Origin of the sequence: Burkholderia sp. BCC1988 (assembly GCF_905339895.1) — a bacterium.
Taxonomy (GTDB): domain Bacteria; phylum Pseudomonadota; class Gammaproteobacteria; order Burkholderiales; family Burkholderiaceae; genus Burkholderia.
In genome coordinates this window covers 1-112,404 of the sequence record NZ_CAJPHA010000008.1, presented here as the reverse complement: position 1 = coordinate 112,404, position 112,404 = coordinate 1, and the positions used below count along the sequence as shown (strand labels likewise).

Genomic DNA, 112,404 nt, shown 5'->3' with positions numbered 1-112,404 from the left:
ACGACCGGCACGAGGCCCATGCCGACGCTCACGGCGACGATGAACAGGTTGTGCGAGTTGTTCACGAAGTCGACCTTCGACAGCACCTTGATGCCGTTCGCGGCCACCATCCCGAACATCACGATGCCCGCGCCGCCGAGCACGAACGGCGGCACCGATGCGACGACCTGCGCCATCTTCGGGAACAGGCCGAGCAGCACCAGGATCACGCCGCCCGTCGCGCAGACGAACCGGCTCTTCACGCCCGTCACGCCGATCAGGCCGACGTTCTGCGAGAACGACGTATGCGGGAACGAGTTGAAGATGCCGCCGATCAGCGTGCCGAGGCCGTCGACGCGCAGGCCGCGCACGAGGCGGTCCTGGTTGACCGGACGATCGACCATGTCGCCGACCGCGAGGAACATGCCGGTCGATTCGATGAACGTGACGAACATCACCGTGACCATCGTCGCGATCGACAGCGGGTCGAAGTGCGGCAGGCCGAAGTGGAACGGCATCACGAAGCCGACCCACGGTGCGTGCGCGACGCCGTCGGTATTCACGCGGCCGATCGCGAACGCGATCACGAAGCCGGCGACGATGCCGAGCAGCACCGAGATGTTCGCGAGGAAGCCGCGGCCGTACTTGTTGATCAGCAGGATCAGCGTGAGCACGAGCAGCGACAGGCCGAGGTAGACGGGGCTGCCGTATTCGGGGTTGCCGACGCCGCCGGCTGCCCAGTTGATCCCGACTTCCATCAGCGACAGCCCGATTACCGCGATCACGGTGCCGACCACGACCGGCGGGAAGAACCGCAACAGCTTGCCGATCATCGGCGCGAGCACGATGCCGATGATGCCGGCCGCGATGGTCGAGCCGAAGATGTCGAGAATGCCGAGGCCGGGGTTGGTGCCGATCGCGATCATCGGGCCGACGGCCGCGAACGTGCAGCCCATGATGACGGGCAGGCGGATCCCGAAGATCCACAGGCCGAGCGTCTGGATCAGCGTGGCGATGCCGCACGAAAACAGATCGGCGCTGATCAGGAACGCGATCTGGTCTTTCGGCAGCTTCAGCGCGCCGCCGACGATAAGCGGCACGGCGACGGCGCCGGCGTACATGACGAGGACGTGCTGGAGACCAAGCGTTACAAGCTTGCCGGTCGGCAGCACCTCATCGCACGGATGGACCGTGTTCGATTGCATCTGTCTCACTCCATGATCTTGTTTTCGGGGTGGTACGAAGTTATGCGGAATGCCACATCGCAACAAGAGCGCTGGGTTCTATTCCGTTCTTTGCTGGTTCGATATGCCTGGTCGGCATGAAACAGGGTGTCGATCATCGGGAAACTGCCGCTGGAGTGAGGTTCCCCGGTTTTATAGCCCTACAAAATAGCGCGGACACCCGTGTCAAATATCGGCCGCTTTATGGTGTGTATCGCGAGTGCGGCATAGTGGCAAAAACGACCGGCGAAAAATCGCGCCGGGTTAACCCGCGAGCGGCTGTTTTGGCGGGCAACGTGCAGCCTGGCGAGGGCGGTCGTGCACGGCCGTGGTTTCGCGTCGCCGCGCGGCCGAAAGCGTCGCAAAAATCGGGGCGCATGGCGCGATCCCGCTATCATCGATATCCGTTCACTCGACTACGCCATCCCGTCATGCGCCTGCTCGGAATCGACCTCGGCACCGGCTCCGTCAAACTCGTCACGCTCGATGCCGATGGCGTCGAGCGCGCGGTCGCGAGCGAACCCTATGCGTTGTCGTCGCCGCAGCCCGGCTGGGCCGAAATCGCGCCCGATGTCTGGTGGCAGGCGCTCGTGCGGGCTGCCGCGCGGCTGCCGGCCGGCGAGCGCGCGCAGGTCGCCGCGATCGGCTTCTCCGGCCAGATGCACGGCGTCGTGCTGATCGACGCGGCCGGGCAGCCGGTGCGGCCCGCGCTGTTGTGGCCCGATACGCGCGCGGTGCGCGAAGCGGACGCGGCGGATTGGCCCGCCGCCGGTTTGCCCGTCGCACCGAATCCCGTCGCGCCCGGCATGGCGGGCCCGCTGTTGCGCTGGCTGGCCGCGCACGAACCGCAGGCGCTGCGGGCCGCACGCTGGGCCGTGCAGCCGAAGGACTGGCTGCGCGTGGCGCTGGGCGGCGAGGTCGTGGCCGATCCGAGCGACGCGTGCGCGACCGCGCTCGCGACGCCGGACGGCGCATGGGATACGGCGCTGATCGAGTCGCTGGGCTTGCCGGCCGACCGGTTCGCGCCGGTGCGGGCGTCAGGCGCGCGCTGCGGCGTGCTCGATGCGAAGGCCGCGGCGGTACTCGGGCTGCCGGCCGGCGTGCCGCTGGCGACGGGGGCGGCCGATACCGCGTGCGCGGCGCTCGGCAGCGGGCTCGTCGCGGCCGGCGACGCGCTGCTGACCACCGGCAGCGGCGGCCAGATCGTCGTGCTCGCGGATGCGCTGCCGCCCGCGCGGCGCGGGCTGCACCGCTATCGCGCGGCAGCCGGCGACGGTTATTACACGATGGCCGCGATGCAGAACGTCGGGCTCGCGCTCGAAGCCGTGCGCGGCTGGCTCGGCTATCCGGGCTGGGCGGATGCGTACGACGACGCGTTCGCGCAGCCGGCGTCCGAGCGGCTGTGCTTCCTGCCGTACCTGACGGGCGAGCGCTCGCCGTGGATGAATCCCGATGCGCGCGGCGGCTGGCTCGGGCTCGGGCTCGGCGACACGCGCGGCACGATGATGCGCGCCGCATTCGAAGGCGTCGCGTTCGCGCTGCGCGCGGGGCTCGATGCGATCCGCGCTGCGAACCAGGCCGATCCGGTGAAGACGCTGCGCCTCGCCGGCGGCGGCTCGGTCGATCCGCGCTGGCGCCAGTTGCTCGCGGATGCGCTCGGCGCGTCGCTGGACGCGGTCGATTGCCCGAACGCCGCGACGCGCGGTGCCGCGCTGCTCGCCGGCGTCGCGATCGGACACTGGCGCGACGACGCGCTGCGCACGCTGGCGCCGGCTGCGTCACCCGTCGCCGCGCCGCGCGACGATCGCGCGCTGGCCGCCCGCCATGCGCGTTTCATCGATCTGTATGCGCGAACGGATGCGTGGTTCACGAGCGGCGTTTAAACTCGGGCACTTGTCCTGGATTGTCCTGTTGCGACAGCGGTGACGCCTCGCGGCAAGCCGACGGCCGTTTCCCGCGCGCGACGGGCAGCGGGATCGGGGATCATGCCGGACACGATACGGCTTCGCCGTGTCGCGCGGCACGGCTCGACCTGATCACACATGCGCTGCCGCGCGAGATGCTCGACGACGGCGTCGACCCGATGAAGAAGGGCGAATCGATTCGCCCGATCGTGCTGTATTGAACGGAAGGGAACCCCATGCTCGAACTCGTTTCTTCGCATGCTTGCCACGGTGGCGAGCAACGCTTCTATCGCCACGATTCGAAGGCGATCGGCCTGCCGATGAAGTTCTCGGTGTACCTGCCGCCGCAGGCGGCGCACGGCCGCGTGCCGGCGCTGTTCTATCTCGCGGGGCTCACCTGCACCGAGGAGACGTTCGCGATCAAGGGCGGCGCGCAGCAGTACGCGGCACAGCACGGCCTCGCGCTCGTGATGCCCGACACGAGCCCGCGCGGCGCGGGTGTGCCGGGCGAGTCGGAGGCGTGGGATTTCGGCGTCGGCGCGGGTTTCTATGTCGACGCGACGCAAGCGCCGTGGTCGACGCATTACCGGATGGAGTCGTACGTGACGGGCGAGCTGCGCGAACTCGTCGCGGCCGAGCTGCCGATCGACGGCGCGCGGCTCGGGATCTTCGGCCACTCGATGGGCGGGCACGGCGCGCTGACGCTCGCGCTGCGTCACCCCGACCTGTACCGGTCGGTGTCGGCGTTCGCGCCGATCGCCGCGCCGACGCGCTGCCCATGGGGCGAGAAGGCGTTCTCGGGTTATCTGGGCGACGATCGCGAAGCGTGGAAACAGCACGACGCAAGCGAGCTCGTCGCGCGCGCGGATGCGCCGAAGTTCGCGGACGGCATTCTCGTCGACCAGGGCCTCGCCGACCAGTTCCTCGCGAACCAGCTGAACCCCGACGTGTTCGAAGCCGCGTGCGAGAAGGCCGGCCAGCCGCTGACGCTGCGCCGCCATGCGGGCTACGACCACGGTTATTACTTCATCTCGACGTTCATCGCCGATCACGTCGCGCATCATGCGCGGGTGCTGGCACGTTAGTGCGATAAACCGGCCGCGCCATCCGCCATCAGCGAGTGGTGCGGCGCTTCCACTTTCGCAGCGTGCGCAAGGCGAGCCAGGTCACCGGTATCACGACCGCAAGCGCTATCAGCAAATGCACGACGATGACGAGATCATCGCCCGACTCGCCGTCCCAGAACCCGGGAACATGCGTGACGAGCCAAGCCCACGCGCGCTCGGGTATCGGTAGTGCGAACGATTCGTGAGTGAGGCACAGCCGTGCAAGCGACACGGATGCCACGAGTACCCACGCGGTCACCGCGGCTCGGTACGCGACTCGCTTCATTTGACGGTAATCGTGCCGTACGCGCGCACGGAGGAGCCGGGGATCGGAACCGGCTTCTGCGCGATCAGCAAGTTTCTCAGTCGCGCGTAATCGATCGTCGATTCGATGGTCACGCATTCCCCGCTGATTCCATGCACGCCTTTGGAGTGCGTGCGACATGCGCGGCGCCCTGTCGAGCGCCCGCTGAACGTCATGTGCGTCGCCGCAACAGGCTCGCCCCATACACGAGCGCGGACAGCGCGGTGATCCAGAAACTCGTCGGCCAGTCGGTGTGATACGCAAGCGCGATCCCGGCCCACGCTTCGAACAGCGCGAACAGCGCGGCGAGCAGCACGCCGGTCGACAGCCGCGTCGACACGTTCTGCGCGGCTGCGGCCGGCCCGACCAGCAGCGTGAACACGAGCAGCACGCCGACGATCTGCGTCGCCGCGGCCACCGCGAGCGCGCACACCGCGAGGAACAGCATCGACACCGTGCGCAGCGACACGCCCTTGGCTTCGGCCAGCTCGGGCTGCAGCGACGCGAACAGCAGCGGCCGCGCGATCAGCGCGAGCGCGACGAGACTCACCGCGCCGATGCCGGCCAGCACCGCGAGCGTATCGTGGCTGACCGCGAGCACGTTGCCGAACAGCAGCGCGGTGACCTGCGTCGCGAACGACGTGTAGAAATGCAGGAACAGCAGCCCGAAGCCGAGCGCGCCCGACAGGATTACGCCGATCGCGACGTCGCGGCCCGCGAGCCGTTCGCCGAGCGCGCCCATCCCGATCCCGGCCGCGAGCGTGAAGCCGACCATCCCCCAGATCGGCGAGATGCCGAGCAGCACCGCGCCGGTCGCGCCGGTGAAGCCGACGTGCGACAGCGCGTGGCCGGCGAAGGTTTGTCCGCGCAGCACCAGGAAGTAGCCGACGATGCCCGCGAGCACCGCGACGATCCCCGACGCGGCGAACGCGTTGATCATGAAGTCGTATTCAAACATCGTGCGAATGCCCGGGATGAGCGTGTCCGTGGTGGTGGTGACCGTGATCGTGACCGCCGCCGCCGTGCGAGTGGCCGTCGTCGTCCTCGTGTTCGTGATCGTGCTTCTCGATTTCGACGTCGCCCGACATCACGAAGATCCTGCCGTTCACGCGCATCACGTCGATCGGCGAGCCGTACAGGCGCGACAGCACGGGTTTCGTGATCACCTCGTCGACGGTGCCGAGCGCCGCGACGCCGTTGCCGAGATACAGCACGCGGTCGAGCGCGTTCAGCAGCGGATTCAGTTCGTGCGCGGAAAACAGCACGGTGATGCCAAGCTCGCGCTGGACGTTGCGCACGAGTTCGACGACGCCGCGCTGGTGGTTCGGGTCGAGGCTGATCAGCGGCTCGTCGAGCAGCAGCAGCTTCGGGCTGCCGAGCAGGCACTGCGCGAGCAGCAGGCGCTGCCGCTCGCCGCCCGACAGTTCCGACAGCGGCCGGCGCGCAAGCGTCGGGCCGCCGACGAGGTCGAGCACGCGGTCGACGTCGCGCCGCGTCGCGGCGTTCGTGTGCGGCAGCCCCCAGCGGTGGCCGTCGGCGGCCATCGCGACGAAGTCGTAGCCGCGCATCCGGCGATTCGCGAGGCCGCTTCTGATCTGCGGCATGTAGCCGATCGACGCGTTGCCGCGCACGACCGGCACGCCGCCGACCGACAGCGTGCCGCCCGTGACGGGCACGAGGCCGAGCACCGCGCGCATCAGCGTCGTCTTGCCCGCGCCGTTCGGCCCGAGCACGCCGACGAATTCGCCGGGTTCGATCGAGAAGCTCACGTCGCGCAGGATCGTGCGTCCGCCCAGTTCGAGCGTGACGCGATCGAGTGCGAGTGCGTGGGGAGTGGCGGTCATGTCGTAGCGTGAATCATTTCTTGCTGGCGGAAAGCGCGGCCGCGAGCGCGTCGAGCTGGCCGGCCATCCATTGCTGGAAGGTCTTGCCAGCCGGCTGCGTCTCGGTGACGCTGACGCTCGGCACGCCGCCGTCGCGCGCGACCTTCAGCAGGCGCTTGGTCATCGGCGCTTCGGCCTGGCTGTTGTAGATCAGCACGCGCACCTGCTTCTTGCGCAGGTCGTTCTCGAACGCGGCGACGTCCTGCGCGCTGGCTTCGGTGTCGTTCATCGTCGCGAGCTGGAAGCGCTGGTTGCGCATGTCGAGGCCGATCGCATCGGACATGTAGCCGAACACCGGCTCGGTGGCCGTCACCGGCACGCCCTTGTACTGCGCGCGCAGCGCGGCGACCTTGTCGTCGATCGGCTTCAGCGACGCGACAAACTTCTGCAGGTTCGCGTCGTAGTCGGCCTTGTTCGCCGGGTCGGCCCGGCCGAGCTCGGCCGCGATCGCGCGCGCCGCGGCCGGCATGGTTGCCGGGTCGTACCACAGGTGCGGGTTGTCGCCGGCCTTCTTGCCGACGAGATCCGCGACGACGATCGTCGCGCGCTTCGCCTGCTTCGATGCGGACAGCAGCTTGGCCATCCACGGATCGTAGTTCGCCCCGTTGTAGATCACGACCTGCGCGTGCTGCAGCGCGCGCGCGGTCTTCGGGCTCGCTTCGAACAGGTGCGGATCCTGGTCGGGACTGCTGAGGATGCTGGTTACCGCGACATGGCGGCCGCCGATCTGCGACGCGACGTCGCCATAGAAATTCTCGGCGGCGACCACGTTGACGGTCGCGGCCTGCGCGAACGCGGGCGCCGCGATCGACAGCGCGGCAGCAGCGGCGGCCAGCAGGCGGGCAAGCGGCAGGGCGCGCCGCGGCGCGCGCTTCAGGGCAATGGACATGAAACTCCTCGTTGGAAGGGGCGGCGGGTGCGCCGCGCGGTGCGGTGTCAGCGTTGCGCGGGCTTGCCCTTGCAGTGCCCGCACAGGCCGTTCAGCTCGACGACCTGATGGTGGACTTCGAACCCGTGCGCGGGCTCGCTCGCGGACAACTGTTTCGCGAGGTCGCTGCCCGGGATCTCGACGGTCTCGCCGCACGAGTCGCAGATCAGGAACTGGCCTTCGTGCGGCACGCCGATCTCGCAGCACGCGAAGAATGCGTTCTTCGATTCGATCCGGTGGATGAAGCCGTGCTCGACGAGGAAATCCAGCGCGCGATAGACGGTCGTGGGCGGCACGCGGCCGCGTTGCGGCTCGAGCTCGGCGAGCAGGTCGTACGCGCCGATCGGGCGCTGCGCGGCCAGCACGCGTTCGTAGACCTGGCGGCGCAGCGGCGTCCACGCGAGCCCGTGCTCGGCGGCGAATGCGTCGGCCCGGGACAGCCGGGCGTCGATGGGCGATGAGGTGGCCATGGCGTGAAGCAGGCAATGAAACGAAGTATCGCGATGATATAACGTATCTCCATGCCGTGCAGCCCGAATTCCTGCCGATGCACGCGCTCCGTCCCCTTCAGCGCCGTTTCAGCCGCGCCGCACCCAGCCCGCTGCGCCTTGCCGGGCGCGGGTCGCCGGCCGGCGCACGGCGCGGCCGTGCCGCAGCGCATCATCGAAAGCCGCCGTGTCGCCTTGACAGCATGAATCGCGTATCCGATCATTCGATCAACAACAGAGCAATTGATCGGCCGGCGAGCGTTCGCTCACCTCGCGGCCTTCGTGCAGCAGAACGAACCGGAGACAACCAGTGAGACTGGCAGACAAGGTCGCGATCCTGACGGGCGCGGCAAGCGGCATCGGCGAAGCGGTCGCGCAACGCTATCTGGACGAGGGCGCGCGCTGCGTGCTGGTCGACGTGAAGCCGCCGAGCGGCTCGCTTGCGCGGCTGATCGAGCAAAATCCCGGCCGGGCGGTGGCCGTTACCGCGGACGTCACGCGCCGCGACGACATTGCGCGCATCGTCGCGACCGCGGTCGAGCGCTTCGGCGGCGTCGACATCCTGTTCAACAACGCGGCGCTGTTCGACATGCGCCCACTCCTCGACGAATCCTGGGACGTGTTCGACCGGCTGTTCGCGGTCAACGTGAAAGGGCTGTTCTTCCTGATGCAGGCGGTCGCGCAGCGGATGGTCGAGCAGGGCCGCGGCGGCAAGATCGTCAACATGTCGTCGCAGGCGGGGCGTCGCGGCGAGGCACTCGTTTCGCACTACTGCGCGACCAAGGCCGCGGTGATCAGCTATACGCAGTCGGCCGCGCTCGCGCTCGCACCGCACCGGATCAACGTGAACGGCATCGCGCCGGGCGTGGTCGACACGCCGATGTGGGAGCAGGTCGATGCGCTATTCGCGCGCTACGAGAACCGGCCGCTCGGCGAAAAGAAGCGGGTCGTAGGCGAAGCCGTGCCGCTCGGCCGGATGGGCGTGCCGGGCGACCTCACGGGCGCTGCGCTGTTCCTCGCGTCGGCCGACGCCGACTACATCACCGCCCAGACGCTGAACGTCGACGGCGGCAACTGGATGAGCTGAAGTGGCGCCGCTCGCACGCTTACCCCTGGCGTTCGTGCCGCGCGCGGCCGCCGCCGCACGAGGACACGCATGATGGCGGAGATCGTGGTTGCCGGCGAACTGCTGGCCGAATTCGTCGCCGCCGAGCGCGGCCAGGGCTTCGACGTGCCGGGCCTGTTCGCGGGCCCGTTCCCGAGCGGCGCGCCGGCGATCTTCGCCGACCAGGCCGCGCGGCTCGGCGTGCGCGTCGCGTATGCGGGCTGCGTCGGCCGCGACGCGTTCGGCGACGCGATCGTCGCGCGGCTCGAGCGGGACGGCGTCGACGTCGCGCGCATCCGTCGCGTCGCACGTCCGACCGGCACCGCGTTCGTCGCGTATCGCGACGACGGTTCGCGCAGCTTCGTGTTCAGCCTGTCGACCAGCGCGGCCGCGTGCGTCGACGCATCGGACGTCGATACATCGATGTTCGACGGCTGCCGCTACTTCCACGTGATGGGCTCGTCGCTGACGAGCGAATCGGCGATCGCGGCGGTCCAGCGCGGCGTGATCGAGGCGGCGCGCGCCGGCGCGAAGGTGTCGTTCGACCCGAACGTGCGGCCCGAGATGCTGAGCTTCCGCCCGATGCGCGCGGCGCTCGACACGCTGCTCGCCGCGTGTCACCTGTTCCTGCCGAGCGAGGCCGACCTGCCGTTCTTCTGCGGGCCGCAGCCGGCCGAGCGCGCGATCGCCGGGCTGCTCGCGACGCATCCGCTGCTCGAACGCGTCGTGCTCAAGCGCGGCGCGGCCGGCAGCGTCGCGTTCGACCGTGCGAGCCGCGTCGACGCGCCGGCTTATCCCGTCGACGAACGCGATCCGACCGGCGCCGGCGACTGCTTCGGCGGCACGCTGGTCGCGAGTCTCGTCGCCGGCCTGCCGATCGACGTCGCACTGCGCCGCGCGAACGCGGCCGGCGCGATCGCGGTCACGCGGCGCGGCCCGATGGAGGGCAACAGCAGCGCGGCCGAGATCGACCGCTTCCTGACCGAACGAGGTGTCGCATGCCCGGCCTGACTTCCACTGTCGAACGCCCGCGCAGCGCGCACGCCGGCGCCGTGCTGCGGATGATCTTCGACGCGAACCGCGCGCAGGCGCAGCGCGGCATCTATTCGGTCTGCAGCGCGCACCGGCTCGTGCTGGAGGCCGCGTGCGAGGCCGCGCGCGCGGACGGCTCGCCGCTCCTGATCGAGGCGACCTGCAACCAGGTGAACCATCTCGGCGGCTACACGGGCATGACGCCCGCCGATTTCCGGCGCGACGTCGATGCGATCGCGCAGCGCTGCGGGCTCGCGCCGTCGGCGCTGGTGCTCGGCGGCGACCATCTGGGACCGAACCCGTGGCGGCACCGCCGCGCGGCCGACGCGATGCGCGAAGCGGCGGCGATGGTCGCCGCGTATGTCGAAGCCGGGTTCGAGAAGATCCACCTCGATGCGAGCATGGCGTGCGCGGACGATCCGGCGCGGCTCGACGACCGGACGATCGCCGCGCGCGCGGCCGGGCTGTGCCGCGCGGCCGAAGACGCGGCGGCGCGCGCCGGCGTCGCGCCCGTCTACGTGATCGGCACCGAGGTGCCGACGCCGGGCGGCGAAGTGGCCGGCGACGCAGCCGGCGATGCGATCGCGCGGATCGCGGTCACGCGCAGCGACAGCATCGCCGCGACGCTCGACGCGCATCGCAGCGCATTCGCGGCGGCCGGGCTCGACGACGCATGGACGCGCGTGGTCGCGATCGTCGCGCAACCGGGCGTCGATTTCGACGATCGCCACGTGCTCGACTACGACAGCGCGAAGGCCGCATCGCTCGGTGCAAGCATCCTGCGCACGCCGCGCCTCGTGTTCGAAGCGCATTCGACCGACTATCAGACCGAAGGCGCGCTCGCCGCGCTCGTGCGCGACCACTTCGCGGTGCTGAAGGTCGGCCCCGCGCTGACCTTCGCGCTGCGCGAGGCGCTGTTCGCGCTCACCTTCATCGAGGACGCGCTGATCGGCGACGGCGCGCAGCGCTCGCAGCTGCGCGACGTGGTCGACGCCGCGATGCGCGCGCAGCCCGAGCACTGGGCGCCGTACTACCGCGGCGACGAGACCGAGCAGCGGCTCGCGCGCCAGTTCAGCTACAGCGACCGGATCCGCTACTACTGGCTGCAGCCGGCCGTCGCGGCGGCGGTCGAGCAGTTGTTCGACAACCTCGCGCGGCAGCCGGTGCCCGAAACGCTCGTCGCGCAGTGGCTGCCGGACGTGTACGCGGCGTGCCGCGCGGGCGGCCTCGCGAAGGAGCCGCGCGCCTGGGTGCGCCACCGGATACGCGACGTGATCGCGCACTATGCGCGCGCGTGCGGGATGCAGCGGCCGGCGTGACGGGCCGCGAAGGAAGTGCAGCAACGCGACACACGCAATACGCAATACGCAACACCGACGACAGTTCGAACAATCACAGGAGACATGCCATGCAACGAAAGATGCTCGATGCCGCCGTACGCTGCTTCGCCGGGGCCGCGCTCGCGACGGCCGCGTGCGCGGCGTCCGCCGGCACGCTGACGATCGCGACGCTGAACAACCCGGACATGATCGAGTTGAAGAAGCTGTCGCCGGCGTTCGAGAAGGCGAACCCTGACATCAAGCTGAACTGGGTGATCCTCGAGGAGAACGTGCTGCGCCAGCGCGCGACCACCGACATCACGACCGGCAGCGGCCAGTTCGACGTGATGGCGATCGGCACCTACGAGACGCCGCAGTGGGGCAAGCGCGGCTGGCTCGCGCCGATCACGGGGCTGCCCGCCGACTACGACCTGAACGACATCGTGAAGACCGCACGCGACAGCCTGTCGTACAACGGCCAGCTGTATGCGCTGCCGTTCTATGTCGAGAGCTCGATGACGTTCTACCGCAAGGACCTGTTCGCGGCGAAGGGGCTCAAGATGCCCGACCAGCCGACCTACGACCAGATCGCCGAGTTCGCGGACAAGCTCACCGACAAGGCGAAGGGCACCTACGGGATCTGCCTGCGCGGCAAGGCGGGCTGGGGCGAGAACATGGCGTACGTGTCGACGGTCGTGAACACGTTCGGCGGGCGCTGGTTCGACGAGAACTGGAACGCGCAGCTCACGTCGCCGGAATGGAAGAAGGCGATCGGCTTCTACGTGAACCTGCTGAAGAAAGACGGCCCGCCGGGGGCGAGCTCGAACGGCTTCAACGAGAACCTGACCCTGACCGCGTCGGGCAAGTGCGCGATGTGGATCGACGCGACGGTCGCGGCCGGGATGCTCTATAACAAACAGCAGTCGCAGGTCGCCGACCGGATCGGCTTCGCCGCCGCGCCGGTCGCCGCCACGCCGAAGGGCTCGCACTGGCTGTGGGCGTGGGCGCTGGCCGTGCCGAAGACGTCGAAGCAGCAGGACGCCGCGCGCAAGTTCATCGCATGGGCGACGTCGAAGCAGTACATCGAGATGGTCGGCAAGGACGAAGGCTGGGCGTCGGTGCCGCCGGGCACCCGCACGTCGACCTACCAGCGCGCCGAGTACAAGGCCGCCGCGCCGTTCTCGGACTTCGTGCTGAAGGCGATCGAGACGGCCGACCCGAACGATCCGTCGCTGAAGAAGGTGCCGTACACGGGCGTGCAGTACGTCGGGATTCCTGAATTCCAGTCGTTCGGCACGGTGGTCGGGCAGGCGATCGCGGGTGCGGTGGCCGGCCAGATGACGGTCGACCAGGCGCTCGCCGCCGGGCAGGCGGCGGCCGACCGTGCGGTCCGGCAGGCCGGCTACAAGAAGTAACGCGGCTGGCACCGTGCGCGCTGCCGCGCACGGTGCGCGTCGCCGATGCAGAAAGGCGGGCCGGCCGTTCGTGCCCGCGTCTCAACCGGAGGGACTCCGATCATGCGTCATTTGCGTCTTCCCCTGAGCCATGCGTCGCCGGTCGGCGACGCATCGTCGCCGCCGGGCGCGCCGCGCCGCGCGCGCGGCGGCGCCAGCTGGCTCGTGTCGCCGTCCGTCGCGGTGCTGCTGCTGTGGATGTCGATCCCGCTCGCGATGACGATCTGGTATTCGTTCTCGCGCTACAACCTGCTGAACCCGGACGTGAAGGGCTTCGCCGGGATCGACAACTACCGCTTCCTCGCGACCGATCCGTCGTTCCTGCCCGCGATCTGGCACACGCTCGTGCTGATCGGCGCGGTGCTCGCGATCACCGTGGTCGGCGGCGTGCTGATGGCCGTGCTGTTCGACCGCAAGTTCTACGGGCAAGGCGTGGCCCGCCTGCTCGCGATCGCGCCGTTCTTCGTGATGCCGACGGTCGCCGCGCTGATCTGGAAGAACATGATCCTGCATCCGGTGTACGGGCTCGTCGCGAACGCGGTGCGCGCGCTCGGGATGACGCCGGTCGACTGGTTCGCCGATTACCCGCTCACCGCCGTGATCATCATCGTCGCGTGGCAGTGGCTGCCGTTCGCGTTCCTGATCCTGTTCACCGCGATCCAGTCGCTCGACCAGGAGCAGAAGGAAGCCGCGCGCATCGACGGCGCGGGCCCGATCGCGATGTTCTTCTACATCACGCTGCCGCACCTGAAGCGCGCGATCGCCGTGGTCGTGATGATGGAGACGATCTTCCTGCTGTCGATCTTCGCGGAGATCTACACGACGACGGGCGGCGGCCCCGGCGATGCGACGACCAACCTGTCGTACCTGATCTATGCGCTCGGCCTGCAGCAGTTCGACGTCGGCCTCGCATCCGCGGGCGGGATCATCGCCGTCGTGGTCGCGAACGTCGTGTCGTTCTTCCTGGTGCGGATGCTCGCGCGCAACCTGAAGGGAGAGTACGAGAAATGAGCGACCTGACTTTGGAAGGCCGGCGCGCGCCGGCTGCATTCGACCTCGTGCGGCGCGCGCTGCCCGGCGCGCTCGCATGGCTGCTCGCGCTGCTGCTGTTCTTCCCGATCTTCTGGATGGCGATCACCGCGTTCAAGACCGAGCAGCAGGCGTACGCGTCGACGCTGTTCTTCATGCCGACGCTCGACAGCTTCCGCGAGGTGTTCGCGCGCAGCAACTACTTCGCGTTCGCGTGGAACTCGGTGCTGATCTCGGCGGGCGTCACGGTGATCTCGCTGCTGCTCGCGGTGCCGGCGGCCTACGCGATGGCGTTCTTCCCGAACCACCGCACGCAGAAGGTGCTGCTGTGGATGCTGTCGACCAAGATGATGCCGTCGGTCGGCGTGCTCGTGCCGATCTACCTGCTGTGGAAGAACGCGGGGCTGCTCGATACCGTGTCGGGCCTCGTGATCGTGTACACGCTGATCAACCTGCCGATCGCGGTGTGGATGACCTTCACGTACTTCAACGAGATCCCGAAGGACATCCTCGAAGCGGGGCGCATCGACGGCGCGTCGACGTGGCAGGAGATCGTCTACCTGCTGATGCCGATGGCGCTGCCGGGGCTCGCGTCCACCGCGCTGCTGCTCGTGATCCTGTCGTGGAACGAGGCGTTCTGGAGCATCAACCTGTCGAGCTCGAACGCCGCGCCGCTCACCGTGTTCATCGCGTCGTACTCGAGCCCCGAGGGGCTGTTCTGGGCGAAGCTGTCCGCGGCTTCCCTGCTCGCGGTCGCGCCGATCCTGATCGTCGGCTGGCTGTCGCAGAAGCAGCTCGTGCGCGGGCTCACGTTCGGGGCGGTCAAATGAGCGCTACCGGCGAAGCTGCTACCGGCGAACGCGCGTTCGGTCACGGGATGAACGTGCTGATCTGCGACTGCGACGGCGTGCTGATCGACAGCGAGGCCGTCGCCGCCGACGTGATCGTGCGCGAGCTCGATGCGCGCTGGCCGGGTGTCGACGCGCGGCCGGCGGTGATGCCGCTGCTCGGGCTGCGCATCGAGCGCGTGCTGGCCGGCGCGGGCGAGGCCGTCGGCCGCACGCTGTCGGCCGGCGACGTCGACGCGATCCGCCGCGCGGTCGAGGCGGCGGCCGTCAACGCGCCGATGGTCGACGGCATCGACAAGGCCCTCGCGGCGCTCAACCTGACGACCGCGTGCGCGAGCAACAGCTACCGCGCGTACGTCGAGGCGGCGCTCGCGCGCACCGGCCTCGCGCGCTTCTTCGGCGACCGGCTGTTCTGCGCGGACGCCGTGGCGAGGCCGAAGCCGGCGCCCGACGTGTATCTCGCGGCCGCGCGTGCGCTCGGCGCGGTGCCCGCGCAATGCCTCGTCGTCGAGGACAGCGTGACCGGCATCACCGCGGCCGCCGCGGCCGGCATGACCGTGCTCGGCTTCGTCGGCGGCGGGCACGCGTCGGCCGCGCAGATCGACGCGTTGCGAGGGATCGGCGCGCGTCACGTATTCGACGACATGCACGAGCTGCCCGGCTACGTCGCGCGCTGGCAGGCGACCGGCGCGGTGCTGCCGGGCTAGCAACCAGGAACGAATGCGCGCCGCCTTCAACGCGGCGCATCACGAACGAACGGAGACAGACCATGGCAAGCGTGCTCCTGCGCAACATCGCGAAGCGCTACGACGACACCGAAGTGCTGCGCAACGTGAACCTCGACATCGCCGACGGCGAATTCGTCGTGTTCGTCGGGCCGAGCGGCTGCGGCAAATCCACGCTGATGCGGATGATCGCCGGGCTCGAGGACATCTCGAGCGGCGAACTGCTGATCGACGGCGCGAAGGTCAACGACGTGCCGAGCGCGAAGCGCGGCATCGCGATGGTGTTCCAGTCGTATGCGCTGTACCCGCACATGACGCTGTACGACAACATGGCGTTCGGCCTGAAGCTCGCCGGCGCGAAGAAGCCCGAGATCGACCAGGCGGTGAAGCAGGCCGCGAAGATCCTGCACATCGACCACCTGCTCGACCGCAAGCCGAAGCAGCTGTCGGGCGGCCAGCGGCAGCGTGTCGCGATCGGCCGCGCGATCACGCGCAAGCCGAAGGTGTTCCTGTTCGACGAGCCGTTGTCGAACCTCGACGCGGCGCTGCGCGTGAAGATGCGGCTGGAGTTCGCGCGGCTGCACGACGAGCTGAAGACCACGATGATCTACGTGACGCACGACCAGGTCGAGGCGATGACGCTCGCCGACAAGATCGTCGTGCTGTCGGGCGGCGCGGTGCAGCAGGTCGGCACGCCGAACGCGCTGTACCACGCGCCGGCCAACCAGTTCGTCGCGGGTTTCATCGGCTCGCCGAAGATGAACTTCCTGAAAGGCACCGTCGAGTCGGTCGACGCGGCCGGCGTGCTGGTGCGCTTCGGCAGCGGCGAGACGCAGCGCGTCGCGGTCGAGGCGGCCGGGCTGCTGCGCGGCGCGGCGGTGACCGTCGGCGTGCGGCCCGAGCATCTGATGGTGGGGCAGGCGGAGACCGGCGTGGCCGCGCGGACGATGGCCGTCGAATCGCTCGGCGATGCCGCGTACCTGTATGCGGAGTCGGCCGTCGCGCCGGACGGGCTGATCGCGCGGATTCCGCCGCTCGATACGTACCGCACCGGCGAGGCGCTGCACGTGCATGCGCAGGCCGAGCACTGCCACCTGTTCGACGAGCACGGCCAGGCGTTCCGGCGCTTGAGCGCGCACGCGAAGGCGGCGTGAGGGTGCGCGCCGGTCAGAGCCGCAGATGCTCGGCCATGTAATCGACGAAGGCGCGCAGTTTCGGCGTCGGATGGCGGCCTGACGGCCACAGGACGTAGATCGGCGTGCAGCTCGCGACGTGTTCGTCGAGCACCGCGCACAGCGTGCCGTCGTCGAGCGCGTCGCGCACGAAGAACTCGGGCAGGCACGCGATGCCGAGCCCGCGCAGCGTGAAGCAGAGGCGCGCTTCCGCGCTGTTGCTGACCATCGCGACCGGCACCTCGGGCGGCGTACTCGCGTGCGGCACGCGCAGCGGCCAGGTCTCGAGCTTGCCGCTGCTCGGAAAGCGGTAGTGCAGGCAGCGGTGCTGCGCGAGATCGGCCGGCGTGCGCGGCGTGCCGCGCCGCGCGAGATAGCCGGGCGACGCGACGAGGTGCTGGCGGAAATGGCGGAGCAGCCGCGACGACAGCCGCGAATCCGTCGGCTGGCCGGTGCGCAGCACCGCGTCGAAGCCTTCCTCGACGACGTCGACGAGGCGGTCGCTGAAATCGATATCGAGTTCGATCTCCGGATACGCGGCCATGAAATCGGCGAGCAGCGGCAGCAGCAGCGTGCCGATCGTCGGCAGGCTCACGCGCAGGCGCCCGCGCGGCGCTTCGGCGCTGTGCGTCAGTTCCTGCTCGGCCGCGTCGATCTCGGCGATCACGCGCCGGCACCGCTCCAGGAAGCGCGTGCCTTCCGCGGTGAGCGTGATGCTGCGCGTGCTGCGGTGAAAGAGGCGCACGTTCAGCCGCGCCTCGAGCCGCGCGATGCGCTTGCCGATCGCCGACGCCGACAGCCCGAGCGCGCGGCCGGCCGCGACGAAACTGCGCGTTTCCGCGACCTGGACGAACACGACGAAGCCGCCAAGATTTTCCATGCTGGTCCCCGATTGCGGACACCGATGTCCGGAGTGTCCGGAACTCTAACCCGGTTTTTCTTCTCGCGCCGGCTCCCTACGATGGGCGTTCCTTCACTGTTCGAGGTCACGCCATGTCATCCCTGCCTGTCACCGCCCACCGCGCCGAACCGGACGCCGACGCCGCGCTGGCCGAGCGCCTCGACGCCGCGCTCGATCGCGCGCTGGCCGATGCGCGCGTGGTCGGCGCGGTCGTGCTGGTCGCCCGCGACGGCCAACTTCGCTATGCGCGCGCGGCCGGTCTCGCCGATCGCGAGGCCGGCACGCCGATGCGGGAGGACACGCTGTTCCGGCTCGCATCGGTGTCGAAGCCGATCGTGACGGCCGCCGCGATGCGGCTGGTCGCGGCGGCGCGCATCGGGCTCGACGAGCCGGTCGCGCGCTGGCTGCCCGCGTTCCGGCCGACGCTGCCCGACGGCACGCCGGCCGACATCACGTTGCGTCATCTGCTGTCGCATACGGCCGGGCTCGGTTACCGCTTCCTCGAAGCCGACGCCGACGGCCCGTATGCGCGTGCCGGCGTGTCCGACGGGATGGACCGCGCGGACCTGTCGCTCGCGGAGAACGTGCGGCGCATCGCCGGCGTGCTGCTGCGGTTCGCGCCCGGCACGTCGTGGGACTACTCGCTCGCGACCGACGTGGTCGGCGCGCTGATCGAGGCGGTCGACGGCCGGCCGCTCGCCGAAGCCGTGGCCGCGCTCGTCACGACGCCGCTCGGGATGACCGACACCGCGTTCTACTCGAATGACGCCGCGCGCTTCGCGACACCGTACGTCAGCACGCCGGGCGCGCCGCGCCGGATGGCCGACGACGATCTCGCGCCGGTGTACGACGGCACGGTCGGCATCCGCTTCGCGCCGGCGCGCGCGTTCGACGCGGCCGCGTGGCCGTCGGGCGGCGCGGGAATGGTGGGCACCGCGCGCGACTGCATGACGTTGCTCGATGCGTTGCGCACCGGCCGCGACGGCTGGCTCGCGCGCCGCTGGATCGACGAGATGTCGCGCGTGCAGCCGGGCGCGCACGACCTGCCGGACGCGCCGGGATTCGGTTTCGGGCTCGGCTTTTCGGTGCTGCGCGATCCGGCGGCCGCGCAGTCGCCGGAGTCGGTCGGCACGTGGCGCTGGGGCGGTGCGTACGGGCATGCGTGGTTCGTCGACCGCGCGGCCGGGCTGACGGTCGTCGCGCTGACCAATACGTTGTACGAAGGGATGCACGGGCGTGTCGTCACCGACGTGCGCGATGCGGTGTACGGCGTCGACGACCGGAGCGCGGCATGAGCGAGTGCGTATCCGTTCCCGACCGCGCTTCCGACCGCGTCTCCGACCCTGCGTCCGGTCTGTCCGCACCGGTGCGCGAACGCCTGCCGGTCGCGAACCTGCTGGCGCTCGCCACCGCCGGGTTCATCACGATCCTCACCGAAGCGTTGCCGGCCGGCTTGCTCCCGCTAATGAGCGTCGACCTGCGCGTGACCGAGGCGCTGATCGGCCAGCTCGTGACCGTCTACGCGCTCGGCTCGATCGTCGCGGCGATCCCGCTCGTCGCCGCGACGCGCGCGATGCGCAGGCGCCGGCTGCTGCTCGCGGCGCTTGCCGGGTTCGTCGTGTCGAATGCGTTGACGGCCGCGTCGCCGTATTACGCGCTCACGCTCGCCGCGCGCTTCGTCGCGGGCATGTCGGCCGGGCTGTTGTGGGCGCTCTTGGCCGGCTATGCGAGCCGGATGGTCGACGCATCGCTGCGCGGCCGGGCGATCGCGGTCGCGATGCTCGGCGCGCCGGTCGCGATGTCGATCGGCATCCCGGCCGGCACCGCGCTCGGCGCGATGTTCGGCTGGCGCATCGCGTTCGCGGGCATCACGGTCGCGGCGCTCGCGCTGATCGGCCGGATCCGGCTGCGCGTGCCCGACTATCCGGGGCAGCCCGCCGGCGCCCGCGAGCCGGTGCTCGGCGTGATCGCACTGCCCGGCGTGCGGCCGGTGCTGGTCGTGATGTTCGCCTATGTGCTCGCGCACAACATGCTGTACACGTACGTTGCGCCGTTCCTTGCCGGCGTGCGGATGGGCGCGCAGGTCGATGCGGTGCTGTTCGTGTTCGGTATCGCGTCGCTGGTCGGCATCGCGCTGACGGGCGCATGGATCGGCGCCGCGCAGCGGCGGCTGACGCTCGCGAGCATCGCGCTGTTCGCGCTTGCGGCGGCGATGCTCGGTGCCGGGTCCGGGATGACGATCGTTTATGCGGGTGTCGCGCTGTGGGGGCTCGCGTTCGGCGGCGCGCCGACGCTGTTCCAGACGGCCACCGCGAACGCGGCGGGCGATGCGGCCGACGTCGCGCAGTCGATGCTCGTGACGGTGTGGAACCTCGCGATCGCGGGCGGCGGCATCGCGGGCGGGATGCTGCTCGGCGCGACGGGCGCGGGCGCGATTCCGTGGGTGCTGGTCGCGCTGCTGGCGGCTGCGTGGCTCGGCGCATGGCGCGCGCGCCGGCATGCGTTTCCGGCGCCGCGCGCGGCCGCGTGAGCGTGCGGCGGCGTCAGGCCGCCTTCGCGTCGAGCGCCGCGCGTGCGCAGGTTTCGTCGGTGACGAGCCCCGACAGCCAGCCGCCGCGCAGCGCGGCGATCACCGCGTCGCGCTTCTTCGGGCCGCCCGCGAACGCGATCGTCGGGCGCTTCGGCGGCGCGTCGAGCGCGACGCTCGTCACGCGCGCGCTCGTCGACACGTCGACGAGCCGGCCCTGCGCATCGATCGGCACGCCGAGCAGTTCGGCCACCGCGCCGAGCGCGGTCATCTCGTCGCGTTCCTGTTCGGTGATGAAGCCGTCTTCATAGAGCGGGCAGTGCGGGCCGATGTTGCCGATCCCGACGAACGCGACGTCGGCCTGCGCCGACAGCGCGTCGACGATCCGGTACAGCCGGTGATTGCACCATTGCGCGCGCTCGGCGTCGCTGTCGGCGAACAGCGGCGCGGGCAGCAGGAAGTGCTTGCCGCCGGTCTTCTCGGAGATGTACTGCGCGACGTCGTAGCGGTTCGACGAGCCGTCGGCCGCGATCGCGCCGACCATCGACACGAGCCGGTGCTGCGGCCGCTCGATCTGCGCGATCTGCGCGACCGCCGCCTTCAGCGTCCGGCCGCTGCTGACGGCGATCACCATCGGGCGCGTCTCGTTCAGGTAGCGCTCCATCACCTGCGCGCCGGCGACCGCGAGCTTGCGGTCGATCGCTTCGGCCGCATCGGCATCGACGGGCACGACTTCGCACATCGTGAGCCCGTAGCGTTTCGACAGCTGCGCGCCGAGCTCGAGGCAGTCGGCGAGCTGGTGATCGACGCGCACGCGGATCAGGTTCTTCTCGACCGCGAACGCGACGAGGCGCTGCGCGACCGGGCGCGACACCTGCAGCTTCTCGGCGATTTCGTTCTGCGTGTCGCCCGCGACGTAGTAGAGCCACGCGGCACGCGTGGCGAGATCGAGTTTTTCTGAGGACTTGGACACGATAGCGGTTCGGTTCGGATCTGGGGGGCCGCCCGCGGACCGGCCGTCGGGCGGCGCAACGGCATCCACTGTAACGCATGCGCGGCGGGCGGCCGACGGCCCCCTGCGTCGCCGCCTACGCGAGCCGCGCGCGCGACGGTTCGTAAAGCGGGCGCACGTGGCGATACAGCGCGCGGAACGCGTCGAGGCGCTCGCGCAGCAGCGCATGACGCGCGGCGTCGGGCACGTATTCGGCGCGCACCGGCGGCTTGGTCAGCACGACTTGCGGATCGCCGCCGACGGCGAGCCAGCCCAGCCGCGCGGCGCCCAGTGCCGCACCTGTTTCGCCGCCGCCGTGCTGGCAGGTGCGCACGTCCAGCGCGTCGGCGATCAGCTGCGCCCAGAACGCGCTGCGCGCGCCGCCGCCGATCAGCGACAGCCGGTCGGTTTCGACGCCGGCCGCGTGCAGCGCGTCGAGGCCGTCCGCGAGGCCGAGCGTCACGCCTTCGAGCACCGCGTAGCCGAGATGCGCGCGCTCGGTCGCATGCGTCATCCCGAAGAACACGCCCTGCGCATACGGATCGTTGTGCGGCGTGCGTTCGCCGGACAGGTAGGGCAGGAACAGCGGCGCCGTCGCGAGTGCGTCCGCGTCGAGCGCCGCGATTTCGGCGAGCAGCGCCGGCTCGTCGGTGCCCGTCAGCTTGCAGACCCAGCGCAGGCAGCTCGCGGCCGACAGCACGACGCTCATCAGTTGCCAGCGATCGGGAATCGCGTGGCAGAACGCATGCACGGCCGATGCCGGATTCGGCATGAAGCGGTCGCCGACCACGCTCAGCACGCCCGACGTGCCGAGCGACACGAAGCCGTCGCCCGCGTGGATCGCGCCGATGCCGAGCGCGCTCGTCGCGTTGTCGCCGCCGCCGCCCGCCACCACGACGGCCTCCGACAGCCCGAGTTCGCGCGCGACGTCGGCGCGCAGCGTGCCGGACGGCGCATTGCCTTCGACGATGCGCGGCATCTGGGCGCGCGTCATGTCGCACGCGGCGAGCAGCGCGTCGGACCAGTCGCGGCGCGCGACGTCGAGCCACAACGTGCCGGCCGCGTCGGACGGATCGGACACCTTCGCGCCGGTGAGCCGGAAGCGCAGGTAGTCCTTCGGCATCAGCACGCAGGCCGTTGCCGCGAACACGTCGGGCTCGTGCTTCGCGACCCACAGCAGTTTCGGCGCGGTGAAGCCGGGCATCGCGAGGTTGCCGGCCAGCGCGTGGAGATCGGGCGCGCGTTCGGTGAGCAGCGCGCATTCGTCGGCGCTGCGCATGTCGTTCCACAGGATCGCGGGGCGCAGCACGCGGTCGTCGCGGCCGAGCAGCACCGCGCCGTGCATCTGGCCCGACAGGCCGATCCCGCGCACCTGCGCGAAGGCCTGCGGATGCCGTTCGCGCAGCGCCGCGAGCGCGGCGAGCGTGCCTTGCCACCAGTCGTCCGGATGCTGTTCGGCCCAGCGCGGGTGCGGCCGCGACACGCTGAACGGCGTGCCGGCGGTGCCGACCACGGTGCCGTCCGGAGCAAGCAGCAGCACCTTCACTTCCGAGGTGCCGAGGTCGATGCCGAGATACATGAGCGATCCGTTCCGTCAGTGAGGAGCCGTTACTTTAGCCGCACGCGCGCGCGCCTGCCAACGCAGGTTCGCCCGGATGCGCGGCCGCTCGCGGGCGGCCGGCTGCGAGGCCGCGGGCCGCCGTGCGTCAGCGCTGCGCGAGCCATGCGTCGACGCGTGCGAGCCCGGCGCGCAGCGCGTCGAACAACGCCGCGTTGCCGGCGAGCGAGCCCCACAGCGCGCGGCTCGCGCACAGCGCGACGACCGGGTCGTCGGCCTCGACGATCGCCCGCGCGGCGCCGTCGTCCATCACGCCGTCCTGGTACGCATACGGCAGCAAGCCGCGCGCCCAGCGTTCGAGAAAGCGCAGGAACAGCGCCGGCAGCACCGCGGTGGCGACCGGCGCCGCGCCGCGTGCGAGCGATTCGGCGAGCGTCGGCGCGATGAAGCCGGGAATCTTCGAGAAGCCGTCGGCCGCGACGCGCTGGTTCGTGTCCAGCACGTACGGATTGCCGAACCGTTCGAGCACGACGTCGCGGTAGCGCCAGAGATCGAGCGGGCTCGGGCTGAGACACGGGATCACGTCCTGCGTCACGTAGTCGTGCGCGAAGCGGCGGATCGCCGCGTCGTGCGTGCCTTCGTGGATGTACGTGTGGCCCGCGAGCGTGCCGGCCCACGCGATGCAGCTGTGCGTCGCGTTGAGGATGCGGATCTTCGCTTCCTCGTACGGATGCACGTCGTCGACGAGTTCCGCGCCGGCCAGCTCCCAGCGCGGCCGGCCCGCCGCGAAGCGGTCCTCGATCACCCACTGGATGAAGGACTCGCCCATCACCGGGCACGCGTCGTCGACGCCGGTTGCCGCGCGCACCCGTTCGCGCACGTCGGCGGTCGGACGCGGCGTGATGCGGTCGACCATCGCGCTCGGCGTCGCGACGTGCGCATCGAACCATGCGAGCAGATCGGCCTCGCCGCGGCGTTCGAGGAATTCGCGCATGCCCGCGCGAAAGCGCGCGCCGTTGTTGCGCAGGTTGTCGCAGCTCTGCAGCGTGAGCGGGCCCGCGCCGCGTTTCGCGCGTTCGGCGAGCAGCGCCGCGAGCGCGCCGTACAGCGTCGTGCGCGCGCCTTGCAGGTCGGCCGCGAGATCGGCGTTCGCGAGGTCGAGCCGGTTGTGTTCGTCGAGGTAGTAGCCACCTTCGGTGACGGTGAACGACACGATCCGGCACGCGGGGTCGGCGCCGGCGTCGATCAGCGCGGCGAGATCGATCGACCACGGCAGCACGCGCGAGATCGCGCGGACCGTCTCGTACGCGCGCTCGCCCTGCGGCGTGACGGTTTCGAGCGTGTAGGCGCCGTGCTGCGCGGCGAGCGCGTCCATCGTCGCGCGCATGTCGTCGCGGATGTTGCCGACGGTCAGCGACCAGCGTTCGTCGGCCGGCACGGCCGCGTTCACGCGGTGCAGATACCACGCCTGGTGCGCGCGGTGGAACGAGCCTGCGCCGATGTGCAGCAGCACGGGCGCGTGGGCGGAGGGCGATTCGCTCATCCGGTGTCTCCTGTTCGTGCCAGTCTTTCCTGTCGAATACGATCATTTGCTCTTTGTGTGATCGAATGATCGTATTCGGGCGAACGAAAGTCAAGGCGCGGACGCGGCATTTCGATGGTGCGCTGCGGCGGCGCGTGGGAGTGGGCGGGGCGGAAGCGGAGGCGGAAGGCGGAAGGCGTCAGCGTCTGTCGCGCATCGATGCGACGAGTTCGTCGAGCAGCGAGCTTGCCGACCGGCCCCGACAGGATACCGAGGCGCTGTCGGAACGCGGTGAGCATGCGCAGCGGATGGTGCGGCGCCGCAACGATATGGCGATATGCCGGCGATCGGCACGGCGGCACGGCGGCACGGCGGTTCGTCGATACGTCGATACGTCGGTATGTCGGTACGTCGGTACGTCGGTACGTCGGCCCGTCGGCCCGTCGGCCCGTCGGAAACGCGGCGACCGCGTCGGCATCGGATCCCGCGCGCGGACGGCGCGAGACCGATCCCGTGCGTGCCCGGCCGCCCTTGTGCGAGCCGGCCGCGCAGGCCGCGCCGGCACATTCCGCGGCTCGCGCACGAACGCGCGTTGCCGCGCGAAGGGGAGGCGCCGGCCCGCACGTCGTCGTGACGCGCGGGCGCGAGGCGTGCGTTACAGCGTGGTGCGCACGTGCCAGAGCTCGGGGAACAGCACGACGTCGAGCATCTTGCGCAGATACGGCGCGCCGCTCGTGCCGCCGGTGCCCTGCTTGAAGCCGATGATGCGCTCGACGGTCGTCACGTGACGGAAGCGCCACTGGCGGAACGCATCCTCGAGATCGACGAGTTCCTCGGCCATCTCGTAGAGCTCCCAGTGCTGCTGCGGGTGACGATAGACCTCGAGCCACGCGGCCTCGACCGTTTCGTCGTGACGCATCGGCTGCGTCCAGTCGCGCTCGAGCCGTTCCGGCGCGATCGGGAAACCGCGCCGCGCGAGCAGGCGCACGACCTCGTCGTAGAACGACGGCGCCTCGAGCGTCGCGCGCACCTGTTCGAGGATGTCGGGCCGGTGCGCATGCGGCTGCAGCATCTGCACGTTCTTGTTGCCGAGCAGGAATTCGAGCTGCCGGTACTGGTACGACTGGAAGCCCGACGACTGGCCGAGATACGGCCGCATCGCCGAATACTCGGACGGCGTCATCGTCGACAGCACGTTCCACGCCTGCACGAGCTGCTCGAGGATCCGCGACACGCGCGCGAGCATCTTGAACGCGGGCGGCAGCGCGTCGCCGCGCACCGCGTCGAGCGCGCCGCGCAGCTCGAACAGCGCGAGCTTCATCCACAGCTCGCTCGTCTGATGCTGGATGATGAACAGCATCTCGTTGTGATCGGGCGACAGCGGATGCTGCGCGTCGAGGATCGCATTCAGCGACAGGTAGTCGCCGTAGCTCATCGACTTCGAGAAATCGAGCTGCGCATCGTGCCAGCCGGCTTGAGCGGTGGCTTCGCCGGGCACGTGTGGCGCTTCATGAGCCGGTTGGGCCGCGCGTGCGCCCGAGAACGGGCAGCCCGCCGGCGCATCGTCGCCGGGTGGCTGAATATGACCAGAATTCACGACTTTCTCCAGATTTGAATGACGGGGCGCGGCGCGCAATCCGCACGTCGCGGCGGCGCGCGCCGGGCTGGAAGCGGTCAGGTCACCGCGCCGCGCTCGGCGAACTCGGGCGCCTTCCACGCGTCGGTGGCGAGGATGTCGCGCAGCGTCTCGACGGCATCCCACACGTCGACGAAGCGCGTATAGAGCGGCGTGAAGCCGAAGCGCAGCACGTAAGGCTCGCGGTAGTCGCCGATCACGCCGCGCGCGATCAGCGCCTGCATCACCTCGTAGCCGTGCGGATGCTCGAAGCTCGCCTGCGAGCCGCGCTGGTGATGCGCGCGCGGCGTGACGAGCTTCAGCGACAGGCCCGCGCAGCGCGTTTCGACGAGCGCGATGAACGCGTCGGTCAGCGCGAGCGACTTGCGGCGGATCGCGTGCATGTCGGTCTGCAGGAACACGTCGAGCCCGCATTCGACCATCGACATCGACACGATCGGCTGCGTGCCGCACAGGAAGCGCGCGATGCCCGGATCGGGCGCGAAGGCCGGCTGCATCGCGAACGGCGCGCGGTGGCCCCACCAGCCCGACAGCGGCTGCGAGAAATGCGCGAGATGGCGCTGCGGCACCCACACGAAGGCCGGCGAACCGGGGCCGCCGTTCAGGTACTTGTACGTGCAGCCGACCGCGCCGTCCGCGTGCGCGCCGTTCAGGTCGACCGGCACCGCGCCGGCTGAATGCGCGAGATCCCACAGCATCAGCGCGCCCGAATCGTGCACGAGCTGCGTGACGGCCGGCATGTCGTGCATGTAGCCGGTGCGGTAGTTCACGTGCGTGATCATCGCGACGGCCGTGTCCGCGCCGAGCGCGTCGGGCAGGTCCGCCGGATCGTCGATCAGGCGCAGCTCGTAGCCGCCGCCGAGCTGTTCGATCAGCCCTTGCGCGATGTACAGGTCGGTCGGGAAGTTCGAGCGCTCCGACACGATCACGCGGCGCTCCGGCGCGCGTTCGGCCTGGTGGCGCAGCATCGCCGACAGCAGCTTGAACAGGTTGATCGAGATGGTGTCGGTCACGACGGTTTCGCCGGGCGCGCCGCCGATCAGCGTCGCGAGCTTGTCGCCGAGGCGGCGCGGCAGCGCGAACCAGCCGGCGGTGTTCCAGCTGCGGATCAGGCCTTCGCCCCATTCGGCGCCGATCACCTGTTGCGCGCGGGCGGCCGATGCGCGCGGCTGCGCGCCGAGCGAGTTGCCGTCGAGATAGATCACGCCGTCGGGCAGCGCGAACTGGTCGCGCAGCGCGGCGAGCGGGTCGTCGCGGTCGATGGCGAGCGCGTCTTCACGGGTCTTGATGATCATGATGTCGGGTCAGTAGTTCGCGGACGAGTGGTTCGCGGGTCGATGGTTGGATGAATCAGGAGGACCGGCCGGGCAGCGCGCGCAGCACCGCACGCACGGGGCTCGCGTCGAGCGTCGCGAACTTCAGCGGCAGCGCGATCAGTTCGTAGTCGCCGGGCGGCACGTCGTCGAGCACGATCCCTTCGAGGATCGCCATCCGGTGCGTGCGCACGCGGTGATGTGCATCCATGGTCTTCGATTCCTGCGGGTCGAGCGACGGCGTATCGATGCCGATCAGCTTGACGCCGTGCGCGGCGAGCAGGTCGACGGTCTCGGGCGCGACCGCGCAGAAGCTGCTGTCCCATTGCGCGACGCTGGCGCGCGCATAGGTGCGCAGCAGCACGCGCGGCGGCACGCCGGCGAGCGCGGCCTCGAGGTCGGCCGGGCGCACGACCGGCGACGCGCCGATGCAGTGGATCACGCGGCACGGGCCGAGATAGGTGTCGAGCGGCACCGCGCCGATCGGCGCGCCGTCGGCGTCGTAGTGGAGCGGCGCGTCGCAGTGCGCGCCGGTATGCGGCGACAGCGTCAGGCGCGCGACGTTGACCGGCGAGCCGGCCTCCATCCGCCATACGCGTTCGACGGAAACCGGCGTGTCGCCCGGCCACACGGGGGTGGCGGGGCTGACGGGCGGCGAGATGTCCCAGAGTGTGTCCATGGCATGACGAGTCGGTGAATCGATGCTTCGAATGATAGGTGGACGCTCGCAGAAAGTGCTTGCGAAATAAACATGGACAATCCGCCCGATTGGCAGATAATTCGACTCAGAGGGAAAACGGGGACCAAAAATGCACGCGATCACGCTCGATGCCACCGACTGCCGGATTCTGGCGGTCCTGCAGGAAGAGGGCAGAATCAGCAATCTCGATCTGGCGGAGCGCATCTCGCTTTCGCCATCCGCCTGTCTGCGCCGGATGCGCCTGCTCGAGGAGCAGGGCGTGATCGAGCACTATCGCGCGTGCCTGAGCCGCGAGAAGCTCGGCTTCGAGCTCGAGGCGTTCGTGCAGGTGTCGATGCGCAACGAAGAGAATCAATGGCACGAGCGCTTCGCGGAGGCGCTGCGCGAATGGCCGGAGGTGGTCGGCGCGTTCGTCGTGACGGGCGAGAGCCACTACCTGCTGCGCGTGCTCGCACACAACCTCAAGCACTATTCGGATTTCGTGCTGAACCGGCTCTACAAGGCGCCGGGCGTGATGGACATCCGTTCGAACATCGTGCTGCAGACGCTGAAGGACGAAGCGGGCGCGCCGGTCGGGCTGGCGCGCATGGGGGCGATCAAAGCGGTGTGAGGCCGTGGAAGCCGCCGCCGTGGAACACGAGCGGCGGAGCGGCATCCGACACGGCACGCACGCCGCAGCGTTCCACTTCGCCGACGAAGATCACATGGTCGCCTTCGTCGTAGCGGCTGCGGTTGTGGCATTCGAACCACGCGAGCGCACCGTCGAGCACCGGCATGCCCGAGTTGCCGGCCGCGTGCGCGATCCCTTCGAAGCGGTCGCCCTTGTAGGTCGAGAAGCGCTTGCACAGGTCGAGTTGCGACGCCGCGAGCACGTTCACCACGTAATGGCTGTTGCTGCGGAACACCGGCGTCGACGCCGATTTGTGCGCGAGGCTCCACAGCACGAGCGGCGGATCGAGCGACACCGAGTTGAACGAGCTCGCGGTGATGCCGATCAGCTGTCCGGACGGCGCACGCGTCGTGATGACCGTGACGCCGGTCGCGAACTGGCCGAGCGCCTGGCGAAAGGCGGCCGAGTCGAAATCGGGCGGGGTGGCATGCTTCATCGGGCGGCCATCCGGATCGAAACGGACAGGCGCGGCGCGCGGCGGGTGCGGGAGGCGCGGCGGACGAAAGGCGGCAAGGCCAGGGCGGTCGGTCGGGAAGTGGTGCGCATGGCGCGATTTTAGCGGAATCGCGACCGCCGGGCCCGTGCGGACGGTGCATTGCGGGGCCAGCGTGAGGTAGCGAACACAGTCGCGCGGCGCCGCGATCGGGCCGGCGGCGGCGTTTCAGGCGCGTTTTATCGCGTGCGGTCGGTGGCCCGCCCATGCGGCAGGCCCTCCGCCACGCCCTGCATCACGCGCGACCGCCGCGGCAGCCATCGCGCGTGCGCTACCGCGCCGCCGCCAGCCCGAGCGACAGCGCACCCGTCAGGATCAGGCTCGACGCCCACACCGCATCGAGGTTGAACCAGCTCCGCGCGACGAACTTCAGCCCGAGATAGCGGTACACGAGCCACGCGAGCACGCCGCCCGTGCCGATCATCGCGGCCGCGTGCACGGCCGCGACGACGAGCGCCATCCCGAGATGCGCGTCGACGAGCGTGGCCGCCGCGCGATGGCCGGTGTCCGAGTCGAGCCCGCAAAGCCCCAGATAGATCGGCACCAGCATCAGCCCGGCGCCGTGCGCGAGCGCGACCGCGAACGACCACAGCCCGAGCCGCGCGGGCGGAATCCGGGCGAGTGCACGCGGGTGGCGCCGCCGGATCAGCAGCACCGCGCCGAAGCCGATCACGAGCGCGCTCGCGCCGATCCGGATCGCCGTCTGCCACGCGAGCAGCGCGGCGAGCAGCCCGAACGGCAGCATCACCATGAATACCGCGAGCGCATGGCCGAGCGCGAGATAGCCGAGCGCCGCGACGAGCGCGCCGCCGCGGCGCGTCATCAACGCGTTCGACACCGCGAGCGGCCAGCCCATCGCCGGATTGAGCCCGTGATAGACGCCGCTCGCGAGCACGGCCGCCCACAGCGCGAGCGGCGCGGAGAGGCCGGCGCTCAACGCTTGACCGACGGGTAGCAGAACGAGTCGGTCGAGCAGTCGCCGCCTTCCAGCCGGATCTGGTGCGCGCGATAGCCGTCGGGGAACTCGACCCAGTAGTCGTCGGCGAGCGTCAGCCCGCCGTCCGGCCCCGCGTGCGCGAGCACCTGCGCGGCCGGCACGCCGTCCGGATAGAACTGGTCGTCCCACGTCGAGTAGAGCGAGTTGGTCCAGTACACGCGCCGGCCGTCGCGACTGATTTCCACCATCTGCGGGCCGCCGGCGAACGCGCGGCCGTTCGAGTGCGGCGCGCGGCGCACGATCCCGCCGATGCGCACCGACCCGGCGAGCACCGGGTGACGCGGATCCGACACGTCGTACTGACGCATCTCGCCCGTGCCCCAGCACGACACATACAGGAAGCGGTCGTCGAGCGACAGGTCGATGTCGGTCACGAGCGGCGGCACCGCGCCGAATCCCTGGAGCAGCGGCGGCAGTTCGTCGGCGGCGGCCGGCTCGGGCGGAATCGTCGCGGTCTTCTCCACATGGAACTGGCCGTCCTCGCGCCACCAGGTCCAGATCGACCCTTCGAGATTGGTCGTGTCGACCACGACGCCGACGAACCCGTATTCGCGCACGGGATCGTGCGCGGGCCGCACTTCGAGCGCCATCTGGTGCTGCGCGCCGAGATCGATCGTCTGCACGTTGCGCCGCGCGCGCAGGTCCCAGAAATGCAGCCGGTGGCCGTAGCGGTTCGCGAGCAGGTCTTCCGGCACGATGCCGTTCTCGAATTGCGGCGGCAGCGCCCATTCGCTCGACACCATGTAGTCGCGCGGCAGGTTCCACCAGAAGTCGTAATGCTTGTCCTGCGGGCCGCGGTCGATTTCCCAGCGGCCGAGCACGTCGAAGGTCTCGCAGTCCATGATGAAGATGCCGGGCGCGCCGTCGGTGCCGTCCGGACCCGCGCCGCCGAGCGTGCTCACGTAGATGCCCTCGGGGCCGCAATGAACCGTGTGCGGCCGCGAATAGCCGGTCTTCGCGAACACCTCGCCGGGCTCGATGATCTTGTGGATGCGCGCCTGCGTCGGGTGCGGCTTCGTGTCGATCACGTAGATCCGCGACGAGCGCAGGCCCGGGATGATCAGGAAGCGGCGCTCGAGAAACGCGTGACCGGTCAGCGGCGACAGCGACGACGAGCATGCATTCCAGCCGAAGTGGTGGAATTCGTCGCCGGTGTTCGGCATCGTCACCGTGTGCACGATCTTGCCGTAGGTCGCCGAGCCGGGTTTCACGTCGATCACGGCGAGCGCGTCGGGCCTGGAAAAATCGGGGCTCAGCAACAACGTATAGGCAAACTCTTCCGCCGGCGCCTGCATCGCAAGTTCCGGCGAAGCGTGAAAGGTCGGGTCAGGCCGCATGCTCATCGTGGTGCCTCTCTCGGTTGTATCGGATCACGGGCGCACGGCCGTTCACTGCGGGCGTGCGGGTCGAACAGGTTGAGTGACGGGAATGCACAGGCGGTTGCGCGCGATTGCAGGACGCGCGGTGCGGTGCATCAGGTCGGGAAAGCGGGGAAACGCGGCGCGCCGGATCGTCGCGCAGGCGGCGCAACGGGCGTACGGTGACGCGAGGGTGCGGTGAAGGCGACGGCGCGCGGGGCACCGGCGGCCGGGCCCGTCATGCGGGTGATTTCTGCTGAGGCGTGCATATCGATGTTCCGGCAGATGTTGTTGGCATCAGGGCGGGCATGCATCGGACGCTGCGTGCAGCCGGACGGTGTGCCGTCGCGGCGAAGCGTGCCTAAGTGTAGTCGAGAAACGCGCAGCCGGTGGCGCGCGGCGCGCATGCGGTTCTGCCGGATTCGCGCGCGAGTGAGATACTTGAACGCTGCCGCTGCGCGCCGGGCAACCGGGCAGCGACGATAAGGACCGGCGGCGCCGGCACGCGCCTGCGTGCCGGCCGCCGTCTTCAACGAGGTACTGATTTCATGGTGAACGAGATGCTTGAAACCGCGACTGTGGGCGGCGGGTGCTTCTGGTGCACGGAGGCCGTGTTTCTCGACGTCGACGGCGTGACGGCCGTCCAGTCGGGCTACGCGGGCGGCCATACGCGCAATCCCGGCTATCGCGACGTCTGCGACGGCGACACCGGTCACGCTGAGGTCGTGAACGTGACGTTCGATCCGGCGCGCATCGGTTATCGCGAGATCCTCGAGATCTTCTTCGCGACGCACGATCCGACCCAGCTGAACCGGCAGGGCAACGACGTCGGCACGCAATACCGGTCGGTCGTGTTTACGCATTCCGACGCGCAGCGCGACGTCGCGCTCGACGTGATCCGCGAACTGGAGCGCGAGCAGGTGTTCGGGCAGCCGATCGTCACGCAGGTCGTGCCGCTCGACGGCAACTACTGGCCGGCCGAGGACTATCATCAGAACTATTACGCACGCAATCCGGGGCAGGGCTACTGCTCGGTCGTGATCGGGCCGAAGCTCGCGAAATTCCGCCAGAAGTTCTCGCACCGGCTGAAGTCGCAGCGCGACGCGTAATCGGCGCGTCAGCCGCAAGCGGCGCGGGCACCCGCGCCGCGCCCCTACGCCGCCTCGCTGCGCCAGTGCGCGCACGCGGCGGCGATCTCGCGCGCGAGCGCGAGGCACGACAGCGGCGCGGAGCCTTCCGCCTTGTTGTTGATCGTGATGATTACCGGCTGTCCGGCCAGCGCGTAGCGCGCGGCCAGCTCGGCGAGCGCCGCGCGCGTGGCCGGGTCCTCGTCGACGAGCTTGTCGAACGGCTCGTACTTCGCTTTCGCCTGTTCGTACTTGAAGCCGCCGTGCAGGCTCCAGCGCACGATCAGCGGGCCCGGCGCATCGCCGTCGAGCAGCGCGAGCGCGGCCGCCTGGCGCAGCGGGTCGGGCATCCGCGCGTGCAGGCCGACGCAGTAGCGCACGCCGAGCGCCGCGAGCGCGCGGATGAAGCGCGGCGTGAGCAGGCTCGCGTCGCGGATCTCGATCGCGTAGCGCGTGCCGTCGGCGTCCGGCGGCAGCGGCGGCAATGCCGCGAAGAATGCCGACAGCCGGTCGATCAGCGCGGCCGGCTCGGCGAGCAGTTGATCGGGCATCGGCGAGAACTGGAACACCAGCACGCCGGCCTTCCTGCCGAGCCCTTCGAGGCATGGCTGCACGAATTCCCGGGTCGCGAGCTGCGCGTCGAGGAAGGTCGGGTTCGGGCCCGACGGCTCGCCGCGCCTGCCGCGCACGACCGCATCGGTGACGGACGCCGGCGCCTTCACGACGAAGCGGAAGTCGTCCGGCACCTGTTGCGCGTAGCGCAGGTAATCGGCCACCGACAGCGGCCCGTAGAACGAGCGGTCGAGGCTCACGCTCTTCAGCAGCGGATGCGCGCCGTACGCCTCGAGCCCTTCGCGCGACAGCTTCGTCTGCGCGAAATCGCCGTCGTAGACGATGCCGTCCCAGCCGGGGAAATACCACGACGACGTGCCGAGCCGCACATTGGGCGGCAGCGCGGCCGCGGCGGCGGCGACTTCCGCGGAAACCGGGGCGGGCGGCACGCCGCGCCGGCGCCGGCTTTTCTTCGGCGGCGCGGCCGGTGGAGACGGTTCGTCCCACAGCAGGCCGGAGGCAGCGGGCGGTTCCGCCGGTTCCTGGTCGGCGCAAGGGCGGGGCGATGCACGGCCGGGGCGCGCGGGCGGCTTTGCCGGCCGCGCAGCGTCGTGCTCGTCCGGCGTCGCGCGTTCGCCGGCGCCTGCAGCGTTGTCGGCGTCCGCGGGCGCGGCCGCGCCCGCGCGCGCGTCGTCGGCCGCCGCGCCGCCGAACAGGTCGAACTGCCCGTCGGCGTGCGATCCGTCCGGTTCGTCGCGCTGCTGTCGTTGCGGCGCCGTGTTGCGCCGCGTCCTGCCGTCACCCATGCATGCCCAGCGTGAAGTGCCGCCTAGCGTGGCAGCGTGTGTTCGTACATGTAGCGCCGCGACCACGGCAGCGTTTTCGCGCTGCGTCCGGCCTTGCGGCACACGATCTGGAAGATCGACACGTCGTCGTGTTCGAACGCATACGCGCAACCGGCGAGGTACACGCGCCAGATGCGGAATTTCTCGTCGTCGACGAGCGCGCGCGCCTGGTCCGCCTTCGCCTCGAAGTTCTCGGTCCAGATGTCGAGCGTGCGCGCATAGTGCCGCCGCAGGCTTTCGACGTCAATCGCCTCGAGTCCGCCGCGCTGCGCCGCTTCGAGCGCGAGGCTGATGTGCGGCAGCTCGCCGTCCGGGAACACGTAGCGGTCGATGAATTCGCCGCCGCCGAGCGCCGTTTCGCCGCTTTCCGCGTCGGTCGACGTGATCCCGTGGTTCATCGCGATGCCGTCGTCGGTCAGCAGGTCGTGCACGCGCGAGAAATAGAGCGGCAGGTTCTTGCGGCCGACGTGCTCGAACATCCCGACGCTCGTGATGCGGTCGAACTGCCCGTCGATCTCGCGGTAGTCCTGCAGGCGGATCTCGATCTTGTCCTCGAGCCCGGCGGCCTTCACGCGCGCGGTCGCGAGATCGAACTGGTTCTGCGACAGCGTCACGCCCAGGCACGTCGCGCCGAACTTCTGCGCGGCGCGCAGCACGAGCGCGCCCCAGCCGCAACCGATGTCGAGCAGGCGCTGGCCGGGCTCGAGCTGGATCTTGGTCAGGATGTGGTCGATCTTCTTGATCTGCGCGGTCGCGAGATCCTCGTCGCCGTTCTCGAAGTACGCGCACGAGTACACCATGTTCTCGTCGAGCCACAGCTGGTAGAACTCGTTCGAGACGTCGTAGTGATACTGGATCGCCTTCCGGTCGGTGTTCTTCGTGTGATTGAAGTAGCGCTTCACGCGCGCGAGCTTGCTCGCGCTGGTGACCGTGCTGCGCGCGAGCGAATAGCTGATGTTGATGATGTCCGACAGCCGGCCTTCGATGTCGATCTTGCCCTTCACGTACGCCTCGCCGAGATTGTCGAGGCTCGGTTCGAGCAGGAGCGGCAGCGCCGACGCGCTGTTGACCTTCAGCGTGACCTGCGGCGCGCTGAAGGTGCCGAAATCGAGTTGATCGCCGTTCCACAGCACGAGGCGCGCCGGTATGTTCGCTTTCGCCCGTACTTCGTCCGCCCACTGTGCCAGCTTCTTTTCCCAGAACATTTGGATTCTCCGTTTGTTCGTTGAATCGAATACAGCCAAGTATCTTGACCGGCGCCCGCCTCCTGCGAGGCGGGCGCCCGGATGCAACACGAGACACGACCGGCGAGCGGCACCGCGGCCGCGGTTCGGCTTACGGCGACAGGCGCGAGATCGTCCAGCCCGACGCCGCAGCGGCGTCGCGCGTATAGAGCAGGCGGTCGTGCAGCCGCGACGGGCGGCCCTGCCAGAACTCGATCGCGTCGGGCACGACGCGATAGCCGCCCCAGTGCGGCGGGCGCGGCGGGTTTTCGCCGTAGCGTTCGGCCACGTCCTTCTCGCGCGCTTCGAGCGTCGCGCGGCTGTCGATCACGGCGCTCTGCTCGGACGCCCACGCACCGATGCGCGAGCCGAGCGGGCGCGACGCGAAATAGCGGTCGCTTTCGTCGGCGCTGGTCTTTTCGATCCGGCCCTCGATGCGCACCTGGCGCTCGAGCTCGATCCAGTAGAACAGCAGTGCCGCATATGGATGGGCGGCGAGGTCGCGCCCCTTGCGGCTTTCGTAATTGGTAAAGAAGACGAACCCGCGTTCGTCGACAGCCTTGATGAGCACGATGCGTGCCGACGGCCGGCCGTCGTCGCCGACGGTGGCGAGCGTCATCGTGTTGGGCTCGGGGAGCTTGGCGGCGAGCGCCTCCTTGAACCAGCGATCGAACTGGGCGAAGGGGTCGGGGGCGGCATCGGCTTCGTCGAGCGAAGCACGCGAATAGTTGATGCGGAGATCGGCGAGAGTCGTCATGTTATGCAAACGCTTCAATCTGGGGCCAGTATAGCGAACGCGCGAGAATCGTGCGTGCACAGTGGCGCGTGCCGGCGGGGAGTTCAGGCAAAATAGAGGGCTGCTCGACTTACGTTTTCCTTGCTGCCATGTCCGCTGCCGACACCGCCCCGCTCAGTTCCTCTGATCTTACCCCGACCCCGACAATCCAGCTTGACGTGGATCGCGAGCGCCGCTTCGGCGGCATCGCGCGGCTGTACGGCGCCCCGGCGCTGGCCGCGTTCGAGGGCGCGCACGTGGCCGTGATCGGCATCGGCGGCGTCGGGTCGTGGACGGCCGAGGCGCTCGCGCGCAGCGCGATCGGCACGCTGACGCTGATCGATCTCGACAATGTCGCCGAAAGCAATACGAACCGGCAGATCCACGCGCTCGACGGCAATTACGGCAAGCCGAAGGTCGACGCGATGGCCGAGCGGATCGCGCTGATCGATCCCGCGTGCCGCGTGAACCGGATCGAGGATTTCGCGGAACCCGACAACTTCGACGCGCTGCTCGGCGGCGGCTTCGACTACGTGATCGACGCGATCGACAGCGTGCGCACGAAGGTCGCGCTGATCGCGTGGTGCGTCGCGAAAGGGCAGCCGCTCGTCACGGTCGGCGGCGCGGGCGGGCAGCTCGACCCGACGCGCATCCGCATCGACGATCTCGCGCTGACGATCCAGGATCCGCTGCTGTCGAAGGTGCGTGCGCAGTTGCGCAAGCAGCACGGCTTTCCGCGCGGGCCGAAGGCGCGCTTCAAGGTCAGCGCCGTGTATTCGGACGAGCCGCTGATCTATCCGGAAGCGGCCGCGTGCGACATCGAGGATGGCGCGGAGCCGTCGACCGCCGCGCATGTCGCGGGGCTCAACTGCGCGGGGTTCGGTTCGAGCGTGTGCGTGACCGCGAGCTTCGGTTTCGCGGCCGCCGCGCATGCGTTGCGGGCGATCGCGGCGCGGGCCGCGGGTTGATCGGGGCGTCGAGCGACGCGCCAAGGAATGTTGCGGCGCGGCGGACCCGCCGCGCGCGACGAGGCGAGTCGGCCAGGCCATCGCGGCCCGGCCGGTCGTTCGTCAGTTGAGCGCCATGCTCAGCTTGCGCCGCCACGCGGCGACGAGTTCCGGGCGATCGCCCGCCAGCTCGAACACCGAGATCATCGTACGGCGGCCGAGGTCGTCGCCATACGCGCGGTCGCGCAGCACGATTTCCAGCAACTGCTCGAGCGCGCCTTCGTACGCGCGGCGCGCGATCAGGCTCTGCGCGAGGTCGAAGCGTGCGTCGAGATCGGCTGGGTTCGCCGCGATGCGCGCCTCGAGCGCGTCGGTCGGCGGCAGGTCGGCCGTCGCGTCGAGCGCATCGAAACGGGTCTTGATCGCCTGGTAGCGCGGATCGGTGCCCTGCACGGTCTGCGGCGACAGGCGTTCGGCCTCGGCGCGTGCGGCGTCCACCTGGTTGTTCGCGAGCAGCAGTTCGATCAGGTCGAGCCGCGCGTCGTCGAAGCCGGGGTTCAGCGCGAGCGCCGCTTCGAGGTGGGTGATCGCATCGTCGTAGCGCGATTCGGCGATCGCGTATTGTGCGGCGCGGCGCTCTGCTTCGTCGGGCGCGGGCAGCAGCCGGTCGAGGAACGCGCGCAACTGGCCTTCCGGCAGCACGCCGATGAACTGGTCGACCGGGCGCCCGTCGGCGAACGCGATCACGTGCGGGATGCTGCGCGTCTGGAAGTGCGCGGCGAGCTCCTGGTTCTCGTCCACGTTCACCTTCACGAGCTTCCAGCGGCCTTCGTAGTCGGCTTCGAGCTTTTCGAGCAGCGGACCGAGCGTCTTGCAGGGGCCGCACCACGGCGCCCAGAAGTCGACCAGCACGGGCGTGTCCAGCGACGCCTCGATGACGTCTTTCTCGAAAGTGGCAAGCGTGGTGTCCATGTCGTTCTCTTCGGTTCGAATGTCGTCAGGATGGGGGTGGCGCGCCCCTTTTTCAACGCGGCTTCGACTCGGGCAGCGGAATCCACTCGGTTTCTCCGGGCACCTTGCCCATTTCCTGGTTCGTCCACGCCCGTTTCGCGCGCTCGATCGCGTCGCGGCTGCTGGCGACGAAGTTCCATTCGATGAAGCGCTCGCCGTCGATCTTGTCGCCGCCCAGCAGCATCGCGCGCGCGCCGTTGCCGCTCGCGAGCGTGACGGTGGCGCCCGGTGCGAGCACGGCCATCTGCTCGGCCGGCACCGGCGTGCCGTCGATCGACAGGTCGCCGTCGACCACGTAGACCGCGCGTTCCTCGTGCGATGCGTCGAGTTCGAGGCGGCCGCCGGCCACGAATTCGGCGGCGACGTACAGCGTGCGCGAGAACGTCGTGACGGGCGAGCGCAGGCCGAACGCGTCGCCGGCGATCACCGTCAGCGACACGCCGTTCTCGTCGCGCTTGGGCAGCGTGTCGGCCGCATGGTGCTCGAACGACGGCTCGGTGGTCTCGTGGGCAACCGGCAGCGCGACCCAGGTCTGGATCCCGTGCACCGTGTGGCCGCTCGCGCGCTGCGCGTCGGGCGTGCGCTCCGAGTGGACGATGCCGCGGCCGGCCGTCATCCAGTTCACGTCGCCCGGCACGATCTCCTGCAGCGAGCCGAGGCTGTCGCGGTGCAGGATCGCGCCGTCGAACAGGTAGGTGACGGTGGCGAGCCCGATATGCGGATGCGGGCGCACGTCGAGCCCGGTGCCGGCCGGCAGCGTCGCGGGCCCCATGTGATCGAAGAAGATGAACGGGCCGACGAGGCGTGCGGCGAGCGCGGGCAGCGTGCGGCGCACCTGCAGGTTGCCGATGTCGCGGATGTGCGGCTTCAGCAGGGCTTTGATCGGATCGGTCATGGCGGGCCTCGTGGGGAACGGCAGGAATGCCGGTCATTGTACTGGCGGCACGGCGGCCACGCGTGCAACGGGCAGCCGGATGTCCGCCGCGCGATGCGGCCGCGGGGCAGGCACGCGTCGTGCGGCGCGTCCACGGCGCCGTGCCTGGCGCCGATTCCATGTGCGCCGCGCGGGTATCGGGTCGCGCGGCGAAATTCGGTAGACTGAGCGGCGTTCAGGAAACCATCCGACAAAATGAGGAGACGCCGATGATGGCCCCGAAGGACTTGCTGCTCGCGCTGGTCGTGATCCTGGCGTGGGGCGTGAACTTCGTCGTGATCAAGGTCGGCCTGCACGGCATGCCGCCGATGCTGCTCGGCGCGCTGCGCTTCACGCTCGCCGCGGTGCCCGCGGTGTTCTTCGTGCCCCGGCCGCAGATTCCGTGGCGCATGCTGATCCTGTACGGCGCGACGATCCAGCTCGGCCAGTTCGTGCTCCTGTTTACCGGCATGTACGTCGGCATGCCGGCCGGCCTCGCGTCGCTCGTGCTGCAGTCGCAGGCATTCTTCACGCTGGTGTTCGCGATGCTGTTCCTCGGCGAGCGGCTGCGCGTGCAGAGCCTGGTCGGGCTCGCGGTCGCCGCGGCCGGACTCGTCGTGATCGCTGCGCAGGGCGGCCGCGCGATGACGCTCGCGGGCTTCCTGCTGACCCTCTGCTCGGCCGCGATGTGGGCGTTCGGCAATATCGTCACGAAGAAGCTGGGCAAGGCCGACCTGGTGTCGCTCGTCGTGTGGGCGAGCCTCGTGCCGCCGGTGCCGTTCTTCCTGCTGTCGCTGTGGTTCGAGGGGCCGCAGCGGATCGAGGCCGCGCTGCTCGGGCTGAACGGCGCGTCGATCTTCGCGGTCGTCTATCTCGCGTTCGTCGCGACGCTGCTCGGCTACGGCTTGTGGAGCCGCCTGATGTCGCGTTATCCGGCCGCCCAGGTCGCGCAGTTCTCGCTGCTGGTGCCGATCGTCGGGCTCGCGTCGTCGGCGCTGCTGCTCGACGAGCATCTGACGGACGCGCAGCTGATCGGCGCCGCGCTCGTGATGGGCGGGCTCGCGGTGAACGTGTTCGGCGGGAAGCTCGCGCGCCGCTTCGCGGCGTCGTGACGCGCCGGCACGCAGCGCGTGCCGGCGGCGGGGAAGGGTGGCCGGTCAGGCCATCCGGCTCTTCGCGAGCGGCGGATTCGCGGCGAAGTAACGCTTGATGCCGCGGAAGATCGCGTCGGCCATCTGGTCGCGATAGCTGTCGTCGTTCAGCCTGCTTTCCTCTTCCGGATTGCTGATGAACGCCGTCTCGACGAGGATCGACGGAATGTCGGGCGCCTTCAGCACCGCGAACCCGGCCTGCTCGACCGAGCCCTTGTGCAGCTTGTTGATGCCGCCGACTTCCTTCAGCACGTAGTTGCCGTAGCGCAGCGAATCGCGGATCTGCGCGGTCGTCGACATGTCGAACAGCGCGCGGCTGACTGCCGCGTCCTGCGTCTTGATGTTGATGCCGCCGATCAGGTCGGACGAGTTCTCCTTGTTCGCGAGCCAGCGCGCCGCGGCGCTCGACGCGCCGTGGTCGGACAGCGCGAACACCGACGAGCCGCGCGCGGACGGCGTCGTGAACGCATCGGCGTGGATCGACACGAACAGGTCCGCGCCGACGCGGCGCGCCTTCTGCACGCGCACGTTCAGCGGCACGAAGAAGTCGGCGTCGCGCGTCATCATCGCGCGCATGTTCGGCGCGCCGTCGATCTTCGCGCGCAGCTTCTTCGCGATGTCGAGCGCGACGTGCTTCTCGTACGTGCCGCCGCCGCCGATCGCGCCCGGATCCTCGCCGCCGTGGCCCGGGTCGATCGCGACCGTCAGCAGGCGCACGGTGCCGCCCTTGCCGGATTTCGGCGCGGTGAACTTGTAGGTGTCGCCGTCGTCCTCGCTGTCGTCGCGGCGCGCGATGACGGGCGGCGGCTTGACGGCCGGCTTCGCGGGCGTGGCAGGCGAAGACGGCGTCGCGGCGGCCGGCGGCGTGCGCGGCGCGGCCGGCGTGTTCTGCGCGAAGCGCTGGAAGAACGCGTCGCTGTTGTCGTTGCCCGCGACGGGCGGCGTCGCCGGCCCGTTCAGCGCGCTCGGCGGCTGCACCTGCTGCGCGCGCGCGGTGTCGTTGAGCGCCTGTTCCTTGCGTTCCGTCTGCGCGATCAGGTCGGTCAGCGGATCGGGCGCGACGGCCGGATACAGGTCGAACACGAGCCGGTACTTGTAGGTGCCGACCGGCGGCAGCGTGAACACCTGCGGCTTCACCGAGCCTTTCAGGTCGAACACCATCCGCACCACGTGCGGTTGATACTGGCCGACGCGCACCGACTGGATCTGCGGATCGTTCGGCGCGATCTTCGACACGAGGTCGCGCAGCGCCTGGTCGAGATCGAGCCCGTTCAGGTCGACGACGAGCCGGTCGGGACCCTGCAGCAGCTGTTGGCTATTCTGCAGCGGCTGGTCGGATTCGATCGTGACGCGCGTGTAATCGCGCGCGGGCCATACACGCACGCCGAGCACCGACGACGCGTGCGCGAGCCGCGGCGCGACGAGGCCGAGCACCAGCGTCGACGCGCCCGCGCACAGGATCTGGCGGCGCCGCCAGTTGTGCGTGGCGGTGGCCGCCGATTCGATCGAGCGGAACGGTTTGATCAACATCTTTCGAGACATGCCTTTCCTGAAGCGCTGTACGCACGGACGGTGAGGGCGCGGCCGTCGCCATCCACGTCGAGCGAGAAAACCAGATCGGGCACGCCGAGCAGGGGGCCCGCCTGCTGCGGCCATTCGACGAGGCAGATCGCGCTGGAATTGAAATACTCGCGAAAGCCTGCGTCGGACCATTCGGCCGGATCGTTGAATCGATACAGATCGAAGTGATAGACCTCAAGTTCCCCGTCGTCGCGCGCGAACGCGTACGGTTCGACGAGCGTGTAGGTCGGGCTGCGCACGCGCCCCGGGTGGCCGAGGCCGCGCAGGATCGCGCGCACGAGGGTCGTCTTGCCCGCGCCGAGGTCGCCGATCAGCTGGATCTGCAGCCCGTTGAACGCGTGTGCATGGGCGAGTTCGCTGCGCGCCGCGTCGAGCGCGTGCGCGAAGCGGGTGCCGAAGGCCTCGGTCGCCGCTTCGTCGGCGAGTGCGATCACGCGCTCCGCGAGCGGGGCGGGCAGCGTGTCGGCATGAGGCGTATGGGACGTGGCTGGCATTCTCGTAAAATAGTGCGATGAACCGATTACCGGAACTCGCCGCATCCGACAGGCCTTCGACTCGTGCCGAAGGCGCGGCGCCGTGCGCGCTCGATGATGCGACGTTGACTGCGCTCGCCGCGCGCATCAGGGCGTGGGGGCGCGAATTGGGTTTCGGGGCGATAGGCATCAGCGATACCGATCTCTCGGATGCCGAAGCAGGCCTCGCCGCCTGGCTGGAAGCCGGGTACCACGGCGAAATGGATTATATGGCGAAACACGGGATGAAACGCGCGCGGCCGGCCGAACTTGTGGCCGGTACGCGACGCGTGATTTCCGCGCGGCTCGCCTATCTGCCGGCCGAAACGCTCGCCGCCGACGCGTCCGATGCGTCATCCGGCGCGCTCGCGCCGCACGACTGGCGCGCACGCGAGCGCGCGCGTCTCGACGATCCGCAGGCGGCCGTCGTGTCGATCTACGCACGCGGCCGCGACTATCACAAGGTGCTGCGCAACCGGCTGCAGACGCTCGCGGAGCGCATCGAGCGCGAGATCGGCGCATTCGGCTACCGCGTGTTCACCGATTCGGCGCCGGTGCTCGAGGTCGAGCTCGCGCAGAAGGCCGGGGTCGGCTGGCGCGGCAAGCACACGCTGTTGCTGCAGCGCGACGCGGGTTCGCTGTTCTTCCTCGGCGAAATCTACGTCGACGTGCCGCTGCCGACCGACGCGCAAACGGCGCCCGAGCGCGCGCCCGAGACGCCCGGCGCGCACTGCGGCAGCTGCACGCGCTGCATCGGCGCGTGCCCGACGGGCGCGATCGTCGAACCGTATCGCGTCGACGCGCGCCGCTGCATCTCGTACCTGACGATCGAACTGAAAGGCAGCATTCCGGAGCCGCTGCGGCCGCTGATCGGCAACCGCGTGTACGGTTGCGACGACTGCCAGCTCGTGTGTCCGTGGAACAAGTTCGCGCAGGCCGCGCCCGTCGCCGATTTCGACGTGCGGCACGGGCTCGACCGCGCGACGCTCGTCGAGCTGTTCGCGTGGGACGCCGATGCGTTCGACACGCGGATGCAGGGCAGCGCGATCCGGCGCATCGGTTACGAAAGCTGGCTGCGCAATCTCGCGGTCGGGCTCGGCAATGCGTTGCGCGCGCCGGCCGATCGGCTCGCACCCGAAGCGCGCACCGCGATCGTCGCCGCGTTGCGCGCACGGGCCGACGATCCGTCGCCGGTCGTGCGCGAGCATGTCGAATGGGCGCTGCGTGCCGCATGAAGGCGGCGTAAAGTGTCGTCGGCGCGCGGCGGCGCCGCGTGGTTCACCGGTCAGGAGAAGTTCATGTTCAACGCAGTCATCGACGCGCCGTTCGGCAAGGTCGGCATCCGCACCGATGCCGCGGTGGTGCGCGAGATCGTCTATCTGCCCGAGTCGGTCAAGTCGGTCGATCCGGATTCGCCGCTCGCGAAGCGCGCGGTCGAGCAGATCGAACGTTATTTCGAGCGCGCGTCGGCGCGCTTCGACCTGCCGCTCGCCGATGTCGGCAGCGCATTCCAGCACCGCGTGTGGAACGTGATCAGCGACATTCCGCCGGGCACGGTGCTGACTTACGGGCAGGTCGCGAAGCGGATCGGCAGCGCGCCGCGCGCGGTCGGCCAGGCGTGCGGCGCGAACTATTTCCCGCTCGTGATCCCGTGTCATCGCGTCGTCGCGGCCGGCGGCCTCGGCGGTTTCGCGAATCACGACGACAATGGCTATTACCAGAAAGTGAAGCGCTGGCTGCTGGCGCATGAAGGCGTGCCGTACTGATGAGCGAACCGTTGCTTTCCCCCGACTCCGACTCCGATTCCGCGTCCGACGCATCGCCCGCGCTGCTCGCGAGCCGCGCGTCGATCGATGTGTTCTGCGATGCGCTGTGGCTCGAGCACGGGCTCGCGCGCAACACGCTCGATGCGTACCGGCGCGACCTGGCGCTGTTTTCGCAATGGCTGGCCGCGACGCACGACACGTCGCTCGACTCGGCCGACGAAGCGATGGTGACGGGCTACATCGCCGCGCGCAGCGACGGCAAGGCAACATCGTCGAACCGGCGGCTGTCGGTGTTCCGGCGCTATTACGGCTGGGCCGTGCGCGAGCGTCACGCGAGCGCGGACCCGACGCTGCGGATCACGTCGGCGAAGCAGGCCGCGCGGTTTCCGTCGACGCTGTCCGAGGCGCAGGTCGAAGCGCTGCTCGGTGCGCCCGACATCGGCACGCCGCTCGGCCTGCGCGATCGCACGATGCTCGAGCTGATGTATGCGAGCGGGCTGCGCGTGAGCGAGCTCGTCACGCTGAAGACCGTCGAGGTCGGGCTCAACGAGGGTGTCGTGCGGGTGATGGGCAAGGGTTCGAAGGAACGGCTCGTGCCGTTCGGCGAAGTCGCGCACGGCTGGATCGAACGCTATCTGCGCGACGCGCGGCCCGCGTTGCTCGGCGCGCGCGCGGCCGACGCGCTGTTCGTGACCGCGCGCGGCGACGGGATGACCCGCCAGCAGTTCTGGAACATCATCAAGCGCCACGCGCAGCAGGCCGACGTGCGCGCGCACCTGTCGCCGCATACGCTGCGGCACGCGTTCGCGACGCACCTGCTGAACCACGGCGCCGACCTGCGCGTCGTGCAGCTGCTGCTCGGCCACAGCGACATCTCGACCACGCAGATCTACACGCACGTCGCGCGCGAGCGGCTGAAGACGCTGCACGCGCAACACCACCCGCGCGGCTAGCGCGGCGCGCGCCGGCCCACGTGCGCGGTGCGGCCGGCGCCGCGCGTCACGCGAGGTCGCGCAGCTTGTGCTTCAGCACCTTGCCCGTCGATGCGGCGGGCAGCGCATCGAGCACGCGGATGCGCGCGGGGCGCTTGTACGGCGCGAGCCGTTCCGCGCACCACGCCTGCAGCGCGGCCTCGGTCGCGGCCGCGCCCGGCACCAGCTCGACGAACGCGAGCACTTCCTCGTTGCCCTCGACCGCACGGCCGACGACGGCCGCCTGCACGACGTCCGGGTGCGCGTTCAGCACCTGTTCGACCTCGACCGGATACACGTTGAAGCCCGAGCGGATGATCAGCTCCTTGCTGCGGCCCGCGATCGTCACCGAGCCGTCCGCTGCCTGGCGCGCGAGATCGCCGGTGCTGAGCCAGCCGTCCGGCGACACGGCCGCGCGCGTCGCGTCCGCGTTGCGGTAGTAGCCGAGCATCACGTTCGGCCCGCGCACGCGGATTTCGCCTACTTCGCCCGGCGGCACGTCGGTGCCGTCCGGTGCGACGATCCGCATCTCGACGCCCGGGATCGGCACGCCGACCGAGCAGTCGGTACGCGGTGCGTCGAGCGGCGTCTGCGTGATCGTCGGGCTGCTCTCGGTCATGCCGTAGCCGTTGTGCAGTGGCACGCCGTATACGCGCTCGACGCGCGCCTTCAGGTCGGCGTCGAGCGGCGAGCCGCCCGAATACGCGAAGCGCAGTCGCGGCGCGCGCCATGCGAGCGCGTGCGTGTGCAGGTGCTCGAGCAGTTTCGCGTGCATCGCGGGCACGCCCTGGAAGATCGTCACGCCTTCGTCGGCGAGCGCGACGCGCACGGCCTCCGGCGCGAAGCGCGGCGCGAGCCGCAGCGTCGCCCCCGCGTACAGGCTGCCGAGGCAGACCGACGCGAGCCCGTACACGTGCGACACGGGCAGCACCGTATAGACGACGTCGTCGGGCGACACGCCGCGCAGCGCGCTCGACGTCGCCGCGATGAACAGCAGGTTGCGGTGCGACAGCATCACGCCTTTCGGCGTACCCGTCGTGCCGGTCGTGTAGATCAGCGCCGCGCACTGCGCGGCGCCGTCGGGTGCCACCGGCTCGTCGGGCGCGCTCGCGTCGACGCGGTACGACCACGCGCCGATGTCGACCGGCAGCGCGTCGGCGGGCGTCGCGCCGTGGCGTGCCGCGTGCGTGCGCGCATCGGGCGATGCTTCCGTCGCGAACGCGATCAGCTTCGGCCGCGCGTGCGCGGCGATCGCATCGAGCTCGCCGGCCGACAGCCGCGCGTTCGACACGAGCGCCCAAGCGTCGACGCGCGCGGCCGCGAACAGCAGCACGATCTGCGCGACGCTGTTTTCCGCGACGATCATCACGCGATCGCCGCCGCGCACGCCGAGGCGCGCGAGCTGCTCGGCGGCCGCATCGACGGCCCGCGCCAACTCGCCGTACGACACGCGGCGCGCGTCCTCGATCAGCGCCGGATGCGCGGGCGCTTGCGCGGCCCAGCGGGCGGGCACGTCGGCGATGCGGCCGGGCAGCGCGGCGAGCAGTGCCGCGACGTCGAGCGGCGCGGATGAGCGGACAGGCGAGGACATGGCGTCTCCAGAAGAAGGGCCGGGCGGTGGCGCGGCGAGTTTTGCGAACGATCGTGCCATGGCGGCGGGCGCGCCACAATCGGTCAATCGGGCAATAGCGGTTCGCGATGTCCGCAATGATGCCGGTGCGGCGCGGATCGGCTCGACGCGGCTGCGGCTGCGCTCGCCCCGGGACAAAAGGGCCGCGAGTATACCGCCGGCGCCCGGTACGCTGTCGCGAAGGCGAAGGCGAAGGCGAAGGCGAAGGCGAAGGCGAAAGCGTGATGCGCTCGTGTGCAATGGTGTGCGATGCATGCGATGGCCGCAACGCCGCCCGCCCGCCGGTCGTTCGCCATTAAAATGCCGCCATGAGCAAATCCAGACACGTGTCCGAGACACCCGCGACCCAGCTGCTGCGCCGCCACGGCGTCGCGTTCGGCGAGCATCCGTACGATTACGTCGAGCACGGCGGCACCGGCGAGTCGGCGCGCCAGCTCGGCGTCGACGAGCACAGCGTCGTGAAGACGCTCGTGATGGAGGACGAGCACGCGAAGCCGCTGATCGTGCTGATGCACGGCGACCGCACGGTGTCGACCAAGAACCTCGCGCGGCAGATCGGCGCGAAGCGCGTCGAGCCGTGCAAGCCCGACGTCGCGAACCGCCATTCCGGCTATCTGGTCGGCGGCACGTCGCCGTTCGGCACGCGCAAGACGATGCCCGTGTACGTCGAGTCGACCATCCTCGAATTGCCGACGATCTACCTGAACGGCGGCCGCCGCGGCTATCTCGTCAGCCTCGCGCCGGCGGTACTCACGACGCTGCTCGGCGCGACGCCGGTGCAGTGCGCGAGCGTCGACTGAGGGTTTCACCTTCGTGGCAGGCCGCGCTCGTTCGGTAGAATGGGCGCCGTTTCGGCCGGTCGGCCCGCACGGCCGGCTGCCGCGGCCTGCCGGCGGTTCGCCGCGGCGGCGCCTGCCCCGACGGGCCGGCCCGCCGCGCCCGGCCGTCCCTTTACCGATACGTTGAAAGAAGAGTTTTCCGCATGCAGATCCTGCTCGCCGCACTTGTTGCCTACCTGATCGGTTCGGTGTCGTTCGCCGTCGTCGTCAGCGCCGCGATGGGCCTGGCCGATCCCCGTTCGTACGGGTCGAAGAATCCCGGCGCGACCAACGTGCTGCGCAGCGGCAACAAGAAGGCCGCGATCCTGACGCTCGTCGGCGACGCGTTCAAGGGCTGGATCGCCGTCTGGCTCGCGCGGCACTTCGGGCTGTCCGACGTCGCCGTCGCGTGGGTCGCGATCGCCGTGTTCCTCGGCCACCTCTATCCGGTGTTCTTCCGCTTCCAGGGCGGCAAGGGCGTCGCGACAGCGGCCGGCGTGCTGCTCGCCGTGCACCCGGTGCTCGGCCTCGCGACCGCGCTGACCTGGCTGATCGTCGCGTTCTTCTTCCGTTATTCGTCGCTCGCGGCGCTGGTGGCGGCCGTGTTCGCACCGGTGTTCGACGTGTTCCTGTTCGGCACCGGCCACAACCCGGTCGCGTGGGCCGTGCTCGCGATGAGCGTGCTGCTCGTGTGGCGTCACCGCGGCAATATCTCGAAGCTGCTGGCGGGGCAGGAAAGCCGGATCGGCGACAAGAAGAAGGCGGCATCCGACGGCGGCGCGCAGGACGGCGGGAAGGCCTGAGGAAGGGGATTGCCGCCGCCCGCCGGGGCGCCCCGCATGCGGGGCCCGGCGGCGCGGCGTGACTGTTCGACGGCGTGGTCGACGGCGCGCTTGACGGCGCGGCCGACCGCGTCGATCAGTCGCGGAAGTTGTTGAAGTCGAGCGGGGTGTCGGTCACGTCCTTGCGCAGCATCGCGATCACGCTCTGCAGGTCGTCGCGCTTCGTGCCGGCCACGCGCACCGCATCGCCCTGGATGCTCGCCTGCACCTTGATCTTGCTGTCTTTCACGAGCCTGACGATCTTCTTCGCGAGGTCGCCCGTCACGCCCTTCTTCACGGTGACGACCTGCTTGACCTTGTCGCCGCCGATCTTCTCGACCTTGCCGTAGTCGAGGAAGCGCACGTCGACGTTGCGCTTCGCGAGCTTGTTGATCAGCACGTCCTTGACCTGGCCGAGCTTGAAATCGTCGTCGGCGAACAGCGTCAGCTCGCGCTCCTTCTGCTCGACGCGCGCGTCGGAGCCCTTGAAGTCGAAGCGCGTCGAGATTTCCTTGTTCGACTGCTCGATGGCGTTCTTCACTTCGATCATGTTCGCTTCGGAAACGACGTCGAACGATGGCATGGCATTCTCCCTTGAGATGCGGGCGCCCGGCTCGCGCGCGGGCACTCGCTATAATTGCGGACTGTTTGCCATTTTACCGATGCCCCTCCGTTTGCCCAAGGCCGGCTGTCTGCCCGCCCGGCGGACGTGAACGCGAATGCCGATGCCTCCTGACGATTCCGCCCTGTCGCTGCTCCCCGACCATCCGCTCGCCGCGCACAACACGTTCGGCATTTCCGCGAAGGCGCGCTTTGCCGCGCGCGTCACGCATGCGGCGCAGTTCGAGGCGCTGCACCGCGACCCGCGCGTCGCATCGCTGCCGCAGCTCGTGCTCGGCGGCGGCAGCAACGTCGTGTTCACGCGCGATTTCGACGGCGTCGTGCTGCTCGACGAGATCGCCGGCCGTCGCGTCATGCGCGAGGACGACGACGCATGGTACGTCGAGGCCGGCGGCGGCGAGACCTGGCACGCGTTCGTCGCGTGGACGCTCGAGCACGGGATGCCGGGCCTCGAGAACCTTGCACTGATTCCGGGCACCGTCGGCGCCGCGCCGATCCAGAACATCGGCGCGTACGGCCTCGAGATGAAGACCTATTTCGACTCGCTGGTCGCCGTCGAGCTCGCGACGGGGCGCAGCGAGCGCTTCGACGCCGCGCGCTGCGGGTTCGGCTATCGCGACAGCTTCTTCAAGCGGGAAGGGCGCGGCCGCTTCGCGATCGTCGCCGTGACGTTCCGGCTGCCCAAGCGCTGGACGCCGCGGCTCGGCTACGCGGACGTCACGCGCGAGCTCGACGCACGCGGCATCGCGCCGGACGCCGCGACCCCGCGCGACGTGTTCGACGCCGTTGTCGCGATTCGCCGCGCGAAGCTGCCCGATCCGCTCGTGCTCGGCAACGCGGGCAGTTTCTTCAAGAATCCGGTGATCGACGTCGCGCAGTTCGACGCGCTGCGCGCGCGCGCACCCGAAGTCGTGTCGTATCCGCAGCCGGACGGGCAGGTGAAGCTCGCGGCCGGCTGGCTGATCGACCGCTGCGGCTGGAAAGGGCGCGCGCTCGGCGCGGCGGCCGTGCACGACCGGCAGGCGCTCGTGCTGGTCAATCGCGGCGGCGCGACGGGCGCCGACGTGCTCGCGCTGGCGCGCGCGATCCAGGACGACGTGCGCGAACGGTTCGGCGTCGAGCTCGAACCCGAGCCCGTGTGCCTGTAACGCGGTGTTGCGCTGCGCGGTTCATTCGCGTTCGTCCGACCCAACAAAAAAGCGCCGATCGACGACGATCGGCGCTTTTTTCCGCATGCCGCGCGGATGGCGGCGACGCGCGCGTAATGCGCACGCAATACGCGCGGCGGTCAGTGCTTGAGGCGGCCGAGCAGCAGGAACTCCATCAGCGCCTTCTGCACGTGCAGGCGGTTTTCCGCCTCGTCCCACACGACGCTCTGCGGGCCGTCGATCACGCCGGCCGTCACTTCCTCGCCGCGGTGCGCGGGCAGGCAGTGCATGAAGAGCGCGTCGGGATTCGCGTGCCCCATCATTTCCTCGTCGACGCACCAGTCGGCAAACGCCTGCTTGCGCGCTTCGTTCTCGGCTTCGAAGCCCATGCTCGTCCACACGTCGGTCGTCACGAGATCGGCGCCCTTGCACGCTTCGTTCGGATCGTCGAACACCTCGTAGAACGGCGCGCTGTCCGGCGCCACCAGCTTCATGTCGAGCGCATAGCCCGGCGGCGTCGACAGGCGCAGCTTGAAGCCGAGGATCTGCGCGGCTTCGATCCACGTGTACAGCATGTTGTTCGCATCGCCGACCCACGCGACCGTCTTGCCGGCGATCGGGCCGCGGTGCTCGTAGTACGTGAAGATGTCGGCGAGCACCTGGCACGGGTGGTATTCGTTGGTCAGGCCGTTGATCACCGGCACGCGGGAGTTTTCCGCGAAGCGCGTGATCACGTCCTGCTCGAACGTGCGGATCATGATGATGTCGACCATCCGCGAGATGACCTGCGCGGAATCCTCGACCGGCTCGCCGCGGCCGAGCTGCGTGTCGCGCGTGCTCATGAACACCGCGTGGCCGCCGAGCTGGAAGATGCCGGCTTCGAACGACAGGCGCGTGCGCGTCGAGCTCTTCTCGAAGATCATCGCGAGCGTGCGGTCGTGCAGCGGGTGATAGGTCTCGTAGTTCTTGAACTTGCGCTTCAGGATACCCGTGCGTTCGAGCACGTACTCGTAGTCTTCCAGCGAGAAATCCTTGAACTGCAGGTAGTGACGAATGGTTTTGGCGGTCATGAAACGAAATACGGCGGGTCTGAACCGGCCGCGCGGCCGGACGGCGCCGCCGTCGGGTGTGGATAACTCAAAGCAGCATAAAGGATTTTCTGTGCTTTGACGAGCCGCGACGAAAACCGGGTTGGGATCGTGGCGCACGCTGGAAGGCGCCGGAAGAGGGGCGGCGAGACGACGCGCGATGCCGCGCTGCGGTATAATCCAAAAGTTTTCTCCAGCCCGGCAGGCAAGCCTCTTCGCGCTCTGCCGGACACAAGCCATGCGCTGCACAAATCCGGTGCGGCGCGTCGGCGGCACGCCTCGACAGCCTGTTTTTTCGGGATATCGGAGCGCGAGTGCCGCTGTCCGCTCGAGCTTTGTGTTCGCGTATCCGGGCGCTGTCGCCTGGACATCGCCGGGCCGTCACTTGGGTAACCACATGGCTGAAACCCCTCCGACCGAATTCTTCATCCAGGGCATTACGAAAGACGGGAAAAAGTTTCGCCCGAGCGACTGGTCGGAGCGTCTGGCCGGCGTGATGGCCTGCTTCGGGCCCGGTGCGAGCGGGCCGAACGCGCGCCTGAAATATTCGCTGTACGTGCGCCCGACGATGCTCGGCGACCTCAAATGCGTGATCCTCGATTCCCGGCTGCGCGACGTCGAGCCGATGGCGTTCGATTTCGTGCTGAATTTCGCGAAGGACAACAACCTCGTCGTCACCGAGGCGTGCGAGCTGCCGGACTACCACGAGAAGAAGTGAGTTCGACGGGCGAGGGCGCATGCCGCGCCCTGCCTGGCGGTCGCCCGGCGCGATGCGCGGGCGACGCACAGCAAAAAAGCCCGCCTAGGCGGGCTTTTTTGCGATCGCAGGAAACAGGAGCGCCCGCCGAAGCGGGCACGCCGGATTTACGCTGCTGCCTGCAGACCCTTGACGGCTGCGGCGAGGCGGCTCTTGCTGCGAGCGGCCTTGTTCTTGTGAACGATCTTCTTGTCGGCGATCGTGTCGATCGTCTTCACGGCAGCCTTGAACAGCTCGGCAGCCTTTGCCTGGTCGCCGGCTTCAACAGCCTTGCGAACCGACTTGATCGCGGTACGGAATTTCGAGCGCAGCGCCGAGTTGTGCGAATTTGCCTTCGCGGCTTGGCGGGCGCGCTTGCGTGCTTGTGCGGAGTTAGCCATGACGGTTCCTTATCCTGTCCTGTTTCCAGAGCTTGGAGCCTGACGGCCAAGCGCTGCTTTTCGATCCGTCCCCTGAGAGCGATTGCCCAGGGGCGCATAAAAAACGGTGATTTTAACCGAGGCCGAGACATGAAAACGACAGGCGCCGTGCATGTAACAGGCTCAGAAACCGGCGATTATAGCAACAAAATCAAGCGCGTGGCAAGGTCAACGTGACGTCGGCCGGACGGGGGCGCAGGCGACGCGCGCCCTTTTCGCCATCCGTCCGTGCCGGGCCACGCAACGTCCGTATAATAAGCGCCCCATGAATCTATTCCGAGCCCTGCTGACGGTCAGCGGCTTCACGCTGCTGTCGCGCGTGACCGGACTGGCCCGCGAGACGCTGATCGCCCGTGCGTTCGGCGCCAGTCAATACACCGACGCGTTCTACGTCGCTTTCCGCATTCCGAACCTGCTGCGCCGCCTGTCTGCCGAAGGCGCGTTCTCGCAGGCGTTCGTGCCGATCCTGGCCGAGTTCAAGAACCAGCAGGGGCACGATGCGACCAAGGCGCTCGTCGACGCGATGTCGACCGTGCTCGCGTGGGCGCTCGCCGTGCTGTCGGTCGTCGGGATCGCCGGCGCGTCGTGGGTCGTGTTCGCGGTCGCGTCCGGCCTGCATACCGACGGGCAGGCGTTCCCGCTCGCGGTCACGATGACGCGGATCATGTTCCCGTACATCGTGTTCATCTCGCTGACGACGCTCGCGTCAGGCGTGCTCAATACCTACAAGAGCTTCTCGCTGCCGGCGTTCGCGCCGGTGCTGCTCAACGTCGCGTTCATCGCCGCGGCCGTGTTCGTCGCGCCGCACCTGAAGGTGCCGGTCTACGCGCTCGCGTGGGCCGTCATCGTGGGCGGCGTGCTGCAGTTCATCGTGCAGCTGCCGGGGCTGAAGAAGATCGACATGGTGCCGCTGATCGGCCTCAACCCGGTGCGCGCACTGCGTCATCCCGGCGTGAAGCGGGTGCTCGCCAAGATGGTGCCCGCGACGTTCGCGGTGTCGGTCGCGCAGCTGTCGCTGATCATCAACACCAACATCGCGTCGCGGCTCGGGCAGGGCGCGGTCTCGTGGATCAACTACGCCGACCGCCTGATGGAGTTCCCGACCGCGCTGCTCGGCGTCGCGCTCGGCACGATCCTGTTGCCGAGCCTGTCGAAGGCGCACGTCGACGCCGATTCGCATGAATATTCGGCGCTGCTCGACTGGGGGCTGCGCGTCACGTTCCTGCTCGCGGCGCCGAGCGCGCTCGCGCTGTTCTTCTTCGCGACGCCGCTCACCGCGACGCTGTTCAACTACGGCAAGTTCGACGCGCATACGGTCACGATGGTCGCGCGCGCGCTCGCGACCTACGGGATCGGTCTCGTCGGCATCATCCTGATCAAGATCCTCGCGCCGGGCTTCTACGCGAAGCAGGACATCAAGACGCCGGTGAAGATCGCGATCGGCGTGCTGATCGTCACGCAGATCTCGAACTACGTGTTCGTGCCGCTGATCGGCCATGCGGGCCTCACGCTGAGCATCGGCGTCGGTGCCTGCCTGAACTCGCTGCTGCTGTTCCTCGGGCTGCGCAAGCGCGGCATCTACCAGCCGTCGCCCGGCTGGCTGCGCTTCTTCGTGCAGCTGATCGGCGCGGCGCTCGTGCTCGCCGGCCTGATGCACTGGTGCGCGATCAACTTCGACTGGGCCGGCATGCGTGCGCAGCCGCTCGATCGCATTGCACTGATGGCCGCGTGCCTCGTGCTGTTCGCTGCACTATATTTCGGTATGTTGTGGGTGATGGGCTTCAAATACGCTTACTTCAGAAGGCGCGCCAAGTGACGACCGCAATGACCCGCGTCCTCGACTACTTCAGCACGCTCGTGGCGGACGACGACAGTCTGCCCGTCACGGAAACCGCGCTGTCGCTTGCGCAGGACGCGTATCCCGACCTCGACCTGCAGGGTACGCTGGCCGAACTCGACATCCTGGCCGCGCGGCTGAGCCGCCGGCTCGCCGACGATGCGGACCTGAAGGACCGCGTCGCCGCGCTCAACGAGTTCTTCTTCCGCGAACTCGGCTTCGCATGCAATCACAACGATTACTACGACCCCGATAACAGCCACCTGAACGCGGTGCTGAAACGGCGGCGCGGGATTCCGATCTCGCTGTCGGTGCTGTACCTGGAGCTCGCCGAGCAGATCGGCGTGCCGGCGCGCGGCGTGTCGTTCCCCGGCCACTTCCTGCTGCGCGTGACGCTGCCGGACGGCGACCTGATCATCGATCCGACCAACGGCCATTCGCTGTCCGAGGCCGAGATGGTCGAGATGCTCGAGCCCTACGTCGCGCGTGCGGCGGGCGCGGTCGACAGCGCGTTGCGCGCGCTGCTGCAGCCGGCCACGAGCCGCGAGATCATCGCGCGGATGCTGCGCAACCTGAAGACGATCTATCTGCAGACGGAACGCTGGCAGCGGCTGCTCGCGGTCCAGCAGCGGCTCGTGATCCTGCTGCCGGAACAGCTCGACGAAGTGCGCGACCGCGGCTTCGCGTATGCGCGGCTCGACTACCTGCGCCCCGCGCTCGAGGATCTCGAGCAGTATCTCGGCGAGCGGCCCGATGCGGAGGACGCGACCGTCGTCGAGTCGCAGGTGACCGAGTTGCGGCAGCGGATGCAGCGCGACGGCGAGGACTGAGCCGTTGCAGTCTCACCGGCGCCCCGAACGTCGACACGCCCGCATCGCGGGCGTTTTTTTTGCAGCTGCTTGCTTGCACTTACTTCGGCTGCATCCGGATCGCGCCGTCGAGGCGGATCACTTCGCCGTTGAGCATCGGATTCTCGACGATCTGGCGCACCAGCATCGCGTATTCGTCCGGTTTGCCGAGCCGCGGCGGGAACGGCACCATCGCGCCGAGCGCGTCCTGCACGTCCTTCGGCATGCCGAGCAGCATCGGCGTCTCGAACAGCCCGGGCGCGATCGTCATCACGCGGATGCCGTGGCGCGACAGGTCGCGCGCGATCGGCAGCGTCATGCCAGCGACACCGGCCTTCGACGCCGCATACGCGGCCTGGCCGATCTGCCCGTCGTACGCGGCGACCGACGCGGTGCTGACGATCACGCCGCGTTCGCCGCCGGCGTTCGGCGCGGTCGCGGCCATCGCGGCGGCCGCGAGCCGGATCATGTTGAAGGTGCCGACCAGGTTCACGTTGATCGTCTTCGCGAACACGTCGAGCGGATGCGCGCCGTCCTTGCCGACGGTTTTCGCGGCGGGCGCGATGCCCGCGCAATTCACGAGGCCGCGCAGCGTGCCCGCGCGCGTCGCGGCGTCGACGGCCGCCTGCGCATCGGCCTCGCTCGATACGTCGCAGCGCACGAATACGCCGCCGAGTTCGCCCGCGAGCGCCGCGCCGGCTGCTTCGTTGAGGTCGGCGAGCACGACCTTGCCGCCGGCCTGAGCGAGCATGCGGGCCGTTCCGGCGCCGAGGCCCGATGCGCCGCCCGTGATCAGAAAGACGTTGTCGCGAATCTCCATCACTGTCTCCTTGGTTGGGTCCGATGCCGGTCGATCGGAGTAAAGGCCGGTACGCCGGTTTGCGCGGCGCACGCGATCGGTCGATTGTACGGTGCGGCGTCGCACGCCGGCTTCAGCGGCACGGTCGTGCGAACCCAGGTCAGACGAAACGGATGCGGCAGACGAAAAAAAAGCCGCCCCGAAAGGGCGGCTTGCGGTGCACGACGCGGTGCTTACTTCAGTGCGTCGAACGCACGCTCGCGGATTTCGTCCACGCTGCCGAGGCCCGAGATTTTGCGATACTGCGGGGCCTTCAGGCCGTTTTCCTCGCCGCGCTGCGCCCAGTCGCCGTAGTACGTGATCAGCGGCTTGGTCTGCGCTTCGTACACTTCGAGACGCTTCAGGACGGTTTCTTCCTTGTCGTCGTCGCGCTGGATCAGCGGTTCGCCCGTCACGTCGTCCTTGCCCTCGACCTTCGGCGGGTTGAACTTCACGTGGTACGTGCGGCCCGATGCCGGGTGCGTGCGGCGGCCGCTCATGCGCTCGACGATCTCCGAGAACGGGACGTCGATTTCGAGCACGTAATCGATCGCGACGCCGGCTTCCTTCATCGCGTCAGCCTGCGCGATCGTGCGCGGGAAGCCGTCGAACAGGTAGCCGTTCGCGCAGTCGGCTTCCTTCAGGCGCTCCTTCACGAGGCCGATGATCAGCGCGTCCGGCACGAGCTTGCCGGCGTCCATGTAGCCCTTCGCCTCGACGCCGAGCGGCGAGCCGGCCTTGACGGCCGCGCGCAGCATGTCGCCCGTCGAGATTTGCGGGATGCCGAACTTTTCCTTGATGAAGTTTGCCTGGGTACCCTTGCCCGCGCCGGGCGCACCCAACAGGATCAAACGCATGGTGATATCTCCGGTATGTAGATTCGTGTGGCGAGACGCAAAAGCGTCGGCGACAGCGTGCGCGGGGCTTGCCTTGCGCGCGGCGGACCGGTCTGATGCGGCGCGTCGGCGAAAGGCGACGCGCGGCTGCCGGGACAGGCCGTGGCGGGGTCAAGCTAGGACGCGCGGGTCGCGGACGGCTCGCACAATCGCCTGATTATGCCACGGGTTATTTTGAACCCGGCCGAAAAAGGGCCTGCACGCGTGCGAGATCGGCCGGCGTATCGATGCCGGCTTCGGGTGCATGCTCGGTGATCAGCACCGCGATGCGCTCGCCGTGCCACATCGCGCGCAGCTGTTCGAGCTGCTCCGCCTGCTCGATCGGCGCCTGCGCGAGCGACGGATAGGTGCGCAGGAAACGCGCGCGATAGGCGTAGAGTCCGATGTGGCGATAGACCGGAAAGGCCGGCGCCGGCATGGCCGCAACGTCGGGCCAGTGCGGCTGGTACGCATCGCGGCTCCACGGAATCGGCGCGCGCGAGAAGTACATCGCGACGTTGCGCGCGTCGAGCGCGACCTTCACGATGTTCGGATTGAACACGTCGGCCGCGTCGTGGATCGGGTGCGCGGCGGTCGCGATCGCGCAGTCCGGGTGCGCGGCGAGGTGCGACGCTACGTCGCGGACGAGCGCCGGGTCGATCAGCGGCTCGTCGCCCTGCACGTTGACGACGACGGTGTCGTCGCTCCACCCGAACGTCGCGGCGACTTCCGCGAGCCGGTCGGTGCCGGACGGATGGTCGGCACGCGTCAGCACCGCTTCGAAACCGTGCTCGCGGGCCGCGTCGAGCACGCTCTGCGCGTCGGACGCGACGAGCACCTGCTGCGCGCCCGCTTCGCGCGCACGCTCGGCGACGCGCACGACCATCGGCTTGCCGCCGAGATCGGCGAGCGGCTTGTTCGGCAGGCGCGTCGACGCGAGCCGGGCAGGAATGACGGCGATGAAGGGCTGCGGATGAGTCATCGGGGCTGAGCGGTGAGAAGAGCGGGGCGGGCGGCGCGTCGAAGGCGGGCCGCCCGGCAGGGCCGGCACGCGGCCGCGAAGAAGCGCGGCCGGGCGCCGGTGCAGCGGTGCGGCGTTTAGCTGCCGGCCGGGCCGGCGGGGTCGACCGGCGTGCCTTCGACGGTCTGGCGCGCTTCGTCGACGAGCATCACGGGGATGCCGTCGCGGATCGGGTAGGCGAGCTTGTCCGCGTTGCAGATCAGCTCCGGCGCGGCGCGGTCATAGTGGAGCGGGCCTTTGCAGATAGGGCACACAAGGATTTCAAGCAGGCGAGCGTCCACGGAGTTTCTCCACAACGAGGGCAATGAGGCGAGGATCGAGCGCGGCTTCGACGGGGACGACCCACAGCCGAGCGTCGCGCCAGGAAGCGCCCAATTTTACTGCATCCTTCTCGGTGATCAGGATCGCATCGACCGCGTCGTCGACGAACGGATTGTCGGCGAACGCGTAATGGTCGGGCAGCGCGCGCGTCGCCGGCGCGAGGCCGGCCGCACGCAGCGTCGCGAAGAAGCGTTCCGGCGCGCCGATGCCGGCCGCGGCGAGCACGCGCTCGTGCGCGAACTGCGACAGCGGGCGGCGCAGCGCCGGCTGGTCGAGGTGCCACGCGGCGCCCGGCGTGAGCGCGAGCGCATAGGTGTCGGGCCACGGCGGCAGCGCGCCGCTGTATGGATCGTTGACGAGCGTTGCGTCGCGGTGGCGCGACAGCGGCTCGCGCAGCGGGCCGGCCGGCAGCAGGAAGCCGTTGCCGCCGAGCCGGTGGTCGAACACGACGAGCTCGACCGTGCGCGCGAGGCGGTAGTGCTGGAGGCCGTCGTCGCTGACGATCACGTCGACGTCCGGGTGCGCGGCGCGCAACGCCTGCGCGGCCGCGACGCGGTCGGGGCACACCCACACGGGCGCGCCGGTGCGGCGCGCGATCAGCAGCGGTTCGTCGCCGGCCGCGCGCGCGCGCGACGCGGGCGTGACCGCGGTGGGCGCCTTCACGTTCGCACCGTAGCCGCGCGACACGACGCCCGGCGTGAAGCCGGCCGCGCGCAGCGCGTCGACGAGCGCGATCACGGTCGGCGTCTTGCCGGTGCCGCCGACGGTCACGTTGCCGACCACGACGACGGGCACGCCGACGTCGACCGGTTGCTTCCAGCCCTGCGCGTAGGCCGTGCGGCGCAGCGCCGCGCACAGGCCGAACACGCACGCGAACGGCGTGAGCGCCCACGCGAGGGCGCCGCGGCGCTGCCATTCGCGCGTGAGGCGCGCTTCGAGCCGCGCGAGCGGGCCGCCGGGCGCGCTCATCGGGCCGGGCGCGGCGCGTCGTGCGCCGCGGCGTGGGACGGATTCGTCAAGACGGATTCTCCGTGGGGCGGCGCATGCCGCTAGGGGTTCGGAAGGCGGCACTCTAGCGCGCCGCACGCGGGCGCGGCAAGCGCGGCCGGGCGACGCACCCGATGGGGCCGGAACGGAACGGGCTGTGGATAACTCTGTGAAAAACTCCCGGCCTGTCCGCGTGAAACGCCCGCCGGGCGGACATCGAATCGGCGGCAAATCAAACTGCAAGGTTTAAAAAACTATAAAAATCAATGTGTTGTGAGGAATCGTCTGGGTTTTTCCGCGGTTTTGAAGCGTTTTTGATGGACGATTGCCAGAGTGTGGACACCTTCCGAATGGTGCAGCGCGGGCGACCGGCGCTGGACGCCGCGCGCGTGTCGGACTATCGTGTCGCCGCCAGCATTCATCCGACCGCCCATGCTTTCCGACTCTCCTTTTTCCGCTCCCGGCGCGACCCGCGGCGGCGACGAAGTGATTCCCGTTTCGGCGCTCAATCGCGCGATTTCGACGATGCTCGAGCGCTCGTTTCCGCTGCTGTGGATTTCGGGCGAAGTGTCGAATTTCACGCGCGCCGCGAGCGGCCACTGGTATTTCTCGATCAAGGACCAGCAGGCGCAGATGCGCTGCGTGATGTTCCGCGGTCGCGCGCAGTACGCGGAATTCACGCCGCGCGAAGGCGACCGGATCGAGGTGCGCGCGGTCGTCACGATGTACGAGCCGCGCGGCGAAGTGCAGCTCAACGTCGAGGCCGTGCGGCGGACGGGCCAGGGGCGCCTGTACGAGGCGTTCCTGCGGCTGAAGGCGCAGCTCGAGGCCGAAGGCCTGTTCGCGCCCGAGCGCAAGCGGCCGCTGCCGGCGCACCCGCGCGCGATCGGCATCGTCACGTCGCTGCAGGCCGCCGCGCTGCGTGACGTGCTGACCACGCTCGCGCGCCGCGCGCCGCACATCCCGGTGATCGTCTATCTGGCGCCCGTGCAGGGTGCGGGCTCGGCCGAGAAGCTCGTCGCGGCCGTGCAGGCGGCGAACGCGCGGCGCGAGGTCGACGTGCTGCTGGTCTGTCGCGGCGGCGGGTCGATCGAGGATCTGTGGTCGTTCAACGACGAAGCGCTCGCGCGTGCGATCGCGGCGAGCGAACTGCCGGTCGTCAGCGGCGTCGGCCACGAAACCGATTTCACGATCGCGGACTTCGCGGCCGACCTGCGCGCGCCGACGCCGACCGGCGCGGCCGAGCTCGCCAGTCCGCAGCGCGCGTTACTGTTGCGCGAGGTGGCCGACCGGCAGCGCGCGCTTGCGCGCTGCCTGGAACGCGGGCTCGAGCAGCGCGCGCAGCAGCTCGACTGGCTCGCGCGCCGGCTCGTCAGCCCGGCCGAACGGCTGCAGCGGCAGCGCACCCACGTCGAGCAACTGGCGGTGCGGCTCGCCTCGGCCGCGTCGCGGCCGGTGCGCGACGCGCGTGCGCGTTTCGCGCTCGCGCAATTGCGCTGGCAGCGCGCGCGGCCCGACCCGGCGCAGGCGCGTCAGGCACTCGCCGGGCTGTCGCAACGTCTCGCGGTGGCGCTGCAGCGCCGTCACGAGCGCGATACCGCGCGCGTGTCGGCCTGCGCGGCGCGGCTCGAGGTGCTGAGCCCGCAGCGCACGCTCGAGCGCGGCTACGCGGCGCTGATCGACACGCAGACCGGCCGCGCGGTGCGCGCGCCGAACGCGCTGAAACCGCAGCGCCGCCTGACCGTGCATCTCGCCGAAGGCTCGGCCGACGTATCGCTCGCCGACGTGCAGCCGCGACTGACCGATACGATCTGACGACGGCGGCGTAAGCGGAACGAAGGTCGCGCGTCCGGCGCTCCGGATGGTCCGGCGCCCGGCGCGGGAACGGATGCTGCGCATCCGTCTTCTCGTCCTGCCGGATGAAGCGGGAACGCCGATTTTCTGCATACCGCGGATAAATGCCCGTGAGTTTGCGGGGATATTCGGACTCGCCTACAATCGGACGCTCGGCAGCATTCAACACAGCCTCCCTACATACTCAACGAAGGAATCGCCATGGCTCATACGCTCCCGCCGCTCCCGTACGCTGAAGACGCACTCGCGCCGACCATCTCGAAAGAGACGATCGAGTACCACTACGGCAAGCATCATCAGGCTTATGTGACGAACCTGAACAATCTGATCCCGGGCACGGAATTCGAAAACCTGTCGCTGGAAGAGATCGTGAAGAAGTCGTCGGGCGGCATCTTCAACAACGCCGCGCAAATCTGGAACCACACGTTCTTCTGGAACAGCCTGTCGCCGAACGGCGGCGGCGCACCGTCGGGCGCGCTGGGCGACGCGATCAACGCGAAGTGGGGTTCGTACGACGCGTTCAAGGAAGCGTTCTCGAAGGCCGCAGTCGGCACGTTCGGTTCGGGCTGGGCATGGCTCGTGAAGAAGGCCGACGGTTCGCTCGACATCGTGTCGACGAGCAACGCCGCCACGCCGCTGACGACGGCCGACAAGCCGCTGCTGACGATCGACGTGTGGGAACACGCGTATTACATCGACTACCGCAACGCACGTCCGAAGTTCGTCGAAGCGTTCTGGAACATCGTCAACTGGGACTTCGCAGCGAAGAACTTCGCGTAAGTCCATGCGTACTGCGCGCCGTTGCGGCGCGCGGCACCCGAAGAAAAGCCCTCGTCACGAGGGCTTTTTTGTTTTTGTCGGGCGGGAATCGATGCGTGGCATTTGCCGGATCACGCGAGCGTCGTCGCCAACCAGCCGAGCGCCGCGCTCGCGATCACGACGGCCCACGGCGGCACCCGCCAGAACACGAGTGCGACGAACGCGACGAGCGCCGCCGCGAAGTCGCGCGGCGACACGATCGTCTCGCTCCACACCGGGTGATATAGCGCGGCGAGCAGCAGCCCGACCACCGCCGCGTTCACGCCCGCGAGCGCGGCCTGCATGCGTGTGCTGCGGCGCAGGCGTTCCCAGAACGGCGCGGTGCCCGCGACCAGCAGGAACGACGGCGCGAAGATCGACACGAGCGCGATCGTCGCGCCGAGCCAGCCGTTCGGCGCGTCGCGCAGCGACGCACCGAGGAACGCCGAGAACGTGAAGAGCGGCCCCGGCACGGCCTGCGCGACACCGTAGCCGGCGAGGAACGCCGCATCGCCGACCCAGCCCGGCGCGACGACGGCTGCCTGCAGCAGCGGCAGCACGACGTGCCCGCCGCCGAACACCAGCGCGCCGGTGCGAAAGAATGCGTCGGCCACCGCGAGGGTATGCGAATGCAGCGCGCCCGCCGCGAACGGCAACGCGACGAGCAATGCGGCGAACAGCACGAGCCACAGCGCCCCCGCGCGATGCGACACGTGCAGCGGCAGCGGATCGTGCGCGCCGCGCTCGGGCTGCGGCAACAATACGAGCCCGGCCGCGCCGGCCGCGGCGATCACGGCCACCTGCAGCCATGCGGCCGGCACGAGCAGCGCGAGGCAGGCCGCGACCGCCATCAGTGTGGCGCGGCGCGCATCCGGGCACAGCGTGCGCGCCATGCCCCACACCGCCTGCGCGATCACCGCGACCGACACGATCCGCAACCCGTGCAGCGCGCCGGCCGCGACCGGCATGCCCGCAGCGTGCATGCCGAGTGCGAACAGCATCATCAGCAGCGCCGACGGCAGCGTGAAGCCGAGCCATGCGGCGAACATTCCCGCATAACCCGCGCGCGACAGGCCAATCGCCATCCCGACCTGGCTGCTCGCCGGCCCCGGCAGGAACTGGCACAGGCCGACGAGATCGGCATACGCGCGTTCGGTCAGCCAGCCGCGCCGCGTGACGAACGCGTCGCGGAAGTAGCCGAGATGCGCGACGGGCCCGCCGAACGACGTGAGGCCGAGCCGCAGGAACGCGACGAAGACAGGCCACGCGTGGCGGGAAGGGGCGGTAAGGGTGGACGTGTTCAAGCGCGTATGCGGGGAGAAGGACGAACGAGCCGCCACGATAGCGCGAAGCGATGGCGGCGGGAATGCGGCGTTGCGGCGATCGCGCGATGGCGTCACGACGGGCGCGTCAGGACGGAGGCGGCGCGTCGTCAGTGCGTGCCGTCAGTGGGTGCCGTCAGGCAGCCCGCTCGCCCGGCGCAGCGCATCGACGTCGACGAGTTCGATCTCGCCGACATGCAGCCGCACGACGCCGTCGGCCTGCAGCGCCTTCAGCAGCTGGTTGGTGGTCTGCCGTGTGAGCGACAGCATCGCCGCGAGCTTTTCCTGCGACAGCCGGATGCGCGTGCGGCCGGCGCTGATCCCGCCGTAGCCGTCGGCGATCATCAGCAGCCGTGCGGCAAGCCGCTGCGCGGCCGGCATCACGCTCATCGATTCGACGGTCAGGAAGCTCAGCCGGAGCTTTTGCGCCATCAGCAGCGCGAACTGCCGCCAGTATTGCGGCGTCGTGTCGAGAATCGCGAGCAGCGCGCGCTGCGGGACGTGCAGCAGCAGCGTGTCGTCGAGCGCGATCGCGTCGTGCGTGCGCGGCTGGCCGTCGAACAGCGCGATCTCGCCGAACCACGTGACGGGTTCGGCGACCGTCAGCAGCGCTTCCTTGCCCTGCGGATCGACCGCGCCTATGGTGAGGGCGCCGGCCAGCACCGCATACAGCCCGCATGGCGGGTCGCCGCGACGGAACAGCGCGTGGCCGGCCGGCAGGTGCCGCAACGCGGCGCGGGCGAGCAGGTCGTCGCGCAACGCCGGCGGCAGCGCGGCGAACCACGGGTGCGCTTCGATCTGCGGCAGGTACGGGGCGAGCGGCGAGGGCATGGGCACGCGATGTCGGGTAGCTGACAGAGGTTCCTGGGCGTGACGCGCATCATAGCGCCCAATGATCGTTCAGGAGACACCATGAAGACGCTCGAAGACCACCTTTCCCAGTATGCGGCCTACCATCGCGACGCACGCAACATCGCGACGCATCTGGTCGGTATTCCGATGATCGTGTTCGCGGTCGAGGTGCTGCTGTCGCGGCCGGCGCTCGGTACGCTGGCCGGTGTCGCGCTGTCGCCGGCGCTGCTGCTGGCGGTGGCGTTCGCGGTGTTCTACCTGCGCCTCGACCTGCGCTTCGGGGCGGTCATGACCGCGCTGTTCGCCCTCGGCCTGTGGGCCGCGCAGACGCTCGCGCTGCTGCCGACCGCGCAATGGCTCGGGATCGGCATCGGCGCGTTCGTGGTTGGCTGGATCGTACAGTTCGTCGGGCACTGGTTCGAGGGGCGCAAGCCCGCGTTCGTCGACGATCTGGTCGGGCTGATGGTCGGGCCGCTGTTCGTCGTCGCCGAAGTCGCGTTTTTCGCGGGCCTGCGCGGCGACGTGCGCCGCGAGGTCGAGCGGCGCGCGGGGCCCGTGCACGGCGGCGCGCATTCGCATGTCTGACGCGTCGGCCGCGCCGGCCTGCGGGTTCGGCGCGGACGCGGTCGGCTGCGCCCTCGGCGGCCGGTTCGCGGCGGCATCGCGGCCGGCCCTGGCGCGGCGATGCGCCGTGGGCCGAACTGACCGCGCCGGCGACCTGCGAGCGGCGCGGGGCCGCGCGTCGCCCGCCATCCCACGCGCGACGCGCAACGGCTAAGATGCGGGGTGCGTCGCACGACAGGACGCGTACGCGGAGCAATCGCCATGGTGGATCGCCCGACTCTCGATGCCTACGAAGCCCATGCCGCGCAATACGCGCAGGACTGGCTCGACCAGGCCGCCCCCGACGACATGTATGCGCTGCTCGAGCAATATTTCTCGCCCGGGCCGACGGCCGACGTCGGCTGCGGTGCGGGACGCGACACCGCGTGGCTCGCTTCGCGCGGATTCGACGTGCGCGGCTACGACGCGAGCGCCGCGCTGCTCGCCGAGGCGCGCTTGCGCCATCCGTCGCTGAGCTTCGAGCTGGCTGCGCTGCCGGCGCTCGCCGGCGTGCCGGCCGGCGCGTTTCGGAACGTGTTGTGCGAGACGGTCGTCATGCACCTCGAACAGGCGGATGCCGCAGCGGCGGCGGCGCGGCTGGCCGCGCTGCTGATGCCCGGCGGCACGCTGTACCTGAGCTGGCGGGTGGCCGGCAACGGCGCGCTGCGCGACGAGCGCGGCCGCTTGTATACGCCGCTCGATTCGGCGCGCATGCATGCGGCGCTCGGCGCCGGCATACACGTGATCGACGAGCACGAGGTGGTCAGCGCGTCGTCCGGCAAGCGCGTGCACCGGCTGATCGCGCGCCGCGCCAACGCCCTCGACGGCGCCGCGTGAGCGCGGCCGCGCGAACTCATTCGCGGCTGAGTGCCGCTTCCCAGTTGATGTCGACGCACAGCACCTGCATGCCGGTCGCGGCCGGCGCGGCGATCGATGCGGTCACGCACAGGTGCGCTTCGTTGATCGACAGGTACGGCGGCGTCAGATGCACGCGGCCGGGCGCGCGCATCGCGTGGATGAAGTAGGGGCGGCGCTCCCAGCTCGCGCCTTCCGAATGCAGCAGCGGCCGGAAGCGCTTTGCCCGCTGCGAGACGCTGCCGCGCGCGAGCACGTTGTCGCCGATCTGGCGGCCCGATGCATCGAGCAGGAAGCAGCGCGCGGTTTCCGGCAACCCGAGCACGGCGCCGGCCGCGTCGATCAGCGATTCGCCCGCGACGAGCTTCCGGCTCGCTTCCTCCAGCGCGGCGACATACGGCGCGAGGCGTTCGGCCTGCGTGCGCTCGCGTTGCGCGACGCGCAGCCGCAACGCGGCCGACAGCGTATCCATGCACCCTGCGGCGGCCTGCGGTTGCACGGGGTCGACGCTCGGCCCCGCGAAGTACTGTCCCTGCACGAAATCGACGTCGCATTCGAGCGCGATCATCGCGTCGCGCTCGGTCGAGAGCCCGCCCATCAGCACGAGCTGGCCGGATTCGTGCAGCAGCGACACGAGCCCGGGCAGTACGCGCTCGAGATGCGAGTGTTCGCTTGCCTGCGCGAGGATCCCGCGGTCGAGCGTGACGATGTCGGGGTGCAGGTGCCACACGCGGTCGATGTTCGAATGTTTCGCGCCGAAGCCGCCGAGCGCGATCAGGAAGCCGGCCTTGCGCAGCCCGTCGACGATCGCCGCATAGCGCGGCGTCTCGCCGCCCGCCTGCTCGGGCACCTCGAGCACCACGCGATGCGGCGGCAGGCCGAGCGCCTTCAGGTTCGCGAGCAGCGCGTCGCCGTAGACGGTGTCCATCAGTGCCGCCGGGTGCAGGCTCAGGAAGAGCCATTCGTCGTGACTGTCGAACGCGTGGAAGTTGCCGAGATGCAGCGATTCGGCGAGCCGGCCGAGCTCGAGCAGGTCGCCGCGCCGCGCCGCCTGCGTGAACACCTCGTGCGACGCGACCTGGCGGCTGTCCTCGTCGTGCGCGCGCAGCGACGCGTGATAGCCGATCGCGCGGCGGTGCGACACCGAGAAAACGGGCTGGAACACGCTGAACACGGTGTATGCGCCGTACAGCACGGTGCGCCGCTTCCCGTCGTCGCCGGCGACGGGGCGGGGCGGCTGGAAGCCGGGTGGATCGATGTCGATCATGCTCATGATGTCGGCCGAAGGAAGACTGCCAGTTTACCTACAGAATAGGCGAGCAAGAAGCATGCACGGCATCGTGCCCCGTGCGGCGGGCCGTCGCGGCCGGCAGGGCGCGCGCGGTGCAGCCGTGCTGCACCGACATGGTGCGCGGCGCGCCGCCGTGGCGATTGCGGCGGCGCGCGCCGTGCGTCACGCGCGTTCGGACGGATCGGTCTTGTGCTGCGTGCCGCCGCGGATGTCGGGCGCGAGTTGCGCGAAGATCCACGCGGACGCGGCCGTGATGATCCCGACACAGATGAAGGTCGCATGGAACGCGGGCAGCGTGTTGCTCGGCGTCACCGTGCGCAGCATCCCGGTGAAGGTGGCCAGCAGCGCGCCCGCGACCGTGACGCCGAGGCTCATCGACAGCATCTGCACGAGCGAGAACAGGCTGTTGCCGCTGCTCGCGCCGCCGGTGCCGAGATCCTTCAGCGTCAGCGTGTTCATCGCGGTGAACTGCATCGAGTTGAAGCCGCCGAACAGCGCGAGATGGACGACCTTCACCCACACCGGCACCGTGTCGCGCATCAGCGCGAAGCTCGCCATCATCACCCCGACCATGATCGTGTTCGCGAGCAGCACCTTGCGGTAGCCGTGCTGCGTGATCAGGCGCGTGATGATCCGTTTCGAGAACATCCCGGCCGCCGCGACCGGCAGCATCATCAGCCCGGCTTCGAATGCCGAATAGCCCAGGCTCACCTGCAGCAGCAGCGGGATCAGGTACGGCATCGCGCCGCTGCCGATCCGCGCGAACAGGTTGCCGAGCAGGCCGACGCTGAACGTATGGATCTTGAACAGCTCGAGCGAGAAGATCGGCTGCGGCGCGCGCACCGCGTACAGCCCGTACGCGACGAAGCACGCGAGGCTCAGGATCAGCAGCACGAGCACGGCCGCGTGCTGCATCCCGAGATCGGCGAGCCCGTCGAGCGACAGCGAGATCGCGACCATCCCGATCGTCAGCAGCAGATAGCCCTTCAGGTCGAAGCGGCCGACGGCCGGGTTGCGCGCGTCGGGCATCGAGTAGAAGGTCGCGACGCAGCCGGCGACGCCCACCGGCACGTTGATCAGGAAGATCCAGTGCCACGACGCGATCTTCACGAGCCAGCCGCCGAGCGTCGGCCCGATCAGCGGCCCGATCAGCCCGGGAACCGCGACGAACGACAGTGCTGGCAGGTAGCGTTCGGCCGGGAAGGTGCGCAGCACGGCCAGCCGCCCGACCGGCAGCAGCATCGCGCCGCCCACCCCCTGCACGACGCGGAACACGACGAGCTGCGACAGCGTATGCGCATTCGCGCACAGCAGCGAACCGAGCGAGAACACCAGGATCGCGCTGAAGAACACGCGCCGCGTGCCGAACGTGTCCGCGAGCCAGCCCGAGACGGGAATCATCACCGCCATCGTCAGCGAGTAGGCGATCACGACCGACTGCATCCGCAGCGGCGATTCACCGAGACTCACTGCCATCGACGGCAGCGCCGTGTTGACGATCGTCGCATCGAGCGTCTGCATGAAGAAGCCCGTCGCAACGAGCCAGAGCATTATGGTGAGGTTCTTTTCGCCGGGAGCGGCGGCGGGCGGGCGTTGGAACATGGGGACGGACCGGTGGCGCGGGACAGCCGCCATTGTAGGCAAAGCCGCCGCGCCACGCAGGATCGGTCCGGACGCCTGTCCGGCGGCGGACCGGTACAGTTCAGCCGAAAGTGTCTGCAGGCGTATCTGTCCGTGTTTCGCCACTGTCCGAAATACTGGCGTCATCGAACCCACACGACCCGGAGGCGGCCATGCGCGAACTGCGACTCTACGAGATGGACGGCAACGAACCGGCCGGGCGGTGGCGGATCGTCGATCGCACCGCGTTGCAGGTCGCGGACGGCGGTCTGTGGCTGACGATCGAGGGCCGGCCCGACGATCACTGGTTGCATGCCGGTGAGACGCTCGCGCTGCTGCCCGGCATGCGCGTTTGGATCAGCGCGGCGGCGGGCGGCGCGGTGTTCGCGTTCGGCCTGCAGGCGGCGCCGGCCGTGCAGGCTGCGCCGAGCGCATGGCGGCGGTTCGCCGCATGGCGCGGCGGCCGCGCTCAGGCAGCCGCGTCGCTGCCGACGTAGCGCGCGCGGGGCCGGATGAGCTTGCCGCTAGCGTACTGTTCGAGCGCGTGCGCGATCCAGCCGGCGGTGCGGCCGGCCGCGAACAGCGTGAACGCGGCGCCGTCGGGCAGCGCAAGCGTGCGCTCCAGCACCGCGAGCGCGAAATCGATCGACGGCCGCAGGCCGGTCGCCGCCTCGACGCGCGCGGCGAGCGCACGGGCCGTGCGCAGCGGCGCCCGGGCGGGCAGCGTCGCGTGCAGTGCGTCGAGCAACGCACGTGCGCGCGGATCGCCGTCGGGATAGAGCGGATGCGCGAAACCGGACAGCGCCGTGCGTGCGCCGTCCGCGCGTTCGTCGTGTGCGACGCGCAGCGCGAGGTAGCGGTCGAGGTCGGCGGCCCGCGCGGCTTCGTCGAGCAGGGCGCCCGCGCGGAACGTCTCGCCGCCGTGGCGCGGGCCCGACAGCGCCGCGAGCCCGCCCGCGATTGCACCGAACAGGTGGGTGCCGGTCGACGCGATGCAGCGCACCGCAAAGGTCGACGGGTTCAGTTCATGATCGGCGCACAGCACGAGTGCGCGGCGCAGCAGGTCGGCTTCGTCGCGCCGCCGGATCCGCCACGCGGCGGCGAGCTGTCGATGCACGGGCGCGTCGCCCGGCGCGATGCCGGCCAGCGCGGCCGTCGTCACGCGCAGCAGCAGCGCGGCCGCGTCGAACTGCGCGTCGCGCCCCTGCGCCCACAGGCGCGGCAGCGAGGCGGCCGCTGCGGGGAGCAGCACCAGCGTGCGCTCGAGCGGCGCGAGATGGGCCCAGCGGCGGGCCCAGTCTTCCCACTGCGCGGTGTCGAAACCGGTCGACGCAAGCGCTGCCGCAGCGAGCCGCGCGGGCGGACAATCCCACAGGCGGGCCGCCGTTTCCTCTAGCGTCGCGTCGTTCGCGAGCGCGATCGCATCGGCGCCGCGATAGCGCAGGCGCCCATCGGCGATCTGCGTGATCCGCGATTCGAGCACGGGCACGCCCCAGTCGAGCGAGCGTTCGGCGACGCCGCCCGCGCGTTTTGCATCTGCGCGGCGGCGCGCGAGCAGGCGCACCTCGTCCGCGTCGTAGCGGCGGCGCTTGCTCGCGCCGTCGGGCAGCGAGCGCAGCAGGCCGCGGCTCACATACGCGTAAAGGGTGCTCACGCTGACACCGAGGATGCCGGCGGCTTGCGGCGCGCTGAGGGACGTCATGCCGATCGCTCCTGTCGGGGCGCATGAAGCGCGGCCCGGCTACAACTATTCGTTATGCGTTGATTCGCGCAATCAAGATTGATCGCGCCTGTCGCGAATTCTAGACTCGAATGCGTCTCCTCCACGGCGCGCTTCCACCATGACCCCCGAACTCGCATTGACCCACTTGTGGCAACTCGCGCACGGCGAACCGCGCGCACTGGCCCGCGCGGCCGTGGCGGGGCAGGACCCGACGCTGCCGTCGGCATTCCACGTCGGCACGCTCGCCGCGGCGACGATCGCGGCAGCCGGGCTCGCGGCGGCCGAATGCCACCGGCTGCGCACGGGCGTCGCGCAGCGCGTCGACGTGTCGATGCGCGACGCGCTCGTCGCGTTTCGCAGCGAACGCTACCTGCGCGTGGACGACGGCCTGCCGCCCGAGCCGCGCCATCCGGTGACGGGCTTCTACGACACGCGCGACGGGCGCTGGATCCAGCTGCATGCGAACTTTCCGCATCATCTGCACGGGATTCTCGACGTGCTCGGCAGCGGCCCGCAGCGCGATGACGTGGCCGCGGCGATCCGCACGTGGGACGGCGCGGCACTCGATACCGCGCTCGCCGAGGCCGGCCTGTGCGCGGCATTGATCAGAACCCCTGACGAATGGGCGGCGCACGACCAGGCACGGGCACTCGCGTCGCTGCCGCTGTTCGAGATCGAGCGGATCGGTGACGCGCCCGTCGAGGCGATCGGCCACGGCGCGCCCGACCAGCCGCTCGCGGGCGTGCGCGTGCTCGATCTCACGCGCATCATCGCGGGGCCGGTCGCGGGCCGCACGCTGGCATCGCACGGTGCACAGACGCTGCTCGTCAACGGCCCGCACCTGCCGAACATCGCGTCGCTCGTGATCGACAACGGGCGCGGCAAGCGCTCGACGTGGATCGACCTGCGCGAGGCGCGCGGTGTCGCCACATTGCGCGCGCTCGCACGCGACGCCGACGTATTCCTGCAGGCCTATCGCCCCGGCGCGCTCGCGGCGCGCGGGTTTTCGCCGCAGGCGCTGGCGGAGCTGCGACCCGGCATCGTCTGCGTGTCGGTGTCCGCATACGGGCACGCGGGGCCGTGGTCGATGCGGCGTGGCTTCGACAGTCTCGTGCAGTCGGCGAGCGGTATCGCCTGGCACGAGCAGCACGCCGCGCACGCGGGCGGCCCGCGCCATCTGCCATGCCAGGCGCTCGATCATGCGACGGGTTATCTCGCGGCGTTCGGCGCGATGATCGCGCTCGCGCGCCGTGCGACCCAAGGGGGGAGCTGGCACGTGCGGCTGTCGCTCGCGCAGACGGGGCGCTGGCTGCAATCGTTCGGCACGGTGCCGGACGGCCTGCGGGCGCCGGATTTCACGTTCGACGACGTGCGCGACCGGATCGACCGGAGCGCGTCGCCGTTCGGCACGATCGATGCCGTGCGTCCGGCCGAACGCCTGTCGGCGACACCGCCGCGCTTCACGCGGCCGCCCGTGCCGCTCGGCACGGACGAAGCATGCTGGCTGTGAGCGCCGGCGGCGCTGTACGCCGTGAGTATTGCCGGCGTTACTTGCGCAGTTCGACGACGAAGTCGTAGTAGTCGTTGCGGCAGTAGGTATCGGTGAGTTCGATCGCGCGCTGGTCGGCCGTATAACCGATCCGCGTGATCAGCAGCAGCGCGTCGTGCGGCGCGATGCCCATCTGTTGCGCGATCTCGTCGGTCGCGTTGACCGCGCGGAAATGCTGCAGTGCGCGCACGATCGGCGTGCCGCGCGCTTCGAGATAGCTGTACAGCGAACCGCCGATCGCCTGCGGATCGGGAATCAGCGTGGCGGGGAACGTCGAATTCTCGACGGCCATCACGATGCCGTCGGCGAGGCGCAGGCGTTTCAGCCGTGTAACGGAGGCGGCCGGCGACAGGCCGAGCTGGATCACTTCGTCGCGATTCGCGGGCTGGATTTCGCGCTCGAGCCATTGCGAACTCGGCTTGAATCCGCGGCGCTCGAGCATCTCGCTGAAGCTCGACAGCCGCGACAGCGGATCCTCGTAGCGCGGCCGGATGAAGTTGCCGGCGCCTTGCGTGCGGCGGATCAGGCCCTGCTCGACGAGCAGCGCGATCGCCTTGCGCGCGGTAATGCGCGACACGCCGAGCGCTTCGGACAGCACGCGTTCGGACGGCAGCGCCTCGCCGGCCGCCCAGCGATTGTCGTGGATCGCGTCGCCGAGCTTGCGGGCGAGCTGCAGGTAGAGCGGCGTGTCGTTGTCGGGGTCGGGGCGCAGGTCCTGCCAGCGGTCGTCCGTGGGTGCCTTCATGGAATGGGTATCGATCAGGGTGCCGGCCATTCTAAGTCATCATGCGGCGCCGTTATAGCCGGTTTTTGCCGTGTAACAGGTGGACGCCGCATCGATTGACTACACTGATGCGTCGTATTTGATGCTTCGGCCGCGGGTGCGCGGCCACGAATCCGCAGCGAGGAGCGCATGACAGACACGATCGCCACGGTCGTCCTGCCGGACGGCGAGACGATTCCGAAACTCGGCCTGGGCACTTGGGAAATGGGCGAGCGGCCCGCGCGCCGCGCGGACGAGATCGCCGCATTGCGCGAGGGGATCGATCTCGGGATGACGCTGGTCGATACCGCCGAGATGTACGGCGACGGTGCGACCGAGGCACTCGTCGGCGAGGCGCTCGCTGGCCTGCGCGACGACGTGTTCCTGGTCAGCAAGGTGTATCCGCATCATGCGAGCCGGCGCGGCGTCGTCGCCGCGTGCGACGCGAGCCTCAAGCGTCTGCGTACCGATCGTCTCGACCTGTACCTGCTGCACTGGCGTGGTTCAGTGCCGCTCGAGGAGACCGTCGAGGGGTTCGAGGCGCTGCGACGCGCGGGCAAGATCCGCCACTGGGGCGTCAGCAACTTCGATACGGCCGACATGGCCGAGCTCGTCGACGAGGCGGGCGGGGGCGCGTGCGCGACCAACCAGATTCTCTACAACATCGCGCGGCGCGGCCCGGAATTCGACCTGTTGCCGTGGCTCGCCGATCACCGGATGCCGGCGATGGCCTACAGCCCGGTCGATCACGGACGGCTGCCGAAGCGTTCTCCGCTCGATGAAATCGCGCGGCAGCGCGGTGTGTCGGTCACGCGCGTCGCACTCGCCTGGGTGCTTGCGCAGCCGGGCGTGTTCGCGATTCCGAAGGCGTCGCGGATCGAGCACGTGCGCGACAATCGCGCCGCGCTCGATCTCGTGTTGAGCGATGACGAGCGCGCGCAACTCGACGGGTACTTCCGTCCGCCGCGCAGCAAGCGCGCGCTCGAAATGCTCTGACCGCGTCGGGGGCAGGCGACGCGTCGGTCAGTGGCCATGGCCACTGGACGATCCGCCGTTGCCGCCGGCACTGCCGCTTCCATTGCCATTGCCGACGCCGTTGGCGCCACCGTTGCCAGCGCCGCCGCTACCGTTGCCATTACCGTTGCCACCGCCGTTGCCGTGACCGCCGGTGCCATGGCCGCCGCCGCCGGAACCACCGCCCGAACCACCGCCGGAACCACCGCCGGAACCACCGCCGGAACCACCGCCGGAACCACCGCCGGAACCACCGCCGGAACCACCGCCGGAACCACCGCCGGAACCACCGCCGGAACTACCGCCGGAACCACCGCCGGAACCACCGCCGGAACCACCGCCGGAACCGCCACCGGAACCACCGCCGGAACCACCGCCGGAACCACCGCCGGAACCGCCGCCGGAACCGCCACCGGAACCGCCACCGGAACCACCGCCGGAACCACCGCCACCGTGGCCTCCGCCACCGCCGGAGCCGCCACCACCGTGACCTCCGCCACCGGAGCCTCCGCCACCGGAGCCTCCGCTACCGCCGGAGCCGCCGCCACCGTGACCTCCGCCACCGGAGCCTCCGCTACCGCCGGAGCCGCCGCCACCGTGACCTCCGTCGCCGTGGCCTCCGCCACCGCCGGAGCCGCCACCACCGTGACCTCCGTCGCCGTGGCCTCCGCCACCGCCGGAGCCGCCACCACCATGACCCCCGTCGCCGTGGCCTCCGCCACCGCCGGAGCCGCCACCGCCGTGACCTCCGTCGCCGTGGCCTCCGCCACCGCCGGAGCCGCCACCGCCGTGACCTCCGTCGCCGTGGCCTCCATCGCCGTGACCTCCGTCACCGTGGCCTCCGTCGCCATGGCCTCCGTCACCGCCGGAGCCGCCACCGCCACCATGGCCGCCTCCGGAAGTACCGCCTCCGGAAGTACCGCCTCCGGAAGTACCGCCTCCGGAAGTACCGCCCCCGGAAGTACCGCCTCCGGAAGTACCACCGCCCGAAGTACCACCGCCTGAGCCCCCGCTGCCGGAGGCATTGCCGCCGCGGCCGGTGCCCCCCGAGCCAACCGAGCCGTTCGTCCCGCCCGTTGTCCCGCCGACGCCTGCGGGGCCGACGGCGCCATTGCCGTTGTTTCCGCCGCTACCCGTGCTGGCGCTCCCGCTTCCGGTCGTTCCGCCGCTACCGAGGCCGCCATTTCCGCCATTGCCGCCGCCGGCATACACACGCACCGCACAAGCGGCCGGGTTGGCCGCACATGACGCAGCGTTTTCGGCCAAGATCATCACGGTGTCCGCGCTGGACGTGGCGTCAGGCGCCGCGTTCTGCTCGATCTGGGCGGATGGGGTGGTGGAAGTGCCGTCACCCGGCAGCACGGTCACAGGAACGACGGTTGTCGTGTCCTGCGCGACGGCATACGAGCAGCAGCACGCAATCGCGGCTGCGGCCAGCAGGGTCATGCGATAGCACCGTCCCGTCGTGCGGGACAGTTGTTTCGTTCTGCTCATCATTGGCCTCCCGATGCGCGCGATGCCTCGACACGCGCGTTCATCAACGTGTGGAGCAGGGGACCAGCAACGATGCAGTGTCGTTTCGGCGGCCGACGTGTGTCCGGCCGGCGCCAGAGGCCAGCCGCGAGCACGAGTCGGCACGCGGGCCCGCCGTGCGAATCCCTAACTGCGAGATTCGTGCCACCGGCCGGCTATGCCCGCGGCGCAAGGCGCGCACGCAGTGCGCGACAGCGTGCGATACGTCGTCGTGAGCTTTTTGTTTCCGAACTGAAACGTCTGACTACGTCTGGCGCGCCGTCGTGTCGGCAGCGCGCGGCCAGCGATGGCAGAGGATCGACGCGATCCAGGCGACGAGAAAGAGTGCGACGATGCCGTAACCGATCGCGCCGAAGCGTTCCCCGAGTGCATCGAGCGCATCGCGTACGGGGCCCGTCAACGACAGCTTGTCGGCGAGCAGGCCGGCGGCCTCGATCCCGCCGATGGCCAGCGCGACGGCCGCCGACAGCAGCGTGATGCTCGCGTTGTAGAGCAGCTTGCGCCGCGGGTCGTCCATCGCCCATCCGTACGCATGAATCATCAGGACATTGTCGGTCGAGTCGATCAGCGTCATGCCGGCGGCGAACAGCGCGGGAAACAGCATGACCGTATAGAGCGGCAGCGCGTGGCTCGCCTGTGCGGCCGCGATCGCGAGCAGCGCGATTTCGGTTGCAGTATCGAAACCCAGGCCGAACAGCACCCCGGCCGGATACATGTGCCAGCTCTTCGACACGAAGCGGAACAGCGGACGCAGCAGCCGACCGACGAGGCCGGCCGGAGGATGTGCATGCGCGGCGTCGTGCGCGTGATCGGGCGCGCCGCGATAGCGCCGCCACACGTCGCGCAGGATCACCAGGTTGATGCACGCGAGCACGAGCAGGAAGGTGGCCGACACGGCCGTGCCGATCGTGCCGCCGATCTCGCGGAATGCGTCGAAGCGGTCGCGCAGCGCGAACGCGCTCAGCGCGATGCCGAGCGTCGCGGCGATCACGATCGTCGAGTGGCCGAGCGAGAAGAACAGGCCGACCGTCACCGGACGCCGGCCTTCCTGCATCAGCTTGCGCGTCGCGACGTCGATCGCGGCGATGTGATCGGCGTCGACCGCATGACGCAGGCCGAGCCCGTACGCGATCGCCGCGGTGCCGAGCAGCAGCGGATGGTCGCGCAGCACCGCGAGTGCCCACAGCCAGACGGCGACGTTCGCGGCGATGAGGCCGGCATACAGCATCAGCAGGCGGCGCAGGGCAGGGGGGCGTGGCATCGGCAGGGTTCCGTCGGACGAATCGCGATGCATTGTGGCATGCGAAAAAAATGCCTGGCGTGCCGATCAAAAACGTCGCCGGCCGGTCGCATCGCTGCGTTCGACGGACGAAAAAAAGCCCGTCCGGAACCGGACGGGCTCGTACTTGCCGCGCACCAGTGCGCAGGCGCGCCGTGCTTACTTCACTTTCGCGTTGATCACGGCTTCCGACACGTTCGCCGGCGTTTCCGCGTAGTGCTTGAACTCCATCGTGTACGTCGCACGGCCTTGCGTCGCCGAGCGCAGCGACGTCGAATAGCCGAACATTTCCGCGAGCGGCACCTCGGCGCGCACCAGCTTGCCGCCGCCGCCCGCGATGTCTTCCATCCCCTGCACGATGCCGCGCCGGCTCGACAGGTCGCCCATCACGTTGCCCATGAAGTCCTCGGGCGTCTCGACCTCGACGGCCATCATCGGCTCGAGCAGCACCGGCTTGGCCTTGCGCATCGCTTCCTTGAACGCCATCGAGCCGGCCATCCGGAACGCGTTTTCGTTCGAGTCGACGTCGTGGTACGAGCCGAACGTCAGGTGCACCTTCACGTCGACCACCGGGTAGCCCGCGAGCACGCCGCTCTTCAGCGTCTCGGTGATGCCCTTGTCGACGGCCGGGATGAATTCGCGCGGAATCACGCCGCCCTTGATCTCGTCGAGGAACTCGTAGCCCTTGCCGGGGTTCGGCTCCAGCGTGATCACCGCGTGCCCGTACTGGCCGCGCCCGCCCGACTGCTTGACGAACTTGCCCTCGACATCGGATGCCGTCGTGCGCACCGTTTCGCGATACGCGACCTGCGGCTTGCCGACCGTCGCCTCGACGCCGAACTCGCGCTTCATCCGGTCGACCAGGATTTCGAGGTGTAGCTCGCCCATCCCCGAAATGATCGTCTGGCCGGATTCCTCGTCGGTCTGCACGCGGAACGACGGATCTTCCTGCGCGAGACGGTTCAGCGCGAGGCCCATCTTCTCCTGGTCGGCCTTCGTCTTCGGCTCGACGGCCTGCGAGATCACCGGCTCCGGGAATTCCATCTTCTCGAGGATGATCGGCTTGGCCGGATCGCACAGCGTGTCGCCCGTCGTCGCTTCCTTCAGGCCCACTGCCGCCGCGATGTCGCCCGCGCGCACTTCCTTGATTTCCTTGCGCTCGTTCGCGTGCATCTGCAGGATCCGGCCGAGCCGCTCCTTCTTGTCCTTCGTCGCGTTCAGCACCGTGTCGCCCGATTCGACGACGCCCGAATACACGCGGAAGAAGATCAGCTGGCCGACGAACGGATCGGTCATGATCTTGAACGCGAGCGACGAGAACGGCTCGTCGTCGCTCGGGTGACGTTCGGCCGGCTTCTCCGGATCGTGGAAGTCGTGACCGAGGATGGCCGGCACGTCGACCGGCGACGGCAGGTAGTCGATCACCGCGTCGAGCATCGCCTGCACGCCCTTGTTCTTGAACGCGCTGCCGCACAGCATCGGCACGATCTCGTTGGCGATCGTGCGCTGGCGCAGCGCGGCCTTGATCTCGTCCTCGGTCAGCGATTCATGGTCGTGCAGGTACTTCTCGAGCAGTTCCTCGCTGGCTTCCGCGGCGGCCTCGACCATCTTCTCGCGCCATTCGTGCGCGAGCTCGACGAGATTCGCGGGGATGTCTTCGTACGTGAACTTCACGCCCTGGCTTTCGTCGTCCCAGACGATCGCCTTCATCTTCACGAGATCGACGACGCCCTGGAAATGATCTTCCGCGCCGATCGGAATCTGAATCGGCACGGCGACGCCCTTCAGGCGCTCGCCGATCTGGCGCTGCACGCGGAAGAAGTCCGCGCCGATGCGGTCCATCTTGTTGACGAACGCGATGCGCGGCACCTTGTACTTGTTCGCCTGGCGCCATACGGTTTCGGACTGCGGCTGCACGCCGCCGACCGAGTCGTAGACCATGCACGCGCCGTCGAGCACGCGCATCGAGCGCTCGACCTCGATCGTGAAGTCGACGTGCCCGGGCGTGTCGATGATGTTGATCCGGTGTTCGGGGTAGTTGCCGGCCATGCCTTTCCAGAAGGCCGTGGTCGCAGCCGACGTGATCGTGATGCCGCGTTCCTGCTCCTGCTCCATCCAGTCCATCGTGGCCGCGCCGTCGTGCACTTCACCGATCTTGTGGCTCACGCCGGTGTAAAACAGGATGCGCTCGGTCGTCGTGGTCTTGCCGGCATCGATGTGAGCGCTGATCCCGATATTGCGATAGCGCTCGATGGGGGTTTTGCGGGGCACGTGAACCTCCTGGTGGTTCGGATCGTAAGCGGGACGGCGGCGCCGGCCCGGGCTGAAACAAGCGAGATTTAAAGCATAGCGCTTGTCCGTGGCTTTTGCAGATGCGGGCAGGGTGCGCCGTATCAAGGCGGCCGCGGCCGCCGGCCGGCGAAAAAAAAGCCGGCGCCCAACAAGCAGGGCGGCCGGCTGCGGTCGATGCGCGGCGGTGCCGCGGCGATGGCGATTACTGGGCCTTGGGCAGCCCGTCGAGCTTCATGCCCGGCTTGATGCCTTTCGCCGCGAACCAGCCCTTGCTCATTTCGAGCGCATAGACACCGTTGTTGCGCGGGCAGTGGTTGTCGGTCGTCTCGGCCTTCATCTCGTCGATGTCGGTGATCGTGCCGTCCGCGCGGACGAACGCGATCGACAGCGGGATCAGCGTGTTCTTCATCCAGAAGCAGTGCACGGCGTTCTCGTTGAACACGAACAGCATGCCTTCGTTCGGCGCGAGCTGCGACCGGTACATCAGCCCCTGTTCGCGATCGGCGTCGTTCGCGGCGACGGCCGCGTCGATCACGTACATGCCGGCGCGCAGCTTCACGCGCGGGAACTCGCCCGGCTGCTTGGCGCCGGGCGGCATCTGGGCGTGGGCGGTCTGCATGCCGAGTGCGAGGACGGCGAGCGCGGCGGGAAACACGGCGGCGCGCGCAAGGCGGCCGAGCGACGAGCGCAGGGAGAATCGCACAGCAGGGCTCCTATCGGGAAAACGAGACCCGCATGGTACGCGAAGCGCGCCGGCGGGCACAAAAAAGAAAAAGGCAGATCGCCTCGCGGTGATCTGCCTTTCAACGCCGTAAGAACGGCAAGACTGCGTGTTCTTGACTGCGTTATTACAAACAGCTTGCTTAGTTCGAAGCAGCTGCCGGTGCTTCGGCTTCGCTAGCTGCCTTCTTAGCTGCGTGGTGCTTCTTCTTTGCGTGGTGCTTCTTGGCAGCGTGCTTTGCCGGTGCCGAAGCAGCTGCCGGAGCAGCTGCCGAAGCAGCTTCCGGAGCCGAAGCTTGTGCGAATGCTGCCGTTGCGAAGAGGCCAGCGACCAGAGCGGCGATCAGTTTGTTCATGTTGTGTTCCTCAGCTTTAGTTAATTAACCAAATGACCCGGCAATAGGAGTCATGTCGTCTAACGGTGCCATCCACCTTTCGGTTGACAGACGCTTCGAGAAATTTCTCTTTGCGCTGCGGGCGCCGAATCGTATTCGAAGAAAACGTCGCTTTCGTGACGCAAACACGGAAATACCGGTTCGGCTGCCAATGCCGGATAGCTAAGGTTGGCATCTGCGTGGTTTAACGCACGATCTTCGCCGGCGGTTGACGAAAAAGATGACGAAAAATTCGCGCGTCCCGAATTCGTCATTCGGTGCGTGCGAAACCGTCCCACGGGGCCCGCGGCGGCAGCGCGATTGTTTCGCCCGGTGCAATGCCGAGCGCGAATATGTCGAGCGCGCCAATGCCGACACGCACGAGACGCAAGGTCGGGAAGCCGATCGCGGCCGTCATCCGGCGCACCTGCCGGTTCTTGCCTTCGGTGATCGCGAGTTCGATCCACGTGGTCGGGATCGCGGCGCGATAGCGGATCGGCGGGTTGCGCGGCCACAGCGCCTCGGGCGGTTCGATGAATTCGGCGCGGCACGGGCGCGTCACGTAGTCGCCGAGATCGACGCCGCGCGCGAGTGCCTTCAGGTCGGCCGGTCCCGGCGCGCCGTCGACCTGCGCCCAGTAGCGCTTGACGAGCTTGTGGCGCGGCTCGGCGATGCGCGCCTGCAGCGCGCCGTCGTCGGTGAGCAGCAGCAGGCCCTCGCTGTCCGCGTCGAGCCGGCCGGCCGGGTAGACGCCGGGCGTGGTTACCCAGTCGCCGAGCGACGGCCGCGTCTCGTGCGCGGAAAACTGGCAAATCGTGCCGAACGGCTTGTTGAGGGCGATCAGGGTCATGGCGGGGCGCCCGCCCGGCGTGCCGCGGGGCGGCGGGACGGGCGGTCTATGGCAAATGGCGGAATCTTAATGCATAATACGGAACGGCAAGTCCTCTGTCTTATATAAGACATAAGGGAAGACTTGATACGCAGCGTCGCGCTTCGTGCCGCCGGCCCCGGTTGGGGCGCTAGAATAGCGGCTCGCTGTTGCCGTCACGAAGGTGGCAAGGCCACCTCGCCGCGCGCGCAGTTTCGACCAGCATCACCTGCTCAGCCACGTCACTGGAGTCGATCATGCCGTATCAGCACATCAAGGTTCCGGAGGGCGGTGACAAGATCACCGTCAACAAGGACTTCTCGCTCAACGTTTCCGATCAGCCGATCATTCCCTACATCGAAGGCGACGGTACGGGCTTCGATATCACGCCGGTCATGATCAAGGTCGTCGACGCGGCGGTCGCGCATGCCTACAAGGGCAAGCGCAAGATTCACTGGATGGAGATCTTCGCGGGCGAGAAGGCGACCAAGGTGTACGGTCCGGACGTGTGGCTGCCGGACGAAACGCTGCAGGTGCTGAAGGAATACGTGGTGTCGATCAAGGGGCCGCTCACGACCCCGGTCGGCGGCGGCATCCGTTCGCTGAACGTCGCGCTGCGCCAGGAACTCGACCTCTATGTCTGCCTGCGCCCGGTCCAGTATTTCAAGGGTGTGCCGTCGCCGGTGCGCGAGCCGCAAAAGATCGACATGGTGATCTTCCGCGAGAACTCGGAAGACATCTACGCGGGCATCGAATGGGCCGCGGGCTCCGAGCAGGCGAAGAAGGTCATCAAGTTCCTGCAGGAAGAGATGGGCGTGAAGAAGATCCGCTTCCCGGAAACCTCGGGGATCGGCGTCAAGCCCGTGTCGACCGAAGGCACCGAGCGTCTCGTGCGCAAGGCGATCCAGTACGCGATCGACAACGATCGCAAGTCGGTCACGCTGGTGCACAAGGGCAACATCATGAAGTTCACGGAAGGCCTGTTCCGTGACGCCGGCTATGCGCTCGCGCAGAAGGAGTTCGGCGGCGAGCTGATCGACGGCGGCCCGTGGATGCGCGTGAAGAACCCGAAGACGGGCAACGAGATCGTCATCAAGGATTCGATCGCCGACGCGTTCCTGCAGCAGATCCTGCTGCGTCCGGCCGAATACGACGTGATCGCGACGCTGAACCTGAACGGCGACTACATCTCCGACGCACTGGCCGCGCAGGTCGGCGGCATCGGGATCGCGCCGGGCGCGAACCTGTCGGATTCGGTCGCGATGTTCGAGGCGACCCACGGCACGGCGCCGAAGTACGCGGGCAAGGATTACGTGAACCCCGGTTCCGAGATCCTGTCGGCGGAAATGATGCTGCGCCACCTCGGCTGGACGGAAGCGGCCGACACGATCATCGCCGCGATGGAGAAGTCGATCCTGCAGAAGCGCGTCACGTACGACTTCGCGCGTCTGATGGAAGGCGCGACGCAGGTGTCGTGCTCCGGCTTCGGCGAAGTGCTGATCGAGAACATGTAAGTCCCTTCCGGGGCAGGCCGGCAGACCGCCGGCCGCCCCGGCGCCTACTGCCGGCGCCGGGGCGTTTCATGAACGGCAGGTTTGTTGGCAGGGCGGTCCGGCATGCGGGCCGCGGCGCCGCGATGCGGCCCGGGTGCCCTGCAAGGTAGAACATGACGGCCCTCGCAACACCACCGCCCGGCTAGCCGGCACACCCCTTTCGCGATCGACCCGGTCGCTCCCCGCCGGTTACCGCCGGCGCTCCTCAGTCCCAAATTTTCACGTAGCAACGCATCGACCATGTCCACTTCGCCCAAGATCATCTACACCCTCACTGACGAAGCGCCCGCGCTCGCGACCTATTCGCTGCTGCCGATCGTCAAGGCCTTCACGCGCTCGTCGGGCGTCGCCGTCGAAACGCGCGACATCTCGCTCGCCGGCCGCATCATCGCGGCATTCGCCGACGTCCTGCCGCCGGAGCAGAAGGGTTCCGACGATCTGGCCGAACTGGGCCAGCTCACGCTGAAGCCGGAAGCGAACATCATCAAGCTGCCGAACATCAGCGCATCGGTGCCGCAGCTCAAGGCCGCGATCGCCGAACTGCAGGCGCAGGGCTACAAGCTGCCGGCCTACCCGGAAGAGCCGTCGAGCGACGAAGAGAAGGCCGTCAAGGCCCGCTACGACAAGATCAAGGGCAGCGCGGTGAACCCGGTGCTGCGCGAAGGCAACTCCGACCGTCGCGCGCCGCTGTCGGTCAAGAACTACGCACGCAAGCACCCGCACAAGATGGGCGCATGGAAGGCCACGTCGAAGGCGCACGTCGCGCACATGACCGAAGGCGACTTCTACGGCAGCGAGAAGTCGGCGCTGATCGCCGATGCCGGCAGCGTGAAGATCGAGCTCACGACGGCCGACGGCGTGAAGAAGGTGCTGAAGGAAAAGACGGCCGTGAAGGCCGGTGAAGTCATCGACGCCTCGGTGATGAGCCGCAAGGCGCTGCGCAGCTTCATCGAAGCGCAGATCGCCGACGCGAAGGCGCAGGACGTGCTGTTCTCGGTGCACCTGAAGGCGACCATGATGAAGGTCTCGGACCCGATCCTGTTCGGTCACTTCGTGTCGGTGTTCTACCGCGACGCGCTCGCGAAGCACGCGGACGTGCTGGCGCAGGCCGGCTTCAACCCGAACAACGGGATCGGTGACCTGTACGCGCGCCTGAAGGACCTGCCGGCCGACACGCGCGAAGCGATCGAAGCCGACGTCAAGGCCGAGTACGCGGTGCGTCCGCGCCTCGCGATGGTCAACTCCGACAAGGGCATCACGAACCTGCACGTGCCGAGCGACGTGATCGTCGACGCATCGATGCCGGCGATGATCCGCGAGTCGGGCTGCATGTGGGGCCCGGACGGTGAACTGTACGACGCGAAGGCCGTGATTCCGGACCGCTGCTACGCGGGCGTCTACCAGGCCGTGATCGAGGACTGCAAGCAGCATGGCGCATTCGACCCGGTCACGATGGGCAGCGTGCCGAACGTCGGCCTGATGGCGCAGGCGGCCGAGGAATACGGTTCGCACGACAAGACGTTCCTGATCCCGGCCGACGGCGTCGTGCGCGTCACCGACGAAGCCGGCAACGTGCTGCTCGAGCACGCGGTCGAGTCGGGCGACGTCTGGCGCATGTGCCAGACCAAGGACGCACCGGTGCAGGACTGGGTCAAGCTCGCGGTCAACCGCGCCCGCGCGACCGGCGCGCCGGCCGTGTTCTGGCTCGATCCGGCACGTGCGCACGACGCGCAGATCATCGCGAAGGTCGAACGCTACCTGAAGGATCACGATACGAACGGCCTCGACATCCGCATCATGACGCCGGTGGACGCGACGCGTTTCTCGCTCGAGCGCATCCGCGCGGGCAAGGACACGATCTCGGTCACGGGCAACGTGCTGCGCGACTACCTGACCGACCTGTTCCCGATCATGGAACTCGGCACCAGCGCGAAGATGCTGTCGATCGTGCCGCTGATGGCCGGCGGCGGGATGTTCGAGACGGGCGCGGGCGGCTCGGCACCGAAGCACGTGCAGCAGTTCGTCGAGGAAGGCTTCCTGCGCTGGGATTCGCTCGGCGAATTCCTCGCGCTGGCCGCGTCGCTCGAACACCTCGGCAACGCTTACCAGAACCCGAAGGCGCTCGTGCTCGCGAAGACGCTCGACCAGGCGACCGGCAAGTTCCTGGACGAGAACAAGTCGCCGGCGCGCAAGGTCGGCGGCCTCGACAACCGCGGCAGCCACTTCTACCTGTGCCTGTACTGGGCGCAGGCGCTGGCCGAGCAGACCGAGGACGCCGCGCTGAAGGCGCAGTTCGAAGGCGTCGCGAAGTCGCTGTCCGACAGCGAAGCGCGCATCCTGGAAGAACTGTCGGCCGCGCAGGGCAAGGCACAGGCGATCGGCGGCTACTACCGTCCGAGCGTCGAGCTGACGAGCCAGGCGATGCGCCCGAGCGCAACGCTGAACGGCATCGTCGACGCAGTCGCCTGACGCCGGCCGCGCCACCGCGCGCACCCTGGCAACGGCAGCAGCAGATGCGGCGGGCCTGGCGGCTCGCCGTCCCGCCGATAATGAAAACGCCCCGGTCACCCGGGGCGTTTTTCGTTGCAGGCGTGCCATTCAGACGTGAACGATTTCCCATTCGGCGATTTCGTGCGGCACTTCGAGCGTGGCCGTATCCAGTTCGGACGGCTGTTCGCAGTCGCCGCGGGAGATGTGGTCGGCTGCCACCTCCGGGCACGAGAACGCGCCGAGCGAGGCGTTGCCGAACGTCGCTTCCCAGCCGCCGTTTGCCGGCAGGATGTAGAACGACCCGAGCGCTGAACCAAAGCGAAATCCCTTCATTTCCGTTCTCCCTTTCTGATCACAAGCGATTCTGGTGTGCCGCCCGCCGGCGCGTCCGGCTGTGGCCCGACTGGCTGCTTGCGCCGGGTTCCGTATCGAACGTCGTGGCGAAGCGTCAGTGCATGGAACAAAGTCTACGTCCGCGAGCGCGCTCGATGGTGCGCGTAGAACGCATTCTCGAAACAAAAATTCTCCTTTTAAAACAATTGGATATTTCGTGTGTTTTGTATTGCGGAATGATTTTTGGCATCGCGAAACAGCGAATTTGTGCCGTGCACCACGAATTTTTATAAAGCAGAGACTTGTTCCACATCGTGAAAAATCGAGGGGTTCAGGCAAAGAGGGCGCGCGACGCGTCGATGACGCGATGCGCAGCGGCAGCAAATGCCTTCGATCGGGCGTGACCAAAGCGGGGATGCAAGGCGTCGATCGCCCCGGCCGGCGTGAGGGCAGCGGGGCCCGCGGCGTCTTTCGATGAGCGAAAACGCGGCCCGCGCGGCGCGCGAATCGTCGGGCCGGCAGCGTCGTGCGGCGTATCGACGCTCGCGCGGTGTCGCGGCGTTTCGACCGAGTGCTGCGGTTATGATGACGCGGGCATCGGATTGCGCGTCGCACGGGCGCTTCCCCGTGCCGGCACGCGCGCAGGTCGCGACGGCCGCGCGATGCAGCACGAATAACGAGGAACGATTGATGATACGGAGAACCTTCCTGTCGCACGCCATCGGTGTCGCGGCCGCTTCGCTGTTTGCGCGCGCCGCATGGGCGCAGCATGCCGGCCACGCGGGCATGGCCGGCATGGATCAAATGGACGACATGCCGGGCATGCCGGGCATGTCGGGAATGGCGGACCACGCGCGGCACGCGAAGCCGGCGCCGGCCGCGCTCGCCGCGGCCGATGCGCTGCCGGCCGGCACGCCGCTCGCGTCGCTGCGCATCCTGGCAAACGAAAGCCGCGAACCCGGCACGTTCCGCGCGACGCTGGTCGCGCAGCCGGTCGCGCGTCCGATGCTGCACGGTGCGCGTCCGACGACGTTCTGGCAGTTCGGCGCGGACACGCAAGGGCCCGTCGTCGGCCCGCTGATCGACGTGCGCGAGGGCGACACGGTCGAGATCCGCTTCGTGAACAAGCTGCCGCAACCGTCGACGATCCACTGGCACGGCCTGCCGGTGCCGCCCGACCAGGACGGCAATCCGTCCGATCCGGTCGCGCCGGGCGCGTCGCATGTGTACCGCTTCACGCTGCCGAAGGGCAGCGCCGGCACCTACTGGTATCACCCCCATCCGCACATGATGACGGCCGAACAGGTATTCCGCGGGCTTGCTGGGCCCTTCATCGTGCGCGCCGCCGACGACCCGCTCGCCGGCTGGCCCGAGCGCAACCTGTTCGTATCCGACCTGAAGCTCGCGCGCGACGGCACGATCCCGCCGAACGACATGATGGACTGGATGAACGGCCGCGAAGGCCAGTTCGTGCTGGTCAACGGGGCGCGCCGGCCGCGGATCGACGTCGCGGGCGACGAGCGCTGGCGCGTGTGGAACGCATGCAGCGCGCGCTACCTGCGCGTCGCGTTCGACGACGGCCGCGCGTTCGAGCAGGTCGGCACCGACGGCGGGTTGTTCGATGCGCCGCGCCGCGTGACGTCGCTGCTGCTCGCGCCGGGCGAGCGTGCGGAACTGCTGGTGCGCGCCGGCGACCGCGCGTCACGCGCGGTGCTGCAGGCGGCCGAATACGACCGCCGCAAGATGGCAATGTCGCACGACGGCGGCCACGGCAGCCTGCCGCCGGATCCGGCGCTGGCGCTCGCCGATGTCGCGTTCGCGCCTGCAGCGGCGCGCGCGCTGCCCGCGACGCTGCGCAGGGTGCCCGCGCTCGGCGAGCCGGTCGCGCAGAAGACGATCGAGTTCGGCGAAAAGATGGACATGGACGCGATGATGACAGGGCCGGCACACGGCCGCCCGGCGGGCATGCGTTTCATGATCAACGGTGCGACCTACGCGCCGCATCGCGCGACGCTGACCAGCCGCCGCGGCGACGTCGAGCGCTGGACCCTGCGCAACGCCACCGACATGGATCACCCGTTCCACTTGCATGGCACGCAATTCCAGGTGATCGAGCGCGCGTCGGACGGCACGCGCACGAGCGAACCGTTCCGCGCATGGCGCGATACCGTCAACGTGCGCAGCGGCGAGACCGTGACGCTACTCGTCACGCAAGACATGCCCGGCGAGCGCATGTTTCATTGCCACATTCTCGAACACGAGGATCTCGGGATGATGGGCACGCTGAAGGTCGTGTAACGGATATCGAATATGTTTCACGCGCATGACGGCATTCGATCTGCGCGTGCAACAAGACAATACGTGTTCGATTATCGGGATTGAACGAAAAGGCCGGCCAATCGAATTAACGAGTGGCCGGCCTGAAAAAAAAGAAACCCGGCGCAATGCCGGGTTTCTTCGTCTGATATCCGGTGCCTTACGCGGCCTGGATGTTCGACGCTTGCTTGCCCTTCGGCCCTTGAACGACCTCGAAGCTCACCTTCTGGCCTTCCTTCAGGGTCTTGAAGCCCTGCATGTTGATGGCCGAGAAGTGCGCAAACAGATCTTCACCGCCCTCGTCGGGAGTGATGAAACCGAAGCCCTTCGCGTCGTTGAACCACTTAACGATACCAGTTGCCATTTCCTACTTCCCCTGTCACACAGTCGCTGCTACTTACCACGAGCACGCTCGAAAAGCTAAACGACCGGAAAATACAGCCGTTCCCCCCTCACAAGCTCACCTTCGGCCTCTTTCATTTCGCCAACCGGCGAGTTGAAAAAAGTGCCAGCTTGATTGTTGGCGCTCTTTATTTGAGTGTCAAGGGGAATTTTTAGACGTTTAGAGGGACGTTGTAAAGAACCCATTTTCAGGGTTTTTCCGGCTTTGCTTTGCAGCATCCCGTCGAGCGCGCGGACTTGAAAAGACGCATAATCGGCTCATATACCAGGCTCGAGTGACACGCGATCGAGTCGTCCCGGCTTGTGGGATACTGGACGCGGATGCGACGTCCGGTGCAGTTTCCCCCTGACGGTTCGTGTTCCGCGCCACGCGTGAAAGCCGGCACCGCAGCCGGCTTTCGTATGGTGCGAAGACGATCGCGGGTCGTCGGGAACCAGGGAGGGCACCGGCCGGTCGGTCGGGTAACGGCAGGATTGCGGGCCTGTCCGAGTTGTTTAGAATGGGTGTATGGCGATTATCCCGGACAAGCAGGACAGCACCGTCCTGGAACGCAAGCAGCAGAAGCTCAAGCCGCCTTCGATGTACAAGGTGGTGCTGCTGAACGACGACTTCACGCCGATGGAGTTCGTCGTGATGGTCGTACAGGAGTATTTCAAGAAGGATCGCGAGACGGCCACGCAGATCATGCTGAAGGTCCATCGCGAAGGGCGAGGGGTTTGTGGGGTCTATACGCGGGACATCGCGTCGACCAAGGTTGAGCAAGTCGTTACCCATGCGCGGCAGGCCGGGCATCCGCTGCAGTGCGTGATGGAGGAAGCATGATTGCCCAGGAATTGGAAGTCAGCCTGCACATGGCGTTCATGGAAGCACGCCAGGCGCGCCATGAGTTCATTACGGTCGAGCATCTGCTGCTGGCCCTGCTGGATAATCCGACGGCAGCCGAGGTGTTGCGCGCGTGTGCGGCCAACATCGAGGACTTGCGTCAGAACCTGCGCAATTTCATCCACGACAACACACCTACCGTCCCGGGCACCGACGATGTCGATACCCAGCCGACGCTCGGTTTCCAGCGCGTGATCCAGCGCGCGATCATGCACGTCCAGTCGACGTCGAACGGCAAGAAGGAAGTGACCGGCGCGAACGTGCTGGTCGCGATCTTCGGCGAGAAGGATTCGCACGCGGTCTACTACCTGCAGCAGCAGGGCGTCACGCGCCTGGACGTCGTGAACTTCATTTCGCACGGCATCGCGAAGACGAACGGCGGCGAAGCCGCGAAGTCGTCCGACGCGAACGCGGAAAGCGAAGACGCGAATGCGCAGAAGGAAACCCCGCTCGCGCAGTTCACGCAGAACCTGAACCAGATGGCGAAGGACGGCCGCATCGATCCGCTGATCGGCCGCGAGCCCGAGGTCGAGCGCGTCGTGCAGGTACTGTGCCGCCGCCGCAAGAACAATCCGCTGCTCGTCGGCGAGGCCGGCGTCGGCAAGACCGCGATCGCGGAAGGGCTCGCCTATCGCATCACGCGCGGCGAAGTGCCGGACATCCTCGCGAACGCGCAGGTGTATTCGCTCGACATGGGCGCGCTGCTGGCGGGCACCAAGTATCGCGGCGACTTCGAGCAGCGTCTGAAGACGGTGCTGAAGGAGCTGAAGGAACGGCCGCACGCGATCCTGTTCATCGACGAAATCCACACGCTGATCGGCGCGGGCGCCGCATCGGGCGGCACGCTCGACGCGTCGAACCTGCTGAAGCCGGCGCTGTCGTCGGGCACGCTCAAGTGCATCGGCGCGACCACGTTCACCGAGTATCGCGGCATCTTCGAGAAGGACGCGGCGCTGTCGCGGCGCTTCCAGAAGGTCGACGTCACGGAGCCGACCGTCGAGCAGACGGTCGCGATCCTGCGCGGGCTGAAGTCGCGCTTCGAGGAGCATCACGGCGTCAAGTATTCGTCGGGCGCGCTGTCGGCCGCGGCCGAACTGTCGGCGCGCTTCATCACCGACCGTCACCTGCCGGACAAGGCGATCGACGTGATCGACGAAGCGGGCGCCGCGCAGCGCATCCTGCCGAAGTCGAAGCAGAAGAAGACGATCGGCAAGAGCGAGATCGAGGAAATCATCTCGAAGATCGCGCGCGTGCCGGCGCAGAGCGTGTCGCAGGACGATCGCAGCAAGCTGCAGACGCTCGACCGCGACCTGAAGAGCGTCGTGTTCGGCCAGGATCCGGCGATCGACGCGCTCGCCGCGTCGATCAAGATGGCGCGTGCGGGCCTCGGCAAGATGGACAAGCCGATCGGCGCGTTCCTGTTCTCCGGCCCGACCGGCGTCGGCAAGACCGAAGTGGCGCGCCAGCTCGCGTTCACGCTCGGCATCGAGCTGATCCGCTTCGACATGTCGGAATACATGGAGCGTCACGCGGTGAGCCGGCTGATCGGCGCGCCGCCGGGCTACGTCGGGTTCGACCAGGGCGGCTTGCTGACCGAAGCCGTCACGAAGAAGCCGCACTGCGTGCTGCTGCTCGACGAGATCGAGAAGGCGCATCCGGACATCTTCAACGTGCTGCTGCAGGTGATGGACCACGGCACGCTGACGGACAACAACGGCCGCAAGGCGGATTTCCGCAACGTCATCATCATCATGACGACGAACGCGGGCGCCGAGTCGATGCAGAAGGCGACGATCGGCTTCACGACGCGCCGCGAAACGGGCGACGAGATGACCGACATCAAGCGCCTGTTCACGCCGGAGTTCCGCAACCGTCTGGACGCGATCATCAGCTTCCGCTCGCTCGATGAGGAAATCATCATGCGCGTGGTCGACAAGTTCCTGATCCAGCTCGAGGAGCAGCTGCACGAGAAGAAGGTCGACGCGCTCTTCACCGACGCGTTGCGCAAGCATCTCGCGAAGCACGGCTTCGACCCGCTGATGGGGGCGCGGCCGATGCAGCGGCTGATCCAGGACACGATCCGTCGCGCGCTGGCCGACGAACTGCTGTTCGGCAAGCTCGTCAACGGTGGCCACGTGACGGTCGACGTGGACGAAAACGACAAGGTGCAGTTGTCGTTCGACAAGCTGGCGAATCCGCCGCACAAGCCGAACGAAGAGGCGGTCGAAGTCGAATAAGCGATAATTCGTGGTTCATGCGAACGGCGCGGGAAGTTCTCCGCGCCGTTTCGTTTTATCTGGCGCCGGTGGCGCGATGGTGGTGCAGGGGAGTGGTAACGCAGTGACACAACAACAACGATCGTTCGACAACATCGTCGCGCGCGAACAAGGCTTGCGCCATGCGCTGACGTCCGGGCAGATGGCGATGATCGCGATCGGCGGCGCGATCGGCACGGGGCTGTTCCTCGGCAGCGGGTTCGCGATCGGGCTCGCCGGCCCGAGCGTGCTGGTTTCGTACGCGATCGGCGCGCTGATCGCGCTGCTGCTGATGGGCGCGCTCGCGGAAATGACGGTCGCGCATCCGACGGCCGGTTCGTTCGGCGCGTATGCCGAGCACTACGTCGGCCCGCTCGCGGGCTTTCTCGTGCGCTATGCATACTGGTTCGCGGTCGTGTTCGCGATCGGCACCGAGATCAGCGCGATCGCCGTCTTCATGAAGTACTGGTTTCCGGCCGTGCCCGGCTGGTATTGGGTGATCGGCTTCTCCGCGCTGCTGATCGCGGTGAACCTGGCGAGCGTCACGCTGTACGGCTCGGTCGAATACGCATTCTCGCTGCTGAAGATCGCGGCGATCGTCGTGTTCATCGTGCTCGGCGCGTATCTCGTGTGGTCGGCGCCGGCGGCTTCCGGCATCGGCTTCGCGAACTACACCGCGCACGACGGCTTCATGCCGAAAGGGCCGTGGGGCACCTGGGTCGCGGTGATCGTCGCGATCTTCAGCTACATGAGCATCGAGGCGGTCGCGATCGCGGCCGGCGAGGCGCGCGATCCGCAGCACGCGGTCACGCGCGCGTTCCGCTCGACGGTGTTCCGGCTCGTGCTGTTCTACCTGCTGACGCTGTCGCTGATGCTCGCGATCGTGCCGTGGACCCAGGCCGGCACCGACGAAAGCCCGTTCGTGAAGGTGATGGCCGCGACGCACGTGCCGTACGCGGCCGGCGTGATCAACTTCGTGCTGCTGATCGCGGCGCTGTCGGCGATGAACAGCCAGCTCTACGTGACGACGCGGATGATGTTCAGCCTGTCGCGCGCGCGGCTCGCGCCGGCGGTGTTCGGCCGGCTCGGCGGCAACGGCGTGCCGCGCGCGGCGCTGTGGATCTCGACCAGCGGCGTCGCGGTCGCGGCCGTGCTGGTCGCGCTGTCGCCGGACACCGCGTTTACCGTGATGATGGCGATCGCGATGTTCGGCGCGCTGTTCACGTGGATGATGATCTTCGTCACGCATCTGCGCTTTCGCGCGCGGTACCGCGGCCCGGCGCTCGCGTTCCGGATGTGGGGACACCCGTTCGGCAGCCTGCTCGGTGCCGGGCTCGTCGGCGCGATCCTGCTGACGACCGCGTTCACGCGCGAATTCCGGATGACGATGGTGGTCGGCGTCGTGTTCGTCGTGCTGCTGACGCTCGCGTACGCGCTGCACTATCGGCGCCAGCACGCGCGCTGACGCGTGCGTTCCCGCCGTGGGGCTGCAGCCCGCGCGGCATCGCAACGCCCGCCGCGCTAAGGTTCCGTTAAGCCGGCGGCGATTACATTCGAACCTGTCCGCGATCCGGGCCGGCGCACGCCAGCCCGGCGCCATCTGTAAAAGGGGTTCGAATGAACAAACTTCCCGAAATCACGCTCGCGTTCTGGATCATGAAGATCTGCGCGACGACGCTCGGCGAAACCGGGGGCGACCTGCTCTCGATGACGCTGAACGTCGGCTATGCGGTGAGCTCGATCCTGCTGTTCGGTTTCTTTCTCGTCACGCTGGGCGCGCAGCTCAGGACGACGCAATATCGGCCGGCGATCTACTGGGCCGTGATCGTCGCGACGAGCACGGCGGGCACGACGATGTCCGACTTCATGGACCGCACGCTCGGCCTCGGCTACGCGGCCGGCTCGTCGATTCTCGTCGCGATCCTGCTGGCGATCTTCACGGTGTGGCGCCTGAGCGGCGAATCGCTGTCGGTCGACCTGATCCGCACGCGCAAGGTCGAGCTGCTGTACTGGATCGCGATCCTGTTCTCGAACACGCTCGGCACCGCGCTCGGCGATTTCCTCGCGGACAGCTCGGGCCTCGGCTTCGGCGGCGGCGCGCTGCTGATCGGCGGACTGCTCGCGGCGATCGTGCTCGCGCACTATTTCACGCGCATTTCCGGCGTGCTGCTGTTCTGGGCGGCGTTCGTGCTCACGCGTCCGTTCGGGGCGACGGTCGGCGACCTGCTGACGAAACCGGTCGCCAAGGGTGGACTCGCGCTCGGCACGGTCGGCTCGTCGGCGGTGCTGCTCGGCGTGCTGGTCGCGCTGGTGATCTACGCGAGCATCGCGCAGGCGCGGCGCCGCGAACTCGTACCCGCGCGGATCGCGCAGACGGCCGAGCGGTGAGCGAAGCCGGACCGAACCGACGAAAGAAAAGGGGCCGCGAGGCCCCTTTTTGCGTTGCGCCGTTCAGTGACGGCCGGTGCTGCCGAAGCCGCCTTCGCCGCGATCGCTTTGCGCGAAGTCGTCGACGATGTTGAACTGCGCCTGCACGACCGGCACGATCACGAGCTGCGCGAGCCGCTCGAACGGGTTCAGCACGAACTCGGTCTGGCCGCGGTTCCACGTCGACACCATCAGCTGGCCCTGGTAGTCGGAATCGATCAGGCCGACGAGGTTGCCGAGCACGATCCCGTGCTTGTGGCCGAGGCCCGAGCGCGGCAGGATCAGCGCTGCGTAGCCGGGGTCGTCGAGGTGGATCGCGAGGCCCGTCGGAACCAGCGTCGTTTCGCCCGGCTGCAGCGTGACGGGCGCGTCGAGACACGCGCGCAGGTCGAGGCCCGCGCTGCCGGTGGTCGCGTAGGCGGGCAGGTAGTCGCGCATGCGCGCGTCGAGAATCTTCAGGTCGAGTTTCATGCGGTCGTCGAATCGGTCGGGAAGGGCGCGGCGGCGCGGGCCGCCGCGCGGGTGATCAGATCAGGCGGTTGTCCGGCAGGCGCTTCGCGATTTCCGCGACGAGCACGTGCGCGAGTTCGTCCTTCGGCGCGCGCGGCAGGCGCGTGAGGCCGGCTGCCTCGAACAGCACGACTTCGTTGTCGTCGCGGCCGAACGTCAGCGGGCCGAGGTTGCCGACCAGGAGCGGCACGTTCTTGCGCTTGCGCTTCTCGTCGCCGTGCACGTCGAGGTCGCCGCTTTCGGCCGCGAAGCCGACGCAATACGGCGGATCGGGCAGCGCCGCGACCGACGCGAGGATGTCGGGGTTCTCGACGAACGCGAGCGCCGGCATCTTGCGGTCGGCCGTCTTCTTCATCTTGTGCTCGGCCGGCTGATCGACGCGCCAGTCGGCGACCGCGGCCACCGCGATGAAGATGTCGGCGTCGGCTACCGCCTGCATCACCGCGTCGTACATCTGCTGCGCGGTCTGCACGTCCTGGCGGTACACGCCCCACGGCGTGTCGAGCGCGACCGGCCCCGCGACGAGATGCACGTCGGCGCCGGCCTGCTGCGCGGCGCGCGCGAGCGCGAAACCCATCTTGCCGCTCGAGCGGTTCGTGAGGCCGCGCACCGGATCGAGCGGCTCGAACGTCGGGCCGGCCGTGATCAGCACGCGACGGTGCGCGAGCAGCTTCGGCGCGAAGTGCGCAACGATCGCCTCATAGATCGCCTCGGGTTCGAGCATGCGGCCGTCGCCGACTTCGCCGCAGGCCTGCGCGCCCGAATCGGGGCCGAGGACCGACACGCCGTCAGCGCGCAGTTGCGCGGCATTGCGTTGCGTGGCCGGGTTCTGCCACATCTGGCGGTTCATCGCGGGCACGACGAGCAGCGGACAGTCGCGCGCGACGCACAGCGTCGACAGCAGGTCGTCTGCGAATCCGTGCGCGAGCTTCGCGAGGAAATCCGTCGACGCGGGCGCGATCACGATCGCGTCGGCTTCGCGCGACAGGTCGATGTGCGCCATGTTGTTGTCGATGCGCGCGTCCCACTGGCTCGTGTACACGGGCCGGCCGGACAGAGCCTGCATCGTGACGGGCGTGATGAACTGCGTGGCGGCGTCGGTCATCACGATCTGCACGGTCGCGCCGGCCTTCGTGAGCAGCCGCGTGAGTTCGGCGATCTTGTAGCAGGCGATGCCGCCCGTCAGGCCGAGAACGAGGTGTTTTCCTGCGAGTTCTGCGTGTGCCAACTCAGGCCTCCAAGGGTCAAACGGAACGGCCGGCGCGAAGCCGGCCGTCGCCACCGAGTATGCGCGCTCAGCGCGAGCCGCGCACGCGACGCAGTTCGTCGTAGATCAGCAGCACCGCGCCGATCGTGATCGCGGAATCGGCGAGGTTGAACGCCGGGAAGTGCCAGTCGCCGAGGTGGAAATCGAGAAAGTCGATCACGTGGCCGTAGATCAGCCGGTCGATCACGTTGCCGAGCGCGCCGCCGAGGATCAGCGCGAGCGACACGCTGAACAGCCGCTGCTGGCCGTGGCGCTTCAGCAGGAAGCAGATCACGAGCGTCGCGCCGACGCCGAGCGCGGTGAACGCCCAGCGCTGCCAGCCGCTCGCGGTCGACAGGAAGCCGAACGCGGCGCCGCGGTTGTACACCAGCACGAGGTTGAAGAACGACGTCAGCGCATGCTGCGCGCCGTACGCGAACGTTTTCAGGATCGCGATCTTCGACAGCTGGTCGAACAGGATCACGATCAGCGAAATGCCGAGCCAGGGCGCGAGCGCGCCGCTGGCCGGTTTCGACAGGGTTTTCGCCATATTTACGCAGCGCTCCGGATTTCGCCGTTTTCAAACAGGTTCGAGAAGCAGCGGCCGCACAGCGTCGGATGATCGGCGTGCGCGCCGACGTCCTCGCGGTAGTGCCAGCAGCGTTCGCACTTCTGGTACTTCGACGCGGCCACGTCGACGCTTTCCTGCGCTTCGTCGTCGACCTTCACGACCGTTGCCGCCGACGTGATCAGCACGAACTTCAGGTCGTCGCCGAGGCTCGTCAGCGCGTCGTAGCGCGCGCCGCTCGCGTGCACGGCCACTTCGGCCTGCAGCGACGAGCCGATGCGGTTCGCGGTGCGGGCTTCCTCGAGCGCCTTCGTCACGTTGCCGCGCACGTCGCGCAGCAGCGCCCACTTCTCGATCAGCGCGGCCGCGCCGGCGACTTCCGGATACGCGTAGTAGGTTTCCGTGAACACGGTGTCGCTGGCCGGCTGGAACACCTTCCACGCTTCTTCCGCGGTGAACGACAGGAACGGCGCGAGCACGCGCAGCAGCCCGTGCGTCAGGTGGTACAGCGCGGTCTGCGCGGAGCGGCGTGCGCGCGAATCGGCCGCGCTCGTGTACAGGCGGTCCTTCAGCACGTCGAGGTAGAAGCCGCCGAGGTCTTCCGAGCAGTACGTCTGCAGCTTCGCGACGACCGGGTGGAATTCGTACTTCTCGTAGTGGCCGAGCAGTTCCGTCTGCAGTTGCGCGGAGAACGCGACCGCGTAGCGGTCGATCTCGAGCCATTCGTCGACCGGCACCGCGTGCTGCGCGAAGTCGAAGTCCGACAGGTTCGCGAGCAGGAAGCGCAGCGTGTTGCGGATGCGGCGATAGCCTTCGGTCACGCGCTTCAGGATTTCCTCGGAGATCGCGAGTTCGCCCGAGTAGTCGGTCGACGCGATCCACAGGCGGATGATTTCGGCGCCGAGACGGTTCGCGACTTCATGCGGGTCGATGCCGTTGCCGAGCGACTTGCTCATCTTGCGGCCTTCGCCGTCGACCGTGAAGCCGTGCGTGAGCAGGCCCTTGTACGGCGCGCGGCCGTCGATCATCGATGCGGTCAGCAGCGACGAGTGGAACCAGCCGCGGTGCTGGTCCGAGCCTTCGAGGTACAGGTCGGCCGGGAACTGCAGCTGATCCTTGTGCGAGCCGCGCAGCACGTGCCAGTGCGTCGTGCCCGAGTCGAACCACACGTCGAGCGTGTCGCGGTTCTTTTCGTACAGGTTCGCGTCGTCGCCGATCAGCTCGCGCGGATCGAGCGTCTGCCACGCCTCGATGCCCGACTGCTCGACGCGCTTCGCGACTTCCTCGAGCAGCTCGAGCGTGCGCGGGTGCAGCTCGCCGGTTTCCTTGTGCACGAAGAACGCCATCGGCACGCCCCATTGGCGCTGGCGCGACAGCGTCCAGTCGGGACGGTTCGCGATCATGCTGAACAGGCGCTGCTTGCCCCACGACGGGTAGAACGCGGTGGCGTCGATGCCTTCGAGCGCGGTTTCGCGCAGCGTCTTGCCGCCGTCGCGCGGCGTCACGTCCATGCCGGCGAACCACTGCGACGTCGCACGGTAAATGATCGCCGTCTTGTGACGCCAGCAGTGCATGTAGCTGTGCTTGTAGTGCTCGCTGCGCAGCAGCGAGCCGGCCTCGCGCAGCGCGTCGACGACCTTCGGGTTCGCGTCCCAGATCGACAGGCCGCCGAACAGCGGCAGCGATTCGATGTAGCGGCCGTCGCCCATCACCGGGTTGATGATGTCCGAGTCGGTCATCCCGTGCGCCTTGCACGACTGGAAGTCCTCGATGCCGTAGGCGGGCGACGAGTGCACGACGCCGGTACCGGTGTCGGTCGTCACGTAGTCGCCGAGGTAGACGGGCGCGGTGCGCTTGTAGCCGGGGTGGGCCGATGCGAGCGGGTGGTGGAAGCGCAGGTTCGCGAGCTTCACGCCCGGCGCGGTCGCGACGACGCGGCCGGTCAGCTTGAAATCGGCCATGCAGGCTTCGACACGCTCTTCCGCGATGATCAGCAGCCCGCGCTCGGTGTCGACCAGCGCGTAGACGATTTCCGGATGGAGGTTCAGCGCCTGGTTGGCGGGGATCGTCCACGGCGTGGTGGTCCAGATCACGATGCCGCCCTCGGCGCGCGGCAGTGCCGGCAGGCCGAACGCCTGCGCGGTCTTTTCCGGTTCCGCGAACGCGAACATCACGTCGATCGTCGGGTCGGTGCGATCCTTGTACTCGACTTCCGCCTCGGCGAGTGCCGAGCCGCAGTCGAAGCACCAGTTCACCGGCTTCAGCCCGCGATACACGTAGCCCTTCTCGATGATCTTGCCGAGCGCGCGGATCTCTTCCGCCTCGTTGACGAAGTTCATCGTCTTGTACGGGTTCGCCCAGTCGCCGAGCACGCCGAGACGCTTGAAGCCGACCTTCTGCTTCTCGATCTGCTCGGTCGCGTACGCGCGCGCCTTGCTCATCACTTCGGCCGCCGGCAGCGACTTGCCGAACTGCTTCTCGATCTGGATCTCGATCGGCATGCCGTGGCAATCCCAGCCCGGCACGTACGGCGCGTCGAAGCCGGCCATGTTGCGCGACTTGACGACGATGTCCTTCAGGATCTTGTTGACCGCGTGACCGAGGTGGATGTCGCCGTTCGCATACGGGGGGCCGTCGTGCAGGATGAACTTCGGCCGGCCCTGGCTGGCCGCGCGGATCTTCTCGTAGATGCCGCGCTCCTCCCATTCCTTGACCCACTGCGGCTCGCGCTTGGGCAGGTCGCCGCGCATCGGGAACGGCGTGTCGAGCAGGTTGACCGGATACTTGGCCTGCGGTTTCGAATCGGCTTTCTTGTTGCTCATGATGGGATCGCTATCTAAATCGGGGGACGCTCGTGCGTCGTGAATCGGGGATGCGCGCGGGTCGGCGGCGCGAGGGTGCGGCGCGGGGCGCCGCCGGCCGGATCAGCTAATTCGGTCGGTCGCCGAGGTCGAGAAGCCGGTCGTGCGGCTGCCCGGCGCGCGGTCGCGCTCGACGAAGTACGCACGTGCATTCGCGACGTCCAGCGCGATCGCGCGCGACAGCGCCTCGAGATCGTCGAACTTCGCCTCGTCGCGCAGCTTCTTCAGGAATTCGACGCGGATGAGCTTGCCGTACGCGTCGCCGTGCCAGTCGAGCAGGTGGACTTCGAGCAGCACGCGGCCGGAATCGTCGACGGTCGGGCGCAGCCCGAGGCTCGCGACGCCCGGCAGCGGGGCGGGGCCCAGGCCGTGCACCTGCACGACGAAGATGCCCGCGAGCGCCGGCCGCTTGTGCGCGATCGGCAGGTTCAGGGTCGGGAAGCCGAGGTCGCGGCCGAGCTTCAGCCCGTGCGCGACGTGGCCGCTGATCGCGTAGCCGTGGCCGAGCGCCTGCGCGGCCGCGTCGAGATCGCCCGCCGCGAGCGCGGCGCGCACGCCCGAGCTGGAGATGCGCGTGCCGTCGCTGCCGGCGACCGTGCCCATCTGCTCGACCTCGAAGCCGTACTGCTCGCCGGCCGCCTTCAGCGTGTCGAAGGTGCCCGCGCGCTTCGCGCCGTAGCAGAAATCGTCGCCGACCATCATCCAGCGCGTGTGCAGCCCGTTCACCAGCGTGCGCTCGACGAACGCCTGCGGCGACTGGCTTGCGAACGTATGGTTGAAGTGCTCGACGACGACGCGGTCGACCCCGTGCTCGCGCAGCGCTTCCAGCTTGTCGCGCAGCATCGCGATGCGCGGCGGCGCGCCGGCCGGGTTGAAGAATTCCCGCGGGTGCGGCTCGAAGGTCATCACGCACACGGGCAGGCCGCGCGCGTCCGCTGCCGCGCGCACGCGCGCGAGCAGGGCCTGGTGGCCGCGATGGACACCGTCGAAGTTGCCGATCGTCAGCGCGCACGGCGCGCGGCTCTCGGCGTTGGGCAGGCCGCGGAAGACTTTCACGATAGCGGATGCAGCGTCGGGGAATGGGCGGTGGGATGCCGCAAAGCAGAAGATTATAAACGTTCGGGCGGCCCGGCGGCCGAGAAGGGGGGAAACGCGGGGGCGAATGGTAAAATTCGCGGATGAAAAAACTCGTGATCCTGATTTCCGGTCGCGGCAGCAACATGGAGGCCATCGTCCGCGCGTGCGCGCAGGAACGCTGGCCGGCCGAGGTCGCCGCCGTGATCGCCAACCGGCCCGACGCGGCCGGCCTGGCTTTTGCCGCGTCGCACGGGGTGGCGACCGCGGTGGTCGACCATCGTTCGTTCGACGGCCGTGACAGCTTCGACGCGGCGCTCGCCGCCGAGATCGACCGCTTCGCGCCCGATCTCGTCGTGCTTGCCGGCTTCATGCGCATCCTGACGCCCGATTTCGTCAGACGATATGAGGGCCGGTTGCTGAACATCCACCCGTCGCTGCTGCCGAGCTTCAAGGGCATCCACACGCACCAGCAGGCGCTGGATGCCGGCGTCGCGCTGCATGGCGCGAGCGTGCATTTCGTGATTCCCGAACTCGACAGCGGTGCGATCGTCGCGCAGGGCGCGGTGCCCGTGCGCGCGGGCGACGACGCGGCCGCGCTCGCGCGGCGCGTGCTGACGGTCGAGCACGTGCTGTATCCGCGTGCGGTCCGCTGGTTCGTCGAGGGGCGCCTGCGCCTCGAGAACGGCAGGGCAGTGGTCGCGCCGGAAGAGGCGCGCTGGATTTTCGCGGATCAACCGCATACCGAAACGAGCGAGGGCGTATGAAGCTGCACGGATTCCTGATTGGCCAGACCGAGACCTTGCTGGCCGAGGTGCTGAAGTTCACCGGCCCCGCCGACGCGACGACGAGCCGGTTCTTCCGTGCGCACCCGAAGCTCGGCCACGCCGAGCGCGGCGTGATCGCCGAGGCGGTGTTCGCGGTGCTGCGCCGCAAGATGGAGTTCTCGCACCTCGCCGAGAGCGGCACGGGCAGCCCCGCGCGGCGCCTGACGCTGCTCGGCCTGATGCAGACGCTCGGCCGCAATGCGCTGAAGCCGTTCGTGTCGGACACCGAGGCCGCGTGGCTCGAGCACGTGTCGAAGATCGATCCGGCGAGCCTGCCGGTGCGCGTGCGCACGAACCTGCCCGACTGGATCTACCAGGCGCTGTCCGCCCGTTTCGACGCAGAGGAACTCGCGCAGCTCGCCGCCGCGCTGAACTACCCGGCGCCGCTCGACCTGCGCGCCAACGCGCAGAAGGCGACGCGCGACCAGGTGATCGACGCGCTGCGCGCGAACGGCATTGACGCGGGCGAGACGCCGTTCGCGCCGCAAGGCGTGCGCGTCGTCGGCAAGCCGGCGCTCACGCGTCTGAAGCTGTTCGAGGAAGGCCAGATCGAGGTGCAGGACGAAGGCAGCCAGCTGCTGTGCTCGCTGGTCGCGCCGCGCCGCGGCGAGATGGTCGTCGATTTCTGCGCGGGCGCCGGCGGCAAGACGCTCGCGCTCGGCGCGATGATGCGCTCGACCGGGCGCCTTTATGCGTTCGACGTGTCGGAAAAGCGCCTCACGAAGCTGAAGCCGCGCCTCGCGCGCAGCGGGCTGTCGAACGTGAACCCGGTGCTGATCGACAGCGAGCACGACGCGAAGATCAAGCGGCTCGCGGGCAAGATCGACCGCGTGCTGGTCGATGCGCCGTGCAGCGGCCTCGGCACGCTGCGCCGCAACCCCGACCTAAAGTGGCGCCAGACGCGCACGTCGATCGAGGAACTCACGCCGAAGCAGGCGTCGATCCTCGCGAGCGCCGCGCGTCTCGTGAAGAAGGGTGGCCGGCTCGTGTACGCGACCTGCAGCGTGCTCGACGCGGAAAACGAGGCGATCGTCGAGCAGTTCCTCGCCGACCATCCGGACTTCGTGCTGGTGCCCGCGCAGAAGGTGCTGGCCGACCAGCGCATCGAACTCGAGACCGGCGATTACCTGTCGCTGTGGCCGCACCGCCATGCGACCGACGGCTTCTTCGCCGCGGTGCTGGAACGGCGCGCCGCGCAGTAACGGCGGGGCGCACGGACGATGGAGAATCTGCAGAACCGCCTGCTGTCGCACCGGCTCGCGTCGGTGATCCGCGACTTCAACCAGCCGGTGATGATCTGGCAGGCGGCGATCCTCGTCGGCGCGCTGTGTTTCGCATGGGTTGCCGCGCGCTTCGTGCACGGCCGCATCGACGCGCGCCGACGCGCCGCCGGCCGGATGCCGGGCGCCGGGGCGCAGAGCCTGAAGCGCGCGCTGTTCCCGCTGTTCGGCGGGCTGTTCGTGCTGGCCGCGCAGCTCGGGTTCGACCCGTTCATGTCGACGTCGCTGCTGTCGCTCGCGCTCGTGCCGCTGTTCGGCATCGGGCTGATCTACGTGCTGTTCTTCTTCGCGCGGCGCGTGTTCGCCCGCGACGGCCACACGCATGCGTGGCTGTCGATCGTCGAGAAGATCGTGTCGGTGATCGTGTGGGCGGCGATGGTGCTGACGGTGCTCGGGATCCAGCGCGACGTGATCGCGTGGCTCGACAGCGTGCAGTTCCGCGTCGCGAATGCGCACCTCACGCTGCTGTCGGTGATCTCCGGCGCGCTGTGGGTGTGCGTGACGCTGATGGTCGCGATGTGGCTCGGCTCGGTGCTCGAGGAGCGCCTCGCGCGCGCCACCACGCTCGACGCGAACCTGAAGGTCGTGATGTCGCGGATCGGCCGCGCGCTGCTCGTGTTCGCGGCGATCCTGATCGGGCTGTCGCTCGTCGGCATCGACGTGACGGTGCTCGGCGTGTTCGGCGGCGCGGTCGGTGTCGGTCTCGGCTTCGGGCTGCAGAAGATCGCCAGCAACTACGTGTCGGGCTTCATCATCCTGCTCGACCGTTCGCTGCGGCTCGGCGACGCGATCAGCGTCGGCGGGCTCCAGGGCGTCGTCACGCAGATCCGCACGCGCTATACGGTCGTGCGCGGCCTCGACGGCAACGAGACGCTGATCCCGAACGAGAAGCTGATCACCGACGTCGTGCAGAATCAGTCGTCGTACCTGACGCGCGGCTACGCGAAGGTCGCCGTGCAGATTGCTTATACCAGCGACGTCGAGCAGGCGCTCGCGGTGCTCGCGGAAGCCGCGAAGGGCGTGCCGCGCGTGCTCGCTGAGCCGGCGCCGACGCCGTATCTGGTCAGCTTCGGCGCGGACGGGATCGACCTGGAGCTCGGCTTCTGGATCGAGGATGCGGCGAAGGGCACGTCGGGCGTGCGTTCGTCCGTGAACCGCAACATCTGGCGGCTGTTCGGCGAGCACGGGATCTCGATTCCGTTCCCGCAGCGCGAAGTGCGCGTGGTCGGTTTGCCGGAGGGGTTCGCCGCGACCGGCGTGGTCGCCGAGGGCGTGCCCGTGGCCGATGGCCGATCGGTGGACGGGCGGGCGTCGGCCGCGTAGATGCGGCCGACGGCGCGAATCGGACGGGGCCCGCGGCCAGAACCGGATCGCGCGCCTTTCCCGGTCCGCCGATGGACTGTTTGCGTTGCGTCAAGACAAGAGAATATTCATTTTTTACAAAGACTTGGAACGGTTGAAGTAGAATTCCGGTCTACACGCGGTATGCTTTCATTTTTATGACGTCGGCCTGCGCCGGCATCGCTCTCACCACAGGTAACTGCCTTGTTGAATTCCCTGCTCGATTTTCTTTCCCACGGGCTCCTGCGCTTTTCGTGGTGGCAGGTCGCGCTGTTCGCGCTTGCCGTCACGCACGTCACGATCATCGGCGTGACGGTCTACCTGCACCGCTGCCAGGCGCACCGCGCGCTGGAGCTGCACCCGATCGCGAGTCACTTCTTCCGCGCCTGGCTGTGGATGACGACCGGCATGCTGACGGGCCAGTGGGCCGCGATCCATCGCAAGCACCACGCGAAGTGCGAAACCGAGGAAGATCCGCACAGCCCGCAGACGCGCGGCATCTGGAAGGTGTTCCTCGAAGGCGCCGAGCTGTATCGCGCGGAAGCGAAGAACGAAGAAACGATGCGCAAGTTCAGCCACGGCACGCCGAATGACTGGATCGAGCGCAACGTGTACTCGAAGTACCCGATCCTCGGCGTGAGCCTGATGATGGTGATCGACGTCGCGCTGTTCGGCGTGCTCGGCCTGACCGTGTGGGCCGTGCAGATGGTCTGGATTCCGTTCTGGGCCGCGGGTGTCGTGAACGGCTTCGGTCACTTCTGGGGCTACCGCAACTTCAACTCGGCCGATGCGAGCACGAACCTGTTCCCGTGGGGCATCGTGATCGGCGGCGAAGAGCTGCACAACAACCACCACACGTTCGCGACGTCGGCGAAGCTGTCGAACAAGTGGTACGAGTTCGACATCGGCTGGATGTACATCCGCATCATGTCGGCATTCGGTCTCGCGAAGGTGAAGAAGGTTGCACCGACGCCGCGCCTGAACAAGCCGAAGACGGTGCTCGACCAGGAAACGCTGCAGGCCGTGCTGTCGAACCGCTACGAAGTGATGGCGCGCTACGGCAAGGCCGTGAAGCGTGCCTATCGTCAGGAGCTCGCGCACCTGAAGGAACTCGGTTCGAGCGAGAAGTACCAGCTGATGCGCGGCGCGCGCAAGTGGTTCCACAAGGACGCCGACGGCCTCGACGAACCGCAGAAGAAGCTGCTGCCGGAGATCTTCGCGAACAGCCAGAAGCTGCACACGTACTTCCAGCTGCGCCAGGATCTGGCCGCGATCTGGGATCGCTCGACCGCTTCGCGCGAACAGCTGCTCGCGCAATTGCAGGATTGGTGCCATCGCGCGGAACAAAGCGGCATCAAGGCGCTGCAGGAATTCGCGACGCGCCTGCGTCGCTACGCCTGATTCGAAATCGATTAGAATCTCAGGACGTCACAAACCCCGCGTTGGCGGGGTTTTTTCATTTGGGCGGCCGGTTTTCGAAGGGCGACCGGAAGCGCCGGAATTCGTATGAGGCTCGGGGCAGCGCTGACGTGGCGCCCCGGAGCGAGCGCAGGGATGGGCTGGAGCAAAAGCGCTAAAGTGCCAACTCGGGCCGACCGTGAAGCATGGGACCCGAGTAAGCGCTTTAGCGCTAACTCGGGTCGACAGGAGATATGGAGATGCAATCGACGATCAAACCCGTCGAGTACGACCGGCCGGTCTCGGCGGGAACCGTCTGTGGGGTAGGCCAGGCGTGGGCCAAAGTGCCCGAGGCGCCGTCCGCCGAAGAACGCGCCGCACTGAAGGCGCGCATCAAGGCGCTGCTCGCACGTGAAAAGGCCGTGCTCGTCGCTCACTACTACGTGGATGCCGAGCTGCAGGAACTGGCGGACGAAACCGGCGGCTGCGTCGCCGATTCGCTCGAAATGGCCCGTTTCGGCCGCGACCACGACGCGCAGACGCTCGTCGTCGCCGGCGTACGCTTCATGGGCGAAACCGCGAAGATCCTGAGCCCCGGCAAACGCGTACTGATGCCCGATCTCGACGCGACCTGCTCGCTCGATCTCGGTTGCCCGATCGACGAATTCTCCGCGTTCTGCGATGCGCATCCCGACCGCACCGTCGTCGTCTACGCGAACACCAGCGCCGCCGTGAAGGCCCGCGCGGACTGGATGGTCACGTCGTCGATCGGCCTCGAAATCGTCGCGGACCTGCACGCGCGGGGCGAGAAGATCATCTGGGCACCGGATCGCCATCTCGGCAGCTACATCCAGAAGAAAACCGGCGCGGACATGCTGCTGTGGCAGGGTTCGTGCCTCGTCCACGACGAATTCAAGGGCATCGAGCTCGACCTGCTGCGTGCCGAATATCCGGACGCGAAGGTGCTCGTGCATCCGGAGTCGCCGGAAAACGTCGTCGCGCAGGCGGACGTCGTCGGCTCGACGACGCAGCTGATCGATGCCGCCGTGAAGCTCGACGCGACGCACTTCATCGTCGCGACCGACCTCGGCATCCTGCACAAGATGCAGCTCGCGGCGCCCGGCAAGACCTTCATCGCCGCGCCCACGGCCGGCAACAGCGCGACTTGCAAGAGCTGCGCGCATTGCCCGTGGATGGCGATGAACGGCCTCGCGAACCTCGCCGACGTGCTCGAGCGCGGTCACAACGAGATCTTCGTCGATCCGGCGATCGGCGCGCGCGCGCGTCTGCCGATCGACCGGATGCTCGATTTCGCCGCGGCGCACAAGAAGCGCGTGCAAGCGAGCGGCGATCTGCAGCGCGATCAGCAACTGTTCGCGAACGTGGGGGCTGCATGACCGGCGCAGTCTCTCCGCTGTTCGAAGCCGTCCGCGCACAATACGGCGCGGCGTTCGACGAAGCGATCGCGCGCAACGTCGCCGATGCGATCGCCGAAGACGTCGGCACCGGCGACCAGACCGGGCGGCTCGTGCCGGCCGGCGAGCGGCGCCGTGCGCGCATCATCGTGCGCGAGGAAGCCGTGTTGTGCGGCGTGCCGTGGTTCGAGGCCGTCATCGCGCGAATCGATCCGTCGATCCTCGTGCAGTGGCGCTATCGCGAAGGCGACCGGATGACGCCGGATTCGACCGTCTGCGAACTCGAAGGGCCGGCGCGCGCACTGTTGACGGCCGAGCGCAACGGACTGAACTTCCTGCAGCTGCTGTCGGGCGTCGCGAGCGCGACGCGTCGTTACGTCGATCGCGTCGAAGGCACGCGCACGAAGATCCTCGATACGCGCAAGACGCTGCCGGGCCTGCGGCTCGCGCAGAAGTACGCGGTGCGGGTCGGCGGCGGCGAGAACCAGCGTCTGGCGCTGTACGACGGCATCCTGATCAAGGAAAACCACATCGCGGCTGCCGGCGGTGTCGGCGAAGCGCTCGATGCGGCGTTCGCGCTCGAATCAGGCGTGCCGGTGCAGGTCGAAGTCGAGACGCTCGCGCAGCTCGATACGGCGCTCGCGCATGGCGCGCAGTCGGTGCTGCTCGACAACTTCACGCTCGACATGATGCGCGAGGCAGTGCGCATCGCGTCCGGCAAGGCCGTGCTCGAAGTGTCGGGCGGTGTCAATTTCGATACGGTGCGCACGTTCGCGGAGACGGGCGTCGACCGTATCTCGATCGGCGCGCTGACGAAGGACGTGCGCGCGACCGACTACTCGATGCGGATCGTCGACTGACCGCACGACATACCGTCTGACGAAAAAAGCCGCTGGCGCGCGTGACGCCAGCGGCTTTTTTTGTGCGGCGGCAGCCGGGAAGGGCGTACCGGTCAGCGGCGCGAGCGGGGCGTGAGCACGCTCGGCAGCGCCTTCGGCAGCGTGTGCGGCCAGTCGCGGCTGTAGTGCAGCCCACGGCTTTCGCGGCGCGAGTACGCGCTCTTCACGATCAGCGTCGCGACGTCGACGAGATTGCGCAGCTCGAGCAGGTCGCGCGTCACGCGGAAGTTCGCGTAGTACTCGTGGATCTCGTCGCGCAGCAGCGACAAGCGGTGCTTCGCGCGCTCGAGACGCTTGTCGGTGCGCACGATGCCGACATAGTTCCACATCAGCCGGCGCAGTTCGTCCCAGTTGTGCGCGACGACGACTTCCTCGTCCGCATCCGACACGCGGCTTTCGTCCCATGCGGGCAGCTTGGCCGGCGTTGCTGCGTCGAAGCCGGCCGCTTCGATCGCCTCGGCCGCCGCGCGGCCGATCACGAGGCATTCGAGCAGCGAATTGCTCGCGAGCCGGTTCGCGCCGTGCAGCCCCGTGTACGACGTCTCGCCGACCGCATACAGGCCCGCGAGATCGGTGCGCCCCGCGAGATCGGTGACGACGCCGCCGCACGTGTAGTGCGCGGCCGGCACGACCGGAATCGGCTGCTTCGCGATGTCGATGCCGAATTCGAGGCAGCGCGCATGGATCGTCGGGAAGTGCTCGCGCAGGAACGCTTCCGGCTGGTGGCTGATGTCGAGATACACGCAGTCGATCCCGCGCTTCTTGATCTCGAAGTCGATCGCGCGCGCGACGATGTCGCGCGGCGCGAGTTCCGCGCGCGGATCGTGTGCGGGCATGAAGCGCGTGCCGTCCGGCAGCTTGAGCAGGCCGCCTTCGCCGCGCACGGCCTCCGAAATCAGGAACGACTTCGCATACGGATGGAACAGGCAGGTCGGGTGGAACTGGATGAATTCCATGTTCGACACGCGGCAGCCCGCGCGCCACGCCATCGCGATGCCGTCGCCGGTCGCGGTGTCGGGGTTCGTCGTGTACAGGTAGACCTTGCCGGCGCCGCCGGTCGCGAGCACCGTGTGCGGCGCCTCGATCGTGATCGTGCGGTCGTTGTCGACGTCGAGCGCATACAGCCCGTGACAGCGGCGCCCGGGCAGCCCGAGCCGGTCCGACGTGATCAGGTCGATCGCATGGTGGTTTTCGAAGAACGTGATGTTCGGATGCTGGCGTGCGCGGTCGGACAGCGTCGCGAGCACCGCATGGCCGGTTGCGTCGGCCGCGTGGATGATCCGGCGGTGGCTGTGGCCGCCTTCGCGCGTCAGGTGGAAACCGAGTTCGGCCGCATCGTCCTTCGTGAACGGCACGCCCTGGGAGATCAGCCATTCGATCGCTTCGCGGCCATGCTCGACGATGTAGCGCGTCGCGCCTTCGTCGCACAGCCCGCCGCCGGCGACCAGCGTGTCGTCGACGTGGTTCTCGATGCTGTCCGCCGAATCGAGGACGGCCGCGATGCCGCCTTGCGCGTTATCGCTTGCCCCCTCCATCATCGAACGTTTCGCGATCAGCGCGACACGTCGCGTGCTGGCCAGGTTGAGTGCGACCGACAGCCCTGCCAGGCCGCTGCCGACGATCGCCACGTCGAATTTCATGCTGCATCTCCATCGTTACGCTTTAGATCTTGTGCGTTCCGTCGACCTTGGCCGCGGAAAGGGGAGAGCATACCGCGTCGGGCCCGAGCGTGCGCGCGAAACCGCGCAAAACAAAAAGCCCCGCATGTGCGGGGCTTTTCGGTCGCCGTCAGGCTGGCAGAAACCGGAGATTACTTGATCTTGGTTTCTTTGTATTCCACATGCTTGCGGACGACGGGATCGAACTTCTTGATCGCCATCTTTTCCGGCATGTTGCGCTTGTTCTTCGTGGTCGTGTAGAAGTGACCCGTACCAGCGGTCGACTCAAGCTTGATCTTGTCGCGTGCGCCTTTTGCCATGATTGTGCTCCTTGGGCTTAGGCTTCGCCGCGTGCGCGCAGGTCAGCGAGCACGGAATCGATGCCGTTCTTGTCGATCAGGCGCAGGCCGGCGTTCGAGACGCGCAGGCGCACCCAGCGGTTTTCGCTCTCCACCCAGAACCGGCGGTTTTGCAGGTTCGGCAGGAAGCGGCGCTTCGTCTTGTTGTTGGCGTGGGAAACGTTGTTGCCGCTCATCGGCGCTTTCCCAGTTACTTGGCATACGCGTGCCATGAGAGCACTCCTAATACGCTAAATTCGGGGTTCGATCGCCGATGAAGGTTCCATCGTACTGCCACGTGATCCATGGCTGCACTCAGAACGCCGAAGCCTGTAAAGACAAGGCCCTTCGATGGCTAGAACTGGTTGGAAAAAAGACAGACGACGATTCTAGCAGAAAAAGTTCAGAAAAATCAAACCCAATTTCGCATCGTCGTTGCGGCGCCCGTGGGGCGGGTCGCCGGGCCACAGTCTACAGCCAACCGGCGCGCGCGAACGAAAATGTATCGCTGGTGCCGACGACGACGTGATCGAGCAGCCGCACGTCGACGAGTTGGAGCGCGTCTTTCAGCACCCGCGTCAGGCGGCGGTCCTCCGCGCTCGGCTGGACCGCGCCCGACGGATGATTGTGCGCGACGATCAGCGCCGCGGCGTTCTGCTGCAGCGCGCGGCGCACGACCTCGCGCGGATAGACGGCCATGCGCGTCAGCGAGCCGCGCGTGATTTCCTCCATGTCGATCAGGCCGTTGCGGGCGTCGAGGTACACCGCAATGAATACTTCGTGCGGGCGCGAGCCGATCTTCAGCCGCAGGCAATCCTCGACGGCGCCGGGCGAATCGATCTGCAGGCGCGCGTGCGCCTTCTCCTCCAGCATGCGCCGCGCGATCTCGGTGACCGCGACGAGCCGTGCGGAGCGCGCGGGACCGATGCCGGGGTGCATCTCGAAGTCGCCGGAGGTCGCCTCGAGCAGGCCGCGCAACGTGCCGAACTGCCTGACGAGCGCGCGGGCGGTGACGAACACATCATGCCCGGGCTTGCCCGTGCCGAGCAGCAGCGCGATCAGCTCGTCGTCGGTCAGCGCGGCGGGCCCGCGCTCCAGCAGCCGTTCGCGCGGCCGCTCGGGGCGCCAGTCGGCCGGGCGGCGCTTGCGCAGGTGGATCGGGACGACGCGGCCCGGCGCAGCGGCCGGTGGGTCGGCGGTGTCGCGGCATTCGACCGGCGCGACGGCGAGAGAGGATGACGGCATGATCGAAACTCCATTGGCGGCGGCCGTGTGCGCGACGTCGTCGCACTTTCAGCCTTGCGCGCTCAGGTGACTTACAATATTGGCTTTGCGCCGGGCCTTTCGGCCAGTTCGGGCGCCGACGAACACGAGTCATTCATGAGCATCATCGATCTATCCGAAGTGAAGCCCGGTTCCCATGTCACGCTGCATTACCGGCTGGCACTGGCCGACGGCGCCGACATCGTCAACACCTTCTCCGACAAGCCCGCCACGCTGCTGCTCGGCGCCGGGCAACTGGCGCCCTCGCTGGAACAGATTCTGCTCGGCCTCAGGGTCGGTGACCATTCGACTTTTCAGCTAACGCCCGAGCAGGGGTTCGGTCCCCGCAATCCCGACATGCTCCAGCGCGTGACGCTGTCGACGCTGCGCGAGAACGGGATGGTCGGCGACGATTTCACGCCGGGCGAGCTGATCGAATTCAACGCGCCGGACGGCGGCCGCTATGCAGGGGTGCTGAAGGAAGTCAGCGAAACCTCGGCGCTGTTCGACTTCAATCATCCGCTCGCGGGCCAAGCGCTCACGTTCGAAGTGAAAATCATCGGAATCCTGTAATCATGAGCACCACCGATACGCTGTCCGGGCAGACCGTCGCCGCCGATGCCGAAATCCTGCTGGCCCAGCCGCGCGGCTTCTGCGCAGGGGTCGATCGCGCAATCGAGATCGTCGAGCGCGCGATCGCGATGCACGGTGCGCCGATCTACGTCCGTCACGAGATCGTCCACAACAAGTACGTGGTCGAGGATCTGAAGAAGAAAGGCGCGATCTTCGTCGAGGAACTCGAGGAAGTGCCGGCCGGCAACACCGTGATCTTCAGCGCGCACGGCGTGTCGAAGGCCGTGCGCGACGAGGCGGACGTGCGCGGGTTGCGTATTTACGACGCAACCTGCCCGCTCGTCACGAAGGTGCACGTCGAAGTGGCGAAGATGCGCCAGGACGGCGTCGACATCGTGATGATCGGCCACAAGGGCCACCCGGAAGTCGAAGGCACGATGGGGCAGGTCGAGCGCGGCATGCATCTCGTCGAAAGCGTCGAGGACGTGCAGAAGCTCGCACTCGCCGATCCCGAGCGCATCGCGCTCGTCACGCAGACGACGCTGTCCGTCGACGACGCGGCCGAGATCATCGGCGCGCTGAAGGCGAAGTATCCGAAGATCCGCGAGCCGAAGAAGCAGGACATCTGCTACGCGACGCAGAACCGCCAGGATGCGGTGAAGTTCATGGCGCCGCAGTGCGACGTCGTGATCGTCGTCGGCAGCCCGAACAGCTCGAACTCGAGCCGCCTGCGCGAAGTGGCCGAGAAGCGCGGCGTGGCCGCGTACATGGTCGACGCACCCGACCAGATCGATCCGGCCTGGGTCGCGGGCAAGCGCCGCATCGGCGTGACGGCCGGCGCATCGGCGCCGGAAGTGCTCGCCCAGGCCGTGATCGCGCGGCTGCGCGAGCTCGGCGTGCGCAATGTCCGCGCCCTCGACGGCATCGAGGAAAACGTGTCGTTTCCGCTGCCGCGCGGGCTCAACCTGCCGCCCGCCGCCTGATTGCCGCATCGCACCCGCGATACCCCCGAAGCGCGCCTCCCGGCGCGCTTTTTTTTGCGTCGCGAAAACGAGATGCAACCATTGTTCACAGCAATGGTGCAACCCGGTTGCTATTGCTGCGCGTAGCCGCTTCTCAAAATTGGTTGCAATGCAGGAAAACCCCATCGAATCAGGATTATTGGCGGCCTATAAATGGAGTTACAATGCGCCCGTTTTCAGGCCGGAATGGCTTTGAAATCGGGTTTTGGCAAGGCGCGGGAGACCTACTCGATGCATGTGAAGTTGGCTGACGCCATGTCCGTCGCCGCACCGGTTGCAATGCTTGCCGGCTGTAGCAAAAAGAGCGACGACGAGGCGGGCAGGGAGACTGCGGCACCCGCAGTACCGGCGGCCAGCGACGTGCGCGCTGCCGGACCCGGTCGTGCGGCGCGGTCGGTGTGCCGCATTGCGCAATCGGACAGTGACAAGGACAACGGGGCACGTTTGGCGATCGAGGAATTCAACGCGCAGGGCCCGAAGATCGGCATGCATTCGGCACGGCGGGCAGCACGCGCCGGCGGCGCTGCCATCGACCGGGCGACGGGCAAGCTGATTGCCCGACAACGAGCCGCCGGCCATGATGCGGCAGCAGCAGGGCGCGCCGCACGGCGGGCGCCCGGGTTTCGGGGCAACGCAGGCGACGTGCAGATGTCACTGATTCCCTTTCATTTCGATTCGACGAAACAGCGTGTCGCCGCGACCCATCGCGTCGCGGCGGGCGGTCTGCTTCGTTTCACGGATTCCGACGCAGTCCTGACGAAAGTCGGGCGCCACCTTCGCGATGCCGGTTCGGGCGCCGCGCGGGCGGCGGCGGACGGCCCGCTTGCACCGCAGGCGACGGCGTCCGGCATCGGAGCGCAAACCCTTGGCGACATCGGCATGTGCGCCGTCAAGGTGGTCGAGCCCGCGGGCGACGCGGCGCGGAACCTGATCTGCCCGGACGCGGGGTTCGTCCCGGCCCGGACGGAAAAAGGCATGGCGTTCGGGCAACCGGACACCGGCCGTTGCGGCACGCTGCCCTACGACTTCAAGGAGGCCAAGTACACCGTCCTCGATGTCGTGACGATTTAGCGACGGGACTCATGATGGCACCGGAACAGTGCGGTGTCGTTTCTGTATCCGTTCCGGCGGCAGGTCCGGCCGTACAGGCCGGGCGGCGCGCGCCGGGGCGATCCACCCTTACCGGTATCGACTAGTACCCGCAGTGTCGCCGAGAAGGCGCGATTCCTCGCTTACCCGCGGGGCGCAACGTCCTCCGGCAGCATGGGCCAAGGAGCTTTAAATGGATATTTTCGTCCAGCAGATCCTCAACGGGCTGGTGCTCGGCAGTGTGTACGCCATCATCGCGTTGGGTTACACGATGGTGTACGGCATTCTCGGCATCATCAACTTCGCGCACGGCGACGTGCTGATGATCGGCGCGATGGTCGCCCTGTCGGCGATCACCGTGCTGCAGAACCACTTCCCAGGACTCGGCAACGTCGCGACGCTGACGATCGGCCTTGGCATCGCCGCCGTCGTCTGCGCGTGCGTGGGCTACACGATCGAGCGGGTCGCGTACCGGCCGCTGCGCCGCGCGCCGCGTCTCGCGCCG

At 68.5% G+C, this 112,404-nt stretch carries 108 protein-coding genes (1 of these 108 only partly in view); 51 read left to right on the top strand and 57 right to left on the bottom strand.

What is annotated here, in order from left to right:
• On the bottom strand, positions 1-1,184 hold the 5' portion of the coding sequence (locus U4012_RS13620) for a nucleobase:cation symporter-2 family protein (RefSeq protein WP_185640842.1). Its footprint begins 193 nt before the window's first position; only the first 1,184 of its 1,377 coding nucleotides appear in the window; it begins with the start codon at positions 1,182-1,184; its stop codon lies beyond the left edge, outside the window.
• Between the two features lie 449 nt (positions 1,185-1,633).
• Here U4012_RS13620 and U4012_RS13615 point away from each other — a divergent pair, with 449 nt between their 5' ends.
• Genes U4012_RS13615 through fghA form a run of 3 tightly spaced genes read left to right on the top strand, consistent with a single transcriptional unit; the run spans position 1,634 to position 4,191 of the window.
• Positions 1,634-3,085 (top strand): xylulokinase, encoded by a 1,452-nt coding sequence (locus U4012_RS13615; protein ID WP_321799188.1) that lies wholly within the window; start codon positions 1,634-1,636, stop codon positions 3,083-3,085.
• Positions 3,064-3,327: a hypothetical protein gene (locus U4012_RS13610; RefSeq protein WP_321799186.1), complete on the top strand. Its 264-nt coding sequence runs from the start codon at positions 3,064-3,066 to the stop codon at positions 3,325-3,327. Before U4012_RS13615 ends, U4012_RS13610 begins: the two co-directional genes overlap by 22 nt.
• 15 nt (positions 3,328-3,342) lie before the next feature.
• Positions 3,343-4,191: an S-formylglutathione hydrolase gene (gene fghA, locus U4012_RS13605; protein ID WP_321799183.1), complete on the top strand. Its 849-nt coding sequence runs from the start codon at positions 3,343-3,345 to the stop codon at positions 4,189-4,191.
• A 28-nt stretch (positions 4,192-4,219) separates the two neighbouring features.
• On the opposite strand, the gene U4012_RS13600 is transcribed toward fghA, so the two are convergent.
• Genes U4012_RS13600 through U4012_RS13575 form a run of 6 tightly spaced genes read right to left on the bottom strand, consistent with a single transcriptional unit; the run spans position 4,220 to position 7,797 of the window.
• Entirely contained in the window at positions 4,220-4,498 is a 279-nt protein-coding gene (locus U4012_RS13600; protein WP_321799181.1) for a hypothetical protein, read from the bottom strand.
• Positions 4,495-4,692: a hypothetical protein gene (locus tag U4012_RS13595; RefSeq protein WP_321799179.1), complete on the bottom strand. Its 198-nt coding sequence runs from the start codon at positions 4,690-4,692 to the stop codon at positions 4,495-4,497. Before U4012_RS13595 ends, U4012_RS13600 begins: the two co-directional genes overlap by 4 nt.
• Positions 4,689-5,474, bottom strand: coding sequence for a metal ABC transporter permease (locus U4012_RS13590; protein WP_044844479.1), 786 nt, complete (start codon positions 5,472-5,474; stop codon positions 4,689-4,691). Before U4012_RS13590 ends, U4012_RS13595 begins: the two co-directional genes overlap by 4 nt.
• A complete protein-coding gene (locus tag U4012_RS13585; protein WP_044844478.1) occupies positions 5,467-6,360 on the bottom strand; it encodes an ABC transporter ATP-binding protein in 894 nt (297 codons plus the stop codon). Before U4012_RS13585 ends, U4012_RS13590 begins: the two co-directional genes overlap by 8 nt.
• Positions 6,361-6,373: 13 nt before the next feature.
• Entirely contained in the window at positions 6,374-7,288 is a 915-nt protein-coding gene (locus tag U4012_RS13580; protein WP_044844477.1) for a metal ABC transporter solute-binding protein, Zn/Mn family, read from the bottom strand.
• A 47-nt stretch (positions 7,289-7,335) separates the two neighbouring features.
• On the bottom strand, positions 7,336-7,797 hold the full coding sequence (locus U4012_RS13575) for a Fur family transcriptional regulator (protein ID WP_014896195.1): 462 nt from the start codon (positions 7,795-7,797) through the stop codon (positions 7,336-7,338).
• Between the two features lie 328 nt (positions 7,798-8,125).
• On the opposite strand from U4012_RS13575, the gene U4012_RS13570 reads away from it, so the two are divergent.
• From U4012_RS13570 to U4012_RS13535, 8 genes are all read left to right on the top strand, one after another.
• Positions 8,126-8,902 carry an L-iditol 2-dehydrogenase gene (locus tag U4012_RS13570; RefSeq protein WP_321799173.1) on the top strand — a complete coding sequence of 259 codons (777 nt, stop codon included), beginning with the start codon at positions 8,126-8,128 and terminating at the stop codon, positions 8,900-8,902.
• A gap of 72 nt (positions 8,903-8,974) precedes the next feature.
• Positions 8,975-9,931 carry a sugar kinase gene (locus U4012_RS13565; protein WP_044844545.1) on the top strand — a complete coding sequence of 319 codons (957 nt, stop codon included), beginning with the start codon at positions 8,975-8,977 and terminating at the stop codon, positions 9,929-9,931.
• Positions 9,919-11,271 carry a D-tagatose-bisphosphate aldolase, class II, non-catalytic subunit gene (locus U4012_RS13560; protein WP_321799171.1) on the top strand — a complete coding sequence of 451 codons (1,353 nt, stop codon included), beginning with the start codon at positions 9,919-9,921 and terminating at the stop codon, positions 11,269-11,271. Before U4012_RS13565 ends, U4012_RS13560 begins: the two co-directional genes overlap by 13 nt.
• A gap of 89 nt (positions 11,272-11,360) precedes the next feature.
• A complete protein-coding gene (locus U4012_RS13555; protein WP_044844474.1) occupies positions 11,361-12,686 on the top strand; it encodes an ABC transporter substrate-binding protein in 1,326 nt (441 codons plus the stop codon).
• 102 nt (positions 12,687-12,788) lie between these two features.
• A complete protein-coding gene (locus tag U4012_RS13550) occupies positions 12,789-13,736 on the top strand; it encodes a sugar ABC transporter permease (RefSeq protein WP_321799169.1) in 948 nt (315 codons plus the stop codon).
• Entirely contained in the window at positions 13,733-14,584 is an 852-nt protein-coding gene (locus U4012_RS13545; RefSeq protein ID WP_044844472.1) for a carbohydrate ABC transporter permease, read from the top strand. The genes U4012_RS13550 and U4012_RS13545 overlap by 4 nt, the downstream gene beginning before the upstream one ends.
• Positions 14,581-15,309 (top strand): HAD family phosphatase, encoded by a 729-nt coding sequence (locus tag U4012_RS13540; protein WP_321799167.1) that lies wholly within the window; start codon positions 14,581-14,583, stop codon positions 15,307-15,309. Before U4012_RS13545 ends, U4012_RS13540 begins: the two co-directional genes overlap by 4 nt.
• Before the next feature lie 62 nt (positions 15,310-15,371).
• Complete coding sequence (locus tag U4012_RS13535; protein WP_257773774.1) at positions 15,372-16,481, top strand: ABC transporter ATP-binding protein; 1,110 nt, start codon at positions 15,372-15,374, stop codon at positions 16,479-16,481.
• Positions 16,482-16,494: 13 nt separating this feature from the next.
• Here U4012_RS13535 and U4012_RS13530 read toward each other — a convergent pair whose 3' ends face one another.
• Positions 16,495-17,379: a LysR family transcriptional regulator gene (locus tag U4012_RS13530; protein WP_321799162.1), complete on the bottom strand. Its 885-nt coding sequence runs from the start codon at positions 17,377-17,379 to the stop codon at positions 16,495-16,497.
• Between the two features lie 113 nt (positions 17,380-17,492).
• On the opposite strand from U4012_RS13530, the gene U4012_RS13525 reads away from it, so the two are divergent.
• The gene (locus U4012_RS13525; protein WP_321799160.1) at positions 17,493-18,695 is read left to right on the top strand and encodes a serine hydrolase domain-containing protein; all 1,203 of its coding nucleotides are present in this window, start codon (positions 17,493-17,495) and stop codon (positions 18,693-18,695) included.
• Positions 18,692-19,930, top strand: a complete 1,239-nt coding sequence (locus U4012_RS13520; RefSeq protein ID WP_321799158.1) for an MFS transporter — start codon at positions 18,692-18,694, stop codon at positions 19,928-19,930. Before U4012_RS13525 ends, U4012_RS13520 begins: the two co-directional genes overlap by 4 nt.
• Positions 19,931-19,943: 13 nt before the next feature.
• Here the strand turns inward: U4012_RS13520 and U4012_RS13515 are convergent, their stop codons facing one another.
• The 7 genes from U4012_RS13515 to kynB all read right to left on the bottom strand — a co-directional run bounded on the left by U4012_RS13515 (position 19,944) and on the right by kynB (position 27,626).
• On the bottom strand, positions 19,944-20,900 hold the full coding sequence (locus U4012_RS13515; protein WP_044844466.1) for a sugar-binding transcriptional regulator: 957 nt from the start codon (positions 20,898-20,900) through the stop codon (positions 19,944-19,946).
• 115 nt (positions 20,901-21,015) lie between these two features.
• Positions 21,016-22,497 carry a xylulokinase gene (gene xylB / locus U4012_RS13510; protein WP_044844465.1) on the bottom strand — a complete coding sequence of 494 codons (1,482 nt, stop codon included), beginning with the start codon at positions 22,495-22,497 and terminating at the stop codon, positions 21,016-21,018.
• Between the two features lie 127 nt (positions 22,498-22,624).
• Positions 22,625-24,019, bottom strand: coding sequence for a D-arabinitol 4-dehydrogenase (dalD, locus tag U4012_RS13505; protein ID WP_321799155.1), 1,395 nt, complete (start codon positions 24,017-24,019; stop codon positions 22,625-22,627).
• On the bottom strand, positions 24,016-24,297 hold the full coding sequence (locus tag U4012_RS13500; protein ID WP_321799153.1) for a hypothetical protein: 282 nt from the start codon (positions 24,295-24,297) through the stop codon (positions 24,016-24,018). The genes dalD and U4012_RS13500 overlap by 4 nt, the downstream gene beginning before the upstream one ends.
• Positions 24,298-24,653: 356 nt before the next feature.
• Complete coding sequence (kynA, locus tag U4012_RS13495; RefSeq protein WP_044844544.1) at positions 24,654-25,580, bottom strand: tryptophan 2,3-dioxygenase; 927 nt, start codon at positions 25,578-25,580, stop codon at positions 24,654-24,656.
• Between the two features lie 92 nt (positions 25,581-25,672).
• Positions 25,673-26,929 (bottom strand): kynureninase, encoded by a 1,257-nt coding sequence (gene kynU / locus U4012_RS13490; RefSeq protein WP_415750377.1) that lies wholly within the window; start codon positions 26,927-26,929, stop codon positions 25,673-25,675.
• 55 nt (positions 26,930-26,984) lie between these two features.
• Positions 26,985-27,626: an arylformamidase gene (kynB, locus tag U4012_RS13485; RefSeq protein WP_321799151.1), complete on the bottom strand. Its 642-nt coding sequence runs from the start codon at positions 27,624-27,626 to the stop codon at positions 26,985-26,987.
• A 130-nt stretch (positions 27,627-27,756) separates the two neighbouring features.
• On the opposite strand from kynB, the gene U4012_RS13480 reads away from it, so the two are divergent.
• Positions 27,757-28,257, top strand: coding sequence for an Lrp/AsnC family transcriptional regulator (locus U4012_RS13480; protein ID WP_044844460.1), 501 nt, complete (start codon positions 27,757-27,759; stop codon positions 28,255-28,257).
• Here U4012_RS13480 and U4012_RS13475 read toward each other — a convergent pair.
• From U4012_RS13475 to U4012_RS13465, 3 genes are all read right to left on the bottom strand, one after another.
• On the bottom strand, positions 28,244-28,753 hold the full coding sequence (locus tag U4012_RS13475) for a flavin reductase family protein (RefSeq protein WP_044844459.1): 510 nt from the start codon (positions 28,751-28,753) through the stop codon (positions 28,244-28,246). The two genes, U4012_RS13480 and U4012_RS13475, sit on opposite strands and share 14 nt — an antisense overlap.
• 328 nt (positions 28,754-29,081) lie before the next feature.
• Entirely contained in the window at positions 29,082-29,747 is a 666-nt protein-coding gene (locus tag U4012_RS13470) for a hypothetical protein (protein WP_321799148.1), read from the bottom strand.
• A complete protein-coding gene (locus tag U4012_RS13465) occupies positions 29,744-31,150 on the bottom strand; it encodes a selenium-binding protein SBP56-related protein (RefSeq protein WP_124486957.1) in 1,407 nt (468 codons plus the stop codon). Before U4012_RS13465 ends, U4012_RS13470 begins: the two co-directional genes overlap by 4 nt.
• 563 nt (positions 31,151-31,713) lie before the next feature.
• Here U4012_RS13465 and msrA point away from each other — a divergent pair.
• A complete protein-coding gene (gene msrA / locus U4012_RS13460; protein WP_321799144.1) occupies positions 31,714-32,274 on the top strand; it encodes a peptide-methionine (S)-S-oxide reductase MsrA in 561 nt (186 codons plus the stop codon).
• Between the two features lie 44 nt (positions 32,275-32,318).
• Here the strand turns inward: msrA and U4012_RS13455 are convergent, their stop codons facing one another.
• The 3 genes from U4012_RS13455 to pdxH all read right to left on the bottom strand — a co-directional run bounded on the left by U4012_RS13455 (position 32,319) and on the right by pdxH (position 35,669).
• Positions 32,319-33,650: a DUF72 domain-containing protein gene (locus U4012_RS13455; protein ID WP_321799142.1), complete on the bottom strand. Its 1,332-nt coding sequence runs from the start codon at positions 33,648-33,650 to the stop codon at positions 32,319-32,321.
• A 23-nt stretch (positions 33,651-33,673) separates the two neighbouring features.
• Positions 33,674-34,894: an SAM-dependent methyltransferase gene (locus tag U4012_RS13450; protein ID WP_124486959.1), complete on the bottom strand. Its 1,221-nt coding sequence runs from the start codon at positions 34,892-34,894 to the stop codon at positions 33,674-33,676.
• A gap of 130 nt (positions 34,895-35,024) precedes the next feature.
• Positions 35,025-35,669 carry a pyridoxamine 5'-phosphate oxidase gene (gene pdxH, locus U4012_RS13445; protein WP_044848555.1) on the bottom strand — a complete coding sequence of 215 codons (645 nt, stop codon included), beginning with the start codon at positions 35,667-35,669 and terminating at the stop codon, positions 35,025-35,027.
• 128 nt (positions 35,670-35,797) lie between these two features.
• Between pdxH and tcdA the strand changes: the two genes are divergently transcribed.
• A complete protein-coding gene (gene tcdA, locus U4012_RS13440) occupies positions 35,798-36,655 on the top strand; it encodes a tRNA cyclic N6-threonylcarbamoyladenosine(37) synthase TcdA (protein ID WP_044848556.1) in 858 nt (285 codons plus the stop codon).
• 102 nt (positions 36,656-36,757) lie between these two features.
• Here tcdA and trxA read toward each other — a convergent pair whose 3' ends face one another.
• The gene (gene trxA, locus U4012_RS13435) at positions 36,758-37,606 is read right to left on the bottom strand and encodes a thioredoxin (protein ID WP_044848557.1); all 849 of its coding nucleotides are present in this window, start codon (positions 37,604-37,606) and stop codon (positions 36,758-36,760) included.
• 52 nt (positions 37,607-37,658) lie between these two features.
• On the bottom strand, positions 37,659-38,540 hold the full coding sequence (locus U4012_RS13430; protein WP_321799138.1) for a pirin family protein: 882 nt from the start codon (positions 38,538-38,540) through the stop codon (positions 37,659-37,661).
• A gap of 251 nt (positions 38,541-38,791) precedes the next feature.
• Here U4012_RS13430 and U4012_RS13425 point away from each other — a divergent pair, with 251 nt between their 5' ends.
• A complete protein-coding gene (locus U4012_RS13425) occupies positions 38,792-39,670 on the top strand; it encodes an EamA family transporter (RefSeq protein ID WP_321799422.1) in 879 nt (292 codons plus the stop codon).
• A gap of 45 nt (positions 39,671-39,715) precedes the next feature.
• On the opposite strand, the gene U4012_RS13420 is transcribed toward U4012_RS13425, so the two are convergent.
• Positions 39,716-41,251, bottom strand: a complete 1,536-nt coding sequence (locus U4012_RS13420; protein WP_044848560.1) for an N-acetylmuramoyl-L-alanine amidase — start codon at positions 41,249-41,251, stop codon at positions 39,716-39,718.
• On the bottom strand, positions 41,233-41,784 hold the full coding sequence (gene tsaE, locus U4012_RS13415; RefSeq protein ID WP_044848561.1) for a tRNA (adenosine(37)-N6)-threonylcarbamoyltransferase complex ATPase subunit type 1 TsaE: 552 nt from the start codon (positions 41,782-41,784) through the stop codon (positions 41,233-41,235). Before tsaE ends, U4012_RS13420 begins: the two co-directional genes overlap by 19 nt.
• A gap of 17 nt (positions 41,785-41,801) precedes the next feature.
• On the opposite strand from tsaE, the gene queG reads away from it, so the two are divergent.
• The 3 genes from queG to xerD all read left to right on the top strand — a co-directional run bounded on the left by queG (position 41,802) and on the right by xerD (position 44,521).
• Positions 41,802-43,037 carry a tRNA epoxyqueuosine(34) reductase QueG gene (gene queG / locus U4012_RS13410; protein WP_321799134.1) on the top strand — a complete coding sequence of 412 codons (1,236 nt, stop codon included), beginning with the start codon at positions 41,802-41,804 and terminating at the stop codon, positions 43,035-43,037.
• A gap of 63 nt (positions 43,038-43,100) precedes the next feature.
• Positions 43,101-43,568, top strand: a complete 468-nt coding sequence (locus U4012_RS13405; protein ID WP_124486964.1) for a methylated-DNA--[protein]-cysteine S-methyltransferase — start codon at positions 43,101-43,103, stop codon at positions 43,566-43,568.
• A complete protein-coding gene (xerD, locus tag U4012_RS13400; protein ID WP_044848563.1) occupies positions 43,568-44,521 on the top strand; it encodes a site-specific tyrosine recombinase XerD in 954 nt (317 codons plus the stop codon). The genes U4012_RS13405 and xerD overlap by 1 nt, the downstream gene beginning before the upstream one ends.
• A 46-nt stretch (positions 44,522-44,567) precedes the next feature.
• On the opposite strand, the gene U4012_RS13395 is transcribed toward xerD, so the two are convergent.
• Positions 44,568-46,130 (bottom strand): class I adenylate-forming enzyme family protein, encoded by a 1,563-nt coding sequence (locus tag U4012_RS13395; protein WP_321799130.1) that lies wholly within the window; start codon positions 46,128-46,130, stop codon positions 44,568-44,570.
• 347 nt (positions 46,131-46,477) lie between these two features.
• On the opposite strand from U4012_RS13395, the gene ybaK reads away from it, so the two are divergent.
• On the top strand, positions 46,478-46,969 hold the full coding sequence (ybaK, locus tag U4012_RS13390; RefSeq protein ID WP_044848566.1) for a Cys-tRNA(Pro) deacylase: 492 nt from the start codon (positions 46,478-46,480) through the stop codon (positions 46,967-46,969).
• Positions 46,970-47,151: 182 nt separating this feature from the next.
• Positions 47,152-47,790, top strand: a complete 639-nt coding sequence (gene plsY / locus U4012_RS13385; RefSeq protein WP_321799127.1) for a glycerol-3-phosphate 1-O-acyltransferase PlsY — start codon at positions 47,152-47,154, stop codon at positions 47,788-47,790.
• A gap of 115 nt (positions 47,791-47,905) precedes the next feature.
• On the opposite strand, the gene U4012_RS13380 is transcribed toward plsY, so the two are convergent.
• Positions 47,906-48,391, bottom strand: a complete 486-nt coding sequence (locus tag U4012_RS13380) for a YajQ family cyclic di-GMP-binding protein (protein ID WP_014896235.1) — start codon at positions 48,389-48,391, stop codon at positions 47,906-47,908.
• 136 nt (positions 48,392-48,527) lie between these two features.
• Here U4012_RS13380 and murB point away from each other — a divergent pair, with 136 nt between their 5' ends.
• A complete protein-coding gene (murB, locus tag U4012_RS13375) occupies positions 48,528-49,577 on the top strand; it encodes a UDP-N-acetylmuramate dehydrogenase (protein ID WP_321799124.1) in 1,050 nt (349 codons plus the stop codon).
• A 140-nt stretch (positions 49,578-49,717) separates the two neighbouring features.
• Here murB and argF read toward each other — a convergent pair whose 3' ends face one another.
• Positions 49,718-50,647 (bottom strand): ornithine carbamoyltransferase, encoded by a 930-nt coding sequence (argF, locus tag U4012_RS13370; RefSeq protein WP_124486968.1) that lies wholly within the window; start codon positions 50,645-50,647, stop codon positions 49,718-49,720.
• A gap of 415 nt (positions 50,648-51,062) precedes the next feature.
• Here argF and U4012_RS13365 point away from each other — a divergent pair, with 415 nt between their 5' ends.
• Positions 51,063-51,383, top strand: a complete 321-nt coding sequence (locus U4012_RS13365; protein ID WP_044848570.1) for a DUF3579 domain-containing protein — start codon at positions 51,063-51,065, stop codon at positions 51,381-51,383.
• Positions 51,384-51,529: 146 nt separating this feature from the next.
• On the opposite strand, the gene rpsT is transcribed toward U4012_RS13365, so the two are convergent.
• Positions 51,530-51,802, bottom strand: coding sequence for a 30S ribosomal protein S20 (gene rpsT, locus U4012_RS13360; protein WP_006482211.1), 273 nt, complete (start codon positions 51,800-51,802; stop codon positions 51,530-51,532).
• 304 nt (positions 51,803-52,106) lie between these two features.
• Between rpsT and murJ the strand changes: the two genes are divergently transcribed.
• Together murJ and U4012_RS13350 are read left to right on the top strand one after the other, a co-directional pair.
• Entirely contained in the window at positions 52,107-53,657 is a 1,551-nt protein-coding gene (gene murJ, locus U4012_RS13355) for a murein biosynthesis integral membrane protein MurJ (protein ID WP_044848571.1), read from the top strand.
• 8 nt (positions 53,658-53,665) lie between these two features.
• Entirely contained in the window at positions 53,666-54,508 is an 843-nt protein-coding gene (locus U4012_RS13350; protein ID WP_044848584.1) for a SirB1 family protein, read from the top strand.
• Between the two features lie 79 nt (positions 54,509-54,587).
• Here the strand turns inward: U4012_RS13350 and U4012_RS13345 are convergent, their stop codons facing one another.
• The 5 genes from U4012_RS13345 to lpxK all read right to left on the bottom strand — a co-directional run bounded on the left by U4012_RS13345 (position 54,588) and on the right by lpxK (position 58,550).
• A complete protein-coding gene (locus tag U4012_RS13345) occupies positions 54,588-55,346 on the bottom strand; it encodes an SDR family NAD(P)-dependent oxidoreductase (protein ID WP_044848572.1) in 759 nt (252 codons plus the stop codon).
• A 212-nt stretch (positions 55,347-55,558) separates the two neighbouring features.
• Positions 55,559-56,221 carry an adenylate kinase gene (gene adk, locus U4012_RS13340; RefSeq protein WP_044848575.1) on the bottom strand — a complete coding sequence of 221 codons (663 nt, stop codon included), beginning with the start codon at positions 56,219-56,221 and terminating at the stop codon, positions 55,559-55,561.
• A gap of 208 nt (positions 56,222-56,429) precedes the next feature.
• Positions 56,430-57,221, bottom strand: coding sequence for a 3-deoxy-manno-octulosonate cytidylyltransferase (gene kdsB, locus U4012_RS13335; protein ID WP_044848576.1), 792 nt, complete (start codon positions 57,219-57,221; stop codon positions 56,430-56,432).
• Between the two features lie 116 nt (positions 57,222-57,337).
• Positions 57,338-57,541, bottom strand: a complete 204-nt coding sequence (locus U4012_RS13330; protein ID WP_321799115.1) for a Trm112 family protein — start codon at positions 57,539-57,541, stop codon at positions 57,338-57,340.
• Positions 57,522-58,550: a tetraacyldisaccharide 4'-kinase gene (gene lpxK, locus U4012_RS13325; protein WP_257775605.1), complete on the bottom strand. Its 1,029-nt coding sequence runs from the start codon at positions 58,548-58,550 to the stop codon at positions 57,522-57,524. Before lpxK ends, U4012_RS13330 begins: the two co-directional genes overlap by 20 nt.
• A gap of 450 nt (positions 58,551-59,000) precedes the next feature.
• On the opposite strand from lpxK, the gene xseA reads away from it, so the two are divergent.
• Both xseA and sodB read left to right on the top strand, forming a co-directional pair.
• Entirely contained in the window at positions 59,001-60,383 is a 1,383-nt protein-coding gene (gene xseA / locus U4012_RS13320) for an exodeoxyribonuclease VII large subunit (protein ID WP_321799111.1), read from the top strand.
• A gap of 240 nt (positions 60,384-60,623) precedes the next feature.
• Positions 60,624-61,202 carry a superoxide dismutase [Fe] gene (sodB, locus tag U4012_RS13315; protein WP_124486975.1) on the top strand — a complete coding sequence of 193 codons (579 nt, stop codon included), beginning with the start codon at positions 60,624-60,626 and terminating at the stop codon, positions 61,200-61,202.
• Between the two features lie 110 nt (positions 61,203-61,312).
• Here sodB and chrA read toward each other — a convergent pair whose 3' ends face one another.
• Positions 61,313-62,524: a chromate efflux transporter gene (gene chrA, locus U4012_RS13310; protein ID WP_321799109.1), complete on the bottom strand. Its 1,212-nt coding sequence runs from the start codon at positions 62,522-62,524 to the stop codon at positions 61,313-61,315.
• Positions 62,525-62,665: 141 nt separating this feature from the next.
• Complete coding sequence (locus U4012_RS13305; RefSeq protein WP_124486977.1) at positions 62,666-63,373, bottom strand: Crp/Fnr family transcriptional regulator; 708 nt, start codon at positions 63,371-63,373, stop codon at positions 62,666-62,668.
• Between the two features lie 81 nt (positions 63,374-63,454).
• Here U4012_RS13305 and U4012_RS13300 point away from each other — a divergent pair, with 81 nt between their 5' ends.
• Both U4012_RS13300 and U4012_RS13295 read left to right on the top strand, forming a co-directional pair.
• The gene (locus U4012_RS13300) at positions 63,455-63,979 is read left to right on the top strand and encodes a DUF962 domain-containing protein (protein ID WP_044848582.1); all 525 of its coding nucleotides are present in this window, start codon (positions 63,455-63,457) and stop codon (positions 63,977-63,979) included.
• A gap of 240 nt (positions 63,980-64,219) precedes the next feature.
• The gene (locus U4012_RS13295) at positions 64,220-64,834 is read left to right on the top strand and encodes a class I SAM-dependent methyltransferase (RefSeq protein WP_321799106.1); all 615 of its coding nucleotides are present in this window, start codon (positions 64,220-64,222) and stop codon (positions 64,832-64,834) included.
• Positions 64,835-64,850: 16 nt separating this feature from the next.
• Here the strand turns inward: U4012_RS13295 and U4012_RS13290 are convergent, their stop codons facing one another.
• A complete protein-coding gene (locus U4012_RS13290) occupies positions 64,851-66,125 on the bottom strand; it encodes an EAL domain-containing protein (RefSeq protein WP_044845572.1) in 1,275 nt (424 codons plus the stop codon).
• A gap of 180 nt (positions 66,126-66,305) precedes the next feature.
• Positions 66,306-67,745 (bottom strand): multidrug transporter subunit MdtD, encoded by a 1,440-nt coding sequence (mdtD, locus tag U4012_RS13285; RefSeq protein ID WP_044845573.1) that lies wholly within the window; start codon positions 67,743-67,745, stop codon positions 66,306-66,308.
• Positions 67,746-67,936: 191 nt separating this feature from the next.
• Here mdtD and U4012_RS13280 point away from each other — a divergent pair, with 191 nt between their 5' ends.
• A complete protein-coding gene (locus U4012_RS13280) occupies positions 67,937-68,260 on the top strand; it encodes a DUF2917 domain-containing protein (protein WP_321799101.1) in 324 nt (107 codons plus the stop codon).
• Here the strand turns inward: U4012_RS13280 and U4012_RS13275 are convergent.
• On the bottom strand, positions 68,233-69,465 hold the full coding sequence (locus tag U4012_RS13275) for a citrate/2-methylcitrate synthase (RefSeq protein ID WP_321799099.1): 1,233 nt from the start codon (positions 69,463-69,465) through the stop codon (positions 68,233-68,235). The two genes, U4012_RS13280 and U4012_RS13275, sit on opposite strands and share 28 nt — an antisense overlap.
• Before the next feature lie 139 nt (positions 69,466-69,604).
• Here U4012_RS13275 and U4012_RS13270 point away from each other — a divergent pair, with 139 nt between their 5' ends.
• Entirely contained in the window at positions 69,605-70,996 is a 1,392-nt protein-coding gene (locus U4012_RS13270; RefSeq protein ID WP_321799097.1) for a CoA transferase, read from the top strand.
• 37 nt (positions 70,997-71,033) lie between these two features.
• Here the strand turns inward: U4012_RS13270 and U4012_RS13265 are convergent, their stop codons facing one another.
• The gene (locus tag U4012_RS13265; protein WP_044845577.1) at positions 71,034-71,780 is read right to left on the bottom strand and encodes a GntR family transcriptional regulator; all 747 of its coding nucleotides are present in this window, start codon (positions 71,778-71,780) and stop codon (positions 71,034-71,036) included.
• A 168-nt stretch (positions 71,781-71,948) separates the two neighbouring features.
• Here U4012_RS13265 and U4012_RS13260 point away from each other — a divergent pair, with 168 nt between their 5' ends.
• Both U4012_RS13260 and U4012_RS35940 read left to right on the top strand, forming a co-directional pair.
• A complete protein-coding gene (locus U4012_RS13260) occupies positions 71,949-72,794 on the top strand; it encodes an aldo/keto reductase (protein ID WP_321799094.1) in 846 nt (281 codons plus the stop codon).
• Positions 72,795-72,830: 36 nt separating this feature from the next.
• Entirely contained in the window at positions 72,831-73,817 is a 987-nt protein-coding gene (locus U4012_RS35940; RefSeq protein ID WP_415750376.1) for a hypothetical protein, read from the top strand.
• Between the two features lie 772 nt (positions 73,818-74,589).
• On the opposite strand, the gene U4012_RS13250 is transcribed toward U4012_RS35940, so the two are convergent.
• From U4012_RS13250 to U4012_RS13230, 5 genes are all read right to left on the bottom strand, one after another.
• On the bottom strand, positions 74,590-75,606 hold the full coding sequence (locus tag U4012_RS13250) for a HoxN/HupN/NixA family nickel/cobalt transporter (protein WP_321799091.1): 1,017 nt from the start codon (positions 75,604-75,606) through the stop codon (positions 74,590-74,592).
• Positions 75,607-75,783: 177 nt separating this feature from the next.
• On the bottom strand, positions 75,784-77,895 hold the full coding sequence (fusA, locus tag U4012_RS13245) for an elongation factor G (protein ID WP_044845578.1): 2,112 nt from the start codon (positions 77,893-77,895) through the stop codon (positions 75,784-75,786).
• Positions 77,896-78,118: 223 nt separating this feature from the next.
• Positions 78,119-78,619 (bottom strand): DUF192 domain-containing protein, encoded by a 501-nt coding sequence (locus U4012_RS13240; protein ID WP_321799090.1) that lies wholly within the window; start codon positions 78,617-78,619, stop codon positions 78,119-78,121.
• A gap of 160 nt (positions 78,620-78,779) precedes the next feature.
• Positions 78,780-78,992 carry a hypothetical protein gene (locus U4012_RS13235; RefSeq protein WP_072465376.1) on the bottom strand — a complete coding sequence of 71 codons (213 nt, stop codon included), beginning with the start codon at positions 78,990-78,992 and terminating at the stop codon, positions 78,780-78,782.
• Positions 78,993-79,281: 289 nt separating this feature from the next.
• Entirely contained in the window at positions 79,282-79,860 is a 579-nt protein-coding gene (locus U4012_RS13230) for a pseudouridine synthase (protein WP_124486986.1), read from the bottom strand.
• Between the two features lie 275 nt (positions 79,861-80,135).
• Between U4012_RS13230 and icd the strand changes: the two genes are divergently transcribed.
• Complete coding sequence (gene icd, locus U4012_RS13225; protein WP_044845581.1) at positions 80,136-81,392, top strand: NADP-dependent isocitrate dehydrogenase; 1,257 nt, start codon at positions 80,136-80,138, stop codon at positions 81,390-81,392.
• A gap of 279 nt (positions 81,393-81,671) precedes the next feature.
• A complete protein-coding gene (locus U4012_RS13220; protein ID WP_044845582.1) occupies positions 81,672-83,900 on the top strand; it encodes an NADP-dependent isocitrate dehydrogenase in 2,229 nt (742 codons plus the stop codon).
• Between the two features lie 129 nt (positions 83,901-84,029).
• Here the strand turns inward: U4012_RS13220 and U4012_RS13215 are convergent, their stop codons facing one another.
• Entirely contained in the window at positions 84,030-84,254 is a 225-nt protein-coding gene (locus U4012_RS13215) for a hypothetical protein (protein WP_044845583.1), read from the bottom strand.
• A 690-nt stretch (positions 84,255-84,944) separates the two neighbouring features.
• Between U4012_RS13215 and U4012_RS13210 the strand changes: the two genes are divergently transcribed.
• Positions 84,945-86,552, top strand: coding sequence for a multicopper oxidase family protein (locus U4012_RS13210; protein WP_321799084.1), 1,608 nt, complete (start codon positions 84,945-84,947; stop codon positions 86,550-86,552).
• A 178-nt stretch (positions 86,553-86,730) separates the two neighbouring features.
• Here the strand turns inward: U4012_RS13210 and U4012_RS13205 are convergent, their stop codons facing one another.
• Together U4012_RS13205 and U4012_RS13200 are read right to left on the bottom strand one after the other, a co-directional pair.
• Positions 86,731-86,934: a cold-shock protein gene (locus U4012_RS13205; RefSeq protein ID WP_004196460.1), complete on the bottom strand. Its 204-nt coding sequence runs from the start codon at positions 86,932-86,934 to the stop codon at positions 86,731-86,733.
• Positions 86,935-86,990: 56 nt separating this feature from the next.
• Complete coding sequence (locus U4012_RS13200) at positions 86,991-87,191, bottom strand: hypothetical protein (protein WP_185641051.1); 201 nt, start codon at positions 87,189-87,191, stop codon at positions 86,991-86,993.
• A 289-nt stretch (positions 87,192-87,480) separates the two neighbouring features.
• Between U4012_RS13200 and clpS the strand changes: the two genes are divergently transcribed.
• From clpS to U4012_RS13180, 4 genes are all read left to right on the top strand, one after another.
• The gene (gene clpS / locus U4012_RS13195; protein WP_006398529.1) at positions 87,481-87,795 is read left to right on the top strand and encodes an ATP-dependent Clp protease adapter ClpS; all 315 of its coding nucleotides are present in this window, start codon (positions 87,481-87,483) and stop codon (positions 87,793-87,795) included.
• Positions 87,792-90,092, top strand: a complete 2,301-nt coding sequence (gene clpA, locus U4012_RS13190) for an ATP-dependent Clp protease ATP-binding subunit ClpA (protein ID WP_044845584.1) — start codon at positions 87,792-87,794, stop codon at positions 90,090-90,092. The genes clpS and clpA overlap by 4 nt, the downstream gene beginning before the upstream one ends.
• Before the next feature lie 103 nt (positions 90,093-90,195).
• Entirely contained in the window at positions 90,196-91,575 is a 1,380-nt protein-coding gene (locus U4012_RS13185) for an amino acid permease (RefSeq protein ID WP_321799080.1), read from the top strand.
• A gap of 152 nt (positions 91,576-91,727) precedes the next feature.
• Positions 91,728-92,498: a membrane protein gene (locus U4012_RS13180; RefSeq protein WP_044845586.1), complete on the top strand. Its 771-nt coding sequence runs from the start codon at positions 91,728-91,730 to the stop codon at positions 92,496-92,498.
• 63 nt (positions 92,499-92,561) lie between these two features.
• On the opposite strand, the gene dut is transcribed toward U4012_RS13180, so the two are convergent.
• From dut to U4012_RS13155, 5 genes are all read right to left on the bottom strand, one after another.
• The gene (dut, locus tag U4012_RS13175; protein WP_044845587.1) at positions 92,562-93,008 is read right to left on the bottom strand and encodes a dUTP diphosphatase; all 447 of its coding nucleotides are present in this window, start codon (positions 93,006-93,008) and stop codon (positions 92,562-92,564) included.
• 55 nt (positions 93,009-93,063) lie between these two features.
• On the bottom strand, positions 93,064-94,275 hold the full coding sequence (gene coaBC / locus U4012_RS13170; protein ID WP_321799076.1) for a bifunctional phosphopantothenoylcysteine decarboxylase/phosphopantothenate--cysteine ligase CoaBC: 1,212 nt from the start codon (positions 94,273-94,275) through the stop codon (positions 93,064-93,066).
• Between the two features lie 67 nt (positions 94,276-94,342).
• Complete coding sequence (lspA, locus tag U4012_RS13165; RefSeq protein ID WP_124523865.1) at positions 94,343-94,843, bottom strand: signal peptidase II; 501 nt, start codon at positions 94,841-94,843, stop codon at positions 94,343-94,345.
• A gap of 2 nt (positions 94,844-94,845) precedes the next feature.
• Entirely contained in the window at positions 94,846-97,683 is a 2,838-nt protein-coding gene (ileS, locus tag U4012_RS13160) for an isoleucine--tRNA ligase (RefSeq protein WP_321799074.1), read from the bottom strand.
• A 102-nt stretch (positions 97,684-97,785) separates the two neighbouring features.
• A complete protein-coding gene (locus U4012_RS13155) occupies positions 97,786-98,778 on the bottom strand; it encodes a bifunctional riboflavin kinase/FAD synthetase (RefSeq protein ID WP_044845591.1) in 993 nt (330 codons plus the stop codon).
• 122 nt (positions 98,779-98,900) lie between these two features.
• On the opposite strand from U4012_RS13155, the gene purN reads away from it, so the two are divergent.
• From purN to nadC, 6 genes are all read left to right on the top strand, one after another.
• Positions 98,901-99,563, top strand: a complete 663-nt coding sequence (purN, locus tag U4012_RS13150; RefSeq protein WP_124663056.1) for a phosphoribosylglycinamide formyltransferase — start codon at positions 98,901-98,903, stop codon at positions 99,561-99,563.
• Complete coding sequence (locus tag U4012_RS13145; protein WP_044845593.1) at positions 99,560-100,825, top strand: RsmB/NOP family class I SAM-dependent RNA methyltransferase; 1,266 nt, start codon at positions 99,560-99,562, stop codon at positions 100,823-100,825. The genes purN and U4012_RS13145 overlap by 4 nt, the downstream gene beginning before the upstream one ends.
• An 18-nt stretch (positions 100,826-100,843) precedes the next feature.
• On the top strand, positions 100,844-102,226 hold the full coding sequence (locus tag U4012_RS13140) for a mechanosensitive ion channel family protein (protein ID WP_124894230.1): 1,383 nt from the start codon (positions 100,844-100,846) through the stop codon (positions 102,224-102,226).
• Positions 102,227-102,448: 222 nt separating this feature from the next.
• Positions 102,449-103,645, top strand: coding sequence for an acyl-CoA desaturase (locus U4012_RS13135; RefSeq protein WP_124523871.1), 1,197 nt, complete (start codon positions 102,449-102,451; stop codon positions 103,643-103,645).
• 257 nt (positions 103,646-103,902) lie between these two features.
• Positions 103,903-105,039, top strand: a complete 1,137-nt coding sequence (gene nadA, locus U4012_RS13130; protein ID WP_321799069.1) for a quinolinate synthase NadA — start codon at positions 103,903-103,905, stop codon at positions 105,037-105,039.
• Positions 105,036-105,917 carry a carboxylating nicotinate-nucleotide diphosphorylase gene (nadC, locus tag U4012_RS13125; RefSeq protein ID WP_321799066.1) on the top strand — a complete coding sequence of 294 codons (882 nt, stop codon included), beginning with the start codon at positions 105,036-105,038 and terminating at the stop codon, positions 105,915-105,917. The genes nadA and nadC overlap by 4 nt, the downstream gene beginning before the upstream one ends.
• A 92-nt stretch (positions 105,918-106,009) precedes the next feature.
• Here the strand turns inward: nadC and nadB are convergent, their stop codons facing one another.
• The 4 genes from nadB to radC form a co-directional block, all read right to left on the bottom strand.
• Positions 106,010-107,596, bottom strand: coding sequence for an L-aspartate oxidase (gene nadB / locus U4012_RS13120; protein ID WP_044845597.1), 1,587 nt, complete (start codon positions 107,594-107,596; stop codon positions 106,010-106,012).
• 170 nt (positions 107,597-107,766) lie between these two features.
• On the bottom strand, positions 107,767-107,934 hold the full coding sequence (rpmG, locus tag U4012_RS13115; protein ID WP_006478046.1) for a 50S ribosomal protein L33: 168 nt from the start codon (positions 107,932-107,934) through the stop codon (positions 107,767-107,769).
• 17 nt (positions 107,935-107,951) lie between these two features.
• Positions 107,952-108,185 carry a 50S ribosomal protein L28 gene (rpmB, locus tag U4012_RS13110; protein ID WP_004186391.1) on the bottom strand — a complete coding sequence of 78 codons (234 nt, stop codon included), beginning with the start codon at positions 108,183-108,185 and terminating at the stop codon, positions 107,952-107,954.
• 238 nt (positions 108,186-108,423) lie between these two features.
• A complete protein-coding gene (gene radC, locus U4012_RS13105; protein ID WP_321799064.1) occupies positions 108,424-109,197 on the bottom strand; it encodes a RadC family protein in 774 nt (257 codons plus the stop codon).
• Positions 109,198-109,332: 135 nt separating this feature from the next.
• Here radC and U4012_RS13100 point away from each other — a divergent pair, with 135 nt between their 5' ends.
• The 4 genes from U4012_RS13100 to U4012_RS13085 all read left to right on the top strand — a co-directional run.
• On the top strand, positions 109,333-109,788 hold the full coding sequence (locus tag U4012_RS13100) for an FKBP-type peptidyl-prolyl cis-trans isomerase (protein WP_044845599.1): 456 nt from the start codon (positions 109,333-109,335) through the stop codon (positions 109,786-109,788).
• A 2-nt stretch (positions 109,789-109,790) separates the two neighbouring features.
• On the top strand, positions 109,791-110,771 hold the full coding sequence (gene ispH, locus U4012_RS13095; RefSeq protein ID WP_044845600.1) for a 4-hydroxy-3-methylbut-2-enyl diphosphate reductase: 981 nt from the start codon (positions 109,791-109,793) through the stop codon (positions 110,769-110,771).
• Between the two features lie 270 nt (positions 110,772-111,041).
• Complete coding sequence (locus U4012_RS13090; RefSeq protein ID WP_321799420.1) at positions 111,042-111,881, top strand: branched-chain amino acid ABC transporter; 840 nt, start codon at positions 111,042-111,044, stop codon at positions 111,879-111,881.
• Between the two features lie 211 nt (positions 111,882-112,092).
• A partial coding sequence (locus U4012_RS13085; protein WP_409364212.1) for a branched-chain amino acid ABC transporter permease occupies positions 112,093-112,404 on the top strand: 312 nt, incomplete at its 3' end.

Excerpts from the sequence above, each read along its gene's own strand:
- U4012_RS13525 (WP_321799160.1), top strand. The coding sequence starts at position 17,493 with ATGTCATCCCTGCCTGTCACCGCCCACCGCGCCGAACCGGACGCCGAC.
- plsY (WP_321799127.1), top strand. The coding sequence starts at position 47,152 with ATGCAGATCCTGCTCGCCGCACTTGTTGCCTACCTGATCGGTTCGGTG.
- clpS (WP_006398529.1), top strand. The coding sequence starts at position 87,481 with ATGGCGATTATCCCGGACAAGCAGGACAGCACCGTCCTGGAACGCAAG.
- U4012_RS13100 (WP_044845599.1), top strand. The coding sequence starts at position 109,333 with ATGAGCATCATCGATCTATCCGAAGTGAAGCCCGGTTCCCATGTCACG.
- U4012_RS13555 (WP_044844474.1), top strand. The coding sequence starts at position 11,361 with ATGCAACGAAAGATGCTCGATGCCGCCGTACGCTGCTTCGCCGGGGCC.
- U4012_RS13220 (WP_044845582.1), top strand. The coding sequence starts at position 81,672 with ATGTCCACTTCGCCCAAGATCATCTACACCCTCACTGACGAAGCGCCC.
- U4012_RS13615 (WP_321799188.1), top strand. The coding sequence starts at position 1,634 with ATGCGCCTGCTCGGAATCGACCTCGGCACCGGCTCCGTCAAACTCGTC.
- U4012_RS13305 (WP_124486977.1), bottom strand. The coding sequence starts at position 63,373 with ATGCCCTCGCCGCTCGCCCCGTACCTGCCGCAGATCGAAGCGCACCCG.
- trxA (WP_044848557.1), bottom strand. The coding sequence starts at position 37,606 with ATGGACACCACGCTTGCCACTTTCGAGAAAGACGTCATCGAGGCGTCG.
- xylB (WP_044844465.1), bottom strand. The coding sequence starts at position 22,497 with ATGTATCTCGGCATCGACCTCGGCACCTCGGAAGTGAAGGTGCTGCTG.
- kynB (WP_321799151.1), bottom strand. The coding sequence starts at position 27,626 with ATGGACACACTCTGGGACATCTCGCCGCCCGTCAGCCCCGCCACCCCC.
- ileS (WP_321799074.1), bottom strand. The coding sequence starts at position 97,683 with ATGAGCAACAAGAAAGCCGATTCGAAACCGCAGGCCAAGTATCCGGTC.
- U4012_RS13585 (WP_044844478.1), bottom strand. The coding sequence starts at position 6,360 with ATGACCGCCACTCCCCACGCACTCGCACTCGATCGCGTCACGCTCGAA.
- U4012_RS35940 (WP_415750376.1), top strand. The coding sequence starts at position 72,831 with ATGGCCACTGGACGATCCGCCGTTGCCGCCGGCACTGCCGCTTCCATT.
- nadB (WP_044845597.1), bottom strand. The coding sequence starts at position 107,596 with ATGAAATTCGACGTGGCGATCGTCGGCAGCGGCCTGGCAGGGCTGTCG.
- U4012_RS13300 (WP_044848582.1), top strand. The coding sequence starts at position 63,455 with ATGAAGACGCTCGAAGACCACCTTTCCCAGTATGCGGCCTACCATCGC.
- U4012_RS13425 (WP_321799422.1), top strand. The coding sequence starts at position 38,792 with ATGGCCCCGAAGGACTTGCTGCTCGCGCTGGTCGTGATCCTGGCGTGG.
- U4012_RS13480 (WP_044844460.1), top strand. The coding sequence starts at position 27,757 with ATGCACGCGATCACGCTCGATGCCACCGACTGCCGGATTCTGGCGGTC.
- argF (WP_124486968.1), bottom strand. The coding sequence starts at position 50,647 with ATGACCGCCAAAACCATTCGTCACTACCTGCAGTTCAAGGATTTCTCG.
- U4012_RS13215 (WP_044845583.1), bottom strand. The coding sequence starts at position 84,254 with ATGAAGGGATTTCGCTTTGGTTCAGCGCTCGGGTCGTTCTACATCCTG.
- adk (WP_044848575.1), bottom strand. The coding sequence starts at position 56,221 with ATGCGTTTGATCCTGTTGGGTGCGCCCGGCGCGGGCAAGGGTACCCAG.
- U4012_RS13090 (WP_321799420.1), top strand. The coding sequence starts at position 111,042 with ATGCATGTGAAGTTGGCTGACGCCATGTCCGTCGCCGCACCGGTTGCA.
- ispH (WP_044845600.1), top strand. The coding sequence starts at position 109,791 with ATGAGCACCACCGATACGCTGTCCGGGCAGACCGTCGCCGCCGATGCC.
- U4012_RS13420 (WP_044848560.1), bottom strand. The coding sequence starts at position 41,251 with ATGTCTCGAAAGATGTTGATCAAACCGTTCCGCTCGATCGAATCGGCG.
- sodB (WP_124486975.1), top strand. The coding sequence starts at position 60,624 with ATGGCTCATACGCTCCCGCCGCTCCCGTACGCTGAAGACGCACTCGCG.
- U4012_RS13205 (WP_004196460.1), bottom strand. The coding sequence starts at position 86,934 with ATGGCAACTGGTATCGTTAAGTGGTTCAACGACGCGAAGGGCTTCGGT.
- U4012_RS13500 (WP_321799153.1), bottom strand. The coding sequence starts at position 24,297 with ATGCTCACCGCGTTCCGACAGCGCCTCGGTATCCTGTCGGGGCCGGTC.
- U4012_RS13475 (WP_044844459.1), bottom strand. The coding sequence starts at position 28,753 with ATGAAGCATGCCACCCCGCCCGATTTCGACTCGGCCGCCTTTCGCCAG.
- U4012_RS13280 (WP_321799101.1), top strand. The coding sequence starts at position 67,937 with ATGCGCGAACTGCGACTCTACGAGATGGACGGCAACGAACCGGCCGGG.
- U4012_RS13595 (WP_321799179.1), bottom strand. The coding sequence starts at position 4,692 with ATGACGTTCAGCGGGCGCTCGACAGGGCGCCGCGCATGTCGCACGCAC.
- U4012_RS13140 (WP_124894230.1), top strand. The coding sequence starts at position 100,844 with ATGGAGAATCTGCAGAACCGCCTGCTGTCGCACCGGCTCGCGTCGGTG.
- U4012_RS13270 (WP_321799097.1), top strand. The coding sequence starts at position 69,605 with ATGACCCCCGAACTCGCATTGACCCACTTGTGGCAACTCGCGCACGGC.
- U4012_RS13590 (WP_044844479.1), bottom strand. The coding sequence starts at position 5,474 with ATGTTTGAATACGACTTCATGATCAACGCGTTCGCCGCGTCGGGGATC.
- U4012_RS13260 (WP_321799094.1), top strand. The coding sequence starts at position 71,949 with ATGACAGACACGATCGCCACGGTCGTCCTGCCGGACGGCGAGACGATT.
- radC (WP_321799064.1), bottom strand. The coding sequence starts at position 109,197 with ATGCCGTCATCCTCTCTCGCCGTCGCGCCGGTCGAATGCCGCGACACC.
- nadC (WP_321799066.1), top strand. The coding sequence starts at position 105,036 with ATGACCGGCGCAGTCTCTCCGCTGTTCGAAGCCGTCCGCGCACAATAC.
- fghA (WP_321799183.1), top strand. The coding sequence starts at position 3,343 with ATGCTCGAACTCGTTTCTTCGCATGCTTGCCACGGTGGCGAGCAACGC.
- kynU (WP_415750377.1), bottom strand. The coding sequence starts at position 26,929 with ATGATCATCAAGACCCGTGAAGACGCGCTCGCCATCGACCGCGACGAC.
- U4012_RS13350 (WP_044848584.1), top strand. The coding sequence starts at position 53,666 with ATGACCCGCGTCCTCGACTACTTCAGCACGCTCGTGGCGGACGACGAC.
- icd (WP_044845581.1), top strand. The coding sequence starts at position 80,136 with ATGCCGTATCAGCACATCAAGGTTCCGGAGGGCGGTGACAAGATCACC.
- dalD (WP_321799155.1), bottom strand. The coding sequence starts at position 24,019 with ATGAGCGAATCGCCCTCCGCCCACGCGCCCGTGCTGCTGCACATCGGC.
- U4012_RS13365 (WP_044848570.1), top strand. The coding sequence starts at position 51,063 with ATGGCTGAAACCCCTCCGACCGAATTCTTCATCCAGGGCATTACGAAA.
- U4012_RS13230 (WP_124486986.1), bottom strand. The coding sequence starts at position 79,860 with ATGACCCTGATCGCCCTCAACAAGCCGTTCGGCACGATTTGCCAGTTT.
- U4012_RS13395 (WP_321799130.1), bottom strand. The coding sequence starts at position 46,130 with ATGTCCTCGCCTGTCCGCTCATCCGCGCCGCTCGACGTCGCGGCACTG.
- U4012_RS13235 (WP_072465376.1), bottom strand. The coding sequence starts at position 78,992 with ATGAACAAACTGATCGCCGCTCTGGTCGCTGGCCTCTTCGCAACGGCA.
- U4012_RS13560 (WP_321799171.1), top strand. The coding sequence starts at position 9,919 with ATGCCCGGCCTGACTTCCACTGTCGAACGCCCGCGCAGCGCGCACGCC.
- xseA (WP_321799111.1), top strand. The coding sequence starts at position 59,001 with ATGCTTTCCGACTCTCCTTTTTCCGCTCCCGGCGCGACCCGCGGCGGC.
- purN (WP_124663056.1), top strand. The coding sequence starts at position 98,901 with ATGAAAAAACTCGTGATCCTGATTTCCGGTCGCGGCAGCAACATGGAG.
- pdxH (WP_044848555.1), bottom strand. The coding sequence starts at position 35,669 with ATGACGACTCTCGCCGATCTCCGCATCAACTATTCGCGTGCTTCGCTC.
- U4012_RS13600 (WP_321799181.1), bottom strand. The coding sequence starts at position 4,498 with ATGAAGCGAGTCGCGTACCGAGCCGCGGTGACCGCGTGGGTACTCGTG.
- lspA (WP_124523865.1), bottom strand. The coding sequence starts at position 94,843 with ATGGCGAAAACCCTGTCGAAACCGGCCAGCGGCGCGCTCGCGCCCTGG.
- U4012_RS13535 (WP_257773774.1), top strand. The coding sequence starts at position 15,372 with ATGGCAAGCGTGCTCCTGCGCAACATCGCGAAGCGCTACGACGACACC.
- U4012_RS13455 (WP_321799142.1), bottom strand. The coding sequence starts at position 33,650 with ATGGGTGACGGCAGGACGCGGCGCAACACGGCGCCGCAACGACAGCAG.
- rpmG (WP_006478046.1), bottom strand. The coding sequence starts at position 107,934 with ATGGCAAAAGGCGCACGCGACAAGATCAAGCTTGAGTCGACCGCTGGT.
- U4012_RS13580 (WP_044844477.1), bottom strand. The coding sequence starts at position 7,288 with ATGTCCATTGCCCTGAAGCGCGCGCCGCGGCGCGCCCTGCCGCTTGCC.
- U4012_RS13265 (WP_044845577.1), bottom strand. The coding sequence starts at position 71,780 with ATGAAGGCACCCACGGACGACCGCTGGCAGGACCTGCGCCCCGACCCC.
- U4012_RS13275 (WP_321799099.1), bottom strand. The coding sequence starts at position 69,465 with ATGACGTCCCTCAGCGCGCCGCAAGCCGCCGGCATCCTCGGTGTCAGC.
- rpmB (WP_004186391.1), bottom strand. The coding sequence starts at position 108,185 with ATGGCACGCGTATGCCAAGTAACTGGGAAAGCGCCGATGAGCGGCAAC.
- msrA (WP_321799144.1), top strand. The coding sequence starts at position 31,714 with ATGGTGAACGAGATGCTTGAAACCGCGACTGTGGGCGGCGGGTGCTTC.
- U4012_RS13290 (WP_044845572.1), bottom strand. The coding sequence starts at position 66,125 with ATGAGCATGATCGACATCGATCCACCCGGCTTCCAGCCGCCCCGCCCC.
- U4012_RS13180 (WP_044845586.1), top strand. The coding sequence starts at position 91,728 with ATGAACAAACTTCCCGAAATCACGCTCGCGTTCTGGATCATGAAGATC.
- clpA (WP_044845584.1), top strand. The coding sequence starts at position 87,792 with ATGATTGCCCAGGAATTGGAAGTCAGCCTGCACATGGCGTTCATGGAA.
- U4012_RS13450 (WP_124486959.1), bottom strand. The coding sequence starts at position 34,894 with ATGTTCTGGGAAAAGAAGCTGGCACAGTGGGCGGACGAAGTACGGGCG.
- tcdA (WP_044848556.1), top strand. The coding sequence starts at position 35,798 with ATGTCCGCTGCCGACACCGCCCCGCTCAGTTCCTCTGATCTTACCCCG.
- U4012_RS13200 (WP_185641051.1), bottom strand. The coding sequence starts at position 87,191 with ATGCTGCAAAGCAAAGCCGGAAAAACCCTGAAAATGGGTTCTTTACAA.
- dut (WP_044845587.1), bottom strand. The coding sequence starts at position 93,008 with ATGAAACTCGACCTGAAGATTCTCGACGCGCGCATGCGCGACTACCTG.
- U4012_RS13250 (WP_321799091.1), bottom strand. The coding sequence starts at position 75,606 with ATGCCACGCCCCCCTGCCCTGCGCCGCCTGCTGATGCTGTATGCCGGC.
- U4012_RS13145 (WP_044845593.1), top strand. The coding sequence starts at position 99,560 with ATGAAGCTGCACGGATTCCTGATTGGCCAGACCGAGACCTTGCTGGCC.
- rpsT (WP_006482211.1), bottom strand. The coding sequence starts at position 51,802 with ATGGCTAACTCCGCACAAGCACGCAAGCGCGCCCGCCAAGCCGCGAAG.
- U4012_RS13550 (WP_321799169.1), top strand. The coding sequence starts at position 12,789 with ATGCGTCATTTGCGTCTTCCCCTGAGCCATGCGTCGCCGGTCGGCGAC.
- U4012_RS13405 (WP_124486964.1), top strand. The coding sequence starts at position 43,101 with ATGTTCAACGCAGTCATCGACGCGCCGTTCGGCAAGGTCGGCATCCGC.
- U4012_RS13520 (WP_321799158.1), top strand. The coding sequence starts at position 18,692 with ATGAGCGAGTGCGTATCCGTTCCCGACCGCGCTTCCGACCGCGTCTCC.
- queG (WP_321799134.1), top strand. The coding sequence starts at position 41,802 with ATGAACCGATTACCGGAACTCGCCGCATCCGACAGGCCTTCGACTCGT.
- U4012_RS13430 (WP_321799138.1), bottom strand. The coding sequence starts at position 38,540 with ATGACCGATCCGATCAAAGCCCTGCTGAAGCCGCACATCCGCGACATC.
- U4012_RS13575 (WP_014896195.1), bottom strand. The coding sequence starts at position 7,797 with ATGGCCACCTCATCGCCCATCGACGCCCGGCTGTCCCGGGCCGACGCA.
- U4012_RS13530 (WP_321799162.1), bottom strand. The coding sequence starts at position 17,379 with ATGGAAAATCTTGGCGGCTTCGTCGTGTTCGTCCAGGTCGCGGAAACG.
- U4012_RS13465 (WP_124486957.1), bottom strand. The coding sequence starts at position 31,150 with ATGAGCATGCGGCCTGACCCGACCTTTCACGCTTCGCCGGAACTTGCG.
- U4012_RS13295 (WP_321799106.1), top strand. The coding sequence starts at position 64,220 with ATGGTGGATCGCCCGACTCTCGATGCCTACGAAGCCCATGCCGCGCAA.
- murJ (WP_044848571.1), top strand. The coding sequence starts at position 52,107 with ATGAATCTATTCCGAGCCCTGCTGACGGTCAGCGGCTTCACGCTGCTG.
- U4012_RS13565 (WP_044844545.1), top strand. The coding sequence starts at position 8,975 with ATGGCGGAGATCGTGGTTGCCGGCGAACTGCTGGCCGAATTCGTCGCC.
- murB (WP_321799124.1), top strand. The coding sequence starts at position 48,528 with ATGCCGATGCCTCCTGACGATTCCGCCCTGTCGCTGCTCCCCGACCAT.
- U4012_RS13380 (WP_014896235.1), bottom strand. The coding sequence starts at position 48,391 with ATGCCATCGTTCGACGTCGTTTCCGAAGCGAACATGATCGAAGTGAAG.
- U4012_RS13345 (WP_044848572.1), bottom strand. The coding sequence starts at position 55,346 with ATGGAGATTCGCGACAACGTCTTTCTGATCACGGGCGGCGCATCGGGC.
- U4012_RS13210 (WP_321799084.1), top strand. The coding sequence starts at position 84,945 with ATGATACGGAGAACCTTCCTGTCGCACGCCATCGGTGTCGCGGCCGCT.
- xerD (WP_044848563.1), top strand. The coding sequence starts at position 43,568 with ATGAGCGAACCGTTGCTTTCCCCCGACTCCGACTCCGATTCCGCGTCC.
- lpxK (WP_257775605.1), bottom strand. The coding sequence starts at position 58,550 with ATGAGCGCGCCCGGCGGCCCGCTCGCGCGGCTCGAAGCGCGCCTCACG.
- mdtD (WP_044845573.1), bottom strand. The coding sequence starts at position 67,745 with ATGTTCCAACGCCCGCCCGCCGCCGCTCCCGGCGAAAAGAACCTCACC.
- U4012_RS13545 (WP_044844472.1), top strand. The coding sequence starts at position 13,733 with ATGAGCGACCTGACTTTGGAAGGCCGGCGCGCGCCGGCTGCATTCGAC.
- ybaK (WP_044848566.1), top strand. The coding sequence starts at position 46,478 with ATGAGCAAATCCAGACACGTGTCCGAGACACCCGCGACCCAGCTGCTG.
- nadA (WP_321799069.1), top strand. The coding sequence starts at position 103,903 with ATGCAATCGACGATCAAACCCGTCGAGTACGACCGGCCGGTCTCGGCG.
- tsaE (WP_044848561.1), bottom strand. The coding sequence starts at position 41,784 with ATGCCAGCCACGTCCCATACGCCTCATGCCGACACGCTGCCCGCCCCG.
- U4012_RS13540 (WP_321799167.1), top strand. The coding sequence starts at position 14,581 with ATGAGCGCTACCGGCGAAGCTGCTACCGGCGAACGCGCGTTCGGTCAC.
- kdsB (WP_044848576.1), bottom strand. The coding sequence starts at position 57,221 with ATGACTCATCCGCAGCCCTTCATCGCCGTCATTCCTGCCCGGCTCGCG.